General features: G+C 30.7%; 107 protein-coding genes, 1 tRNA gene and 1 pseudogene (1 of these 109 cut by a window edge). 69 read left to right on the forward strand and 40 right to left on the reverse strand.

Features of this window, described 5'->3' with window-relative positions:
* The 16 genes from JM82_RS01085 to JM82_RS01160 all read left to right on the forward strand — a co-directional run.
* Positions 1–464 carry the end of a helix-turn-helix domain-containing protein gene (locus JM82_RS01085; protein WP_145000437.1) on the forward strand. The gene continues 658 nt to the left of window position 1, outside the view, so the window shows 464 of its 1122 coding nt (coding positions 659–1122); the start codon falls outside the window, past its left edge; its stop codon occupies positions 462–464.
* A gap of 68 nt (positions 465–532) precedes the next feature.
* Positions 533–1093, forward strand: coding sequence for a hypothetical protein (locus JM82_RS01090; protein ID WP_145000439.1), 561 nt, complete (start codon positions 533–535; stop codon positions 1091–1093).
* 190 nt (positions 1094–1283) lie between these two features.
* On the forward strand, positions 1284–3080 hold the full coding sequence (locus JM82_RS01095; protein ID WP_261375231.1) for an OstA-like protein: 1797 nt from the start codon (positions 1284–1286) through the stop codon (positions 3078–3080).
* Between the two features lie 5 nt (positions 3081–3085).
* Positions 3086–4273, forward strand: a complete 1188-nt coding sequence (locus JM82_RS01100; RefSeq protein ID WP_145000441.1) for an aspartate aminotransferase family protein — start codon at positions 3086–3088, stop codon at positions 4271–4273.
* 142 nt (positions 4274–4415) lie between these two features.
* Positions 4416–5810: a tetratricopeptide repeat protein gene (locus JM82_RS01105; RefSeq protein ID WP_145000443.1), complete on the forward strand. Its 1395-nt coding sequence runs from the start codon at positions 4416–4418 to the stop codon at positions 5808–5810.
* Between the two features lie 47 nt (positions 5811–5857).
* Complete coding sequence (locus tag JM82_RS01110) at positions 5858–6868, forward strand: DUF368 domain-containing protein (protein WP_145000445.1); 1011 nt, start codon at positions 5858–5860, stop codon at positions 6866–6868.
* Positions 6869–7888 carry a DUF368 domain-containing protein gene (locus tag JM82_RS01115; RefSeq protein ID WP_145000447.1) on the forward strand — a complete coding sequence of 340 codons (1020 nt, stop codon included), beginning with the start codon at positions 6869–6871 and terminating at the stop codon, positions 7886–7888.
* On the forward strand, positions 7857–8624 hold the full coding sequence (locus JM82_RS01120; protein WP_261375232.1) for a shikimate dehydrogenase family protein: 768 nt from the start codon (positions 7857–7859) through the stop codon (positions 8622–8624). The genes JM82_RS01115 and JM82_RS01120 overlap by 32 nt, the downstream gene beginning before the upstream one ends.
* 94 nt (positions 8625–8718) lie before the next feature.
* The gene (locus JM82_RS01125; protein WP_145000448.1) at positions 8719–10623 is read left to right on the forward strand and encodes a DUF349 domain-containing protein; all 1905 of its coding nucleotides are present in this window, start codon (positions 8719–8721) and stop codon (positions 10621–10623) included.
* 166 nt (positions 10624–10789) lie between these two features.
* A complete protein-coding gene (locus tag JM82_RS01130) occupies positions 10790–11014 on the forward strand; it encodes a hypothetical protein (protein ID WP_145000449.1) in 225 nt (74 codons plus the stop codon).
* Positions 11015–11041: 27 nt separating this feature from the next.
* Entirely contained in the window at positions 11042–11443 is a 402-nt protein-coding gene (locus tag JM82_RS01135) for an OsmC family protein (RefSeq protein ID WP_145000451.1), read from the forward strand.
* A gap of 209 nt (positions 11444–11652) precedes the next feature.
* Complete coding sequence (locus JM82_RS01140) at positions 11653–12267, forward strand: protein-tyrosine-phosphatase (protein ID WP_145001108.1); 615 nt, start codon at positions 11653–11655, stop codon at positions 12265–12267.
* A 2-nt stretch (positions 12268–12269) separates the two neighbouring features.
* Positions 12270–13316, forward strand: coding sequence for an ACR3 family arsenite efflux transporter (gene arsB, locus JM82_RS01145; protein ID WP_145000453.1), 1047 nt, complete (start codon positions 12270–12272; stop codon positions 13314–13316).
* 423 nt (positions 13317–13739) lie between these two features.
* Positions 13740–14213 (forward strand): hypothetical protein, encoded by a 474-nt coding sequence (locus tag JM82_RS01150; RefSeq protein WP_145000455.1) that lies wholly within the window; start codon positions 13740–13742, stop codon positions 14211–14213.
* 456 nt (positions 14214–14669) lie between these two features.
* A complete protein-coding gene (locus JM82_RS01155) occupies positions 14670–16253 on the forward strand; it encodes a toxin-antitoxin system YwqK family antitoxin (protein ID WP_145000457.1) in 1584 nt (527 codons plus the stop codon).
* Positions 16254–16697: 444 nt separating this feature from the next.
* A complete protein-coding gene (locus JM82_RS01160; protein ID WP_145000459.1) occupies positions 16698–17426 on the forward strand; it encodes a DUF2071 domain-containing protein in 729 nt (242 codons plus the stop codon).
* Between the two features lie 194 nt (positions 17427–17620).
* On the opposite strand, the gene JM82_RS01165 is transcribed toward JM82_RS01160, so the two are convergent.
* Entirely contained in the window at positions 17621–19081 is a 1461-nt protein-coding gene (locus JM82_RS01165) for an aminoacyl-histidine dipeptidase (RefSeq protein WP_145000461.1), read from the reverse strand.
* A gap of 197 nt (positions 19082–19278) precedes the next feature.
* On the opposite strand from JM82_RS01165, the gene JM82_RS01170 reads away from it, so the two are divergent.
* From JM82_RS01170 to JM82_RS01185, 4 genes are all read left to right on the forward strand, one after another.
* Positions 19279–20346, forward strand: a complete 1068-nt coding sequence (locus tag JM82_RS01170; protein ID WP_145000464.1) for a DUF3810 domain-containing protein — start codon at positions 19279–19281, stop codon at positions 20344–20346.
* Positions 20347–20430: 84 nt separating this feature from the next.
* On the forward strand, positions 20431–23415 hold the full coding sequence (locus tag JM82_RS01175; protein WP_145000465.1) for an amidohydrolase family protein: 2985 nt from the start codon (positions 20431–20433) through the stop codon (positions 23413–23415).
* 75 nt (positions 23416–23490) lie between these two features.
* The gene (locus tag JM82_RS01180) at positions 23491–24783 is read left to right on the forward strand and encodes an amidohydrolase family protein (RefSeq protein ID WP_145000467.1); all 1293 of its coding nucleotides are present in this window, start codon (positions 23491–23493) and stop codon (positions 24781–24783) included.
* Between the two features lie 161 nt (positions 24784–24944).
* Positions 24945–25292 carry a hypothetical protein gene (locus tag JM82_RS01185; protein WP_145000469.1) on the forward strand — a complete coding sequence of 116 codons (348 nt, stop codon included), beginning with the start codon at positions 24945–24947 and terminating at the stop codon, positions 25290–25292.
* A 49-nt stretch (positions 25293–25341) separates the two neighbouring features.
* Here JM82_RS01185 and JM82_RS01190 read toward each other — a convergent pair whose 3' ends face one another.
* The gene (locus JM82_RS01190; RefSeq protein WP_145000471.1) at positions 25342–26145 is read right to left on the reverse strand and encodes a DUF6503 family protein; all 804 of its coding nucleotides are present in this window, start codon (positions 26143–26145) and stop codon (positions 25342–25344) included.
* Positions 26146–26258: 113 nt separating this feature from the next.
* Positions 26259–27077 (reverse strand): DUF6503 family protein, encoded by an 819-nt coding sequence (locus tag JM82_RS01195; protein WP_145000473.1) that lies wholly within the window; start codon positions 27075–27077, stop codon positions 26259–26261.
* A gap of 246 nt (positions 27078–27323) precedes the next feature.
* Here JM82_RS01195 and JM82_RS01200 point away from each other — a divergent pair, with 246 nt between their 5' ends.
* From JM82_RS01200 to JM82_RS01210, 3 genes are all read left to right on the forward strand, one after another.
* Positions 27324–28121, forward strand: coding sequence for a TrmH family RNA methyltransferase (locus JM82_RS01200; RefSeq protein ID WP_145000475.1), 798 nt, complete (start codon positions 27324–27326; stop codon positions 28119–28121).
* A gap of 4 nt (positions 28122–28125) precedes the next feature.
* Positions 28126–29358, forward strand: coding sequence for a M48 family metallopeptidase (locus JM82_RS01205; RefSeq protein WP_145000476.1), 1233 nt, complete (start codon positions 28126–28128; stop codon positions 29356–29358).
* Positions 29359–29479: 121 nt separating this feature from the next.
* Positions 29480–30208: a YoaK family protein gene (locus JM82_RS01210; RefSeq protein WP_145000478.1), complete on the forward strand. Its 729-nt coding sequence runs from the start codon at positions 29480–29482 to the stop codon at positions 30206–30208.
* Positions 30209–30214: 6 nt separating this feature from the next.
* On the opposite strand, the gene JM82_RS01215 is transcribed toward JM82_RS01210, so the two are convergent.
* The 4 genes from JM82_RS01215 to JM82_RS01230 form a co-directional block, all read right to left on the reverse strand.
* On the reverse strand, positions 30215–31117 hold the full coding sequence (locus JM82_RS01215; RefSeq protein ID WP_145000481.1) for a TIGR01777 family oxidoreductase: 903 nt from the start codon (positions 31115–31117) through the stop codon (positions 30215–30217).
* A gap of 96 nt (positions 31118–31213) precedes the next feature.
* Positions 31214–31903 carry a tRNA (5-methylaminomethyl-2-thiouridine)(34)-methyltransferase MnmD gene (gene mnmD, locus JM82_RS01220; protein ID WP_145000483.1) on the reverse strand — a complete coding sequence of 230 codons (690 nt, stop codon included), beginning with the start codon at positions 31901–31903 and terminating at the stop codon, positions 31214–31216.
* A 1-nt stretch (position 31904) separates the two neighbouring features.
* Positions 31905–32336, reverse strand: coding sequence for a hypothetical protein (locus JM82_RS01225; protein ID WP_145000485.1), 432 nt, complete (start codon positions 32334–32336; stop codon positions 31905–31907).
* Between the two features lies 1 nt (position 32337).
* Complete coding sequence (locus JM82_RS01230) at positions 32338–32859, reverse strand: DUF4920 domain-containing protein (protein ID WP_145000488.1); 522 nt, start codon at positions 32857–32859, stop codon at positions 32338–32340.
* 107 nt (positions 32860–32966) lie between these two features.
* Here JM82_RS01230 and JM82_RS01235 point away from each other — a divergent pair, with 107 nt between their 5' ends.
* A complete protein-coding gene (locus JM82_RS01235) occupies positions 32967–34034 on the forward strand; it encodes a branched-chain amino acid aminotransferase (RefSeq protein WP_145000490.1) in 1068 nt (355 codons plus the stop codon).
* 83 nt (positions 34035–34117) lie between these two features.
* On the opposite strand, the gene JM82_RS01240 is transcribed toward JM82_RS01235, so the two are convergent.
* Together JM82_RS01240 and JM82_RS01250 are read right to left on the reverse strand one after the other, a co-directional pair.
* Complete coding sequence (locus JM82_RS01240) at positions 34118–34504, reverse strand: nucleoside triphosphate pyrophosphohydrolase family protein (RefSeq protein WP_145000492.1); 387 nt, start codon at positions 34502–34504, stop codon at positions 34118–34120.
* Positions 34505–34838: 334 nt separating this feature from the next.
* On the reverse strand, positions 34839–36878 hold the full coding sequence (locus JM82_RS01250; protein ID WP_145000494.1) for a dipeptidyl-peptidase 3 family protein: 2040 nt from the start codon (positions 36876–36878) through the stop codon (positions 34839–34841).
* A gap of 92 nt (positions 36879–36970) precedes the next feature.
* On the opposite strand from JM82_RS01250, the gene JM82_RS01255 reads away from it, so the two are divergent.
* Both JM82_RS01255 and crcB read left to right on the forward strand, forming a co-directional pair.
* A complete protein-coding gene (locus JM82_RS01255; protein ID WP_145000496.1) occupies positions 36971–38017 on the forward strand; it encodes an SRPBCC family protein in 1047 nt (348 codons plus the stop codon).
* Positions 38018–38389, forward strand: a complete 372-nt coding sequence (crcB, locus tag JM82_RS01260) for a fluoride efflux transporter CrcB (RefSeq protein WP_145000498.1) — start codon at positions 38018–38020, stop codon at positions 38387–38389.
* Between the two features lies 1 nt (position 38390).
* Here the strand turns inward: crcB and JM82_RS01265 are convergent, their stop codons facing one another.
* Positions 38391–38993: a DUF1684 domain-containing protein gene (locus JM82_RS01265; protein WP_145000500.1), complete on the reverse strand. Its 603-nt coding sequence runs from the start codon at positions 38991–38993 to the stop codon at positions 38391–38393.
* Between the two features lie 255 nt (positions 38994–39248).
* On the opposite strand from JM82_RS01265, the gene JM82_RS01270 reads away from it, so the two are divergent.
* A complete protein-coding gene (locus JM82_RS01270; protein ID WP_145000502.1) occupies positions 39249–40457 on the forward strand; it encodes an MDR family MFS transporter in 1209 nt (402 codons plus the stop codon).
* Positions 40458–40832 (forward strand): VOC family protein, encoded by a 375-nt coding sequence (locus JM82_RS01275; protein ID WP_145000503.1) that lies wholly within the window; start codon positions 40458–40460, stop codon positions 40830–40832.
* Here the strand turns inward: JM82_RS01275 and JM82_RS01280 are convergent.
* The gene (locus JM82_RS01280; RefSeq protein ID WP_099570378.1) at positions 40829–41269 is read right to left on the reverse strand and encodes an Lrp/AsnC family transcriptional regulator; all 441 of its coding nucleotides are present in this window, start codon (positions 41267–41269) and stop codon (positions 40829–40831) included. The genes JM82_RS01275 and JM82_RS01280 overlap by 4 nt on opposite strands.
* 117 nt (positions 41270–41386) lie before the next feature.
* On the opposite strand from JM82_RS01280, the gene JM82_RS01285 reads away from it, so the two are divergent.
* Complete coding sequence (locus tag JM82_RS01285) at positions 41387–41782, forward strand: hypothetical protein (protein ID WP_145000505.1); 396 nt, start codon at positions 41387–41389, stop codon at positions 41780–41782.
* 4 nt (positions 41783–41786) lie between these two features.
* On the opposite strand, the gene JM82_RS01290 is transcribed toward JM82_RS01285, so the two are convergent.
* The 4 genes from JM82_RS01290 to JM82_RS01305 all read right to left on the reverse strand — a co-directional run bounded on the left by JM82_RS01290 (position 41787) and on the right by JM82_RS01305 (position 47342).
* A complete protein-coding gene (locus JM82_RS01290; RefSeq protein ID WP_145000507.1) occupies positions 41787–42401 on the reverse strand; it encodes a DEAD/DEAH box helicase in 615 nt (204 codons plus the stop codon).
* 56 nt (positions 42402–42457) lie between these two features.
* Positions 42458–42997, reverse strand: a complete 540-nt coding sequence (locus JM82_RS01295) for a sigma-70 family RNA polymerase sigma factor (RefSeq protein ID WP_145000509.1) — start codon at positions 42995–42997, stop codon at positions 42458–42460.
* A 264-nt stretch (positions 42998–43261) separates the two neighbouring features.
* Positions 43262–43735 (reverse strand): OsmC family protein, encoded by a 474-nt coding sequence (locus JM82_RS01300; RefSeq protein ID WP_145000511.1) that lies wholly within the window; start codon positions 43733–43735, stop codon positions 43262–43264.
* A gap of 169 nt (positions 43736–43904) precedes the next feature.
* The gene (locus tag JM82_RS01305; RefSeq protein ID WP_145000513.1) at positions 43905–47342 is read right to left on the reverse strand and encodes a methylmalonyl-CoA mutase family protein; all 3438 of its coding nucleotides are present in this window, start codon (positions 47340–47342) and stop codon (positions 43905–43907) included.
* Between the two features lie 143 nt (positions 47343–47485).
* Between JM82_RS01305 and purU the strand changes: the two genes are divergently transcribed.
* From purU to JM82_RS01320, 3 genes are all read left to right on the forward strand, one after another.
* Positions 47486–48340, forward strand: coding sequence for a formyltetrahydrofolate deformylase (purU, locus tag JM82_RS01310; protein ID WP_145000515.1), 855 nt, complete (start codon positions 47486–47488; stop codon positions 48338–48340).
* A 128-nt stretch (positions 48341–48468) separates the two neighbouring features.
* Positions 48469–49170 (forward strand): DUF4197 domain-containing protein, encoded by a 702-nt coding sequence (locus JM82_RS01315; RefSeq protein ID WP_145000517.1) that lies wholly within the window; start codon positions 48469–48471, stop codon positions 49168–49170.
* Positions 49171–49408: 238 nt separating this feature from the next.
* Entirely contained in the window at positions 49409–49606 is a 198-nt protein-coding gene (locus JM82_RS01320; RefSeq protein ID WP_145000518.1) for a Lacal_2735 family protein, read from the forward strand.
* Here JM82_RS01320 and JM82_RS01325 read toward each other — a convergent pair.
* The 14 genes from JM82_RS01325 to JM82_RS01390 form a co-directional block, all read right to left on the reverse strand.
* Positions 49589–50380 (reverse strand): ABC transporter substrate-binding protein, encoded by a 792-nt coding sequence (locus tag JM82_RS01325; protein WP_145000520.1) that lies wholly within the window; start codon positions 50378–50380, stop codon positions 49589–49591. The two genes, JM82_RS01320 and JM82_RS01325, sit on opposite strands and share 18 nt — an antisense overlap.
* 191 nt (positions 50381–50571) lie before the next feature.
* Positions 50572–51390 (reverse strand): orotidine-5'-phosphate decarboxylase, encoded by an 819-nt coding sequence (pyrF, locus tag JM82_RS01330; RefSeq protein WP_145000522.1) that lies wholly within the window; start codon positions 51388–51390, stop codon positions 50572–50574.
* 34 nt (positions 51391–51424) lie between these two features.
* Entirely contained in the window at positions 51425–52501 is a 1077-nt protein-coding gene (gene prfA / locus JM82_RS01335; RefSeq protein WP_145000524.1) for a peptide chain release factor 1, read from the reverse strand.
* A gap of 137 nt (positions 52502–52638) precedes the next feature.
* The gene (locus JM82_RS01340; RefSeq protein WP_145000526.1) at positions 52639–53046 is read right to left on the reverse strand and encodes a hypothetical protein; all 408 of its coding nucleotides are present in this window, start codon (positions 53044–53046) and stop codon (positions 52639–52641) included.
* A gap of 292 nt (positions 53047–53338) precedes the next feature.
* Positions 53339–54310: a DUF3078 domain-containing protein gene (locus JM82_RS01345; protein ID WP_145000528.1), complete on the reverse strand. Its 972-nt coding sequence runs from the start codon at positions 54308–54310 to the stop codon at positions 53339–53341.
* Between the two features lie 23 nt (positions 54311–54333).
* Positions 54334–55512, reverse strand: coding sequence for an AIR synthase related protein (locus tag JM82_RS01350; RefSeq protein ID WP_145000530.1), 1179 nt, complete (start codon positions 55510–55512; stop codon positions 54334–54336).
* Positions 55513–55603: 91 nt separating this feature from the next.
* Positions 55604–57091, reverse strand: coding sequence for a carboxypeptidase regulatory-like domain-containing protein (locus JM82_RS01355; protein ID WP_145000532.1), 1488 nt, complete (start codon positions 57089–57091; stop codon positions 55604–55606).
* 40 nt (positions 57092–57131) lie between these two features.
* Complete coding sequence (locus JM82_RS01360) at positions 57132–58619, reverse strand: CsgG/HfaB family protein (protein WP_145000534.1); 1488 nt, start codon at positions 58617–58619, stop codon at positions 57132–57134.
* 17 nt (positions 58620–58636) lie between these two features.
* Entirely contained in the window at positions 58637–59035 is a 399-nt protein-coding gene (locus tag JM82_RS01365; protein WP_145000536.1) for a curli production assembly/transport component CsgF, read from the reverse strand.
* Positions 59036–59045: 10 nt separating this feature from the next.
* A complete protein-coding gene (locus JM82_RS01370) occupies positions 59046–60206 on the reverse strand; it encodes a CsgE family curli-type amyloid fiber assembly protein (RefSeq protein ID WP_186439164.1) in 1161 nt (386 codons plus the stop codon).
* A 40-nt stretch (positions 60207–60246) separates the two neighbouring features.
* On the reverse strand, positions 60247–60759 hold the full coding sequence (locus JM82_RS01375; protein ID WP_145000540.1) for a hypothetical protein: 513 nt from the start codon (positions 60757–60759) through the stop codon (positions 60247–60249).
* Between the two features lie 132 nt (positions 60760–60891).
* A complete protein-coding gene (locus JM82_RS01380) occupies positions 60892–62832 on the reverse strand; it encodes a beta strand repeat-containing protein (RefSeq protein WP_145000542.1) in 1941 nt (646 codons plus the stop codon).
* A 438-nt stretch (positions 62833–63270) separates the two neighbouring features.
* On the reverse strand, positions 63271–64206 hold the full coding sequence (locus JM82_RS01385) for a hypothetical protein (RefSeq protein ID WP_145000544.1): 936 nt from the start codon (positions 64204–64206) through the stop codon (positions 63271–63273).
* A gap of 191 nt (positions 64207–64397) precedes the next feature.
* Positions 64398–66584: a glutamine synthetase III gene (locus JM82_RS01390; protein WP_145000546.1), complete on the reverse strand. Its 2187-nt coding sequence runs from the start codon at positions 66582–66584 to the stop codon at positions 64398–64400.
* 188 nt (positions 66585–66772) lie between these two features.
* Between JM82_RS01390 and JM82_RS01395 the strand changes: the two genes are divergently transcribed.
* A complete protein-coding gene (locus tag JM82_RS01395; RefSeq protein WP_145000548.1) occupies positions 66773–67792 on the forward strand; it encodes a glutamine synthetase beta-grasp domain-containing protein in 1020 nt (339 codons plus the stop codon).
* Between the two features lie 82 nt (positions 67793–67874).
* Here the strand turns inward: JM82_RS01395 and JM82_RS01400 are convergent, their stop codons facing one another.
* Positions 67875–68816, reverse strand: a complete 942-nt coding sequence (locus tag JM82_RS01400; RefSeq protein WP_145000550.1) for a calcium/sodium antiporter — start codon at positions 68814–68816, stop codon at positions 67875–67877.
* 181 nt (positions 68817–68997) lie between these two features.
* On the opposite strand from JM82_RS01400, the gene JM82_RS01405 reads away from it, so the two are divergent.
* Positions 68998–69357 carry a BlaI/MecI/CopY family transcriptional regulator gene (locus JM82_RS01405; protein WP_145000552.1) on the forward strand — a complete coding sequence of 120 codons (360 nt, stop codon included), beginning with the start codon at positions 68998–69000 and terminating at the stop codon, positions 69355–69357.
* Positions 69358–69359: 2 nt separating this feature from the next.
* On the forward strand, positions 69360–71270 hold the full coding sequence (locus JM82_RS01410) for a M56 family metallopeptidase (protein ID WP_145000554.1): 1911 nt from the start codon (positions 69360–69362) through the stop codon (positions 71268–71270).
* 71 nt (positions 71271–71341) lie between these two features.
* On the opposite strand, the gene JM82_RS01415 is transcribed toward JM82_RS01410, so the two are convergent.
* Positions 71342–73309, reverse strand: a complete 1968-nt coding sequence (locus JM82_RS01415) for an endonuclease (RefSeq protein ID WP_145000556.1) — start codon at positions 73307–73309, stop codon at positions 71342–71344.
* 548 nt (positions 73310–73857) lie between these two features.
* On the opposite strand from JM82_RS01415, the gene JM82_RS01420 reads away from it, so the two are divergent.
* From JM82_RS01420 to JM82_RS01490, 15 genes and pseudogenes are all read left to right on the forward strand, one after another.
* On the forward strand, positions 73858–74010 hold the full coding sequence (locus tag JM82_RS01420) for an SsrA-binding protein (RefSeq protein ID WP_145000557.1): 153 nt from the start codon (positions 73858–73860) through the stop codon (positions 74008–74010).
* A gap of 65 nt (positions 74011–74075) precedes the next feature.
* A tRNA-Arg gene (locus tag JM82_RS01425) sits at positions 74076–74149 on the forward strand.
* A 287-nt stretch (positions 74150–74436) separates the two neighbouring features.
* Positions 74437–74562 (forward strand): hypothetical protein, encoded by a 126-nt coding sequence (locus tag JM82_RS16490; RefSeq protein ID WP_261375241.1) that lies wholly within the window; start codon positions 74437–74439, stop codon positions 74560–74562.
* Positions 74528–74905 (forward strand): annotated as a pseudogene (locus JM82_RS01430) (tyrosine-type recombinase/integrase); the annotation flags it as partial. The gene JM82_RS16490 and the pseudogene JM82_RS01430, both read left to right, overlap by 35 nt.
* A gap of 157 nt (positions 74906–75062) precedes the next feature.
* Positions 75063–75455, forward strand: a complete 393-nt coding sequence (locus JM82_RS01435) for a hypothetical protein (protein ID WP_186439165.1) — start codon at positions 75063–75065, stop codon at positions 75453–75455.
* 52 nt (positions 75456–75507) lie between these two features.
* A complete protein-coding gene (locus tag JM82_RS01440; protein ID WP_145000563.1) occupies positions 75508–76365 on the forward strand; it encodes a hypothetical protein in 858 nt (285 codons plus the stop codon).
* A 202-nt stretch (positions 76366–76567) separates the two neighbouring features.
* Positions 76568–78022 carry a hypothetical protein gene (locus JM82_RS01450; protein ID WP_145000567.1) on the forward strand — a complete coding sequence of 485 codons (1455 nt, stop codon included), beginning with the start codon at positions 76568–76570 and terminating at the stop codon, positions 78020–78022.
* A 172-nt stretch (positions 78023–78194) separates the two neighbouring features.
* Positions 78195–78968 (forward strand): hypothetical protein, encoded by a 774-nt coding sequence (locus tag JM82_RS01455; RefSeq protein ID WP_028284042.1) that lies wholly within the window; start codon positions 78195–78197, stop codon positions 78966–78968.
* 272 nt (positions 78969–79240) lie between these two features.
* On the forward strand, positions 79241–80089 hold the full coding sequence (locus JM82_RS01460; RefSeq protein ID WP_145000569.1) for a hypothetical protein: 849 nt from the start codon (positions 79241–79243) through the stop codon (positions 80087–80089).
* 216 nt (positions 80090–80305) lie between these two features.
* The gene (locus JM82_RS01465; protein WP_145000571.1) at positions 80306–80911 is read left to right on the forward strand and encodes a hypothetical protein; all 606 of its coding nucleotides are present in this window, start codon (positions 80306–80308) and stop codon (positions 80909–80911) included.
* 151 nt (positions 80912–81062) lie between these two features.
* Positions 81063–81860 (forward strand): hypothetical protein, encoded by a 798-nt coding sequence (locus tag JM82_RS01470; protein ID WP_145000573.1) that lies wholly within the window; start codon positions 81063–81065, stop codon positions 81858–81860.
* A gap of 174 nt (positions 81861–82034) precedes the next feature.
* A complete protein-coding gene (locus tag JM82_RS01475) occupies positions 82035–82697 on the forward strand; it encodes a hypothetical protein (RefSeq protein WP_145000575.1) in 663 nt (220 codons plus the stop codon).
* Positions 82698–82848: 151 nt separating this feature from the next.
* Positions 82849–84372: a hypothetical protein gene (locus JM82_RS01480; protein WP_145000577.1), complete on the forward strand. Its 1524-nt coding sequence runs from the start codon at positions 82849–82851 to the stop codon at positions 84370–84372.
* A gap of 151 nt (positions 84373–84523) precedes the next feature.
* Complete coding sequence (locus JM82_RS01485) at positions 84524–85600, forward strand: DUF4238 domain-containing protein (protein WP_145000579.1); 1077 nt, start codon at positions 84524–84526, stop codon at positions 85598–85600.
* Positions 85601–85752: 152 nt separating this feature from the next.
* Positions 85753–86232 carry a hypothetical protein gene (locus JM82_RS01490; RefSeq protein ID WP_145000581.1) on the forward strand — a complete coding sequence of 160 codons (480 nt, stop codon included), beginning with the start codon at positions 85753–85755 and terminating at the stop codon, positions 86230–86232.
* A gap of 509 nt (positions 86233–86741) precedes the next feature.
* On the opposite strand, the gene JM82_RS01495 is transcribed toward JM82_RS01490, so the two are convergent.
* On the reverse strand, positions 86742–87287 hold the full coding sequence (locus JM82_RS01495; RefSeq protein WP_145000583.1) for a hypothetical protein: 546 nt from the start codon (positions 87285–87287) through the stop codon (positions 86742–86744).
* A gap of 10 nt (positions 87288–87297) precedes the next feature.
* Positions 87298–88491 carry an ImmA/IrrE family metallo-endopeptidase gene (locus JM82_RS01500; protein ID WP_145000585.1) on the reverse strand — a complete coding sequence of 398 codons (1194 nt, stop codon included), beginning with the start codon at positions 88489–88491 and terminating at the stop codon, positions 87298–87300.
* A gap of 608 nt (positions 88492–89099) precedes the next feature.
* Here JM82_RS01500 and JM82_RS01505 point away from each other — a divergent pair.
* The 16 genes from JM82_RS01505 (at position 89100) to JM82_RS01585 (ending at position 103655) form a co-directional block, all read left to right on the forward strand.
* Positions 89100–89324 carry a hypothetical protein gene (locus JM82_RS01505; protein ID WP_145000587.1) on the forward strand — a complete coding sequence of 75 codons (225 nt, stop codon included), beginning with the start codon at positions 89100–89102 and terminating at the stop codon, positions 89322–89324.
* Positions 89325–89601: 277 nt separating this feature from the next.
* Entirely contained in the window at positions 89602–90093 is a 492-nt protein-coding gene (locus JM82_RS01510) for a hypothetical protein (RefSeq protein WP_145000589.1), read from the forward strand.
* Between the two features lie 119 nt (positions 90094–90212).
* Positions 90213–90944, forward strand: a complete 732-nt coding sequence (locus JM82_RS01515) for a hypothetical protein (protein WP_145000591.1) — start codon at positions 90213–90215, stop codon at positions 90942–90944.
* 517 nt (positions 90945–91461) lie between these two features.
* Positions 91462–91932: a hypothetical protein gene (locus tag JM82_RS01520; RefSeq protein WP_145000593.1), complete on the forward strand. Its 471-nt coding sequence runs from the start codon at positions 91462–91464 to the stop codon at positions 91930–91932.
* Positions 91933–92506: 574 nt separating this feature from the next.
* Entirely contained in the window at positions 92507–92749 is a 243-nt protein-coding gene (locus tag JM82_RS01525) for a hypothetical protein (protein ID WP_145000595.1), read from the forward strand.
* Entirely contained in the window at positions 92728–93234 is a 507-nt protein-coding gene (locus JM82_RS01530) for a hypothetical protein (protein WP_145000597.1), read from the forward strand. Before JM82_RS01525 ends, JM82_RS01530 begins: the two co-directional genes overlap by 22 nt.
* 206 nt (positions 93235–93440) lie before the next feature.
* Complete coding sequence (locus tag JM82_RS01535) at positions 93441–94484, forward strand: hypothetical protein (protein WP_145000599.1); 1044 nt, start codon at positions 93441–93443, stop codon at positions 94482–94484.
* 136 nt (positions 94485–94620) lie between these two features.
* Complete coding sequence (locus JM82_RS01545) at positions 94621–95304, forward strand: DUF2441 domain-containing protein (RefSeq protein WP_145000601.1); 684 nt, start codon at positions 94621–94623, stop codon at positions 95302–95304.
* A 206-nt stretch (positions 95305–95510) separates the two neighbouring features.
* Positions 95511–96182 (forward strand): hypothetical protein, encoded by a 672-nt coding sequence (locus JM82_RS01550; protein WP_145000603.1) that lies wholly within the window; start codon positions 95511–95513, stop codon positions 96180–96182.
* Positions 96183–96708: 526 nt separating this feature from the next.
* The gene (locus tag JM82_RS01555) at positions 96709–98529 is read left to right on the forward strand and encodes an AAA family ATPase (RefSeq protein ID WP_145000605.1); all 1821 of its coding nucleotides are present in this window, start codon (positions 96709–96711) and stop codon (positions 98527–98529) included.
* 173 nt (positions 98530–98702) lie between these two features.
* Complete coding sequence (locus JM82_RS01560) at positions 98703–99365, forward strand: hypothetical protein (RefSeq protein WP_145000575.1); 663 nt, start codon at positions 98703–98705, stop codon at positions 99363–99365.
* A 149-nt stretch (positions 99366–99514) separates the two neighbouring features.
* Entirely contained in the window at positions 99515–100222 is a 708-nt protein-coding gene (locus tag JM82_RS01565) for a hypothetical protein (protein ID WP_145000607.1), read from the forward strand.
* 229 nt (positions 100223–100451) lie between these two features.
* Entirely contained in the window at positions 100452–101348 is an 897-nt protein-coding gene (locus JM82_RS01570; RefSeq protein ID WP_145000609.1) for a hypothetical protein, read from the forward strand.
* A gap of 18 nt (positions 101349–101366) precedes the next feature.
* Positions 101367–102290: a protein-glutamine glutaminase family protein gene (locus tag JM82_RS01575; protein WP_145000611.1), complete on the forward strand. Its 924-nt coding sequence runs from the start codon at positions 101367–101369 to the stop codon at positions 102288–102290.
* Between the two features lie 170 nt (positions 102291–102460).
* The gene (locus JM82_RS01580) at positions 102461–103066 is read left to right on the forward strand and encodes a hypothetical protein (protein WP_145000613.1); all 606 of its coding nucleotides are present in this window, start codon (positions 102461–102463) and stop codon (positions 103064–103066) included.
* A gap of 163 nt (positions 103067–103229) precedes the next feature.
* A complete protein-coding gene (locus tag JM82_RS01585) occupies positions 103230–103655 on the forward strand; it encodes a hypothetical protein (RefSeq protein WP_145000615.1) in 426 nt (141 codons plus the stop codon).
* Between the two features lie 572 nt (positions 103656–104227).
* On the opposite strand, the gene JM82_RS01590 is transcribed toward JM82_RS01585, so the two are convergent.
* The 7 genes from JM82_RS01590 to JM82_RS01620 form a co-directional block, all read right to left on the reverse strand.
* Positions 104228–105283, reverse strand: coding sequence for a DUF6371 domain-containing protein (locus JM82_RS01590; RefSeq protein WP_145000617.1), 1056 nt, complete (start codon positions 105281–105283; stop codon positions 104228–104230).
* Positions 105284–105457: 174 nt separating this feature from the next.
* A complete protein-coding gene (locus JM82_RS01595) occupies positions 105458–106744 on the reverse strand; it encodes a DUF3987 domain-containing protein (protein WP_145000619.1) in 1287 nt (428 codons plus the stop codon).
* The gene (locus JM82_RS01600) at positions 106744–107079 is read right to left on the reverse strand and encodes a helix-turn-helix domain-containing protein (RefSeq protein ID WP_145000621.1); all 336 of its coding nucleotides are present in this window, start codon (positions 107077–107079) and stop codon (positions 106744–106746) included. The genes JM82_RS01595 and JM82_RS01600 overlap by 1 nt, the downstream gene beginning before the upstream one ends.
* A gap of 153 nt (positions 107080–107232) precedes the next feature.
* The gene (locus JM82_RS01605) at positions 107233–108297 is read right to left on the reverse strand and encodes a hypothetical protein (RefSeq protein ID WP_145000623.1); all 1065 of its coding nucleotides are present in this window, start codon (positions 108295–108297) and stop codon (positions 107233–107235) included.
* A gap of 12 nt (positions 108298–108309) precedes the next feature.
* Positions 108310–109581 (reverse strand): tyrosine-type recombinase/integrase, encoded by a 1272-nt coding sequence (locus tag JM82_RS01610; RefSeq protein ID WP_145000625.1) that lies wholly within the window; start codon positions 109579–109581, stop codon positions 108310–108312.
* 181 nt (positions 109582–109762) lie between these two features.
* Positions 109763–110569, reverse strand: coding sequence for a UvrD-helicase domain-containing protein (locus JM82_RS01615; RefSeq protein WP_145000627.1), 807 nt, complete (start codon positions 110567–110569; stop codon positions 109763–109765).
* The gene (locus JM82_RS01620; RefSeq protein WP_145000630.1) at positions 110570–112657 is read right to left on the reverse strand and encodes an ATP-dependent nuclease; all 2088 of its coding nucleotides are present in this window, start codon (positions 112655–112657) and stop codon (positions 110570–110572) included.
* Positions 112658–112800: 143 nt separating this feature from the next.
* Between JM82_RS01620 and JM82_RS01625 the strand changes: the two genes are divergently transcribed.
* The 3 genes from JM82_RS01625 to JM82_RS01635 are packed head-to-tail and all read left to right on the forward strand — an operon-like array spanning position 112801 to position 115209.
* Positions 112801–113253 carry a hypothetical protein gene (locus JM82_RS01625; protein ID WP_145000632.1) on the forward strand — a complete coding sequence of 151 codons (453 nt, stop codon included), beginning with the start codon at positions 112801–112803 and terminating at the stop codon, positions 113251–113253.
* A gap of 4 nt (positions 113254–113257) precedes the next feature.
* Complete coding sequence (locus JM82_RS01630) at positions 113258–114280, forward strand: hypothetical protein (protein WP_145000634.1); 1023 nt, start codon at positions 113258–113260, stop codon at positions 114278–114280.
* Entirely contained in the window at positions 114280–115209 is a 930-nt protein-coding gene (locus tag JM82_RS01635; RefSeq protein WP_145000636.1) for a zonular occludens toxin domain-containing protein, read from the forward strand. The genes JM82_RS01630 and JM82_RS01635 overlap by 1 nt, the downstream gene beginning before the upstream one ends.
* Positions 115210–115343 lie beyond the last annotated feature (134 nt).

Raw genomic sequence — 115343 nt, forward strand, 5'->3', positions numbered from 1 at the left:
TATCATTCCTAATCTATTGGATTGGATATATAGGTTTAGCTAAATCAAAATTATTAATAGAACGGAAAAAATTAAAAGCAAATAAGAAAAGGGAAACTAAAATTAATAAGCCAATTAACAGCTCTAGCACATTTAATAAAATTGAAACAAAAATTATAACAGAACAACTTTATCTAAATCCAAACTTAAATTTAAGCTTACTATCAAACTTATTAGGTTTAAGCGAAGGTTATATTTCTCAACAAATAAATACAAATTCTGAAATCAATTTTAATGATTTTATAAATAAGCTTCGAATTGATAATGCTAAAGAAATCCTTGCTAATAAAGACTTTAATAATTACACTATTGAATCTATAGGTTTAGAGTCTGGTTTCAATTCTAAATCAAGCTTTTACGCTGCATTCAAAAAATTTACCAATCAAACACCTGTTCAGTATAAAAAAGATGTCCGAAATCTTTAACTTGTTTAATATTTTAAACACTAACTTATGAAATAGTGCATAGTTTTGTGTAATAAAACATAAAAACCATGAAACCTAAATATTTTATAATTAGTGTATTTTTCATTAACATCAGTTATTCACAATCCAATAAATCCAAAGATTGGACAAACGATGAAACTGCTTATTACAATATTTTCGAAAATTTAGCGAGATACACATACAAAAAAGACATAGATAGTATTTCAAAAGACACTCTTATTGAAAAGTATATTTACTTTGATTATGTTTTAAAAGATACTGTACAAGAAAGAAAACAAAAGAGAATAAAAAAACTTATACCTCTTTTTAGTTATTTTAAAAAAACACTTGATAGTCTGGGTATAGATAATATTGATGCTAAACCTATACGCTTTTATAAAAACCATAAAATTTATGAGCCTTTTGATGAAGATAAAACTCAGTTAAAAACGGTTGGAGGCAAAAAAATGTATACAGAAGATGTTAATGTATTTGCTTACTTCAGGAAGGAAGATCCAGAAAACCCATTAGGGACATTGTTATTTGAACCCAAAACACATAAACTATTATCTTGGGTTTTAATAAACCAAGGTGGTTATAGATATTTTTTACTTTTCAATATCTTATAATAAAATGTTTAACTAATTATCAAAACTCATAGGTTTCAAAAATCTGTGAGTTTTTTTACAAATTAATCAACTCTCATCTTAAATAATTCCTAACAAACAATACCAAGTGCTTTAAATCGTTATTTTTGTGCCAAACAATAACATCTTGAAAATTAATAAACACATATATTTTTTATTCTTAATGCTGACTATGCAATTAGGAATAGCACAGCAAAAAACCATCGAGATTAAAGACTCTGGTGCATTTGGTGATATTGACGAAGAAAACTTTCCAGGAGCAAGTATCCTAACCAGAAGTGATCAAGGTCAAGTCCATATTTACCATGATGGTATTGATATGTTTTGCGACAAAGCCATATTTTATGGTAAAGAAGATTTTGTTGAAGCCTACGGAAATGTAAACATGAAGCAAGGTGACACCATAAACTTAACGTCAAAATACGTGGAGTATTCTGGTAAAACACAATTAGCATTTGCAAGTGGTGATGTGGTATTGACAGATCCTCAATCTACCATAACATCTGATACGCTATACTTTAACAGAGCAAAACAAGAATCTTATTATAAATCTGGAGGTAAAGTTGTAAGGGACTCATCTGGGACGATTACAAGTCGTATTGGTCGTTATTATATGAATGACAAAAAATACCGTTTTGTAGATAGTGTCAAACTTGTCAATCCAGATTACGAGCTTAACACAAAAACCCTGGATTACTATTCTGATAATGGTCATGCCTACATGTATGGTCCTTCAACAATAGTAGGTGATAGTAGCAAAATTTACAGCGAACGTGGTTTTTACGACACCACAAACGACACTGGCTATTTTGTCCGAAACTCAAGAATAGACTACGATAATCGTGTCATTGTTGGTGACAGTTTACATTTTGACAGAAGACTAAATTTTGCCTCAGCAACTAATAATATAACCGTTACAGACACTATTAATAGTAGTATCATTAAAGGACATTATGCAGAAGTCTATCGTGCTAAAGACTCTGTGTTTATTACCAAACGCGCTTTAGCAATTACTATCCAAGAAAAAGATAGTATATACATGCATGCAGACACGTTGATGGTTACAGGTAAACCAGAACATCGTATTACTAGAGGCTATTACAATGGTAAGGTATATAAATCAGATATTAGTGCAAAAGCAGATTCGATTCATGCAGACCATAAAACAGGACTAACACAGTTAATCAATTTAAAACGATTAAATAAAGGCGATGCATTTTCGGCTGCAAGAAAACCAATACTCTGGAATCTGGACAATCAAATGACAGGTGATACGATTCATTTAAAATCAAATCCTAAAACCGAAAAATTAGATTCACTCATCGTTTTTTATAATGCTTTTTTAATTAGTAAGGACACGATTAGTAAAGACTCATACAATCAAATTTCTGGTAAACGTTTAATAGGGATGTTTGATGATGATAATCAAATCAAACAAGTAGATATACTTAAAAATGCAGAATCTATTAACTTTAGTAGAAATGATAAGCAAGAGTTAATTGGAATAGAAAAATCAAAATCTGCAGATATTATTATCTATTTTGAAGAAAAAGAAGTTGTTGAGCTTAGAAAACTTTTACAATTTGAAGGCAAGCTTTACACAGAAGAAGATTTACCATTAAACGCTAGAAAATTAAGAGGTTTTGATTGGCGTGATGATGAACGTCCAAAATCTGTTGAAGACTTATTTAAAGACGATCCACCATTTACATTACCTGTAATTAAAGGACTAGAACCTTATCAAGAAGGTGAAGAGTTTTTTGGAGAGGCTTTAATTGGACGTGTTAAAAAAGCAGACGACGAAGCTGAAAAGAAGAATTTAAACAAAAAAGACGAAGCTCCTAAAGCCTCAAGGAATGTTCCTAAAAAATTTCTAAATACAAATACTAATACTCCTGCTTTACAAAAAGCAACTTCAAAAAAACAAACAGTTAATCAAAAAGTACAATCTAAGACTGATCAGGATTAGGAGTTATGAAGGATAGATTTTTTAAACACCAAGCACAAACGTCTCCATATCCTTTAGCTCTAGAAATTTCTTATGCTAAAGGAAGCTATATTTACGACACTAATAACAAAGCCTATTTAGACTTTGTTGCAGGTGTATCTGCATGTACATTAGGACATAGCCACCCAAAAGTAGTTAATGCCATTAAACAACAAGCAGACAAATATTTGCATGTTATGGTTTATGGAGAATATGTCCAAAAGCCAGCAGTAGACTTATGTAAATTTATAGCAGATCACTTACCAGAACCTTTAACATCTACGTATTTAGTTAATTCTGGTACAGAAGCTATTGAAGGTGCTTTAAAATTAGCACGACGTGTTACTGGACGTAGTCAGATTATTGCAGCCCATAATGCCTATCATGGTAATACTTTAGGATCTTTAAGTTTAATGGACTTTGAAGAGCGAAAAGCACCTTTTAGACCATTACTGCCAGATATTAGTCACATTACGTTTAATTACCAACCACATTTTAAACATATCACTACAAAAACTGCTGCAGTAATAGTTGAAACCATTCAAGGTGGAGCTGGTTTTATAGAGCCTAAAAACGATTATTTAGCCAAATTAAAAGCAAAATGTCAGGACGTTGGAGCGCTATTAATTTTAGACGAAATACAACCAGGAATTGGCAGAACAGGACAATTATTTGGTTTTCAAAATTATAATGTGGTTCCAGACATTGTCGTTACCGGAAAAGGATTAGCTGGTGGATTACCAATTGGCGCATTTACAGCGTCTAAGGCTCATATGGATGCCTTTCAGGATGGACCAAAGCTAAGCCACATTACAACTTTTGGTGGTAACCCATTAATTGCAGCTTCGGCTTTAGCCACATTACAAGAAGTTACAAATAGTGACTTAATGTCACAAGCTTTAGAAAAAGAACAATTAATCAGGCAACACTTAAAACATCCTTTAATTACCGAAATTAGAGGTCGTGGTTTAATGTTAGCAGCCATAACTACTGCAGCAAACATCACTGACCAAGTGGTACTACAAGCGCAAAATCAAGGATTAATACTCTTTTGGTTGCTGTTTGAGCCTAAAGCAATACGTATAACACCACCTTTAACCATCAGTAATGAAGAAATTATTAAAGGGTGTGGCATTATTATTGACTTATTAAATAAAATAACGGACTCTAATTAAAGAGTAAGTCTCTTTCAATCAATCAAAAACACATCAAAACCCGTAATTGTTGATTACTTTGTTAAAAACAAAAGTGGCAAATGCCATTTAAAAAGTAATAGAACAGTACATTTATTACAATAGAAACACCTAAACAGTGCCTATGGAGTTTAGTCAAGAAGAACCAAATAAAGTATCGCTTAGTAGATTTGAATCGATGTTAAAAACAAACAATGTGTTGTTTTTTGACTCGGACGAATTTGAAAATATAATACACCATTACCTTAACCAAGGTAAAGTATCTTTAGCAAAAAAAGCTATTAAGTTAGGCTTAGAGCAACATCCTACATCTACTAATCTTAAATTATTTAAGGTAGAAATTTATGTGTTTGAAAATAAGCTAAAAGAAGCGAATCAGTTACTAGATGCCTTGTATGTATTAGAGCCATCAAACGAAGAAATATACATTCAAAAAGCTAATATATTATCTAAAGATGATAAGCATCAAGACGCGATTAAAGTTTTAAATATAGCTTTAGATTTAGCAGAAGAATCCTCAGAACTACATTCTTTAATAGGAATGGAATATCTATTTTTAGATAACTTTGAAGAAGCTAAACAGAGTTTTATGCGTTGTCTAGATGATGACATGGATGACTATTCTGCGTTATACAACATTATGTATTGCTTCGATTTTTTAAATGAAAATGATGAAGCAATCACCTTTTTAAATAGTTATTTAGATAAAAACCCATATTGTGAAGTTGCTTGGCACCAATTAGGTAAGCAATATTTTACTATAAAACAATACGAAAAATCTTTAAGTGCTTTTGAATTTGCAATTATCTCTGACGACACTTTTGTAGGTGCTTACATTGAAAAAGGTAGAGTCCTAGAAAAGTTAAAGCGTTATAACGAAGCAATCGAAAATTACGCAGTAACCCTAGAATTGGAAGACCCTACATCTTTTGCTTTATTAAGATTAGGACAATGTCATGAAAAACTAGGTCAGATAGATTTAGCAAAACAATATTATTATAAAACTGTTAAAGAAGACCCATTACTTGATAAGGGTTGGATAGCCATTACAAAGTTTTATAACAAACAAAAAAACTACCAAAAAGCATTATATTATATTAATAAAGCAATTAATATTAATGCAGACAATGCTGTATATTGGAAGTTATATGCACAAATAAACCACAGGCTAAACTTTTTAGAAGAATCTGAACGTGGCTATAAGCGAGCTTTAGAACTTGGAAATTATGAGTTAGCCTCTTGGTTACAAAGAGCAGATATTTTAATTCAATTAGGAGAACCTGAAGCTGCTAGCTTAAACTTAATTCAGGCAGCAGAATTTTACCCAGAAGATGCAGAAATTGAATTTAGACTAGCTGGTATTTACTATGGTTTATTAGAAACTGAAAAAGGAAGCTACCACTTAAAAAACGGATTAACTTTTGACGAGGAACTAATATTTATTATAGAAGAAATTTTTCCAATGGTCTACCAATCTACGACCTTTAAAAACGCGTTAAAAAAGTTACATAAATCATAACATAAAATGATTTTTGCATACCTTTGGTTACCAACAAAACTCAAATTATGCAAAGACGCTTAAAAGATTACCTTGTTATTAGTTTAAAAGGAATTGCTATGGGAGCAGCAGATGCAGTTCCTGGAGTATCAGGAGGCACCATTGCGTTTATCTCTGGGATTTACCAAGAGTTAATTACAACTATAAGTGGTGTTAACTTATCATTAGTGAAGACCTTAAAAAAAGATGGTTTTTTTGCCTTTTGGAAACAACTAAACGGTAACTTTCTTTTAGCGCTTTTAACAGGTATTATTATCAGTTTTGTTTCGTTTATGAGACTAGCAAAATACCTAATAGAACAACACCCAGTTTTAATATGGTCGTTCTTTTTTGGTTTAATTATAGCTAGTATCTTTTTTGTTGGTAAACAAATTAACAAATGGTCTGCTAAAACCATTATCGCATTAATTATTGGTACTATAGCTGCATTTTATATTACTAGTTTACCATCTTTAGCTAGTAATACCAACTCCTATTTTTTATTTATTGCTGGAGCCTTAGCAATTTGCGCTATGATTTTACCAGGTATTTCTGGTAGTTTTATATTAGTAATTTTAGGAGCATATAAAACATTAAGTGATGCTTTTCATGACTTTGATTTAAAAAAAATAGCTCTATTTGCAACTGGAGCAATTGTTGGTTTGCTTAGTTTTAGCCACGTATTAAAATGGCTATTCAAAAATTACCATAATACAACTCTAGCCATTCTAACCGGTTTTATTCTAGGTTCATTAAATAAAGTTTGGCCTTATAAAAAAACCATTTCGGTAATGGATGACGCTTCAGGATCTGTAGTCGATTTTATTGGACTTTCAGACTACCAAACGTTAAGTGTGTTTCAAAAAAACAGCTTAGATTTTGATAGCTACAAAACCGTTTTAGAGCAAAGTGTACTGCCATCAACCTATTCTCAAATTAACGCTAATACAGACGCTCAATTAGTTTTAGCAATTGGATTGATGATTGCAGGTTTTTTAACTATTTTTATTCTTGAAAAGGTAGGTAATAAAGCAAGCTAAATGCAAAACACACGCACATTTAAAGATAAACTATTTTTAATCTTAAAAGGATTAGGCATGGGAGCAGCTAATAAAGTTCCTGGTGTATCTGGTGGTGTCGTGGCATTTGTTGCAGGTTTTTACGAAGAGTTTATACACTCCTTACAAAAGGTAAATGGCACTGCTTTTAAATTACTTTTAAAAGGACGCTTTAAAGCGTTTTATCATTATATAAATGGACGTTTTTTAAGCTTACTGTTTTTTGGAATGATAGTAAGCTATTTTAGTATTTCAAAAATCCTAGACTATCTTATTACGCACTACCAACTCTATGTTTGGAGTGTCTTTTTCGGGATGATTATAGGTTCAATTTATTACATAAGTAAGGATTTTAAAGATTGGAAAACCACAACATACTTAGCTTTAATTATTGGTGCTGTTTTAGGAATAGGTATTAGTTTTCTAGATCCTGCTACAGAAAATGATAACCTAATATTTGTTTTTTTCTGCGGAATAATTAGTGTTTCAGGAATGACATTACCTGGCTTTTCAGGATCATTTATCTTAATATTATTAGGTAATTACGTCTTACTATTAGTGGACTCTGTGAATGCTTTATTTGATACTTTTTCCGAGGTATTAATAGGTGATTTTAGCTTTACTGCAAATATAGAACGTCTTAGGATGTTAAAAGTACTAGCAGTCTTTACATTAGGCTCTGTAGTTGGTTTGGTAACTTTTTCTCATGTATTAAATTACATTTTAAAACATTATAAAAATGTCACGCTAGCATCAATTATAGGTTTTATAGTAGGATCTTTAGGTGTTGTGTGGCCATTTAAACATACCATATTTAAAACAAAATCTACAGGCGAATTTTTAGTAGATTCTAGAGGTCAAAAAATAATTGAAAATTACGAACGTTACTTACCAGAACTTAATACCGAAACTATAATCGCATTATGCTACACCATAGTAGGAATAGCAATCGTATTAGCATTAGAAATATATGGACAAAAAACAAAGCAATCACATGCGTAACTATGGATTAATTGGTAAAGATATCTCCTACTCTTTCTCTCAAAACTATTTTTCAATAAAATTTAAAGACGAAAATATTACTGATGCTAAATACCAAAATTTTGACATTCAAAATATTGAAACTTTTAAATCAAACATACTAACAACCAAAGGATTATCTGGTCTTAATGTTACCATCCCTTATAAAGAAAGTATTATTCCCTTTTTAGATTCATTAGATAAAAAAGCAAAAAAAATTGGTGCAGTAAACACTATTAAATTCACTAAAAAAGGACGTCTTAAAGGCTACAATACAGATATTTATGGTTTCAAAAAAAGTATCAAACCACATATAAAAAAACATCATAAAAAAGCTTTAATTTTAGGTACAGGAGGAGCCAGCAAAGCAATTGCTTATGTTTTAAAACAACTAAACATTCAATTTCATTTTGTATCAAGACAGCAGTCAAAAGCAGTTAGTTACACCTATGATACGTTAACTAAAGCTATTATTAATGAGCATCAAATAATTATAAATTGCTCGCCTGTTGGGACGTTTCCTGATGTAAATGAAGCACCAAATATTCCATATGGTGGACTTTCTAAAAAACATGTTTTATTCGACTTAATTTATAATCCATCACAAACGGTTTTTTTAAAACATGGCAAAAACCATGGTGCGACTACTATAAATGGCTATGACATGTTAGTGTTTCAGGCTGAAAAATCTTGGAAAATCTGGAATAAAAATCTTTAAACTAAGAGTTAATCAACAATTTATTGGTAGTTTTTCAACTTGTCACTATCTTTAAAAGCTAAATACATAAATATCAACTAAAAACATTTTAAAAATGTCAGAGCTAGATAACCTGCAAAATGCAGATGGAACGAAAGAAAACACTGAAAACGTACAACCAGAAACACCACAAGAAGTAACTTCTAAAGTAGAAGATAACGATGATGTTTTAAATGAAATTGAAGATTCTAATGCAGAAGATGCTGAAGATGAAGGTAACGTTGACAGACATAACATTGAAGATAAAGATTACGAATCGCTTAATCTAGAGCAATTGGTTATCGAACTTGAGCGTTTGGTTAAAAACGAAAAAGTACAAGCTATTAAAAAACATGTAGATGCAATCAAAACAGAATTTGACAAGCAGTTTCATGAGCTTTTGGACGAGAAAAAAGAAGAGTTTTTAAGTAATGGTGGTAATGAGATTGACTTTAGATATCACACACCTATCCAACAAAGCTTTAAAGATAACTATAAAGATTACAGACAACGCTTAAGTGGTCACTACAAAAATATAGAACAAAACCACAAGCAAAATCTTACTAATCGATTAGACATCATAGAAGGTATTAAAGCATTAACAGAAGATGCTGAAGACTCTATGAACACTAAATACAAAAAGTTTAAAGAGTTACAAGACCAATGGAAAACTGCTGGTCCAATACCAAGAGATAAATATAACAACGCTTGGAATAGCTACCATTTTAATGTCGAACGTTTTTACGACCTACTACATTTAGACAGAGATTTGCGCGATAAAGATTTTGAACATAATTTAGAGCTTAAAACTAAAATTATCGAGCAAGCTGAAGCATTAGCTAATGATGAAAATACCAACAGAGCCTTTAGAGAACTTCAAAATTTACATAAGATTTGGAAAGAAGAACTTGGACCTGTAGCTAGAGAACATAGAGAACCAATTTGGGAGCGCTTTAAAGAAGCGACTAAAAAAATTAACGCGAAGCGTCAAGATTACTTTAAAAATTTGGACACTGTTTATGAGCAAAACTTATTAAATAAACAGGCGATAATCACGCTTATTGAAGAAAAAGCAAGTGAAAAAATCACGAATCATAATGGTTGGCAAAATAAAATTAAAGAAATTGAAGCCTTAAGAGAAGAGTTTTTCAAAGCAGGTAAAGTACCTGTTAAAGTTAACGAAGCAACTTGGGCTAAATTTAAAGAAGCTGTAAGAGGTTTTAATAGACGTAAAAACGAATTTTATAAAAGCTTAAAGAAAGACCAATACGATAATCTAGAGAAAAAACTAGAATTAATTAAAATTGCTGAAGACAATAAAGACAGTGAAGATTTTCAGGCAACAACGCAGTTGATGAAAAAAATTCAAGGCGATTGGAAACGTATTGGACATGTCCCTAGAAAAGATAGTGATAAAATATGGAAGCAATTTAAAAGTGCTTGCAACCACTATTTTGATCGTATTAAAGAACAACGAAATGCAGCTAGTGCTGAAGAGGAAGAGGCTTTTACACAAAAAGAAGCCTTACTATCTGAAGTTAAAAACTTGACTCTTTCTGGAGATCAAAAAACAGACTTAGCAACTATAAAAACACAAATTAATAGCTGGAAAACTTTAGGTCGTGTGCCACGTAATAAGAAACAAATAGAAAGTGACTTTAATGATACACTTGATGGATTATTTAAATCTTTGGACTTAAATAAAACGGAAGCCGAGTTGATAAAATTTGAAAACAAGTTAGATCAATTATCTTCTGGTGATGACAGTCGCGCTATTGACAATGAGCGTTTTTACATCCAGAAAAAAGTAGATGAAATTAAAGGTGAAATTATTCAACTTGAAAATAACTTACAATTTTTCTCAAATGTAAAATCAGATAATCCATTAGTTAAAGAAGTGCATAAAAACATTAAAAAGCATAAGGATGATTTACAATTATGGGATACAAAACTTAAAAAAATTAAAGGATTGTACAATTAAAAAAATCTAACTAATTTTAAAATTAAAGTTGCTATAAATATTACACATGTAATAGAATTAGCAACTTTTTTTGCTTTAGACACACTTACAAAAACTATTTCTACTTTAATAAATAATAACCTTGTACTTACTAAAGTATATGGTTTTAAATTAGTAAATTACTATTATGAAAATAAACCTTTTATCCTGCGACGCAATTAGACCTGATAAAAAAGGAATTGCTAATTGTATTGAAGCTATTGCAATAGATATTAATGCAGCACAAGCCTTTCAATTTACAGAAATCTTATTAGAAGGAGATCCTATCGATTTTGATGTGGATGACAAAAACTCAGGATCTGCGTTAAGAGCCTTGCGCAAACTGGATATAGATTATCAGATATTAGATTAAAAACATTAGTAATAAAGTATACCAATTATGACCTACGGTATTAACGCTAAATCCTTTGCCAATAAGGACGCTTCAATCACTATAAAAGAGACTGCAATACAATTTGGTACTACACCACAATCTAACGATACGCTTGCTAGTCCTGCTGATTTATTTTTAAGTGCTTTTGCTGCTTGTATTTTAAAAAATGTACAACGTTTTTCTGTTTTAATGAAATTTGAATACACTTCTGCAGACATTACAGTACAAGGAGTACGTCTAGACAAACCACCAAGAATGGATCAAATAGACTATCAATTAATAATAGATACTACAGATAAAAATCTAAACGTAAACTTGCTGAAAAAAAATATTGAAAAATTTGGTACCATTTATAATACGGTTAAATTAAGCTGCGATATAAACGGAACCGTTACGACAAAAGCATAAATCCATTAACAGACTACAATTCTAAGATTAACTTTATGTAAAGTAATACATAAATGAGATATAATTTATTTGAATGTTTAAATATTAATCGTAACATTGCAATGAATTAATTAATAATAGAAATTAATTTAAATATCAAAAAACATATTAGCCATATAATACAAACTGTTTTTTAAAATCAACTTACAATGAAGTCTAATACACAGCCTATGCTATTTGAAGACATAGAAAAAACAATTAAGCAATTAAGACCTGATACCATTTCTGAATCACGAAAAGAAGTATTACAACCTTTAGCAGATTATATACAATCAAAGGTGAATAATAACCTAGAAATACGTATTAATTTTATATGTACACATAATTCTAGACGCAGTCATTTATCGCAAATTTGGGCACAAACAATAGCCAGCTACTTTGCTATTAAAAACGTATTTTGTTACTCTGGTGGTACTGAAGCAACAGCAGTTTACCCTATGGTTATCAAAACATTAAACCAATCTGGGTTTAAAATAAATGCGCTATCAAACGATAAAAACCCAATTTATTCAATCAAATATTCTAATAACGAACATCCAATTATTGGTTTTTCAAAAACATTAGATGACGATTTTAATCCGCAATCACAATTTGCTGCAATTATGACTTGTAGTCAAGCAGATGGTGGTTGTCCATTTATTGCTGGTGCTGAGCAACGTATACCTATTACTTTTGAAGATCCAAAAGCATTTGATAACACACCACAACAAGAAGAAAAATACAACGAAAGAAGTTTGCAAATAGCTACTGAAATGTTATTTGTTTTCTCTCAAATAAAATCATAAAAATGGCTTCAAAAAAATTAAGTTTTCTAGATAAAAATCTAACGCTATGGATATTTGTAGCAATGATAATTGGTGTTGGACTTGGGTATTTTATACCAACCTTTCCAGATATTATAAATTCCTTTAGTAGTGGATCTACAAATTATCCAATTGCAATTGGTTTAATTTTAATGATGTATCCACCATTAGCAAAAGTTAATTACGCTTTATTACCAAAGGTTTTTAAAAACACTAAAATATTGTCAATTTCGCTTATTCTAAATTGGATTATCGGACCTGTTTTAATGTTTATTCTGGCTATTACATTTTTAAAAGACTATCCAGAATATATGGTTGGGTTAATTTTAATTGGTTTAGCACGATGTATTGCAATGGTCTTGGTTTGGAATGATCTTGCAGAAGGTAGTAGCGAGTATGGTGCAGGTTTAGTCGCTTTAAACAGTATTTTTCAAGTATTTGCTTATAGTTTTTACGCTTGGCTTTTTATAACCATATTACCTCCTTATTTTGGATTTGAAGGTGCTATCGTAGATATTTCAATAGGTACCATTGCAGAAAGTGTCGCTATATATTTAGGTATCCCTTTTCTTTTAGGGATTTTAAGTAGACAAATTTTAGTAAAATTAAAAGGTGAAGATTGGTATACTAATACATTTATACCAACAATATCTCCTATGACTTTAATTGCACTATTATTTACAATAGTCATTATGTTTTCGTTAAAAGGTGAGTTAATTGTAGAAATACCAATGGATGTTTTAATTATTGCAGTACCATTACTTATCTATTTTTTACTAATGTTTATTATCGGATTTTTCTTTACAAAAGCTTCTGGTGCAGAATATGATAAAACCGCTTCTGTTGCATTTACTGCTGCTGGTAATAATTTTGAACTAGCTATTGCTGTCGCTATTGCTGTTTTTGGACTTAATTCTGGACAAGCTTTTGCAGGTGTTATTGGTCCTTTAGTAGAAGTTCCTGCGCTGATTTTATTAGTGAGAGTCTCTTTCTGGCTAAGAAAAAAATATTATGGACACGCTACTTTGTAAAAAGACGCAGAACACAGTAAATAAATAATTACTTAACAGATAATTACAAGTAATAAAATAAAAAGCACAATCCTAAGATTGTGCTTTTTCTATTTTATATAATACTATTTAATACGATTACTTTTTAGGAATCTCTTTTAAAATCTCTAATACAAAGTTCCAGTATTTTTGAGCAGAAGATATTTGCATGTATTAATCAATCTTATCTTAACCTTTATTGTGATACTGCATTACTTGCAAATTTGACTTTGTCATTTTTTTCAACTAAATTCGTTTAACTTCGAATATAATTCATTGAAACGGAATCATATTCGCTATACTTTGTAAGCAATTTAAGAAACGTCTTGCTCAATGAAAGACACAGTTCACTCATTTTAGATTTTTATATTAATTAACCAAGTTTATTTTTGAATAAAACATAAAATGGAAACAAAAATTAGACTTTGGATTGCAACATTAATATTTGGAATTATTCAAATCGGATTTGGACAAAATCTGAATATGGTAATTGAGGTGAACGAAAGATTAGTGACGACCGAAATTGCAGGCGCTTATCTGAATTTTGAAAACGAGGATGGAACTAAAAGCAGAACCCTTGTTGGATATCATCCTGGAGAATTAGTTTTACAGAAAGAGGACTGGGAAAAAATTCAATCTGAATCGACAAAAAATATCACGCTTACTTTTGACTATTATGCTTTGAAAGGAAAGTGGCATAATAGTGTGAATTTCGGAATTGAAATGCAAAAGCACCATTTTGAGAAGAGTTATTTGATTTTAAGGGTATATGACTTTAGAGAAAGGAAATTTAGAAAACGATATGGTTGTTTGACTGACAAAAAATTTATTACGGAATTGAACTTCCCACAAGGCGGAATTTTAATACGCTGTAGATAATAAAAAAACTGCTTACAACACCGTGTATAATTAATTGCTTTGGTCGTTGCTTATTTGGAAAATTCCTTCGGAATTTTCTCGCGTTCGTTTTTGTTTACTAAATTAGTTGCTTAATCACGCAACTAACCATACACAAGACCGTTAAACGAACATTAATAAATCACATAAAAAAGCACAATCCTAAGATTGTGCTTTTTCTATTTTATATAATACTACTTAAAACGATTACTTTTTAGGAATCTCCTTTAAAATCTCTAATACAAAGTTCCAGTATTTTGAGCAGAAGATATTTGCGTGTATTAATCAACCTTATTTTAACCTTTATTGTGATGCTGCATTAATTGCAAATTTGACTTTATCATTTTTTTCATCTAAATTCGTTTAACTTCGAATATAATTTATTGAAACGGAATCATATTCGCTATACTTTGTACACAAATAAAATAACAGAATAAAATGATAAGATTAATAACGATTCTACTCTTAATAATAAGTACAAATATCTATAGCCAACAAACTATCTACTTTGATAAAGATTGGAAGGAAACTGATAAAATGAATGCGCTTTATTATAGGCAAATTCACCCTTCTAATAACAAATTTATTGTAAAAGATTATTTAATGGATGATAAGTTGCAATTTGATGGTGTTTCTAGCACAGCTAAAGAGCCTCTTATACTAGAAGGAGAAGCTATTTGGTATAATGAAAATGGAATTGTAACACAAAAAGGAAACTTCAAAAATAATACTCTAAATGGTAAACTCATAACATACTATTTAAATGGAAAAATAAAGAGTACAGAAACTTATGAAAATGGTAAATTAGAAGGACTATATACAGAATTTTTTCCTACTGGAGAAATAAGTAATCAAGCTGTTTTTTCTAAAAACCAAATTAATGGACTACACAATAAATATAGAAGTCCCAACCAATTGGAGTTTAAAGTTAATTACAAAAATGGAGTGATTGATGGAGCTTATGAGTTCTACAATAGTAATGAAACTCTTTTTAATAAAGGAAGTGCAAAGGATGGTATTCAAAATGGTAAATGCTTCGACTATTATTATGAAGGCGAATTAAGAAAAGAATATACAATTAAAGAAGGACTTGTTGATGGTGAACTAATTGAGTACGATAGGAATGGAAATATAATGACTAAAGGATTATTCGATATGGGAAAAGTTATTTCATTTGAATCAATATCTTTAAGAACAACTAACAATAGTAAGTTTAGTAGTTCTATGAAACTTAAAAATGGAATAGAAGAATGGAAAGTCTACAGAGATGGTAAATTGATACTTAAATCTTTTTACAAAGATGGTTTTAAAACAGGTAAATGGGAAGTATTTAACTATGATGGTTCAAAGTTATATCAAATCTTAAATTTTGATGATAATACTGATTGTAAAGACACCTACTTACAAAGAACAAAAGAAGAATTTGATCCTTTTCTATTTTTAAGTAGTCGCTTTAATTTTGAAAGTAAAATGATTGATATTGACGATTGTAATGGTGGAAAGAAGGAACTATTCTCTAATGAATCAGAAAACCCATTCTATTATTTAAAAGAAAAAAATAAAAAAACGTTGGAACAAAACACCATCGCAGAGAATAAAAATCTAATTGATTACAAAGAGTCTGCTAATGATAAAAACTTTTTGGTAAAAAACAATTGTATAAAGCATCCAAAATATAATGAAGTTCATTTATGCATAAAAGAAATAAACAGTATTACACACAAAGTGTTTCTTTCTGAAAATTTAAAATTATTAAAAGAATTAAGGTCTCAAGCAAAACCGAAGGATAATGAAATATATTTTTATTATCAAAAATTTGAAGAGAGAATATACGATTTAGATAAAGAACACTCTAATAGGTATATGGGATTTAAATTACCAGATGTTCTTGTAGAGGCTTTCAAGAATAAAACTTTAGATTACATTTCAGTTATTGGAGTTTATGAGCATCAATTTTGGAATATTGACAACTTTTCGGGCTCTTCTGCTTATTTTGCATTCAAGAAGGAAATAGCAAATTAAAAAACTATGTACAACAATGGCTATAATTAATTACTTGTTCTCGCCTACTTCTGAAAATCCGTGTGTATTTTCAGCCTAGTAAGTACTTGCAAAGTTAAGTGCTAAACCACGCAACTACTCATAGCCGAAAGCGTTAAACGAACATTAATAAATCACATAAAAAAGCACAATCCTAAGATTGTGCTTTTTCTATTTTATATAATACGACTTAAAAAGATTACTTTTTAGGAATCTCCTTTAAAATCTCTAATACAAAGTTCCAGTATTTTTGAGCAGAAAATATTTGCGTGTATTAATCAACTTTATCTTAACCTTTATTCTGATACTGCATTAATTGCAAATTTGACTTTGTCATTTTTTTCAACTAAATTCGTTTAACTTCGAATATAATTCATTGAAACGGAATCATATTCGCTATACTTTAGGTGCAATTTGCTCACTCAAATGAAAATACCGAAAATAAAAGGAATAATAGACAGACGAATTTTAATCAATTACCAAATTGATAAAGAAGTCTTGGAAAATTATTTACCAAAACCTTTCAAACCTAAATTAGTAAACGGAAAAGGAATTGCAGGAATCTGTTTGATAAGATTAAAAGAAATCAGACCGAAAGGTTTGCCGAAACAAATCGGAATTTCTTCTGAAAATGGAGCTCATAGAATTGCAGTTGAATGGACTGAAAACGGAAAGTTAAAAGAAGGAGTTTATATTCCAAGAAGAGATACTTCTTCTAAATTAAATTCTTTAGCTGGCGGAACTATATTTCCTGGAATTCATCATTTAGCAAATTTTAAAGTAAATGAAAAAGATGGAAACTACGAAGTCGGTTTTATCAGCGATGACAAAACTTCATTATCAATAAAAGCAAAAGAAACAAACTCTTGGAATACCGAAAGTGTATTTGAAAATTTAGAATGTGTTTCTGAATTCTTTGAAAATGGTTCTATTGGATATTCGCCTGACAAAAATGACTTTGACGGACTTGAATTAAAAGCATATAATTGGAAAGTATCACTTTTGGAAGTTGAGAATGTAAAATCAAGCTTTTTTGAGAATGAAAGTATTTTTCCGAAAGGTTCTGTCAAATTTGATAATGCATTATTAATGAAAGATATTGAACACGAATGGATAGGACTAAAAAAAATAAAAACTGCACCTAATACCATATAAAAATAATTGCGGTTTAGCGCTTAATCAAAGGTCGTTGCGTGTTTGTAACGTCTGATTTTCCTTCGGAAAATCCTCGCATACAAACCCGCAACTATCCTTATACATAAACGTTAAACGAACATTAATAAATCACATAAAAAAGCACAATCCTAAGATTGTGCTTTTTCTATTTTATATAATACCACTTAAAAAGATTACTTTTTAGGAATCTCCTTTAAAATCTCTAATACAAAATTCCAGTATTTTTGAGCAGACGATATTTGCGCACACTCGTCAGGACTATGTGCGCCTTTAATGTTTGGTCCAAAACTAATCATTTCCATATCTGGATAATTTTGACCTAAAATACCACATTCTAAACCAGCGTGACAAGCAGCAATATGTGCTTTTTCGCCATTTAATTTTTGGTATAAATTATCTAACACTTTTAATATCGAGCTATCCATGTTTGGTGTCCATCCTGGATAATCTCCAGAAAGCTCAACCTCACAACCTGTAAGCTCAAATGCAGCACGCAACGTATTTGCTAAGTCCATTTTACTACTTTCTACAGAGCTACGCGTTAAACATCCTATTTTTACTTGACCATCCTTAACAATTACACGTGCAATATTATTAGATGTTTCTACCAATTCAGGAATATCTGCACTCATACGATACACACCATTTACTGCTGCATATATAGCACGTGTTAATCCTTCTTGTACACCAAGGTCCATAATTAATTCAGGAGTTTCAGTTTTAGAAACTTCAATCACCAAATCAGGCTCCATAGTTTTAAGTTCGGTTTTAATTGTGTTACCTAGCTCTTCCATTTCGCTAATAAAAGCAGCTTCGTGTATCGCATCTATTGCTACTACTGCTCTACTTTCTCTTGGAATAGCGTTACGTAAACTTCCACCATCAATTTCTGAGATTCGTAAACCAAAGTTTTCAAAACCATCAAATAATAAACGGTTCATTAATTTATTGGCATTACCTAAACCTTCGTGTATTTGCATACCTGAGTGTCCACCTTGTAAGCCTTTTACTTTTACTTCAAATCCTATTTTAAATTCAGGTGTTTCTTCTTGCTCGTACGTTCTTGTTGCTGTAACATCAATACCTCCTGCACAACCAACACCAATCTCGTCATCTTCTTCCGTATCTAGGTTTAACAAGATTCCGCCAGTTAACAAACCACCTTTTAATCCCATTGCTCCTGTCATACCAGTTTCTTCGTCAATTGTAAACAAGGCTTCAATTGCTGGATGTGGTATGTCTGTACTTTCAAGAAGTGCCATAATGGTTGCTACTCCTAAACCGTTATCTGCACCAAGGGTTGTTCCTTTTGCTTTTACCCAGTCACCTTCCACTACCATTTGAATCCCTTGTGTGTCAAAATCAAAATCGGTATCTGCATTTTTTTGGTGTACCATATCTAAATGCGATTGCATTACAATAGTCACACGATCTTCCATTCCTGCAGTTGCTGGTTTTTTGATAATCACATTTCCAACCTCATCTTCTATAACTTCTAAACCTAAATTGGTACCAAAGTCTTTCATGAATTTAATCACACGCTCCTCCTTTTTTGAAGGTCTTGGTACTGCGTTTAAATCTGCGAATTTATTCCATAATGCTTTTGGCTCTAAAGCTCTAACGTCTTGACTCATTTGTATAGTTTTTATTGAATTACAAAAGTACAAATTGCAGATGCATTTAGAAACCTTTTTAAGTTAGAAATAACATTAGTCGCTACTCCTGATGGTAGTTGCATCCTTTTTTGCAAAAAAAGATATAACGGACAGCAGGTAGAAACCTTTTAAATAAACCTAAGTGATTGGTCCCAATTTTTAATTATTTTTGAGTCATGCTAAAAAACAAAAAACTGTGGATTGCCCTACTGATTATACCTATGTATATATTGGTGAAAGTTGTGGCTAAATTTCCGGACACAATGGAGGTTGTGTATAGTAATGGTTTATATCCTTTTATTTCTAAATTATTTAGGTATACTTTGGGTTGGTTACCTTTTAGTTTTGGCGATTTTTTATATGCTTTTAGTATAATTTTTATTTTCCGTTGGCTAATTTTAAATGTAAAACGCATCTGGAAAGATACTGTCCATTGGCTAATTGATGTGTTTGCTGCTGTTAGTATTATTTTTATAGCGTTTCATTTATTTTGGGGTTTTAATTATTACCGAAATCCTTTGCATAAAAATTTAAATTTAGAGGATGATTACACTACTGAGCAATTAGTTACTGTGACTAAAAACTTGATTGAAAAATCAAATTCTATACATCTAGAGATTACTAAAAATGATAGTTTGAAGGTCGATTTACCATTTACTAAATCCGAAATTTTAGCATTAACGCCTAAAAGTTATGAGGCTTTAAAAACTGATTTTCCGCATTTGGAATACCATCCTAAAAGTTTAAAAAAGTCATTATTTAGTTACCCATTAACTTACATGGGTTTTAGTGGTTATCTTAATCCATTAACCAATGAGGCTCAGGTGGATGATATGATTCCTGTGTACAAATTTCCGACCACTGCTGCACATGAAGTAGCACACCAATTGGGTTATGCTAAAGAAAACGAGGCTAATTTTATTGGCTTTTTAGCGACTATTAGCAATACTAATATCTACTTTAAATATTCGGGTTACACCTTTGGTTTAAGGCATTGTCTAGGTGAAATTTTTAGACGTGATCCTGATTTATATTATAAATTATTACCAACGATTAATATAGGTATTTTAAAAAACTATCAAGAGGTTAGAGACTTTTGGAATGATTACAAAAACCCGTTGGAACCAATTTTTAGATCTACTTACACGTCTTACCTAAAAGCTAACAACCAAGCCAAAGGTATGGATAGCTATAGCTATGTGGTGGCTTTATTGGTTAATTATTTGGAAGATAAAATCTTATAAAAACGTTAAAATCCTAATTGGGTGTTGTTTGGCATATTGGCTAATGCGTATCTTTAGTGTTTATCAACCTTAAACTATCAACCAATGATTAAAAAATGGGCAGCATTAAGCCTGCTGTTGTGCAGTTATTTTTCTTTTGCACAAGAGTATGTTCCTAAAAACGATGGTGTAAAAACCAACACGTCTAATTACACAGCATTAACAAACGCTAAAATTTACGTCACTCCTAATCAAGTTATTGAAAACGGAACCTTACTTATTAAAGATGGTAAAGTTGTCTCTTCTGGAGCTGCTGTAACTATCCCAAAAAACGCTGTTGTTATTGATGTAACTGGTAAATCTATTTATCCATCCTTTATTGATATTTATACAGATTTTGGTATAAAAACACCTAGTAGCGCTTCTGGAAATAATAGAAGTCCGCAATATGACGCTAGTCGCGAAGGTTTTTATTGGAATGACCATATTAGACCTGACCAAAATGCAATAGACCATTTTGAATTTGATAGCAAAAAAGCTGAAGAATTACGTAAAGCTGGTTTTGGTGTTGTAACCTCGCATATTGATGATGGTATAATCCAAGGTACTGGTGTTTTAGTAACATTAGCAGCTTCTGGTAGTGATGCTACTAGATTATTGGACGACAAAGTTGGACAATTTTCTGGAACATCAAAAAGCAAAACTTCTAGACAGGCGTATCCAACATCATTAATGGGTACTATGGCGTTATTACGACAAGTAAACCATGATGCAGATTGGTACGCTAAAGGAAATATTAAAGAAAGAGATCGTGCTTTAGAAGCTTACATTGCTAACAAAAATCTGGTTCAGTTTTTTGATGCTGGCAAAAAAATAAATGCGTTACGTTTTGACAAATTAGGTGACCAATTTGGTATCCAATATGTATTTGTTGGTGGTGGTGATGAGTATGAGCTTATTAGTGACATTAAAAACACCAATGCTAAATTTATTTTACCATTAGACTTTCCGGATGCATATGATATGGAAGATCCACTATTGGCACAATCTGTTAGTCTTGAAGATTTAAAAGCATGGAACCAAAGTCCTGCTAATCCTAAAATTTTAGCCGAAAACAATATTCAGTTTGCATTAACAACACATAAATTAAAAGAGTCAAAATCATTAATGCCTAATATTTTAAAGGCTATTGAATATGGTTTAGATAAAACAAAAGCTTTAGAAGCTTTAACAACTGTGCCTGCCGGAATTATTGGTAAATCAACAGAGCTTGGACATTTAAAATCAGGTGCTTATGCTAACTTTTTAATAACGTCTGGTGACGTTTTTGATAAAGAAACGACTATTTATGAAAACTGGGTAACTGGTATTAAAGATGAATTAGTAGCAATGAATACTACAGATTTACGTGGTAGTTACACCTTTAATTTAGATAATACGGATTACGAGTTAGAAATTTCTGGCGAAATTGAAAAACTAAAATCTAAGGTTAAAACAAGTACTAAAGAATATGGTTCTAAAATAAGCTTTAGTGATAATTGGATGCAATTAACCTTTGCTGCTGCAGATAGTACAAAAAAAGAATTTGTTAGAGTGGTAACAAACGTGACCAACCCAAACATGTTAAGCGGTAAATTATATTACCCTAATGGTAACGAAGGGACTTTTTTAGCCAATAAAAAAGTTAAAGAAGATGACAAAAAAGACAAGGATAAAACGGAAGACAATGATGAAGTAGCTCCTAAAATTTATCCTGTAACCTATCCAAACATGGCTTACGGTATGGAAAGTTTACCTAAGCAAGAAACGTTATTGTTTAAAAACGTAACGGTTTGGACTAATGAGGAAGATGGTATTATTAAAAATACAGACGTTTTAATTAAAAACGGAAAGATTGCAAAAATCGGTACTAGTTTAAATGCTGGTAATGCGACTGTTATTGACGGAACCAACAAACATTTAACGTCTGGAATTATTGACGAGCACTCGCATATTGCAACAGAAAGTGTTAACGAAGCAGGACACAACAGTACTGCCGAAGTTACTATTGAAGATGTTTTGGATGCTGAAGATGTAGATATTTACCGCAACCTTGCTGGAGGTGTTACTAGTATTCAGATTTTACATGGATCTGCCAATCCAATTGGAGGACGATCAGCAATCATTAAATTAAAATGGGGAGAAAAAGCCGATAATTTAGTCTACCAAAACAGTCCTAAATTTATCAAATTTGCTTTAGGAGAAAATGTAAAACAAGCCAATTGGGGAGACAATGCAAGAACCCGTTTTCCGCAAACCAGAATGGGTGTTGAACAAGTGTTTACAGACTATTTCCAACGTGCACAAGAGTATGATGCTTTAAAGAAAAGCGGTAAACCTTACCGTAAAGACTTAGAGCTAGAGACTATTGCCGAAATTTTAAATAAAGAGCGTTTTATCTCTTGTCACTCTTACGTGCAAAGTGAAATTAATATGCTTATGAAGGTTGCTGAAAAATTCAACTTTAGAATCAACACATTCACACATATTTTAGAAGGATACAAAGTAGCAGACAAAATGGTAGAACATGGTGTTGGAGGATCAACATTCTCTGACTGGTGGGCTTACAAGTACGAGGTTAATGATGCTATCCCTTTTAACGCACCAATTATGCACAACGCTGGTGTTTTAGTAGCTATAAATAGTGACGATGCAGAGATGTCTAGACGTTTAAATCAAGAGGCTGCTAAATCTGTGAAATATGGAGATATTAGCGAGGAAGACGCTTGGAAGTTTGTAACCTTAAATCCTGCTAAATTATTACATATCGACGATCGCGTTGGTAGTATTAAAGTTGGAAAAGATGCAGATGTTGTGCTATGGAGTGATAACCCGTTGTCTATTTACGCTAAAGCGGAAAAAACAATCATTGAAGGAAAAGTTTATTTTGATTTAGAGCGTGATGCTAAACTTAGAGAGACTATCAAAAAGGAGAAAAATGAATTAACAATGCTAATGCTTCAAGCTAAAAACAAAGGGTTAAAAACAAAACCTATTGAGAAAAAAGAAAAAGAGCTTTTACATTGCGATTCTATTGACCACCAACACTAGTCAATACCTAAAGTAATATATAAAATATACACTCATAAATGTTTCGCTTAAGCGGAAATAAAACGATAATAAATCATGAGAAAATTTAAAATATTAATCCTAACGTTATGTGTTTCGGTAATTAGTTTTGCCCAACAAACGCCTGGAGATAAACAAACCACAGCCATTACTATTGAAGGTGCCACTGCACATTTAGGAAATGGTGACGTTATTGAAAATGCTTTAATAATGTTTGAAAACGGTACAATTACTTTTGTTGGTAGTGCCAACACAAAAATTGCAAGAAAGGGAACAATCATTGATGCTAAAGGTAAGCATGTCTATCCTGGTTTTATTGCACCAAACTCAACTTTAGGTTTGGTCGAAGTAGACGCTGTACGTGCTACCAATGATGATGACGAAGTTGGTATTATGAATCCACACATACGTAGTCTTATTGCTTATAACACCGAATCTAAAGTAGTAGAATCTATGCGACCAAATGGTGTTTTAATGGCTCAAATTACACCTCGTGGTGGACGTATTTCTGGAACATCAAGTGTTGTACAATTAGATGCTTGGAACTGGGAAGATGCTGCTATTAAAACTGATGATGGTATACATTTAAATTGGCCAAGCACCTACTCTAGAGGTCGTTGGTGGTTAGGAGAACCAAATGTTTTAAAAGAAAACAAAAATTACGCTAAAGAGATAGAAGAGCTAACCAATTACTTTGCCCAAAGTAAAGCCTATAATGCTAATAAAACATCTCCAAAAGATTTACCTTTTGAAGCTTTAGAAGGGTTAATGGATGGTAGCAAAAAGCTTTTTGTACATGTCGATAACGAGAAAGGAATTACAGATGCTATTAATTTTGCTAAAGCAGAAAACATAAAACACTTAGTTATTGTTGGTGGATATGAAGCAAATAATGTTGTTGATTTATTAAAACTAAATAACATACCTGTATTAGTACAACGTACGCACTCTAGACCAAATGGAGATGATCATGATTATGATTTACCATACAAATTAGCATCGCAATTAGTAAATGCTGGTATTTTAGTTGGATTAGAAAATGCAGGAGATATGGAACGTATGAACACTAGAAATTTACCGTTTTTAGCTGGAACTACTGTTGCTTATGGCTTATCTAAAGCACAAGCTTTAAGTTTAATTACATTAAATACAGCAAAAATATTAGGAGTTGATGATAAAGTAGGCTCATTAGAAGTAGGAAAAGACGCTACATTATTTATTAGCCAAGGTGATGCTTTGGATATGAGAACAAACAAATTGGATCAAGCCTTTATCCAAGGTCGTAACATCAGTTTAGAAACACACCAAACAGAATTGTACAAGCGTTATTCTGAGAAGTATAAACAATAGTAATCTGGATTACAACCTTAAGGACAATTAGAAAGCTACTCAAAAAAAAAAAAACAATTTTATAATTTTTCGAGTAGCTTCCATTAACTAACTAAAAATCAACACCCAAAACAACGACAAAGTCATAACGTCTTTTATTTTAATCTATAAAAAAAACCATTATGAAACAGTTATTAATAGTATCATTTACTCTTGTTAGTGTATTTTGTCTAAGTCAAAACAAACTAGAACCTGTACTAGCATTAAATATAAATGCCGATTATTTTAATACTGTTTATAATAAGTTGGACGCTATTACTAAAAGTATAGTAGGTAACACCTATGTTATTAGTTATATGGATGATATTAGACAAGGTCAGCTGTTTATAGTTCCAGATAATATTGGAAAATCTTTTAACAATATAAAAATAGCTAATCAGCCCAATTTAGATTTACAACTAGAGCGTATTTTGTATACTGGTAATTTCCCAAATCCTAGACTTAATAATATACCAAACATTAAACACTAAAAAAGGCGACCCAAAGGGTCGCCTTTTTTATTTTATAAAATTGTAAATACTACTCCACTACAACAGCAGTTTCTGGCTTTGCAAATGTACTTGCAGCTAATGATTGCTTAGATAAAGTAACATTTGTAAATTGTAAATCGTTTCGTTTTTTAACTGGTAAATTAGCTTCAACAAGATACCATGTTAAAGTCTCTGGTAATACTATGCCTTCAATAGTATGCCAATTACTGTATTTGATAAACGACCATTGTTCGCTTTTAGCTTTACTATTAAATGTAACAGTGTAAGCTAACCACTCCATTTTAAATGTAGTCGGATTATAATATAATACATACTCATCGTCAGAAGATGCTCCTACACCATTATCATAACTAATTTTTATTCCTGGATATTCCACTCCTTCAAAGCTTAAAGGTTTAGCTACTTCATAATTAATCCCATTATCAGCTAACACAAATGGCATTGTATGAAAATAAAACATCAAGTTATAATAAAACTTAGGGTTACCTTGATACTCCTCTTTATTTTTAGAATCCAACCAAACGTCTTTACCATCAAAACCTAGCGTGTGATTTGGCGTAGTAATTACAGATTCTCTAGATTTTAAATGAACTGTAGTCACTTCTTTACCTGTTGGCTTTGTCATGGTAAAAGCTAAAGATTGCATTTGGTTCCAGTTATCTAAACCTCCATGAGCTTCAAAAACTTTAGATATATTTTCTGGATAGATTGAAGTCGTTACATCCAATGTTTCTTTAGAATAATCAGTTTCAGATATGGTTTCTTTTTTAACTTCACTTTTACAAGAAAAAAGCATTAATCCTAAAAATAAGGTGTACAGTAATTGTTTCATTTATAATATGTTTTATTTATGAGTAGCAAGTTAAGTCGTAAATTATTACATTCATTACAAAAAAAAGCCTCAGTATTACACTGAAGCTTTTTTAATATAATTTATAAATTAAATTAGTCTACAAAATTAGCTTGTTCTGGCTTAACAAACATTGCTGCATCTGGTGCTGTTGTAGACAACTTTACATCTGTAAAAACATTAGGCGTTTTAGGTGTTGTTGGCCTATCATTTTTAAAACCATAACCTGTAATTGTATTTGGCAAAAGTAGACCGTTTACTTCTTGCCAATCACCATAACGTCTAAAATGTAATTCTTTAGTATCAATTCCTGGCACAAAGTTTACTGTGTAACCCAACCATTCCATTTTAAAAGTCTCAGCATTATAATATAATACATAAATATCCTCAGGTGTTGCTCCTACACCATTATCGTATGAAATTTTAATTCCTGGATAAGTCACACCTTCAAAAGTTAGTGCTTCTGCTTCAGAAAATTTAATTCCGTCGTCAGACAAAATAAAAGGCATAGTATAAAAATAGAACATTAAGTTATAGCCAAATTTAGGATCATAACCTTTATATTCTTTATCTGTTTTATTTAATAACCATGGTTTTTGACCATCAAAACCAATAGCATAATTTTGAGATGTTAATAAGGCTTTTCTATTGTATAAATCTGTAGTTGTAACTTCTTTTCCATCAGGCTTCTCTTGCGTATACTCTAAAGATCGCATAGATTTCCATAGCTCCAAACCACCATGTGCCTTAAATACTTTAGTTAAATTTTCCGGATATTTGTTAGTCTCTTTAACTGCTTTTTCTGTAGGTGCTTTTTCTGCTTCGTTTGTCACAGTTTGAGTTTCGGTTTTTGTTTCAGATTTACATGAAAACAAAAATAAACCTAGTGATAATGTGTAAAGTATTTTTCTCATTTAAATAATGGTTTTTAGTATTCTTAAGTAAGTAGAAATTAATCACATTTCTTTACAAAAAAAAGGTAGCAATTTGATATTTTTTATTAGTCTTCAATTTTTAAAGTATCTGTTATTTTATAGCGTATTTATTATGTATTTACACCTAAATATCAAAATAAATTTTAGATAATGCATCCGTCTTGTAGACTGCAAGATTTAGCTTAAATTTGTGATGAAATATAAATAGGGTTTTAAACATTTAAAATGGCAAATAAAGAAATAAGTAGCACTCAAAATCCACTAATAAAACATATTGTTTTACTTAAAGAAAAATCCCGTGAACGTAAAAAAACAAATACGTTTGTTTTAGAAGGTGAACGTGAAATTCAGCTGGCTTTAAACGGACAGTATGCCATACAAACTATTTTAGTCTTACCCGAAATTTATGATATTACAAAACTTGCTGAATTACCTAAGACTATTGATATTATTGAAGTCTCAAAAGAAGTTTACCAAAAAATAGCCTATCGTGAAACTACGGAAGGTATAATCGCTATTGCCAAAAGCAAACCACATCAATTAGAATCTATTGTTTTTAACAATAACAACCCTTTAATTTTAATCGCCGAAGCACCTGAAAAACCAGGTAATATTGGTGCCATTTTACGTACTGCAGATGCTGCAAATGTAGATGCTGTAATTATTGCAAATCCAAAAACAGACTTGTACAATCCAAACATCGTACGTTCTAGCGTTGGCTGTGTTTTTACCAACCAAATTGCAACAGGTAGCACTGAAGATATTATAACTTTTTTAAACAAAAATAATATTGCTATTTACAGTGCCATTTTACAAGATGCTGTGCATTATCACGAACAAGATTATAGTAAAGCAACTGCTATTGTTGTTGGTACGGAAGCTGATGGTTTAAGTGAGACTTGGCGACAAGCGTCTAAACAAAATATAAAAATACCTATGCAAGGTGCAATAGACTCCATGAATGTGTCTGTTGCTGCTGGAATATTAATTTTTGAAGCTAAACGTCAGCGTAATTTTAAATAAACAAATGACTGCAACCACTTTATTTTACATTTTAATTGCCATACTAATTATAAGTTTTATAATAGATAAAATTCTGGATGCGCTTAACGCAAAACACTATAATGATGCTTTGCCTTACGAGCTAATAGATGTTTATGACGACGCAGAATACAAAAAATCACAACGTTACAAAGCGACTAACTATACATTTGGATTGCTTACCTCAACGTTTTCTATACTATTAACTTTAGGGTTTTTCTTTTTTGATGGTTTTGCATACGTAGATCAATTGGCAAGACAGTTAACCTATAATTCTATTTTAGTAACACTTATTTTTTTTGGAATAATAATGTTAGGTAGCGATGTGTTGACTACACCTTTTTCTTATTATAAAACCTTTGTTATAGAAGAACGGTTTGGGTTTAATAAAACCACAAAAAAAACCTTTATCATAGACAAAATTAAAGGTTGGATGATGACTATTTTCGTTGGTGGTTTAATATTAGGTGCTTTAACCTGGTTTTATCAAACTACAGGCTCAAAATTCTGGTTATATGCTTGGATGCTAATAACCGTATTTACGGTCTTTGTAAATCTATTTTATTCAAGACTAATCGTGCCAATATTTAATAAACAAAGTCCATTGGAAGATGGCAGTTTGCGTACTGCAATCTCTGACTATGCTAATACTGTTGGTTTTAATTTAGATAAAATTTTTATTATAGATGGCTCTAAACGTAGTACAAAAGCAAACGCTTATTTTTCCGGTTTTGGAAATGAAAAACGCGTTACACTATATGATACTTTAGTTAACGATTTAAATGAAGATGAAATTGTTGCTGTTTTAGCGCATGAGATTGGCCATTATAAAAAGAAACACATTATTTTTAATCTGATAACATCCATATTGTTAACAGGTTTTACCCTTTATATTTTATCGCTTTTAATAGGAAACCCAATGTTGAGCGAAGCCTTAGGTGTTACAACACCAAGTTTTCATATAGGACTAATTGCTTTCGGAATTTTATATTCGCCTTTATCTGAAATAACAGGTTTATTAATGAACTGGTTTTCACGCAAGTTTGAGTACCAAGCCGATAATTTCGCAAAAACCACCTATAAGTCTGAACCTTTAATTACGTCGCTTAAAAAATTATCTAAAAATAGTTTAAGTAATTTAACACCACATCCAGCGTATGTTTTTATGCATTATTCGCATCCTACTTTGCTAGAAAGAATTAAAAATTTAAGACAGTAAATCAGTGTTATTTATAATTTTACTTTAACTTGTAGATACCGTTTCCATAAAAATAACATGAGATTAATTGTATCATGTTTAATAGTATTAAAATTAATTTAGTGTCAATAAATTAAAAGTAATGTTTAGACATCAAGGCAAAAGCAGAAATCTAAAACATAATCTACGCATTGCTACAGTATTATCGTTTGTTGCTGGAATTGTTAATGTAGTGGGATTTTTAGCTTTTAATCAATTAACAACAAATGTTACAGGTCATTTTGCACTATTTATAAATGATGTTGCTGAATTTAAATTTTGGAAAGGAACTATTTATTTTTTGTATATATTTTCATTTTTATTTGGTTCTTTTTGCTCTAGCTTTTTGATTGAAAAATTTAGAGAAAACAAACAACTTAATGTTTACGTTATACCTACACTTATTGAATGTTTTATTTTAATATCTATAGGCATTTCAAGTAATTTTTTAATGATTTTATATCCAAACATAGTGATATGTTTACTCCTTTTTGCAATGGGACTTCAAAATTCTTTTGTAACAAAAATCTCAAATGCAGTTGTCAGAACAACACATTTAACTGGTCTTTTTACAGACTTAGGCATTGATCTTTCCATGTTATTATTTCCCAAATATGATGCTATAAGAGTAAAACTAAAAGCAAATATTAAACTGCGTATTTATATTATTTTATTCTTTTTTGCTGGTGGACTTAGTGGTGGTTTTTTTTACTCAAAACTAAATTTACAATTAAACACATTAATTATTGGTGCAACAATTTTACTAATAAGTTTATACTATGATGTGCTTAGATATAAAGTTATAAAAGTTAAAAGGAAAAATTATAAATAATTGGTTTTAATACTCCTCTTGCAAAGCACTTTGCAAATTATAATGCTCAAAACTAAATCCAGTATCTTCTATCTTTTTAGAACTTACACGTTGACTTTCAAATAACAAAATATGCATTTCGCCTAAAATTAGTTTCATTAAAAACTCTGGAATGTTAGGTAAAAACAAAGGTCTTTTTAATTGTTGTGCTATAGATTTTGTTAATTGCTTATTAGTTTCTGGATTTGGTGCTACACCATTATATACACCTTCTAATTTGTTTTCCAGTACATGTAAAAACAGATTAGCCAAGTCCGTAATATGAATCCATGATTGCCACTGTTTACCAGATCCAAAAGCTGCTCCTGCTCCAAATTTAATTGGTTTAGCCATTTCAGGAAGCGCACCACCTTTTGCAGATAGCACCAATCCTATTCTAACTTTAGATACCATAATATTTAAAGTGGAAAAGGCATCTACAACCTGCTCCCACTGTTCTACCACTTGACCTAAAAACGAAGAACTTACTGTATTAAAATCTTCTGAATAGTAATTAGTTAATGAACTTGGATAAATACCAATTGCACTAGCAGACACAATTTGTTTAACCTGATTAGGATGATTTTTAAGCGTATCAAAAAGTAATTGTGATGTTTGGACACGACTTAACATAATTGTTTTTTTATAAGACGCTGTCCAGCGTTTTGAAATACTAGCTCCAACTAAATGTATTATAGCATCAACCTCATTTAGGCATGCTGTATCTATTTCATTTTTTGAAGGATTCCAATAAAACCCTGTATAATTTGGGTCTGTTTCTAATTTGGATTTACTTGTAGTAAGGTAATTAACAGCAATATTATTTAAACGACATTGTTTTACAATTTCGCTTCCAATTAAACCTGTTGCTCCTGTAATTAATATGCGCATTCTTTTTTATATAAAAATACGAATAAGTCTGACTAATTGTAATTGCTTTAAGTAAGCTTTAACGTTTAGTAAAATGATATAAATTATACAAGCTAATTATGCTTCTTTTACAGCTCTTAATATATGTCGCTTACTTGGTGGACCAGGAAGACGGTCTACCTTAAAACCTACGCCTGACATAGCACGTCGTGCAGCACCTTGAGCACAATAGGTCATTAAAACACCATTGGGCTTAAGTGCTTCAAACATTATTTTAAAAATAGAGGCTGTCCACAATTCAGGTTGTTCGGTTGGTCCAAAAGCATCAAAATAAATAACATCAAATTGATTAATAGCTTTTAAATTAAAGATGTCTTGGTTTCTTTTTTCTAGTGTAAATCTTGGTGTTATTTTATGTGGTATGTCCCAAGAGACCTCATGCATTGTATTAAATATGTTTTGCTGTTCAGGAACCAATAATTCTTCTGGAAAATTTAATTGATTAATTATATCCATGGTAACCGGAAATGTCTCTACACCAACATAATTAATTGTTAGTGGTAGTGTTTCTGATTTAACTAGCGTATTAAAGGCGTTAAGTCCAGATCCAAAACCTAACTCTAAAATAGAACAGGATTGTGTTTCTTCTTGACTTTTTAAAGAAGACAAAAAATAAAACAATCCTGATTTAAGATAGACAAAATCAGACTCTTCTATTGCTCCAGAAGTAGAATGGTAATGTGCTTTGTATTTTGGGTGCAACAATGTTGAAGAACCATCTTTTGTAATTTCGATTATTGGTTTCAACCTATTGTGAGATTAAAAGTTTTTTAATTTTAGGAATTGGTCCTGTACATTCTAAACTGTGACAAGAGATACATGTATTAATTGTATTATTAAACCTGTCTTTTAAACTTAAATCAGAACTAGTATTATAAATCTCCTTTTGAGCGGTTAAAAAGATATTAGAAAAACTTTTAAATCGTTCGGTTCTTGCTTTAAAGTCTGATAATTGGGCAGTATGAATATTCAAAAATTGCTCCGGAAAAGGGGTTAAATCCTCTTCTTTTACAACTTGTTTTTTAAGCTCAAGATTAAATGCATACAGCTCTTTCATTAAAACTGACATTTCTGAAGGTACATACATGTCGTAAATAACCTCTGCTTTGACAGCCTTATTAGCATTGTCTTTACATGATATAAAAAAGACTAGAATTATAAAATAAAAAACAGGTTTCATATTATTGTTTTTCTACTAATAATACACCATCAGCTAAAAATGAGAATGTACGTTTTGGCTCAGTAATAGCTTCAATTTCTGCTTTGTCTGCACCTTTATCTTCTGCGTAATGACGTTGCTCCTCTACGGACACTTCTTCAACAAAAGCCAAACCATTGACAATAACCTCCTGTTCTGCAATATTTTTTGGCATAAAAAAACCATAGTCTTTAAATTTTACCATAACGTCATTACCATCTCCTAAGTCTGCTGTCATCCAACAACCTTTAGCCTGACACACTTCCTTAACTTTTAAATTTACTTTAGTTGGGATACTATCACCTGCTTTCATGGCTGTGTAGTGACTAAGCATAGATGAAGAAGCAACAGCGTCATCTGCATTAATCTCTTTACCAAAAGATTTGTAACTCACCTCAACTGTTTCAGTAACAACTTCGTCTTTAACTGTGTCGTCTTGTTTTGTTTCATTTTTACAAGCTACTATTGTTAACAATAATGCAAATAAGATTAAATAATTTTTCATCGTGTTTTCTATTATAATTTGTTATCCAAAGATAGTATTTTAAGCGTAATAGCATACTTTCTAATATATATTTCTGTATTTTTGTAACAGAAATTCAACCACAATATATGGCAACTTTAACCAAAAAAGACATAAAAATTACTAGAACTGAAACTTCAAAACTAAGCACTGTTGATTTTAACAATTTAGCTTTTGGACAAGTTTTTTCAGATCATATGCTAACTTGTGATTATAAAGATGGTAAATGGCAACTGCCAGAAATTGTACCATATAGCCCAATTACTTTAGATCCATCTGCCAAAATTTTTCATTATGGTCAGTCTATTTTTGAAGGAATGAAAGCCTATAAGGATACTACTGAGGATGTGTTTATGTTTAGACCTTTAGAGAACGTAAAGCGTTTAAATATTTCGGCTAAACGTTTATCAATTCCTGAAGTTCCGGAAGATTATTTTCTTGAGGGATTAAAAGCACTTTTAGAAGTTGAAAAAGACTGGATACCTACTAACGAAGGTAGCTCGCTATATATTAGACCTTTTATTTTTGCCTCAGGAAAAGGGTTTCATGCCTCTCCTGCTGACGAATATAAATTTATAATTTGTACTGCACCTTCAGGTGCTTATTTTTCTGGAAAAGTAAATGTTTTAATTGAAGAAACTTACTCACGTAGTGCTAATGGTGGTGTAGGTTTTGCTAAAGCTGGTGGTAATTATGCTGGACAATTTTATCCAACACAATTAGCAAAAGCTAAAGGATACCAACAGGTTATTTGGACAGATGATACTACTCATGAATATATCGAGGAAGCTGGTGCAATGAACGTGTTTATACGTATTAACGACACTTTACTAACCTCTCCTGTTAGTGATAGGATTTTAGATGGAATTACAAGAAAAAGTATCCTACAATTAGCTGAAGCTGAAGGTATAAAAACTGAGGTAAGAAAAGTAAAAGTTAGCGAGTTAGTTGATGCTGCTAAAAACGGTAGCTTAAAAGAAATGTTTGGTGCTGGAACTGCTGCAGTAATTTCGCCAATTTCTGGTTTTGGTTTTAGAGGTGAAGACTTTGAAATACCAGAGCAAGATCAATCATTTGCATCACAATTAAAACAACGTATTATAAATATACAAACCAATAAAACTGAAGATCCTTTTGGATGGCGAGTTAAACTTTAATTTTAATAAATAGTTTTATCTAATTTTAGATAACTAAAAAAGCAACCATTTGGTTGCTTTTTTTTTGTTGTAATTATTATATATTACTTGTCTAATATTGCTTTAATATTAGGCTTAAAATAATTTGGACCTTTTAGTACTTTACCGTCTTCTCTGTAAATAGGTTCTCCATCTTCTCCTAATTTACTCATATTACTACGTTGTATTTCTGCAAAGACTTCTTCTATCTTATCTTGCATACCATGTTCTATTATCGTACCACACAATATGTATAGCATGTCTCCTAATGCATCTGCTACTTCAACTAGGTCGTTGTTTTTTGCTGCTTCTAAATATTCTTCATTTTCCTCTCGCATTAACTCGTAACGCAGTAGGTTTTTATCTAGACCTAAATCTGCTTTAGGTGTTTCTCTGTGTCCTATTTTAAAAGCGGTATGAAATGCTTTTACAGCCTGTATTTTATCTTGCATGTAATTGTTGTTTTATTCCTTGAAGTTAGTACTTAGTTTTACTAATTTTGCTTAAAAATAAATTATGTTTAGTAAAGGACAAATCGTTTTTGGAATTTTATTCGCTATCGCATTTATTATCGTACTGATTAGAATGTACCGTAAGGATCTAAACTTGCACAAAGTCCATTATAAAGGTGTCCTATGGATACTATTAGCTTTTCTTGCTTTTATTGGTATGATTGTCGCTATTAAAGTGATTTTCAAGTAAAATACATCTTCTAATTATAATATAAAAAAAGCCTTAATCTAAATTAGATTAAGGCTTTTTAATTTCCGCGAAAGCGTTATAATTTTAATTTTCTTCTGGCAGGAAGTTGTAGTTTTTACTGTAAAATAACATTTGACCATCAAAACTTTCTGGTTGTGTTACGTTAATAGCAGTAATCTCTCCAGCGTCATTAGTTTCTGGTACTAAAACTGGGTTTACAAATCCGCTATAAGGAGGCGATGTAAATTGTTTGTTACGTTCCAAAACCTCGGCATGTATTGCTTGATCAACTTTTACTCCATAACCTTCTACTAAATCCTCAACCGCTTTATAATCTCCTTCAGATTTAATACGTTGTGTTTCGCGCAGTAATTGCCCAAATAAGTCATGTAGCTTATCGTAGTCATTAATATTAAAATAGGTTTTTCCGTCTCTTGTTATTTTTTCAATAACATTGTCTGCTTGACCTTTTTCAAATACCCAAGTACTTACCCATTGTCTGTTACGCATGTGTGCTTCTTCTACATCATCTCCTAAATTAAGTCTTATTAATTGGGACATTAAACCATTACGTATGTACCCATCGTAAGCAGCCATACCAACACTTTTCCAGTCGTCAACTAATCCTAATTCTTGTAATTTAGGATTGTATAAATAGTATAATCCTACTAAATCTGCACGACCTTCTTCCAAAGTTGAAGCATAGTTTTTAAGGGTTTCTTTAGTTTCTCCAACACCTGGATTTAATTGTCCTGACGCGTGTCCAATAACTTCATGTAAAGCAGTGTGTAATTTATCTGCTATTTGACCATGTTTTTCTTCTAACTCATACTCTTGGTCATCGTTTACAAACTCTTTTAAACGACCTGTACTTCCTGCATTATTATACGCGTGAATGATGTTACCTAAGGATACTGACTTACTTCCAACTGCTGCACGAATCCAGTTTGCATTTGGTAAGTTTACACCAATTGGTGTGCTTGGTGAGGCATCTCCAGCTTCTCCTGCAACGTTTACAACTTTATACGTTACACCAACCACATTCTCTTTTTTATGTTCTTGCATTAAAGGTGAATTATCTTCAAACCATTGTGCGTTTTCAGATAAAACAGCCATTTTTTGAGACATATCAAAATCGTTGATTTGTACTATAGTTTCATAAGACCCTCTATAACCTAATGGGTCATTATAAACTTCAATAAAACTGTTAATATAATCTACATTACCAGCTGTTGCTGCTGTCCAAGCCACATTATAATTATCCCAAGTTTGTAAATCTCCTGTGTTATAATATCTAATTAAAAGTCCTAAGGCTGTAGCTTGCTCTTGGTTTTCAGCTACTCCTTTTGCTAATTCTAACCATTTTACAATTTGATCAATTGCCGAACCATATAAACCACCTGATTTATAAACACGTTCTTTTAAAACACCATCTTCTTTTACTAATTGTGAATTTAATCCGTATGATAATGGTTTGTCTGGATTTGGAGATTTCATTTTTTTGTAAAAGGCTTCTACATCTGCATTAGTTACATTTGGTCCATAAAAATTAACTGCACTTTCTAAGACATTATCAACTCCTTTTGCTTGATTAACTTTTTTAGCATCTTGGTCGTTAAAAATTACATCAAAAGCTTCTCCTGCTAATGTTGTGTTTGTTGCTGACATAATTTCCTTTAGATACTCTTGAGAAAATTCTGGTTTAAGTTTATCGTTAGAATAATGATGATGTATACCATTACTAAACCACACACGCTTAAGGTAAGCCTCAAATGCCTTCCAATTATCTGATGTTTTATCACCATTATAATTGGTATACACGTTTTCTAATGCTTTTCTAATTTTTAAATTGTGTCTGTAATTTTGGTCCCACATTATATCACGACCTGCCAAACCAGCTTGTGTTAAGTAGTACACTAATTTTTGTTCCTTTAAGGTTAGTTTTTCCCAACCCGGAATTTGATAGCGTAGTATTTTAATATCTGCAAATTCTTCTACATTAAAGTTAAAAGCAGTTTCTACTTTAGGTTCCTCTTGGGTAGTTGGCTTTTCTGCTTTGTCATTACCACAAGACCATAATAGTGTCGCAACAAATGCAGCACTTAATATTGATTTTAATTTCATAATTAAATAGTTTTTTAAAAGTCTTTAAAGATAAGAATTTAACAAATTGTAAATTGATTATCTTTGAAATAACAACCATTTAATTTTTAAGAATGAAATACTTAAAATACCTTTTATTTTTATTGCTTATTGCAATCATAGCTATAGCTATTTATATTGCAGTACAACCTAATGATTTTAGTGTATCAAGAACTAGAACTATTCAAGCACCTGCTAGTTTAATATATAATGAAGTGATAGATTTTAAAAACTGGGAAGATTGGAATGCTTGGACAGAAGAAAAACCAGAAATGACTATTAATTATCCAGAACAAACAAAAGGTATTGATGGTTCTTACTCTTGGATTGATAATGGTGAAACAGGTACCATGCGCACTATAGATACCAATCCTAATAAATCCATTACACAAACCATGCAGTTTGCTGATTACCCAAGTTCTGACGTTGTTTGGACTTTTATGCCAAATGCAGATGGTAGTACTGATGTAAAATGGACCATTTCTGGTAAAGATTTACCTTTTGGTTTTAAAGCTTATGCTGCTTTTACAGGTGGCATGGATAGTAAAATTGGACCATACTACGACAGAAGCTTAGAGCTTTTAGACCAAAAGGTGGTAAAAAGCATGACGATTTATAATATTAAAGTAAATGGTGTAACACAACATAGTGGTGGTTTTTACCTTTATAATACCACTTCTAGTAAAATTGAAAATTTTAAAGTTAAAATGCAGCAAATGCTTCCTGAAGTTAAACAATACCTTACTGACAACAATATTAAGCCTTCAGGAGCTCCTTTTATTATATATCATAAATGGGATTTAGAAAATAATGCAGTCATTTTTTCTTGTGCTATGCCAACTAGTGATAGGGTTATTACAACTGATAGCGAAATTTTAACTGGACAATTAGAACCTTTTGATGCCTTAAAAACAACTTTAAAAGGAAATTACACGCATCTTGAAGAAGCTTGGAATACTGCTATGAAATATCAAACAGACATTAATTTAGTACCTGATAAAACTGGTGTTGCGCTAGAAGTATATGTGACAGACCCAAGCAATACGCCTAATCCTGCGGATTGGATTACTGAAATTTATTTACCAATAGTGTTAGAAAACAACACAACTTTAAATCATTAAATGAAACAACTTGTTTTAGTTTTTGTAGGTGGTGGTTTTGGTAGTGTCCTACGCTATATTATTGGAAAAGCGCTAAATAATACAAACAACGGAATACCTTACGGAACCTTTTTAGCCAATGTATTAGGGAGTTTACTTATAGGTATAATATTAGGTTTAGCTTTAAAAAATAATACACTTAGTAACAACCAAACATTGTTACTAGCTACTGGTTTTTGTGGTGGATTTACAACCTTTTCTACTTTTGCTTATGAAAACCATGTGTTTTTAAAATCTGGAGATTTTACCAGTTTTGCGTTATACACAATCACTAGTTTTATTCTTGGTTTTTTAGCAGTTTTTTTAGGAATGTGGTTAGCTAAACAATTTTAGTTTACGTTTTGGTATATTTTTTTACACCTGCTTCAATACGTACATATAAAATATTTTCAGAAGGAACAATCGGACAAGAGTACTTTTTATTATAAGCGCAATAAGGATTATAAGCTTTATTAAAATCTATAAATATTTTGTCATCTTTAGGCAATTTAACCTCTATGTAGCGTCCACCTTTATAGCTTTCAACACCATTAGTATTATCCATAAAAGGTAAAAACAAAGCCTCCTCTTGACCTACGTCTATAGCCATGTCTAAATCTTGATAAACATTTAACTTTAACAGTTTATCTTTAATAGTAAAAGTAGCTTCGCCATATTTAATATAATCTACTTCTCTATCTGTGGTGGTTTTCATTTTAAAAGGCGTTTCATTAGGTGTACGTTTAAAATCTGCATTAACCATATAAATAGTATCAAATTTAAAAAAATCTAGACTTCTAAATACTTTACGATCTCTATCTGTTAAAGGTGACTTGGCTGCATCTTTAAAATCTGCATTCATCTGTCGTTGGTAATCTGTATCTCCTAATAATGGTAATTTATCTTGCGCACAACTTAAATTTGTGATTATTACAAATAACAATATAATATATCTCATGCGTTACTATATTAAATATGAATACTTTAAAAATTCAATTCAAAAATACAACTTATTCAAAATTTTGTTTAGCTTTGGTCTAATAATTTATTAAAAATGAAATTAGTCATTACATATTTATCTAAACAAACCTCTTGTACAAACACAGGTAGTTGGCGCTGTAATATGTTATGATGATGTAAATATCAATTTATTCAATACAAAAAAGTCCAACTTAACCGTTGGACTTTTTACATTTATAACAACAACCAAACCATGAAAAAACTATTTAACAACTACATAAACACTTTTGATGGACTATCAAAAGAAGTATGGTGGCTATCGTTAATTACGCTAATTAACAGAGCAGGTACAATGGTAATCCCATTTTTATCTTTATACCTAACAGAAGATTTAGGATTTACCCTATCTAACGTTGGTACAGTAATGACTGCTTTTGGGCTTGGATCTGTTTTTGGATCTTGGTTAGGAGGTAAACTAACAGACAAGATTGGTTACTACAAAATTATGGTATTTAGCCTATTTATATCAGGCTTTATGTTTATTGGTTTGCAATACCTTAAAACCATTTACACATTATCATTGGGTATTTTTGCGTTAATGATAGTGGCAGACATGTTTAGACCTGCTATGTTTGTTGCTTTAAGCGCTTACAGCAAACCAGAAAACAAAACTAGAAGCGTTACTTTAATTAGATTAGCGATTAACCTAGGGTTTTCAGCAGGACCTGCAATTGGTGGTTTAATTATTGTTGGGTTGGGTTATGGAGGACTATTTTGGGTTGATGGCATTACTTGTATTGCGGCTACATTCGTTTTAATTAATGTATTAAATCCTAAAAAGGCACGTGTACAAGACCAAATCAAAGTAGACAACCCATACTCTGCTTATAAAGACAAACCCTTTATTATCTTTTTGTTTGCTTTATTTTTATTTGGTTTTATATTCTTGCAATATTTTTCTACAATGCCATTATATTACAGATCAGAGCATCATTTAAGCGAGCTGCAAATTGGATTATTACTAGGTGCCAATGGTTTTTTTATTTTTTTATTAGAAATGCCATTAATTAAATATTTGGAAAACACACGTTTTGCAAAAACGTCACTAATCCTATTTGGCGCCTTTTTAACTGCCACTAGCTTTTTAATACTTAACTTTTCTAGTTGGTCAGGAATTTTAATTTTTGGTATGTTTTTAATGACCATTGGCGAAATGATAGCCTTTCCGTTTGCGAATGCATTTGCCTTGCAACAAGCTAAAAAAGGAAATCAAGGCGAATATATGGCATTATACTCGATAGCATTTTCTTTTGCACATATCTTTGGTCACAAAACAGGTATGGAACTTGTTGAACGTGTTGGTTTTGATAACACTTGGTATATCATGACCTTATTAGGAGGATTATGCATGTTTTTATTATACCTATTAAAACAGTTTATGAAAGGAAAAAAAATCATCTAAATGAATTTAAACCAAGTAACCATATCCTCTAAAAATTTAGACAGATCCGTCACATTTTATAAACTTTTAGGACTGCAACTTATTGTTGACGCTCTACCAAGATATGCTAGGTTTACCTGTCCCGATGGTGACGCTACTTTTTCTATACACCAAAATATAAATATGCAACCTAGTGATAATACAGTGCTATATTTTGAAGATGAAAATTTAAAAGATTTAGTTTTTAAACTGAAACAAAAAGGGATAGTTTTTACATCTGATATTGAAGACAAGTCATGGCTTTGGACAGAAGCGCATTTAAAAGATCCTGACGGAAATAACATTATTTTATTTAAAGCAGGAAAGCATAGAAAAAATCCACCTTGGCGAATTTAAACTGGCTTAATAGCATTATTTTTAACTACATGAGATAAAATTATTTGCGTTTTACATTCGCCATAAATAATTAATTGATCAATAAAAGCCTCTAAATGCTTGTGGTTTTTTAAAACCACTTCCATAACTATATTTTCATTTCCGGTAATCCTGTAGCAATTAACCACCTCATCAAGGGTTTTTACTTTTTCTAAAAACGGTTTTAATTTACCCATAAACGCCTGTAAAGTAATTAAAGCTTTTAACTGATAACCGACTTCAAAAGGAGAAATTAAAGTGATATGATTTTGAATAATCCCTAAATCCTCCATTTTTTTTATCCGCTCTGATACAGCAGGTGAGCTTATTCCCACCTGACGACCAATAGCAGCATTGGACTGCCTAGCGTTTTGTTGTAAACATTTCAAAATTTTCCAATTCAATTTATCTATACTCATTTTTAAATAATATTTTAAAAATATATTAAATTTTAAAGTAAATATACGCTAATACTTTAAAATCGAAAGTTAAAAATACTGGTAAGTCGTTATTTTTGATAAAAATTAAAATATAAAATGTCGGCTCCAATTCCTTCTCATCTGTCAGAACTACCTATATATAAGCAGGCTATGCAAATTTTTGTTTTATCTAGAAGCATTTCTAGCTATTTAAATCAGGATTTAGCATACTTATACGATGATGGTAAAGAAGATGCCAACATTTATGTATCAGGCGATATTGTACAACAGTCGGTATCCTTAGCTCCAGAAATTATTAATGCAGAGTTAGAGCATTGTCGTGACAAAAAACACAGACATATAGCATCCGTAAACCGTTTAACTAATAGGTTGTATAAAAACTGTAGTCGTCTAGAGTCTTGTAACAGCAATGGTAAAGACTACTTACCAATTTTAAAAAGAGAGATTAGAAAATTTAGAAAATTGCAAACAACTTGGATGTTGACACTTTAATTATTTAAGAAAAATCAACTACTCTTGCATTATACATAAATGAGTCTTGAAAAGCTTTAATTTTAGGATTAAAGGTTTCAGAAAAAATCACAAACTTAGCTTTAGGTGCGCTTTCGCTTAATCTTAAAATGTAATTGTGATAATTATTTCTAGTAATAAAATCGGCATCATGTAAAACAAATAGCTTCAATTCTCCTAAATGCAGACTATTTAAATGATACAATTTACTTAAACGTTTTGGTGTTGCAATCAAAATATCCACACCATAATAGACCTCTTCACGTTGTTTTTCTAAATCATGCTCTTCATAAGCACAGTAAATACGTAAATCTGTTCTTTTAGTAAAAGCTTCAAAACGTTCTTTTAATTCTAAGGTCGTTTTTTTGTCTTTAGCTATAATTACTGCTCTTGGCGAATCCTCAAAAGCTTCAGCTCCTAATTTTTGAATGGTACTAATAATCATAGCAGTAGTCTTACCGCATCCTTTTGGTCCTATTGCGTAAAGATCTGTTCCTGCCTTAATTAAAGGCATCACTTCTTTTTGAAACTTGTTAGTGGTTTCAAATCCTGCTTTTTCAATATTTTCTTTTAATGAAGGATGGTATTTTTTGAAAGACATTTATGTAATTATGATATGTAAATATTAGTGTAAACTGTAGATTACAAAGGTAGTAATTAATGACACATTTTACAGTCTGCTTTGTCTTTAACTTCACCAACCAAAAATCCTTGGTCATTAATTACAAAATCACAACAATCCACAAAACCTTGAGCAATCATTTTTCGACCACGTTGGATTTGTGACTTTATAGTAGGTAAGGCTAAATTTAATTGGTCTGCAATTTGTTGTTGTTTTAAACCTTTTATATCACTTAAAAACAAAGGATCACGATACTTTTTAGGCAAGCTTTTAATAATGCCATGTAAGCAATCTACTTCAGTATGTTCTAGTTTTTGTTCTTCAAAAATAAAATCTTCATCTGTTGTTTTATACACCAATTTTTTACTTCTAAAGTAGTCCAAAACGGTATACCTAGCAATGGAGAAAAGCCACGATTTAAGCTTGCCTTCATCTTTTAAAGTATTTAATTTAGTATGTACTTTAATAAAAGTTTCTTGCAATAAATCGTCCGCGATTACCTCGTCTTTTACTTTACTTAAAATAAAATATTTGATATCGTCTGCATGTAATTTCCAAATGTCTTTAGTATCCATATCGATTGTAATGTAAAAACGCTAATCTTAGTATAAAGTTACCAAAACTAGCGTTATTAATACTGTTTTTAAGTCATGCTTAACAGTTGCAGTTATTGCAAGTACACGTGTTACATGTGCAGTTAAAACAATTTCCTTTAGAGCAACCGTCACAGTCACAAGTACAATTTATATTTTTCATAATATCTATTTTTATGGGTTCATATAATAGACGTGACTAATTAAAAAAAGATGCAAATTTGAAGTCTTTTTTTTAAAATGAAATTATTTTACTACAATTTTAGCGAGATGTGTTATTGGGAAATTACATGAGTTTGCTATAAAACATAATTGATTTGCTTTACTATGAAGGTTTTCCGCTAACGCCTTTTGAGTTTCATTTTTTATAGTTACAACAGGTTTTAATCTTACTGTTCTAAAACTTCCACTTCCTGAAGCATTCACTTCCAAATCGCCTTCTGCATCATCTGAATAACTTATTACCTCTATATTGTTTTGCGCGCAAACGTATAAATAAGACATCATGTGGCAGGATGCTAAAGCAGATAATAATAAATCTTCTGGATTGTATAACGTGTCATCTCCTCTAAATGGTTTTGCTGCAGACACGGATAAATCCGAAACTTTATTAGCAATGGTTACTTTATGATTTCTACTAAAAGTTCTTGGGTTACTTGTACTTTCACCATCATTAATTGTCCATTTTACTTGTGCTTTGAAGGTGTGTTTAATTGACATGTTTTTTTTATTGAATATAAAAAAGCGTTTCATATTGAAACGCTTTTTTGTTTTATGTATTAATATTCTTTATTATGCTCTAAATAGCAAAAACTATAATGAGATCCCATAATAAATTTGAGATAAGCGATTCACTCACTTTTCGTGAAAACAAAAAGTGGGTCTCTGCTTACATGTTTCTGCGATACTGACCTCCAACTTCAAACAACGCTGAAGTGATTTCACCTAAACTACAGACTTTACAAACATCCATTAACGCTTCAAAAATATTTTCGTTGTTAATCGCTCGTTCTTGTAAATCCTTAAGCAATGCTTTTGTGTCATTTGCCTCATGAAGATTAGATAACGTTTTAATCTGGAATTGCTTTTCCTCTTCTGTTGCTCTAATGACTTCCGCAGGAACAACCGTTGGCGATCCTTTACTACTTAAAAAAGTATTTACACCAACAATTGGGAATTTCCCGTTATGCTTTAACGTTTCGTAATATAAACTTTCTTCTTGTATTTTACTACGTTGGTACATGGTTTCCATTGCACCAAGAACTCCACCTCTTTCTGTAATTCTGTCGAATTCTAAAAGCACAGCTTCTTCAACTAAATCAGTTAATTCTTCGATAATAAAAGACCCTTGTATTGGGTTTTCGTTTTTATTTAATCCTAATTCTTTATTGATGATTAATTGAATAGCCATCGCACGTCTAACCGACTCTTCTGTTGGTGTTGTAATAGCCTCATCATATGCATTAGTGTGTAATGAGTTACAGTTATCGTAAATAGCGTATAATGCTTGAAGTGTTGTACGAATATCATTAAAGTCAATTTCTTGAGCGTGTAAACTACGTCCAGACGTTTGAATATGATATTTCAACATTTGTGCTCTTGCATTTGCACCATACTTGTGCTTCATTGCTTTTGCCCAAATTTTACGTGCCACACGACCAATTACTGCATATTCTGGATCGATTCCGTTTGAGAAAAAGAATGACAAGTTTGGACCAAATTTATTGATGTCCATACCACGACTTAAATAATATTCCACGTAAGTGAAACCATTAGATAATGTCAACGCTAATTGTGTAATTGGGTTTGCACCTGCTTCTGCAATATGATATCCAGAAATCGATACTGAATAAAAGTTACGGACGTTATTCTCGATAAAATACTCTTGAACATCTCCCATTAAACGCAATGCAAATTCTGTAGAGAAAATACACGTGTTTTGCGCTTGATCTTCTTTTAAAATATCTGCTTGAACCGTTCCTCTTACTTGCGCAATGGTATTCTTTTTAATCTCTGCATAAACATCAGCTGGTAATACAAGGTCTCCTGTAACACCTAACAACATTAATCCTAAACCATTGTTTCCTTCTGGTAAATCACCATTATAAGATGGACGTTGTTTATCTTTATAAATCTTAGCTATTTTAGCTTCTACTTCTTTTTCAAGACCGTTTTCTTTAATGTAAAATTCACATTGTTGGTCTATGGCAGCATTCATAAAAAATCCTAATAACATTGGTGCAGGACCATTAATGGTCATACTTACCGACGTCATTACGTTTGCTAAATCAAAACCTGAATACAGTTTTTTAGCATCATCTAAACAACAAATACTAACACCTGCATTACCAATTTTACCGTAAATATCTGGTCTTAAATCTGGATCGTTACCGTAAAGTGTTACACTATCAAAAGCGGTAGACAAACGTTTTGCTGGCAAACCTGCACTTACATAGTGAAAACGTCTGTTGGTACGTTCTGGTCCACCTTCTCCTGCAAACATACGTGCTGGATCTTCTCCTGTACGTTTAAATGGATATAATCCTGAAGTATATGGAAACTCTCCTGGTACATTTTCTTGCAATGTCCAACGTAATAAATCTCCCCAAGCTTGATACTTTGGTAATGCTATTCTTGGAATTTGTAAATGCGATAATGACTCAGAATGTGTTTCTATTTTAATTTCTTTATCTCTTACTTTAAAGCTATAAATTGGGTTTTTGTACTTATTTACTTTCTCATCCCAACCTGTAATTACTTCCCAATTGTATGGATCTAAGTTTAATTTTACTCTGTCAAATTCAGCAATAAGCATTTTAATTAAATCCTTTTTGTCATCCTGAACTAGTTTAAGGATCTCATCTTGATCAAGTCCTTGCTTTCCTATAAAAGACTTTTCGACTGCGCTCAAAGTGACATCTCCTACAGAACCAATGGTTTTAAAGATACCGTATAATCGTTGCGCAACCTCAACTTGCGTGTTTGCTGTTTTGTCATAAGCACGATTACTTTCTGCAATTTCCGACAAGTAACGTGTACGTGATGGTGGAATTACAAAAATTTTCTCGCTCATTTCCTGAGAAATTTCAAATGTCGATTTTAAAACCGAATCCGTCTTTTCTACTAACTTGTCCATGATGGCTTTGTAAAGCGTATTCATCCCTGGATCGTTAAATTGCGACGCAATAGTACCATAAACTGGCAACTGATCTTGTGGTATATCCCAAAGATTATTGTTACGCATGTATTGTTTTTTAACATCACGAAGCGCATCTAAAGAGCCACGTTTGTCAAATTTATTAATGGCAACCAAATCTGCAAAATCAAGCATATCGATTTTTTCTAATTGTGTTGCTGCACCAAATTCTGGAGTCATAACGTATAAAGCCACGTCAGAATGTTCCATAATCTCTGTATCAGATTGTCCAATTCCAGAGGTTTCTAATATAATTAAATCGTATTCCGCAGCTTTTAAAACCTGAACTGCTTCGTTTACATATTTAGATAATGCTAAGTTAGATTGACGTGTAGCCAAACTACGCATGTATACTCTTGGCGAGTTGATTGCATTCATCCTAATCCTATCACCTAAAAGAGCTCCTCCTGTTTTACGCTTTGATGGGTCAACAGACACTAAACCAATAGTTTTTTCTGGGAAATCGATTAAAAAACGACGCACTAATTCATCTACTAAAGATGATTTACCTGCTCCACCTGTTCCTGTAATTCCTAAAACTGGTGTTTTAGAATCTTTATTTTTAACATGAATTTTATCTAAAGTTGCTTTAGCTACTTCCGGAAAGTTTTCGGCAGAAGAAATCACTCTAGCAATGGCTTTAGGATTTTTGGTTGGTAACATATCCAACTCGTTACTTAAAACATCTCCAATAGCAAAATCTGATTGTTCTACCAAATCATTAATCATACCTTGTAATCCCATAGCACGACCATCATCTGGAGAGTAAATACGTGCGATACCATAATCCATTAATTCTTTAATTTCAGAAGGTAAAATTACACCACCACCACCACCAAAAATCTTGATGTGCTCTGCACCTCTTTCTTTTAATAAGTCATACATGTATTTAAAATACTCGTTATGACCACCTTGGTAAGAGGTTAAACAAATAGCATTTGCATCTTCTTGAATTGCGGTATTTACCACTTCGTCCACACTTCTATCGTGTCCTAAATGAATTACCTCAACTCCTGTAGATTGAATAATACGACGCATAATATTTATGGACGCATCATGACCATCAAATAAGGCTGCTGCTGTTACAATTCTAACTTTATATTTTGGTTTATATGGTGTTGCTTGTGTCATTCTTAAAATATAATGGGTTTTGAGATTGCAATTTACGGAATATTCAAAAATATTGCTCTATAATCCGTAATTATCTAAAAGTTAAAAACAAATAATTATCCCGATAAATTTACAGTAAATTTAGTTGCTAATACCAACTGAAAATGAACAAATTAACAATCCTAATACATTGTAATGACCAATCAGGAATTATTGCAAGTGTTACAAATTTTATTGCCAATAATAATGGTAACATTGTTTACATAGACCAATATGTTGATAGAGAACAAAACATATTTTTTATGCGTTTGGAAAGCGAATTTGAACAAAACACATTTAATATCGAAGCTTTTAAGGTTACTTTTAAAAATGAGTTAGCCGATCGTTTTAAAATGAAATGGCGTATTTACTCTGCCAAAACAAAACCAAAAATGGCACTATTTGTATCCAAATATGACCATTGTTTATATGATATATTAGGACGTTATAACTCTGGAGAATTAGACGTAGACATTCCGTTTATAATTAGTAACCACAACACTTTAAAACCCATTGCAGACAGTTTTAATATACCGTTTTATCATATTCCAGTTACTAAAGAGACTAAAGCCAAAGCAGAAGACCAGCAATTAGAACTTTGTAAAAAACATGGTATTAATTTTGTTGTTTTGGCACGCTATATGCAAATTGTATCCAATAAAATAATAAGTCAATATCCCAATAAGGTTATTAATATACACCACTCTTTTTTACCAGCTTTTGTTGGTGCAAAACCCTACCATTCTGCCTACAAACGTGGTGTGAAAATTATTGGAGCCACAAGCCATTATGTGACAGAGGATTTAGATGCTGGTCCGATTATTGAACAAGATGTTGCAAGAGTATCACATACACACGCAATTGAAGATTTAATTGCAAAAGGACGTGATTTAGAAAAAATTGTTCTAGCAAATGCTATAAAACTTCATCTTAAACGAAAAGTAATGGTGTTGAATAATAAGACTGTTATTTTTTCGTGAAAATCATTTATCTCGTTCTTTCAAGCCTTGTGTTTATTCTTAAAAAAAAGAAAATTAAAATAAAACGCAGTTTTTGTATTAAAAACGCATCTTATTAATAGGTATATTTGTGCCTTAAATTATATAACATGAAAAAAATATTAGCCTTACTAATTATTCTAAATTTTACTGCTTGCGCAGAATTACAGCAAGTTGTTAACCAATTACCACAAGCTGGTGGTGTTAGCGACTTAGATATTGCGGGAGGATTAAGACAAGCTTTAGACTTAGGTATTGACAAACAGGTCTCTAAATTGACACAAACGGATGGTTTTTTTAAAAACGAATTAGTTAAAATTTTACTTCCAGAGGAATTACAAAAAGTTGATAAAGCTTTACGTGATATTGGCTTAAGTAATCTTGCTGATGAAGGTTTAAAAGTATTAAACAGAGCAGCAGAAGATGCTGTTGGAGAGGCTACACCAATTTTTATTAATGCAGTTAAAGAGATTACTTTTACTGATGCTAAAAACATCTTATTAGGAAGTAATGATGCTGCAACGCAATACTTAAGTAGCAAAACACAAACAGCTTTATACGACAAATTTAATCCAGTTATTAAGGCCTCATTTGATAAAGTTGGTGCTGACCAAATTTGGGCTAACTTAATTAATAAATATAATGCTATCCCTTTTACAAATAATGTTAATCCAGATTTAACAGATTATGTTACTGGTGAAGCTTTAAAAGGTGTTTACACTATGATAGCTGTTGAAGAGCAAGAAATTAGAACCAAAGTTGGCTCTAGAACAACTGCTTTATTACAAAAAGTATTTGCTTTACAAGATTAACCCTTTTATTAAACTTAGAATAATACTAAGTTAACATTGAAACAAAATATAAGCTAGATATTTGCATTGTATTAGAAAGCACACTTTCGTTTTTGATGCAGAGTTAGTTTAGTTAGTAAATAGAGTCTATTTTTAGGGTTAAGAATGGGCTCTTTTTTTGTGCCAAAAAATCGCTAATTATTTTGTTTATATCAATAAAAAAAGTAATTTAAATGTCTAATTACCAACCCCTAAGACCATGGACAGACTAAATTTACTAAAACAACATCAAAATAAGCTTAATAAGCGATACAAACAGCTTATAGAACAGTCTTATAATTTAAGGCAAACAGACCACGAACAAAGTGACGTATCTGCATTTAAAGCTATTAAGATTTTAAATAAGCTAAATAGATTAAAATTTCTAGCAAGAGAACAATCACAAATGGTCTCTTAATTTTTTAAAATAATCAAACGCTTTTAGTAATCTAGAGCCATACCAAGAAAAATATTCGCCATCCACAAAAATAACTTTTGCATTATTTGATGCACTACTAACTTCTAAAGCATGTGCCTCTTTAAAAGGATAAGGCTCACTAGATAATAATATAACCTCAGGATCGCCTTCTAGCTGCATTGCTTTTATATCGACCTCTGGATAACGATCTAGGTTAGCGTATATATTCTCAAATTTATTTAATTGTAATAAATGATTTATAAATGTTCCGTTAGAAGCAACCATCCAAGGATCTTTCCATATAAAATAGGCTGCTTTTAAACTGGCTTTATCTTTTATAAAAATTTGAAATTCTTTTAAGTTAGTTTCAATAGTTTCGCAAATCTTTTTAGCATTAGCACGTTTGTTAAAAAGCTGACCATATTGCTTTATTAAATCTAAGCAATCTACTATAGTTACAATATCTGAAACATGTACAAGACAAATAGTTTGACAAGCTGACACGATATCTTGCGTATTTTCTTCTTTATTACAAAGTATAATATCAGGTTTTAATGCTTTAATTTTTTCAAGATTAATTTGCTTTGTTCCTCCCACAATTTGCTTGTCTCCTTTCAAATGTACTGGATGTACACAAAATTTAGTAAGTCCAACAATAGTATCCTCTAAACCTAAATCGTACAATAATTCGGTTTGAGAAGGTACTAACGAGATGATGCGTATTGGTGTAGCATCTATGTTAAGTGTATTACCTATTTGGTCTGTAAGTGTCATTTAATTATGGCTTAAAATTGTCGTAATATTTTTAATAATGAGATGCTGAAACACTTTCAACATGACGTTACAAGACGGTATTATTTTTATTGAAATAAGTCCAACATTACGATTGACTGTACGACACAACATTACTATTATTACTTAAATAATGTGATACTGAAATAAATTCAGCATGACGGAGCGTTCAATTATTTATTATTTAAAATAACTTCCATTTGTTGTTGTAAATCTTTAGCACTATTAGCTGCTGCTTGCGCAAAATCTTCGTTTGTTGATGCATAAATAATTCCTCTAGACGAGTTTATTAATAGACCAACATTATCACTCATTCCGTATTTACAAACGTCTTGAAGGTTTCCGCCTTGAGCGCCAACACCAGGAACTAGTAAAAAACTATTTGGAACTATTTTTCTAATTTCTGCAAAATACTCAGCCTTAGTTGCACCAACTACGTACATTAGGTTTTCAGCATTTACCCACGATTTAGAGGTTTCTAGTACTTGTTTGTACAGCTCTTTACCATCTACTGTTTTAGTTTGAAAATCAAAAGCACCTTGATTAGAGGTTAGCGCTAACATAATAGTGTGTTTGTCTTTAAAAGCTAAAAAAGGCTCTACCGAATCTTTTCCCATATATGGCGCAACAGTAACACTGTCAAACGCTAAGTCTTCAAAAAAAGCTTTTGCATACATTGTACTAGTATTACCAATATCACCACGTTTAGCGTCTGCTATTGTAAAAATCTCTGGATGCTTATCGTTAAGATAGTTTATCGTTTTTTGTAATGCTTTCCATCCTTTTAAACCATAAGCTTCGTAAAATGCAGTGTTAGGCTTATAAGATACACATAAGTGATGTGTTGCATCAATAATAGCTTTATTAAACTCGAAAATGGGATCTTCGGTTTGTAATAGATGTTTAGGAATTTTGTTTAAATCGACATCTAATCCAATACATAAAAAGGATTTTTTGATGTGTATTTGTTCTAATAGTTGTTGTGTTGTCATGTTATAAAAAAAGCCTCAATAAAGAGGCTTGTTATTAAATATGTTGGTCACTAGCTTTTAATTTTTCTGTATTATCAGCTAATTGTAATTCGTCAATAATTTTTTGGATATCTCCATTTACAATGTTTTGTAAATCGTATAATGTTAAACCAATTCTGTGATCCGTAACACGTCCTTGCGAGTAGTTGTAGGTTCTAATCTTAGCACTTCTATCTCCAGAGGTTACCATCGTACCACGTAAGGCTGCATCTTCTTCGTTTTTCTTAGCCAACTCCATATCATATAAACGCGAGCGTAATACCTTAAAAGCTTTCTCTTTGTTTTTATGTTGTGACTTTTGATCCTGACATTGCGCTACTAATCCTGTTGGAATGTGCGTTAAACGTACTGCAGAATATGTTGTGTTTACAGATTGACCACCTGGTCCAGAAGAACAGAAAAAATCTACACGAACTTCTTTAGGGTTAATCTCTACATCAAACTCTTCAGCTTCTGGAAAAACCATTACAGTTGCTGCACTTGTATGTACACGTCCTTGAGTTTCAGTCTGTGGTACACGTTGTACACGATGCACACCAGCTTCAAACTTTAAAGTCCCGTAAACATCGTCACCAGTAACTTCAAATTGGATTTCTTTAAAACCTCCATTTGTACCTTCGCTATAATCTACAGTATCTACTTTCCATCCTCTGCTTTCGCAATATTTGGTGTACATTCTAAATAAATCTCCTGCAAAAATACTAGCTTCATCTCCACCTGTTCCAGCACGAAGCTCAACCACTGCATTTTTAGAATCTTGAGGATCTTTAGGTATTAATAATACTCTGATCTCATCTTCTAGTTTTGGTATTGCCTCTTTAGCTTCGTCATATTGCATCTTAGCCATGTCTACCATTTCGGCATCACTACCATCTGCAATAATTTCTTCAGCTTCTTTTAAATTTTCAGTAAACTCGATATATATCTCACGCTTATCCATTAATAAACGTAAATCCTTATACTCTTTATTTAGTTCTACATAACGTTTTTGATCTGTAATAACATCAGGTTGAATGATTAAATCACTAACCTCATCAAAACGTTGCTTAACTATTTGTAACTTCTCTAACATCTTCTTCTAAAATTGTGAAACAAAAATACGATAATTTATGAATTTGCAATACTTTAATATTGTTTGCTTACAATAAAGCATTTATTTAAAATTTGCTTTTTTAAAATGCTAAACATTTGGTCTTATAAAATCAAAAATTAAGGCTTTTCAATATTTAAGTCAGAAGCAAAAAACAAATAATACCCTAAGCACATAAAGGCTAAATAGTACAAGAGTCTTTCAATAAAAAAGAAAGCATAGGCTTCAAAAAAATTAGCTATAAAACCACTTAGATCTGTAAAAATGAATAAAAATGTAAACCCAACAAAATAAACCGCTTTATTGGAGTCGTCACAAAAATAATATTTAGCTGCTAAAGCACCAGAAATAACGCATACAATCCAATATAATTGAATGGACAACAACTGACTATAATCCAATAATGTTGATGTTTCGGATACTGCTTTATAACCAATTAATAGGTTAATAATGATAACAACTACAAATAAACCTGTAATAGTTTTACCTAGCTTTTGATGTTTAAATTTTTTTATATAAATTGACACATAATAAAGAAAATGCCAACATTTTAATTACCGAATAGGTTTCAATTATAAATGGTTGAAGATAGTACAAATCAAAAGCATCTGCGATAATCAACAAACAAATAAAACCAATTAGATTTTTATCTTTTATTTTATAAAAAATAAATAACAATAAAAAGAGACAACTTGAAACAAGCCTAACAATTTGGCTATTAAAAAAGTCCAAAAAGACTATCGATGCTATGTTTAAAATAACAACAATTAATGTGAAAATTTTTATAGCTTGTTTAGTTTTCAATAAGTCTTTATAATTTTAAAAATCAACTATCACTCCAATACCTAAAAGTTGCTTCCATTGTATTGAGGCTCCTTTTTCTGCAAATTCGTCTTCTATCTCTGTTTCTTCAATAATCTTAACATCATTATCATATCTTAAGTGCGATCCTAAGGTTGCTTTTACAAAATCATTAACCTTAAAATCAAAGACGACTTCCCAGTCTACATCTATATTACCAAAACTATTTAAATAATCAGTATATAAACTTACTCTATTTTTAAGATAAATATTTTCTAAAACCTGAGTCTCATAAGAATTTGTAACTAAAACACCCATTTCTGTCCTTACATTTTCTCCATCTACTATTTTATTACCTAATGTATCAAAAATTGCAGGACTTACACCAAAAGTACCTTTATCCGCTAATTCCTGATCTAACACAAAGGTTGCTTTAAAGGTTAATGGAGACATATAAAATGATAATTTTTCGATGTTTTTACCGTATTCCACTCCGCCTCCAACAAACAAGTAACCAGGTGCCATAAATCTAGAAATAGCATTATCCCTATTTGGATAGTTATATCCATTAGCATACTGAGTTTTAAAATTAAAACGTCCGGAATAATACCAATTAGTAATAGTATCTTTTCTAAAACCTAAGGTAGAAATTAGCTCTAACTCGTCTTCAGTTTTTCTTAAACGTTGGTTTTCTTGTTTGTTTACACCATAACGAGTTCTAACTTCATTAAACCAAATTAGGTTATTTTTTTTATATCTTAAACTAGATTTTATGGCTAATAATGCTGATATTGAATTTGCTCCTCCAGCATTCCAATTAACAAAGGTGACTTCATTTATGTCTAACCCAAGTTTATTTAATTGTCTCCATTTTACTGTATCCAAAACTTTTACTGGTTGTTCTGGGTTTTGTGGATTTACTGGCTGTTCTGTTTGGGCAAATACACTATTTACACAAACCATTAAGCATATTAAGATAAAGCCTTTCATATCTTTTAATTTTTCATTTGTAATTAATAAACAAACGTTCCGTATTGACTTTCTATTGTAAGCTTTTTAGCATCTGAAGCCTCTACCCTTCCAATCACCTGAGCATTAACATTATAAGATTTTGAAATTTCGATAATAGACTGTGCAATTTCTGGCGATACGTATAGCTCCATCCTATGTCCACAGTTAAACACTTGGTACATCTCTTTCCAATCTGTCTTAGATTGTTCTTGAATTAATTTGAACAATGTTGGTACAGGAAACAAATTATCCTTTACAATATGAAGATTATCTATAAAATGAAGGATTTTTGTTTGCGCTCCTCCACTACAATGCACCATACCATGCACTTCTTTATTATTATATTTAGATAATATTTCTTTTATGATAGGTGCATATGTTCTAGTTGGCGAAAGCACTAATTGACCTGCATCTATTGGAGAATCTTCAACCTTATCTGTCAGCTTTACTTGACCTGAGTAAACTAAATCTTCTGGTACAGACGCATCAAAACTTTCAGGATATTTATCTGCCAAATACTTACTAAAAACATCATGTCTAGCAGAGGTCAGACCATTACTTCCCATACCTCCATTATAACTTTTCTCGTAAGTTGCTTGACCAAAACTTTCTAGACCAACTATGACATCTCCTGCTTTAATATTAGCATTATCTATAACATCAGTTCGTTTTATTCTTGCTGTTACGGTAGAGTCTACGATAATAGTTCGGACTAAGTCTCCTACATCTGCAGTCTCTCCTCCTGTACTATGTATGGTTACTCCAAAAGATTTTAAATCCTCTATTAGCTCTTCTGTCCCATTTATTATTGCTGAAATAACGTCGCCTGGAATTAAGTTTTTATTTCTTCCTATAGTAGATGACAACATGATATTATCTGTTGCACCAACACATAACAAATCATCAATATTCATGATTAATGCGTCTTGTGCAATACCTTTCCAAACAGAAAGATCACCTGTTTCTTTCCAATACATATAGGCTAAAGACGATTTTGTACCAGCTCCATCTGCATGCATAATTAAGCAATACTCTGAATCGTTGGTTAAATAATCAGGCACTATTTTGCAGAAAGCTTTTGGGAATAAACCTTTATCAATATTTTTAATTGCATTGTGTACATCTTCTTTTGAAGCAGATACACCTCTTTGGCTGTAGCGTTTAGAAATTTCGGAACTCATTGTGTTGTGTTAGGCTACAAAGATATTTATAAATAAAAAGCACACAAGTAATATGTGTGCTTTTCTATTTAAAATGATGTAAAGTAAGTATTTACTTCCAATCTGGCATTTTTGCATTTTCTAAAAACAGGGTTCTATCATTAGTAGTTAATACATCAATTACAACTATGTCTTTTTGTGATATTCCATCATTTGACGTATTAACAAAAATAACCTGAGCTTCATTAGGTGAAAATTTAGGATCTAAATCATTAGTACCAGCAGGTTTATTTAATGATATATCATCAACAACAGAAGTCGCTATTTCATAAATAAACATATGGTTATTTAATTGTCTGTAATCTGTATTTTGATTACCAGACACATCATATGTATATAATAACTTTGTTCCATCAAAAGAATAGTCTAATCCTCCAGCAGCACCATTAACGCCTTGTAATACATAGTCCAAGATTGTACCAGAATTATTTATCGTGTAAATCTCTACGTTATAACCAGAAGCATTATTTGTTTTAATCGCTAAACGTTGTGTAAATTGATTCCAATCAACCTCTGTTATAAAATTAGCGTTTAATGTCTGATGGATTTGGGTTAACCCTGAACCATCTACATTTATTTGATATAACTTATCAAAATTTGGATAAACAAATTTTGTGTTATCATCTTTCCACTCAAAATCTAGTTCTTCTAAATTAAAGCCATTAACTGAAATACTATTAGTTACCTGAGCCACATTGGATCCGTTAAGATCCATAGTATAAATTTGTGTTTGACCTCCATTTGATCTTAAAAATGCTAATTTATCAATATTGCTTGCTTTTCTTGGTCTCCAACTATTACTACCTGATGATGTTAATTGGTACTCATTACCATCCGAATCCGCAGAAAATATAACATTATTACCATTTATTTTTCTAGTAAAAAAGACTCTGTTGGTAGGAAACTCAATGGTTTTAAAGTTAAACGTTTCACTTAAAACCGGATCATTAATATTGTCTGAAGCAGAAACTTGCCAAAAATATTTGATTCCGTAGTCTAATCCTGTAACCGTCAATGTAGTATCTGTTAGGTCTGTATAATTTAAAACATCTGAATTTTGGTCGTTTAATATCTGCACTTGATAGACTAAATCATCATCTTCAGGATCTGTCCCAACCCAAGTTAGATCTACAGTTAAGGTCTGATTAATCGCATTATTAGCAGGTGTCACTAAAATTGGTGCATTTGGCGCGTCATTATTAGCTGTTTCTACATCCAGCTCAAAAATCACGTTTACACTATTATCCTCAGTAACAGTAGCTGACTCAAACTTTGATAAATAGCCATCTTTTTGTGCTTGTACAGAATAAGTACCAATTGCAACATTATTAATTACAAAATCTCCAGAAGCATCTGTAAAAACGATACTAGAACTAGGGTTTGTTGAAACTCTTGTATTTTCTAGTGGTACATTATCTCCTTTAGAAACCACTTTTCCTGTTATTGAACCAGTACCACTAAAGGATACTTTGTCTTCACTACAACCAACGACTAGTAAGATTATGACTAATAAACTTATATATTTTGAAAATGTTTTCATCTGTTTCACTTTTTTAAATGTTAAACTAAAATTTAACAGATTAATTATCTTTTTTGATTGGACGTGCTAACTTGTTTTTTTCTTGCATTTGTCTACGATTTTCTTTTTTCAAGGCTCTAAATTCTGCCTTTTTAAGACGCTCTAACTCTTTACGTTGATTAAATTTAGTATTTGGTGTAGATAAATAAATATTAACACCTAACCCAAAACGATAAAACATATCGTCAATAGATCCAGATACTACATTATCCAATTTATCAGAAAATACTAAGTTATGCTCTCCAAACACGTATATTCCTATGTTATCTTTTACTAAATACTCTATTCCTAAACCTGCCTGTAATTTAGGATCTAAGGTGTTAAAATAGTCCAAAGCATTTGTACCAATACCGCCAAACAAGTAAGGTGTTAGGTTGTCAAATGGTAAGATTTTATATTCTAAATTTAAATCAAAGGACATAAATCCTTCATTAAACATTTCTTTATTTTCTAAATTAAATTTATTAAAAGAAAAATCTAATCCTAAATATGGATTTAATTTACGTTTAAATCCTAATTTACCATTAAAAGCTAGCTGAGGATTAGCCAAATCACCATTCATTAACGTACCTCCTAATGCTGCTGTAATTGCGTAATCACCTCTTCTTTCTGTTAAAAAACGATCGTATAACTCTGTAGTTATCGCTTCATCTTTTTCAGCATCATAATCTTCTACAAGTTTAGCTGTGGCCTCCTCACTTAATCTTGGCAACCATAATTCGTCTTTTATTCCTTCAATAATCAAAGCCTCTACTGCTTTTTCAATAGCCTCTTTCATGGCTAATTGGACAGGTTCATTTTTTGTAAAACCTATTTCAGTCTCTAATAATCTTTGAAATTTAACGTATTTAAACAGATTTGCAGATACTGCTTGAGATAAGATTGTTTTTGAAATATAAACTGTTTTTAACACTCTACCACTAGAGGTAGAAACAGCTCTTAAGTACACTGTAATCCTATCTTGTCTATATTGTGTTGAAGTACCTACTCCTAAATATCTTGCTCCTGCACCACCTGTTATAATATTAGTATCATAGGATATAACACCACCTTCTAATAATATTCCTGCATAAAGTAATGGAGGTAAATTAGGCTCGCTTGGGTTTTGATTTTTTCTATACTCATCACGAGTAGATCTAATTATATTTCTTTCGTTTAAAAGATTACCTAAGTTTTCTCTTTCAATAACTGTAAACCATTTAGAGTCCTCTAAGGCCTTATTTAACATCGTTGTACCTCCTTGAGAGACTGCTGTACTAAAAGTACTTCCGTTTTCTACAGCTTTGTACTGACCTGTTTGATCTTTAAAGTTATAAACTCCAGCTACAACAGGTTCTTGAGGTAATGGAAACTCTTTTAACTTTTGTGCTACTGGAGAGGTTTCACCAATCCTAGCTCGTTCTTGCTTATAAGGTTGGTTAAAAAACGCACCACAACTGGTTAATAATAAAAATAATATGACTGCAAAAGCAGATCTATAGTTAAGCATGATAGATAGTTAAGTGGTTAATTAGGGACTATAATTTGTGTCTGCTCTCCAGTAGTTGTATCTAAAATATTAATGACTAAGCCTTCTGCAGAGTCATATACTTCTAATGCTAAACTACCAAAACTAAAATTTCCTTCTTGTAGACCTTCTCCTAATTGGGTTTGAAATAATGATCTAGATAACTGACTTAGTATTTGCCTGTTAAGGTTTTCAGAAAATGCTGCTAATGAGCTATCATCATCCGATTGATTTGCTTTTGGGTCTGTAAAGGAATTTTGAGCATTAGCTGAACTTAATAACCATTGATAGTTAAAAGTATCTCCTCCAAATGCTGGATTTATAGGTTTATAAGATAACTGTTGACCAACACAGAAGTAGCTAGCCGAGAAAATTAAAATTATTAGTAATTTTTTCATGTCTAAAAAGTTAATAGCGTTTAATTGTTTTAGATTCGGTTTCAAGTTTTTTAAAATGTTTGTACACGTTAACTATCGCGTAATCATTCATTTTAGTTAAATACTCAAGACTAGGTCTTACAAAAAACGAAAAAATCTCATCATCTCCAACAATAACCTCTATTTTCGTGTTTCTACCTAATGCTAATACCTCCTTGATTGTCACTACTTTATTCCCGTTAATATTATTTTGAGTGTATAAAGAATAAAATAACTTGTAAAAGTCCCTACCTGGTTTTGTTTTTGTGTCTTCAACTACGATTCCTTTTAACTCTAAACCATCTCTTTTACCTTTATTGACGTCTTGAGAGTTTGCCTGTTCCTCTTTTAATTTATCTAATAATTTTTGTTTATTTTCTATATCTAAATTTGACTTATCATTATAAACCACTCGGTCTTGACCTATCAAATTATTATCTAAGTCATAAATAAGCATGACGCAAATAACTGGCTGATCTCCAATAATATTAAATGAAGCCTCAGCAAGTTCTATTTTTTGGTTGGCAGATATTATAAAGCGTTGCTTTTTGTCTTCTAGAAGGTTATCTACACTTTCTTCTTTATCAAAAACCATTAATTTAAAGATTAAACTTTTTGTAATTTCGGTTTTATTGAAAGCTGTAGCTTTTATGGTTGTAAAGTCATTTTGTTGAGCTGTTTCTATTTTAGCCTCAACTTCATTATTTACTAATTGCGCAGAAATTTTGACACTAATATTATCAATTTTTTCTGCAATATTTTTTTTAACATTAAGATTATTGTCTTCATTATCGTTATAAACGATTCTATCCATACCAATAATATTATCTGTGGAATCAAAAATTAAAAGTAGAATTATCACTTTTGTATCTTGATCAAAATTAATGGATGTTGTTGACAAATCTTTTTGTTGATCTGCATTTAAATCTAATTGTCCGCTTTGCTCGTTTTTAGATTTATTTTGATTTTTATCTGTTTTAAAAACAGATAATTTATAGGATATACTTTTAGACAATTGCATTTTATTAATAGCAACGCCCTTTATATTAATAATATCATTGTCTTGGGTAACTATCAGCTTTGCCTCAACTTGCGTGTTATATGATTGCGAGTGAGCGTTAATAGCATAAAAAAAGACAACAATTAATACCATTGTTTTTTTGAATTCACATAAAAACATAATGGCTTATTTTTTAAAAATTTCTAATTATGATTGATTGGTCTTGTCCTTGCATAGAAACTTTAATTTTTTCTGATAAAGAATTTGATCCAAACATGGTTAAATTTTGGTTATTCCCAGTTTGATTAATCGTTGTGTTTTTTATATCTGTTTTAAAAGGACTGTAATCAAAAACTGTATTATTATCTCCATTTTGTATTACCGTTTCAACAAGTTTAGTACTATTAATATCTAATACAGTAAGGTTATCGTTACCGTTTTGGATTATATTAATATTACTTTGTGTAGATCTTGTGACACTTACCGCTTCATTATTATCTCCTATTTGGGCAATAAAAATTGCGTTATTTGATGAAGTTGAATTTAGATTTGCAGCGCTTTGATTAAGTAAAAAGTTTTCTTCTGACGCCTGTGTATCAAAACCAGACAACTGACTATCTTCTTGAGCTTCAAAAGTTTGAGCAGCAAGAATATTACTAGATATAAAGATTAAGGCAACTATTAAAATTTTAAATATTGTTTTCATAGTCTTATGTTTTAACTGTGTTACTACATGTAAGTTATAAAATAAATCTGTTATAAAAAGTATAAGAGCAAATTAATGCTCTTATACCTTATAATTATTTTAGTAAATAATCTATTTTATAAAAGCTTCTGCTTAGTCATTTTGAGTTACAGAAGAAGAGTTTCCGTTTCCAATTTGATCCACAGAACTTGAATGAGTTGTTCCGTTTTGATCTACTGTACTAGAATTAAAATCCCCTTGTTGATTAACATAACTATCGTGCATAAAACCGTCTTGATCAACAATACTATTATTTAACAATCCGTTTTGAGTTACGTTAGATAAATGTAAGTCTCCCATTTGTGAAACCGAACTATTGTTAGCTGTACCATCTTGATCTACATATGATTGATTATCGTTTCCAGTAGAAGTCACTTGACTTTGATTTCCTGTACCATCTTGAGCAACTACAGAGATGTTAGTGTTTCCTGTTTGAGAAACAGAACTACTATTAGCATTTCCATTTTGATCTACATCAGAATCGTTATCGTTACCTAATTGTGTTACAGCTGATCCATTATTGTTTCCTATTTGATCCACATAAGACTCATTAGTGTTACCTATTTGATAAGTTGTTGCTGTGTTAGCGTTACCTTGTTGATTTTGAGTAGAAATATTAGAGTTACCTTGTTGAATTGAAAGTGCGTAGTTGAAATCACCAACTTGATCAATATCACTATCATTCATATCTCCATATTGTCCTGCTCCTCCATAATTATCATTACCTGTTTGACTAACATCTGCAAGATTAGAATCACCAATTTGCTCTGCTTGACCCCAGTTATCATTTCCTAATTGAGTAACTGCAGCTGTATTCATATCACCTGTTTGCCAGATATCTGAGTCATTATTATTCCCATCTTGATCAGCGTCTGCATCATTACTATCACCATCTTGATCTACTAAAGAGTCATTCATATCTCCATTTTGATCAACACTAGCGTCATTCATATTTCCATCTTGATCAACATCAGAAATATTCATATCACCAGTTTGGTCAACATCACTAATGTTCATATCACCAATTTGGTCAACATCACTAATGTTAGACTCTCCATCTTGGTCAACATTAGAATCGTTATCGTTTCCTGTTTGTGTAACTGAAGAATCATTTCCTCCTCCTAAATCATTGTCTTGACTCACATAAGACGTATTATTGTCACCATTTTGATCAACAATACTCGTGTTATTATCTCCTGAATAACCTTGAAAAACATCTGAATCGTTTCCGTCACCATCTTGATCTACATCAGAAGTGTTAAAATCTCCCCATTGGTCAACATAAGAATCGTTATTATCTCCTGTTTGATCTACATCAGATAAATTACTGTCACCATCTTGCCATACAAAAGAATCGTTATCATCTCCTGTCTGAGTAACAGTACTAATATTAGAATCTCCTACAGTACCTTGCCATACAGTAGAGTCATTGTTATTACCATCTTGAGCAACATCAGAATCATTTAAATTTCCAACTTGTTCAACTTCTGAATTATTTCCAGAACCTCCAAATTGATTTACTAAAGATGTGTTATCATCTCCATCCTGCTCTACTGTACTGGTATGAGAACCATCACCTGCTGTACCATAACCTTGGAATACATCAGAATCGTTTCTATCACCATCTTGGTCAACAGTACTTGAGTTACTGTCTCCCCACTGATCTGTGTATGAGTCATTACTATCTCCCATTTGATCAACGTCACTTGCATTTAAGTCACCATCTTGCCAAGTAAAGTTATTGTTTAAATCTCCTGTTTGATTAACTGCAGAAATATTATCATCAGATAAACCATCTCCTCCTGGTCCTCCACCAGTTTGGCGAGTCTCATTAGTGTTAGAAGTTCCGTTTTGATCTACCGTAGAAATGTTATCATCTCCGACTGAATCTACGTCAGAGTCATTGGTCATACCAGTTTGCATTACAGTTGAAGCATTTCCACTTCCGATCTGATCTACATCACTGTTGTTCGATTGTGCAAACATCATTGTTCCACACATTAGCGCAGCTGCGCTGAAAAATACTTTTTTCATGTTTAAATATATATTGATTAATAGCAATTCAAAGATAAAGAATTTATTCACTCCTAAAATTTGATAACCAAAAAAACATGTGTTTTTAACTATATATTCGTTAATAATTGAGATTTACACGTTGAAACGCATGTTTTAAAAAGAATTTTCCTACAATATTTTTGGATTCAAAATAACACCTAAACCCCTAATACACTTGAATATACGTACAACTACGTATAAAAAAAGAGCAAAAAAACTGTAGTAAGACAACGCACCTTAACCTTTGTAGTCTTCCTAATATAATTTTAAAGAAATTTAAAGAAAATAAATAATTCAAATTATATGTTGAAGAATTTTTTATTGACCTTACATTAATTACTTCAATATAATTTATAGGCATAAAAAAAAGAGAATTCTTTAAAGAACCCTCTTTTTTAAAATAACACTTTTTTAATATTAATCGTTTTGAGTAACGATAGATATATTAGAATCACCTATTTGATCTACATCACTCATATGTGTATTACCACCTTGATCAACTGTACTTGCATTAAAATTACCAGATTGATAAACATCACTTAAATGAGAAAGACCAATTTGACTTACCATACTACTATTAGAGTTACCTAATTGCAACGTTGCAGAATCGTTTTGATCACCATCTTGTATAGTAGAGGCCATATTATTATTTCCTGTTTGACTTGTTGTTTCAACATTATCATCTCCATCTTGTGATACATAAGAATCGTTTAAATTACCTATTTGATCAACTAACGAAGAATTATTAATACCTACCTGAAAAACTCTAGATTCATTATTGTTACCAATTTGATCTACATCACTAAAGTTATCTCCTCCTGTTTGTTTTTGGTTAGAAAAGTTTCTGTTTCCAACTTGTGTTAAGTAAGCTGTATTTCCTGCAGACTGATTAGGTACTGCATTTTGATTTTGTCGTCCTACATTTCTGTTTCCATCTTGATCAATATCTCCAAAGTTATTGTCAAAACGCTGGATTTGAACTGATTTGTTTCGGTTACCAAATTGGTTTGTGTAAGCTATATTATCTTCTGCTGCACTTGTACCTTGATCAATACGAGCGTTGTTTCTGTTTCCTTCTTGATACACATCACCAAGATTTCTATCTCCTGCTTGCTTAACTTTAGACTTGTTTAAATTTCCTAATTGAAATACATCAGAGTCGTTTGCTTCACCACTGTTTGGATTACCTGGAACAGATCCATATTGATCTACATCAGAGTCATTATTTGCTCCTTGTTGGAATACGTCAGAGTCGTTAGAAACACCAGTTTGATCTACATCACTAACGTTTGATTGCGCGAGCATGACTGACCCACACATTAGCGCAGATGCGCATAGAATGATTTTTTTCATTTTGAATATAAATTGATTAATAGCATCTCAAAGATATATATTATATGTATCAAAAAATGATAATACCATATAAATCAGCATATTTAAAGCAACTTTTCGATAATCTCATAATTTTCTCGGACAAACAGAATTATAGAGCACAAAAAAGCCTCAATAAATATTGAGGCTTTTTTTTATAACTATTTATCCATTTATTTAGTAAACAACAACTCTCTGTACTTTGTTAAAGGCCACAACTCGTCATCAACTAACAATTCAAGTTTATCACAGTGGTATCTAATATCATCAAATAAAGGCTTAACCTTGTTACAATAAGCTTTAGCTTTGGTTTCTATATTTTCATCTTTATTAGACTTTTTACGTGCTTCAGTCATTTTAGTCACGTTAGAATTAATAGATGCAATATGCTCTGAAATTTCTTCAATTAAATTAAGTTGTTCTTTCGCAAACTTTTTAAAATCTGCTCCATAGATCTCTTTTAAGCCTTTTACATTTTTAATTAGTATATTTTGATATCTAACAGCTGTAGGTACAACATGGTTACGAGCAATATCACCTATAACACGACTTTCAATTTGCACACGAAGTACATACTCCTCCATTTCAATTTCATAACGCGCTTCAGACTCAATCTTATTCATGACACCTAAACCTTCAAACAGTTCTAAAGTTTTTTTAGATACTTTAGCCTTTAAGGCTTCTGGTGTCGTTTTATTATTACTTAAGCCTCTTTTTTCTGCTTCCTTCTCCCAAGCTTCACCATATCCATTACCTTCAAATAATATGTTTTTAGATTTTTTGATGTATTCTCTTAATATGTTAAAGATAGCATCATCTTTTTTCATGTCCTTTTTCTCTATTAAGGTATCTACCTCTTTTTTAAAGTCGATTAATTGTTTTGCAACAATACTATTTAAAACCGTCATTGGGTTAGCACAATTAGCAGTAGATCCAACCGCTCTAAACTCGAATTTATTTCCTGTAAAGGCAAAAGGAGACGTCCTATTACGATCAGTATTATCTAGCAATACATCAGGTATTTTACCAACAACATTAAGTTTTAAATCTGTTTTTTCTTCTGGAGACAACTTGCCATCCGTTACATTTTCTAACTCATTTAAAGTTTTAGTTAACTGATCTCCTATAAATACAGATATAATGGCAGGAGGCGCCTCATTAGCTCCTAAACGATGATCATTACTTGCAGATGCAATTGCAGCACGCAGCAGCTCTTCATTATCATATACTGCTTTAATAGTATTTATAAAAAAGGTTAAAAACTGAAGATTACTCATAGGTGTTTTTCCTGGTCCTAATAAGTTAACTCCAGTATCTGTACTTAAACTCCAATTGTTATGCTTCCCAGAACCATTGACTCCTGCAAAAGGTTTTTCGTGAAATAGAACTTTAAAATTATGTCTGTCTGAAATCTTATCCATCACATCCATTAATAATGAATTATGGTCTACAGCCAAATTAGCTTCGTCATAAATTGGTGCTAATTCAAATTGATTAGGTGCCACCTCATTATGTCTAGTTTTTACCGGAATGCCTAATAGCATGCACTCTGTTTCAAGATCTCTCATAAAAGCCATAGCACGATTTGGTATTGTCCCAAAATAGTGATCATCTAACTGTTGTCCTTTAGCTGGAGAGTGTCCTAATAATGTACGACCTGTTTGCACTATATCTGGTCTAGACATTGCCAAATCACGATCTATTAAAAAATACTCTTGCTCCCAACCTAAAGAGGCATTTACTTTTTTAACATTTTTATCAAAATACTTACACACAGCTACAGCTGCACTATCTACAGCCTGTAATGCTCTAAGTAAAGGCGTTTTATAATCTAAAGCTTCTCCTGTGTAAGACACAAAAACGGTTGGAATACACAATGTTGTACCATATATAAAAGCAGGAGACGTTGGGTCCCAAGCTGTATAACCACGAGCTTCAAAGGTATTTCTTATTCCTCCATTAGGAAAACTTGATGCATCAGGTTCTTGTTGCACTAATTGTCCGCCTCCAAATTTCTCTATTGCTAATCCGCCTCCAATAGTTTCAAAAAAAGCATCATGCTTTTCTGCTGTTGCACCTGTTAAAGGCTGAAACCAGTGCGTGTAATGAGTTGCTCCTTTGGAGATAGCCCATTCTTTCATTCCTGTAGAAATATGATCTGCAACTATTCTATCAATTTTTTTTCCCAATTTAATAGCATCACTAACACTTTCAAAAGCTTCTTTAGTTAAATATTGACGCATGGTGGACTCATTAAAAACATTGCTTCCAAAAATTTCTGAGCGTCGTTGTTTTTCTTCAATTACAACAGGACGTCGTTTTAATGATTCTTTTATAGCATGAAATCTTAATGTTGACATATTCTTTTTTTTAATTAGTTGAATTACGAATTTACAAAAAATAACACTTGTAAAATGTCATACCCTAAAAAAAACAGGGTTATTAACATTCTTTTAATAAAATTACCAATTACACCCATATTTTTTTAGAGGTGAATTCAATTTTATTCTATATTTGCCTTAACATATAACTAAAATGAGTTTTTACCATGAAAAAATCTAAATTAGAATACATCTGGTTAGATGGATACTTTCCAACACAAAACATGAGAAGTAAAACTAAAGTTGAAAATGACTTTAGTGGAAAATTAGAAGACTGCCCAATTTGGTCTTTTGATGGTTCATCTACTAAACAGGCTTCAGGAGGCGCTTCTGATTGTCTTTTAAAACCTGTCGCAATTTACCCAGATCCTGCAAGAAGAGATGGTTATTTAGTAATGACAGAAGTTTTAAATGCAGATGGCACACCACATGTATCTAATGGTAGAGCCACTATTGAAGATGAAGATGAAGATTTCTGGTTTGGTTTTGAGCAAGAATATTTTATAATGGATAACAAAACACAATTACCTTTAGGTTTCCCTATTGGTGGTTATCCTGCACCACAAGGTATGTATTACTGCTCTGTTGGCGGAAGACATACACATGGTAGAGATTTAGTTGAAGAGCATGCAGACTTATGTATCGATGCTGGCCTAAACTTTGAAGGAATTAACCAAGAGGTTGCTTCTGGACAATGGGAATTTCAATTATTTGCTAAAGGTGCTAAAAAAGCAGGAGACGAAATCTGGATTGCAAGATATTTGCTTGACAGATTAACTGAACAATATGGTTATTATATTGAATACCATCCAAAACCATTAGGTAAAGATATGGATTGGAATGGTTCTGGTATGCACGCTAACTTCTCTAACACTGTTTTAAGAACATGTGGTAGCCAAGAAACTTACGAGAAAATTTGCGAAGCATTTAGACCAGTAGTTAAAGAGCACATTGCGGTTTACGGAGAGTTTAACGATCAACGTTTAACTGGAGATCACGAAACAGCATCAATCCATGACTTTAGTTATGGTGTGTCTGATAGAGGTGCATCTATACGTATTCCAATTATCACTGTAGAGAAAGGATGGAAAGGTTGGTTAGAAGACCGTCGTCCAGCATCAAATGGTGATCCATACAAAATAGCAGGTCGTATTATTAAAACTGTAAAATCTGCTAATATTAGTTAATATTGATTACATAGTTAAATCCATTAAAAAACGCTTTCTATAACTAGAAAGCGTTTTTTTTATATATAAACGATAAACTAAATTACCCTCTAAAAACTAATATTATAAAAACTGCATAAATCAATACTAAGCCAAAACCTTTAATTTTACCAATTTCATGCTGCTTAGGCAACAATCCTAGCACTAAAACTAAAGCTGCAAAAATTAACATCCAAAATATATCTCTGGATAAAATTAAAGATTCTGTTACAGGAATTGTCTTTATCATAGATGTTAAACCCAACACAGACCCAATATTAAAGATATTTGATCCAATCAAATTCCCTAAAGAGATTGCTTTTTCCTTTTTAGCTGCTGCAATAACCGATGCTGCCAACTCAGGCACGCTTGTACCAATTGCAATCATAGTTACACCAATTACCGCTTCACTAACACCTAAGCTTGTAGCTATTTGAGTAGCACCTTTAACTAGCCATTCACTACCAAAATACAAAGCTGCTGCACCAATAAATAACCAGATACCAATTTTAAAGTTAGACACCACAGCTAAGGCATCATCCACTTCCTCTAAATCATCCGTAGATTTTTGTGTTTTAATCAAATAGACTATAAAAACAATTAATCCAACAAAAAGCACTAAACCTTCCATAGCAACTAATTGGTTATCATTCCATAAAAAATAATATAACGCCATAGAAAACAACATCATAACTGGCCAAGTCAATTTATAAAAAGACTTATCTATTGCGATTGCACCTACAATTGCTGTTATACCAAGCACTAAACCTATGTTTGCTATATTAGAACCCACCACATTATTAATTGCTATTGCAGGCGACCCACTTAAAGCTGCTTGCAAACTAACCAACAATTCTGGCGCAGATGTCGCAAAGGACACAACTGTCATACCAATAACAATTTTAGAAATATTAAGCTTAAAGGACAAGGCTACAGATGATCGCACCAAAAACTCTCCTCCCACTACTAATAATACAAAACCTAAAATAAGATATACTACACTCATAATGATATAATTTTTGCGAAGATACATTTTGAAATCTTCAAAAAGAATTAGGACTTAATTTTTTTCGCTGTAGCGGAAAACACTTTTGTAAAACTAAAAAAATAGTTAAAAAACTACATTTATAGTTATATAACTATTTTTTTAGTTATTATTGTATTAACATAAAAACAAACATCTGATTATGCAAAAGTTAACCAATAAAGAAGAAGAAATAATGCACATATTATGGAAGCTTGAAAAAGCTTTTGTAAAAGATGTCATGTCAGAAATAAAGGACGACAAACCACACTACAACACTCTATCCACTATGGTTAGAAATCTGGAAGAAAAAGGCTATGTAAGTTACGAAGCATTTGGAAAAACACATCGCTACTATCCTATAATTTCTAAAGAAGCCTATCGTAATAAATTCATGAATACAGCAATAGACAATTACTTTAATAGCTCTTATAAAAATGTAGTGTCTTTTTTTGCTAAAGAAGAAAAAATTAGCGTTGAAGAATTGAAAGAAATTATTCGTTTAATAGAAAACCAAGATTAAACATGGATTATTATATAAAAGGGACTGCCATAATAATACTTTTTTACAGCTGTTATAAATTGTTTTTACAACGCGACACTTTTTTTCAAGCCAACCGTTGGTTTTTACTAGTAGGTCTATTTGCAGCAACAATACTACCTGTTATAGTGATACCTATTTACATACACTATACACCTACACAAATAAACCTTCAAAACAACCTTCAAAACAACCTTCAATTTACTTCGTTACAATCGACTACAGCAACAAATTTTGATATTTGGTCACTAGTTCCTGTTTTATACATCATAGGATTTCTTTTTATCTTAGCAAAGGTGTTACTTCAATTTTTATCATTATACAAACTGTTTAAAAACAAAATGCAGATCAAAGAAGGTCCTTTTATATTTATTCAAACTAAAACACCAACAGCACCTTTTTCTTTTTTTAATCGCATTGTTATTAATAGCAATCAATTTACCAAAACAGAGCTTGAATATATAATCACCCACGAGAAAATTCATGCTTCGCAATATCACTCTATTGATATTATACTAATACAATTAGCCTCTATCGTGTTCTGGTTTAATCCGTTTATTTGGTGGTATAAAAAAGAAATTCAACAAAATCTAGAATACATTGCAGACCACCAAACACAACAAAAGATAAAGTGTCCAAAAAGCTATCAAACAGTTTTGTTAAAAGCCAACTTAAATCAAAATCAATTAGCTTTTACTACTAATTTTTATCAATCATTAATCAAAAAACGAATTATTATGCTACAAAAATCAAAATCAAAAAACAGTAATTTATTAAAACTCACTATCGTGTTACCTTTTTTAGCGTTATTTCTAATGAGTTTTAATACAAAAAAAGTATATATCGCTAATGCGGAAATACAACAAAATCCAACTATTAACGAAACATTTATAATCACCTACAAGTCTACTGACCAACAGCTTGAAAATATTAAAAATAAGTTAGAAGACCAGTTAGACGGAATAAAAATTAAATTTTCAGACATTAAAAGAAACCAAAATAATGAGATCATAGCTTTAACAATAGCCACAAAAAATATAAATCAAATAGATTTTACAAAACATATCACTTTTAATAAATTAGACAGTACACCCATAAATAACACTACTTTACAAATTGTAAATAACCAGCTATTAGTAAGTGATGACAAAAATGGATCTGTAGTTGCTATATCAAAAAATTGGACCACAACATCAACAACGACTCCATTAATTACAGAACAAGTTAGCAATAAGACCAACACAATACATACCCAAGATAATGGTGACAATATTAAACTAATAATAGAAAACACAAACCAAGAAAGCAACATATCAAGCTATAAATTTCAAGCCACAAATAATGGAGAAGAAAAAAGCAAGCTTGTCATAGAAGAACAAAGTAACACACCCTTGCTTGTTATAGATGGTCAATTAACAAACAAAACTATTAGCTCTTTAAAGACAGAAGAAATAGCAAAAATGAGCATATTAAACGAAAAAACAGCCATTACAAAATATGGTTCAAAAGGAAATAATGGAGCAATAGAAATTACAACCAATAGCAAAACCACTGAACAAAATAGCAAATGGATAATTGGTGAAAAAGTTGAAACAACAAGCTTATTCTATATTAACGAAGAGGATGCTTCAAAAAACAAAAGCACATTACATGTTGATAAAAACACACCTGACTTGGTTTTAAACCAGCACAAAGCGTTTTTAACAAGTCAAAAAATAGATATCCAATTCTCAACCATAAAACGCAATAGTAAGGATGAAATTATCAAAATTAAAATCTCAACAAAAGACAAAAAAGGAAATAAAACTAAAACGACTTATCAATCTAATAAAGGAATAAGTCCTATAGAAATAAATTTAGATGGTACAGGAGAATTAGAAATAAATTCAAAATAAGTTACCAAATAAATCTATTAATAAAAAAGCCCAAACTATATGTTTGGGCTTTTTACTGTATAGCATAAATACTATTCTACAATTATTTTTTTTGTAATACGTTTATCTTCAGTTTCAATTACAACCATATATAAACCGCTTGCTAGTTTTAAATCAATATAGCTATTATTAATAACCGTTTGTGATAAAACAGCTCTTCCTTCCGAAGAAAAAATTGACAAATCATACATTTGATTTTCTCCTGAAATAAATAATTTATCTGTTACGGGATTTGGATATAGTTTTAAAGTTTTAGTTGTAAAATCAGCAACACTTAAAGACTGATTCCATGTGTTACCAACTTGATTGCCCCAAATATATTCAACCAAATCAGGTTGATCAATAAAAGGGTTTCTATTTACCTGCCATTCATAAACCACATTGTTTCTGTTCATTTCAAAATCATCTGGCGGATCGTTTCTATGCCAATCTAAAAGCGTCGCTAAATCACCCATTTGACCTGATACGCTAGGATAACCGTTTACAACACTTAATCCATTATAACGGATTTGCATATACAAAACACTTCTAGCAACATCACCTTTAAAGCTTCCTGCTGTACCTGCAGGTCCATTGTATTCTCCGTAGTGTTGATTTCCTCTAGAACTGTTTTCTGGTCCATCTGCAGCACGCAATGCGTGTCCATCACTATTACCATGACGTAGGGAATCTGCTGTGGTATTCCAAAACACATCTTTACCGTCTCTAAAGTCATCTAAATCAATACTATTGTAACCTGCTAATGACCTTGGAAAAGTATGTTCTCTATTCCAAGTACCTGTATTATTAGATGTTGTCTGATAGTCTAACTTTGGACGACCAATCTCAGAGTATACTAGCCAAACCTGATTACTATTAGCAGGATTTTGGTCTGCTGCTTCTAAAATATCTATTATATCAGAATAGGTTTGCGCTTTAACCACGCCTTCTTCTGCAACGATGTCTTGCAAAGCTTGCTGTAAAGCAACTCCAGATAAGCCATATAAACTATCATAATAACCAGCAGGTTGAGTACTAGACACAATACCATAAGTTGGGTTTAAAGGTGTTCCAAACGGAGCAACAACAAAATCATTATCCACAACTCTCACTTCTAAGTTATTGTTAAGCGCAATATAAACCGTAGGCAAACTAGAAATCACAATTTTTAAAACCTCATCACCTTCATCTAAAACATCGTCTATTAATGTGATCGTTGTAGAAATAGTATTTTGCCCTAATGGCAAAACTACAGATGTACTTCCTGAAAAATCAGAGGTATTAAATCCTCCATTATTTAAAGTAAAATCAATAGTTAAATCAGAATCCACATTTTGCTCTGTAGTAAAAGTAATATCAAAAGCAGCTCCTTCGTCAACTTGCGTTTGCGTTACAGATGTTAACACACCATTTAGTATAATACCGCTTCCATCATTTAATGCTCTTGGTGTTGGCACTGTAGACACATAAGTTACACTATCTGGATTACCCAAACCGTCATCAAAACGCTGAATTGAATTTGTATTATTTCCAGAACCCTCATTAATCTGCTCAGTCACACCAAGCAATGCCATTAAACCTGTATCATCAGAATCCGCAGTATCATAAACTAATGCATCCACTAAATTAGTCTGTGTAGCTAAAGTCCCTTCCGGAAAATCAGTATCATCACCTAAATATACAGCCACAGCATCTGGACCATTTTGAATAAGATTAGCTGGTATAATTAACTGAGGAAAAGGAGAAACACCTGTACTACCAATTAATAATAAACCATTAACATCGGTCGTATAACCATCTAAGTCTAAGGCAAAGTAACTTGAATCTCCTCCAGATGCAGAACCATTAAACAGCACAACGACATATCCATCTAAAGAAAAGTTAGGCGTACTTGATAGCAGCTCTATAAATTCTTGATCATCAATTCCTGGTGTATCAGAGTCTAACTCGTTTATAACAACAGATTGAGAGTACCCTATTGCCGAAATAAGTATAATAAAAAGTAAAGTAATTTTTTTCATCCAATTATTTTTTTTGCAAAGATAGCAGATATTATTAGCTGACCTTTTAAACAATAGTTAATTAACTTTTTAATAATCAAAAATAATCAAAACCTCTTTTTTGATTTAAAAACATAACAAAATCCCCTAGAAAAAAAATATACTATTAAAAAAAGCCCTACATAGATATCAAATAGAAACCATAAAATAACTTTACAACTACAAATTAAAACCTTAATGAAGACAGTTAATAAAATATTGAAATAGATTAGATCTTTTTACTTTAATAAGTAAAGTCAAATGTATAGATATAACCTTTTTTGCTTGGAGAATAATATCTAAAAAATATATCTTCAAAAAACAATCCTGAAAAGTATTGCTATTATTAACCCTTAAACTTAAAATTATGCTAACAATCGCCCAATTAGTAATCGATATTATAACATCGATTATACTTTAAACCAAAAAAATGTAAAACTTAGTCTAGAATAGGTTTTACTATTTTTAAATATTAATGGCTATTTGGCTATCAATTACTAAAGCAATAATTTTGAATTTAAATTTAAATTATGAAAAAAGCAGGATTCAAGCTTTTAGCAAAGCTCAATAAGCTTATACTACCAAGTTACACGAAACAAAAATTAGACCTCAGCAAAGCCACTAAAATACAGTTGGCAATTTTTGGATGGAAGGTATTTGTTACAAAAAACGCATTAAATTAAATTAATTCATCAAAAAGTTTTGATGTTATTATAAAAAAGTAATATATTTGCACCCACAAAAAAAAGGCCTCGTGGCGCAACTGAATAGCGCACTTGATTACGGCTCAAGAGGTTACTGGTTTGAATCCAGTCGAGGTCACTACTAAAACCAACACTTTACAAAGCTTTTGTAAATGTTGGTTTTTTTATTTGCAGAATATTTGCAGAATTTCAACCACTTAATATTTATTTTAAAGCTTAAATCTAAAGTTTTTTAGAACACTTTTAGAACCCTTACTAATTTTTCCTTCTTAAGAACTAAATAATATTATTTTTATTTTATCTACTCTTACCACACGGTAATTGTATTATGATGAAAACCTTAATGGTTAATCAATATATATTTATATTATTATAGACTAATTTAAGAGTTATAGTAAAACATAGATGAACGCAGTAAAAATAGAAGAAGCAGTATACGAAATTGCATTACAGCCATTTGAAGCTAAAGAATTTCCTTTTTCTTTTTTAGAAGCTTTTGGTAATAAAAGTTTTAGGATCCAAAGGAAATAAAGATCGCTACACTTTATTATCCCATAGCATATTACAAGATTTAAGACATTATTTTAAGCAATACCAACCAAAAGACTATCTATTTGAAGGTGTTAGAGGTCAAAAATATAATGCAAATAGTGTTTACAAAATTGTAAGTAATGCAGGTGTAAAAGCAGGAATAAAAGTTAAAGTTTCTCCGCATGTTTTAAGACATAGTTTTGCAACGCACCTCCTGGAATCTGGTACAGATTTAAGATACATACAGATACTACTTGGCCATAACTCGTCAAAAACCACAGAAATTTACACTCATGTTGCCACAAATACTTTTAACTTAATAAAAAATCCGTTAGATTTGTAGGTATATATAACAGGAATAAACTCCCTTGGGAGTTTATTCAATTGTTGTGCGCAATTTGAGAAAAACGCATCATCTAATAAAGTCATAGGAAATTAATTTAATAAAATCAGAATTCTAATTTATATAAAGTCAAGTGAAAATTTTTAATGTTATCTTTTTGGGAGAAGCTTGGAGCGCTTCGCAATTTCTGCTTTTTATGGTAGGTTTTATAATTGTTATGTCAGTAGTTATTACTCTAATTTCTACAGGAGTTGATAAATCAAAAGAAATCGCCAAAAATGTAAAAACCAAAATAGAACAAAAAAAACAAGAAAATGTATTGAATGAAAACATTAAAATGAGTATCCGTGAATATCAAGATTCTAAAAATAGTTTTCAATATTTTTCCGACAATAGACTTTTAAATATTTACGACCAGTTTCAAAGTGGCCTAAAAAAATCAAATATGGAACAATTAGCATTAGAAGAAGAATTAGTTAAGAGAAAGCTGATTAACCATTCACCTATGCACGAAAAATTATATGCAATTAATAAAGACATTTTTAAGTGAAAATTTCGAAATATATCCATTAAACAAAGCTAAATTTTAAAAATATAACCAAATGAATTCTGAACAAAAAATAAAAATCCTATCTGAAAAACTTGAGGATGAAATAATAAATTCACTACGAGAAAAGGCAGACGATAACCCAATGAAAGGAACGCCTCTTGAGAGTATGTTTTATCTTGAGATAATGAATAATACAACTAAAGAATTCAAGAATTTTTTAAATGGTTCAAAAGTAAAATTTGATTTAACTAATGAGGACATAGAAAAAATCGGTTCTAAAGGCTATACTGCTGTATATTCTAAATTATTTGATGAAAATTCAGAGGAAGACATTGAGCAAGATGATGAATATCCATCAACATCACAGGAAGAATTAGAAGAAGATGAAAAAAAAATAAAACTTCTATTTTATCAATTTTGTTTTGATGAAGAAGTTACTGAACTCTTCATTGAAGATAGTCAAAATAACAGAGTAATTAGACAAAGAATGGCAGAAACAACAACTATAAGTGAATCAATTACATATAGTCTTTTTAAAAGTTATTTAAAAAAATCTAATATAGAATTTACAGAGACTGATATTACTAAATTTCGTTATAAAAATTTTGAATTTAGATTAATGGTCGACAGAGTTGTTATTGGTGATGATTCTAATTATTTAGAGATTTTAACGAATGATTTTAGTGACATTCCAAATGAAGATGATTTACCTCTAGCATTAGCAAATAATTTCGTCGTTTATGTAGAAAATTTTAAGCCAAAATTTTTATATGCAGTTATAAAAGACCCATTTTTAGGAAAATATGCATTAAGAAAAATTGCAACCAAAGGTATTAGCTCAAATGTTACATTTATGAGAAATAATGAAAGAGACACGATTGTAGACGCAGTACTTGAATATAATAACTAATGAATAAAAAACTGCGCACAACAATGGCTATAAGTAATTGCTGGTTTTCGCCTACTTCTGAAAATCCTCGCGGATTTTCAGTTTGGTGCGTACTTGCAAAGTTAAGTGCTAACCCACGCAACTACTCATAGCCAAAACCGTTGGCAACAATATTCGAAAGACAATTCTGCATTCAATAACTTAACTCAAAAAATATAAATTTATGAAAAAAATTATTTTACTTATAGCGATTACTTTTACATTTCATATATCTAATTCTCAAAATATTAAAACAGAGAATGTGGCACCAGAAATTGAAAACACTCTATATTCTTTTTTGTTAAATGACAATTTAATTAATGTACAGAGTTATGAAGAAAATAACTCTCGAGGTTATAATATTTCTATATTGGATAAAGATTTAAAGACTATTAATTCTTCCAAAATTGAATCATCAAAAAGTGTATTACATAACGTTTCCTTTAAAAACGGGAAATTGTTACTATTAATACAAGAAAACAATCAAAATAATTTATCGATTGATTATAATGTTATTACGATAGACGCGAACGATTTAAGTCAAACGAAAAAAAAATTATATTCTTTAAATTCAAGTAATCATAGTACTATTAGTCGCTTTTTTTATCAAAATTCAGAACTTGCACAAATGGGTAGGTTTGATGCCTCCAAGGATAATGATTATTTTTCACTATCAATTGAATCCAGAATTAACAATGAAAAAACAAAGACTATTACAGTTTTATTTTTAAATTCTGATTATGATTTACTCTTCAAAAAACAAAACAAATTTGAATGGAAAGAAAACGATGAAAGATTTCAATATAGGAGTAGTTTTATTAATAGTAACACAAAAAGTCTATACGTATTAAATTACAGGTTTGGTGGAGACTATAAATTAGAATTAATTAATAGTAATGGTTATATAATTAAAGATTTTGACTTTGAAAATAAAATGTTCAAGAGATTGAGTATGAATGGAGATAAAGATAATTTCTATTGTCTTGGCTTCTATTTTAGTGATGATAAAAAAGTAAAAGACGGAATATTTTATTCAAAATTTTCAAATGATTTAGAATTAATAGAAGAGAAAAACATTAGTTATTCAAAACAATTATTGGAAGAAGACCAAAGTAAATCACAAAAGAAGAAAGGCTTTAGTTCATTAAAATCTAAAGTCGGAGTTGACGTGAATAAAATTTTAATGAATAATAATAATTTGTACGTGTTTGGTGAATTAAGATTAAATTTATTCAATGGAGGAACAGTCTATGAAGATATTGCAGTTATTTGTTTAGAAAATAATGGAGAGTTAAAATGGAGTCGATTAGTAGATAAAAGTCAAAATTTAGATGATTTTAATTACACTTCGTATAAACCTTTTTTTGTTAAGAATAATCTTCATTTGCTATTTAATAGTTCTTTGAGTTTAGAAAATATAAATATTGATAAAAAATCACCAAAACCTTACACTGGTCAAAAACTCACTTTATATTCTGTTAACTTTAATGAACAAGGAGAGTTTGAATACAAACAACTAACTAATAAAAAGACTGATTTTAATTATATAGTATTAGAATCAAATCAATTAGAAAACGAAAAAATCGTACTTTTTGGAAATCGGAAAAAGGAGAATAAAATAATGACTATTGACTTTTAATTAACATTCGACAAAATACTGTTGCCAACACCGTATATAATTTATTGCTAGTTCTAGCCTACTTACGAAAATCCTCGCGGATTTTCTATTCGGTTTTTATTTACTAAATTAGGTGCTTAAACACGCAACAAACCATATACAAACACGTTACAAGCAAGCTAAACACTAAAATATGACAGAATTTACCGAACGATATAAAAAATTGTCGAACGCAGAATTATTAGAAATTTTAGCAAACTCAAAAAATTACCAACCAATTGCAGTTGAAACGGCGGAAAAAGAATTCGAAAACAGGAATTTATCTAAAATAGAAATAAATAAGGCTAAATCAGAAATAAAATCGAAGCAGGAAGAAAAACTAAATATAATTGAAAAAAGAAGGCAAACTGAAGTTAAAGTAAAAGAGACAGCTTTCAAGTTTTTCGACACGATAAATCCAATTCAAAACGAAATTCAAACGCCCGAAAAAATAATAAGGTTAACTACTCTTATTATCGGAGGATTAGCAATCTTCAGTATATTTAAACAATTTAGTATGCTTAAATATATGTTTACTGATGGTCTTGACAAATGGGATTTAGGTATGTTAGAATATTTCTTTCCTTTAATCCTTTTGCCATTATCCATTATTCTATTTTGGAAACGAAAAAAAATTGGTTGGATTTTATTATCAATCTTTTTGAGTTATTCAGCAGTAAATTCACTCATATTTTTTTTTAAGAATTTAGGTAGACAACCATCAGGTATTCCTGCTCTCGAATCATTATTCCCATCAGTTTCGCCAATTGTTTATTTAATGAATTTATTGTTTTTTGGCGGAACACTTTGGCTAATTTGTAAAGAAGATTTACGACACATTTATAAAATATCTAAACAGACAATGTTTCTAACAATCGTACTAACAACAGTTATAACCTTAATTTTAATTTACGCAATTATCGGATAATGAATATAATTTTCAGCATTTTTAAATGGATTTTGATAATATTATTTTTTCCGTTATCATTAATTTTTGTTGCCTACTACAAGCAGAAGAAGTCAAAAAAAGAATACTATCAACGTGAAAGAAAAGCCAGCTTGTAACACCGTGTATAATTAATTGCTTTGGTCGTTGATTATTTGGAAAATTCCTTCGGAATTTTCTCGCGTTCGTTTTTGTTTACTAAATTAGTTGCTGAAACACGCAACTAACCATACACAAAACCGTTAGCATTTATTATGAAAAAAAACATTGTGATTTTATTTATACTTGTTCTTTCATTGAGTTCTTGCCATTCTCAAATTCCGATTGAAAAATTTCGTGCAGAAATCGAGAAGTTAGATACGGAAAAAGAGATAAGCGAGTATTGGAACAAACTGCATAAAATTGACCAAGAAATTTTAGTTAACACACTTGATTTAAGAATTGCTGACAGTATTTCAATATCGAATATGATTAAAACTACCTTAATTTTTGATATTCACAAAACAAAAGGATATAACTCAAATGGAAATAGTGGATTTGTTCCAATTCTCAACCTTTCTCATAACCGCATAGGACAAAGCCAAATAGCTTATTGGCCTATAATTGAAAAGTGTTCCGAAATTGGTGGAGCTATCGAGAGTTTTGGAGGAAAATATCCTGCATATCAACTCGAAAGTGTATCGCTAACTTTTTACAATTACTCACTATTCAATCAAGAAGAGAAATATCCAACCCTCGTAAGTAAATTAAGTGAAATAGAAACTGTAGATATTATTGAGGAACTTCTAAAATCATTCCAACACCAAAATGATTTGCGCAAATTGAGTGAAGTTGAAGTCCTAAATAGTTGGTATCGACAGTCATTCAAAGACCGAATTGACGAAGGCGAATTTTCCATTGTAAAAATGTCAGATGATAATTTGTATCTAAAAAAATACGGGCGAATTCAAAGACTTGAACTTTTAAAAACAAAGAGTAAATCAAAAGAGTATAGAATTGAAAACGAACCTTTTGGCTGGAAATATGATTATGGCGAAGATGGAAGTTTAAGTTTAATTGACGAAAAAGATAATGAATTAATAAAATACACTTTGGTAAAATAACAAATGCTAACAACGTATATAGCTCATAGCTAATTAGTTACTTAAACGAAGTTACGGCATATTTGGAAAGTCACCAAATTTTTAAATTTGACGATTTCCAATAAAAAAGATAAATAATAAAATTTAAAAATCTGGCTTGTGCTAAATCGAAAATAATAGCTAATTTACACGCTACGAGCCATATACAAAACCGTTGTAAACAAGCTGAAAAAACATATGAACTTCATAAAGAAACTCTTCGGAAAACAAAAAAATAATGATGTCGAAAATTTTATTGTGGCCACTTTAAATGATAAAATTATGCCAATTGACAGAGGAGAAATTTATGAAGTCCCTTTAGAGGAATTGCTAAAAGCAAACGGAATTGGAGAAGTAACAGGTGGAGGAACAATGCAATTGAAATCAGGAGAACTTGAATATTGCGATTTAGAAATTAAACTAAAATCAAACGAAATAAATGAAAATGATATTCAGTTAATAATTAAAAAACTGGAGGAACTCGGAGCGCCTAAAGGGTCAAAATTGACAATAGAAAAAACTGACCAAAAAATAGAATTCGGACAAAAAGAAGGATTAGGAATTTACATTGACGGACAGAATTTAGACCCAGAAGTTTACAAAAACTCTGATATTAACTTTGTGATTTCGGAAATAAAAAAGTTGACTAATGACAATTCAGAAATCACAAAATATTGGGAAGGCGGAACTGAAACTGCTCTTTATTATTACGCAGATTCGTTTACTGAAATGAAAGAATCAATTATGGAGTTTGTAAATTCCTATCCATTATGTAAAGGAGCAAGAATTGAACAAATAGCATAAAGCCAGTTTACAACAACGTGTATAATTAATTGCTTTGGTCGTTGCTTATTTGGAAAATTCCTTCGGAATTTTCTCGCGTTCGTTTTTGTTTACTAAATTAGTTGCTTAAACACGCAACTAACCATACACAAAACCGTTGTAAAACATTTGAATGAAAAAGACTTTAGAATATAAAATATTGAAATTTTTATCCGAAAATAACAACGGAGATTTTATTAAAATAGACCATTTAGAAGACGATAGTAAAAAATTAAAGAACTCTAAAAATCATCTAATAAAACAAAAATACATTAAAGAGGTTTTAAAGCCCATAATGAAAGGAAGTCGTATAAGTTATGTTGATCCCAAATATAAAATTGAGTTTTCTGGAATAGAATATCTTAAAAGTTTTGATGAAAAACCTTTGACTAAATATCAGAAAATATATTTACCTCTATTTATTTTATTTGGTCTTTGTTCATTGTTTTTAGGAGTTTTAAGTTTCTCTCTAAATAAAGATAACAACTCTTTAAAATCTGATTTCGAATCTTTAAAAATTCAATCTAAAGCATATAAAGATTCTCTCGATATATTAAAAAAGCACATAAATAATGATAAGACTAATTCTATAGTTAATACATCACAAACCGAAAATTTAAGTGATTTACAATTAGAAAGTATTCCGCAAGGAAAATCGACTTATGGACTATATTTTGCAGAATTTGACGGACGAATGGAAAATCTACCTGTTGATATTATAATAAATGGAAATAAAATCATTGTTTATAATAACAAGAAAAATCCTCTTACTGGTGGAGAAATAATAATAGAAGGAATTTTATTAAAACACAAGTCTGGTAAATGGATTATCGGAGAAACGGAAACTGACCGAAATGTAGAGGAAATTGGAGGTTGTTCTGGTGGACCAACACCAATCGATTTTGAAACAAAAATTATAGAATGGTGTTAAAAAACGTTTTACAACACCGTGTATAATTCATTGCTAGTACTCGCCTACTTACGAAAATCCTCGCGGATTTTCTATTCGGTTTGTATTTGCTAAATTAGTTGCTGAAACACGCAACGAAATCATACACAAACACGTTGTGGGCAATTAAAATCAACCGATAGAAATTAAGACTGAATGAATAAAATTTTTAAAATATTACCCTTTCTTCTACTTACAGTTATTGGATGTAAAGCACAGGACAAAGAAACTTCTGATTTTATTCCAAAAGGTTATGTGGAGTTTGAAAAATATTTTGGAGACCTTAATAAAGACGGACAAGATGATTGTGTTATTGTAATTAAACAAACTGACACAAATAATATTGTTACAAATCGATTTGATAAAAAAGTTGACAGAAATAGACGTGGAATTATAGTCTTATTTAAAAATGGAAAAGGTTTTGAACTTGCCGACAAAAATTATAATTGCTTTTCGTCAGAAAATGAAGATGGTGGAGTTTATTTTTCGCCAGATTTATGGATTGAGATTAAAAACGAAAAACTGTATGTTCATTATGGACACGGCAGATATGGATATTGGGAATATACTTTTCGATTTCAAAACTCGAATTTTGAATTAATTGGATATGATTCAAGTAGTAATCGTGGACCAGTAACAAGTACAGAAACAAGTATTAACTTCTTGACAAAAAAGAAATTAATCAAAGAGAATACAAATGAAAATGCGGAAGGTGGAGATGAGATATTTAAGGAAACTTGGAATAATATTGAAATAGAAAATCTAATCAAACTATCTGAAATAAAAGACTTTGACGAATTAGATATGTATAATTATTAAATAAAAAACTGCCCACAACACCGTATATAATTTATTGCTAGTTCTAGCCTACTTACGAAAATCCTCGCGGATTTTCTATTCGGTTTTTATTTGCTAAATTAGGTGCTTAAAACACGCAACAAACCATATACAATCACGTTGCCAGTAATTTATGAAAACCGTATTCCAAATATTAATATTGATTTTTACAACAGTTTCTTGTCAAACACAAGAAATCGATGTGAATTATGAAAATATTGAAATAAATATTCCTGGAAAACCTGGACCTTGGATTAAATATGATGGGAATTACTATTGTTATTTTGAAACTGACAATGACAAATTTAGTTCAGGCTCAAAACATCAATTTTATATCCTCGATAGAAACGGAAAAATCGATAAAAGAATTGATGTACCTAAAGTACTTCAGACCTTTTACTACGATTTATACATAAAAAATGATACTATATTTACTACTGAATATTATGACCATAACACTTTCTATCTTGACCAAAATAAAAATAGTTGGGTAAAAACTAAAAAAGGTATTGACTTGTATTACGAGGATAATAATTATTCAGTTTATTCTCTAGAATTTGGAGAATGGGGAGGAGTAACTTGGTTTAAAGATAAAGTAACTAATAAACAATATGAAGTTGGTGCAACAACACCAATTGTAAATAAATTGAACAATGCGTATTATCTAACATCAGGTAAATCCATTTTAAAAATTATAGACCCGAAAAAATTAGATAAAAGCAAAGAACCTTACGATTATAAAAAAGCAGTTATTGATGAAAGATACCACAGAGAAGGTAGTAATTCTATCAATGGTGCAGAAATTATATATGAATATAAAAATGATGATTATTTTAACCCTAAATTCTCTTTAGCGACTTCATTCGCTGCCAACAATAAACTGTATCATTTATATAAAGACAGTATTTCCACAAATATCGGAGTAGTAAAAAATGATAGTCTTATTCCAATTTATACTTTTAAATCTAAAATTCGTCCATTTAAATGGTATTACGACTCAAGAAATCCAATTCAAAACAATGATTACCAAACAGTTCAATTTCAAACAGACAGCGAAAATAATTATGGAATTATCGAAATTAACGGTAAAAGTTTTAATGTAATAAATTTCAAAAATACTTATAGGGAACCTGTTTTTGGAAAAGTTGAACTCACAGAATGGTTTGAAAATACTTTTGATTTTTACTACTCAAATTTTAATAACTTACATCTTGACAAAATAGATAAAATCGAACAGAATTTAAATGCTACTGACCTTACTCAAAGTCATAAAATATCACACTTCTTACTGGATGGTAAAGATGTTGAAACACCTAGAATTTACAGAAAAATTGAAAGCTCTGAATTAAGCCTAGTAACTATGTATTACTATTCCAGAAAAGATAAAACAATAGAACTAATTGAATTTGAGTGGGAAAAAAATAAAAACAATAATTTTGAAGATATAATTAACTCAACATCTGAGGAATCAAAAATAGAAACCTTATATGAATCAAAGTTTGATTGGATTTCAAATTATCTTCAAAACAAAATCGGAAAACCTACTAGTTCTATATCTGAAAAAAGTAGTGTTGAACAGAAATGGATAATAGACAATCTTACAATAGGACTAAAATATAATAAACGTAAATTGGAATTAAGAATGTATAAAAAATAAAAACTACTGGCAACACCGTATAAAAATAATTGCGGTTTAGTGCTTAATCAAAGGTCGTTGCGTGTTTGTAACGTCTGAATTTCCTTCGGAAATTCCTCGCATACAAACCCGCAACTATTCTTATACATAAACGTTAGCTTTAATTTATCCAATGATAACTGAAAAGAAAAATCAGCATTATATACCTAAGTTTTATTTAAGGAACTTTTCCTACTATAAGAATAAAAAACAAATTGGTGTTTATAATCTAAAAAGTTCGTTTTTCATACAAACAGCAAAGTTAAAAACTCAAGGTTCTAAGAACTTTTTTTATGGACACGATGGTGTAATTGAAGATAAACTTTCATTTATTGAGACATATTTGGCAAAATCTATAAATACAATAATTTCTGAAGAAAAATTACCACTCCCCAAATCTGAAGAATATTACTTTTTACTAAATTTTATTACTTTAACAAACCTAAGAAGCCCTACCTCATTAGACACCATTAAACAAATGTCTAATAGTATGAAAAGTAAGTTAAACTCACTTGACCCATCATTCATTGATGGAAATCAATTAGGCAATATTAAAGACGAGGATTTAATTCGATTATTACTATCGATGTCTGCCGAAACACTTCTTATAATAACAGATTTAAAAGCAAAATTAATTATTAATAATACAAAAACAGCTTTCATTAGTTCTGATTTTCCAATAATTAAATACAATCAATTTCTAGAAAAACGAAAAGTAGGATTCTCAAAAACAGGGTATGGTTTAATTGGCTTACAAATTTTATGTCCAATAAGTGAAAAACTTGCTGTAATTCTCTATGATGACAATATATATAAAGTTGGTAATAAAAGAGATAAAAATCTAATCATCGAAAAAGAAAAAGACATAGATTCAATAAATCTATTACAATTTATTAATAACGGTAATACTATTTTTTTCACTGAAAAGACATCAAAAACATACCTTGATAAAATCCATAATAAATCTAAGAAATTTAAAAAAGCTAATCAGGGAATTGCTGAACTTAGTTATATTATTAAGGAAGGGGAAAATCCTGAAGAGGTAATGAAAAACAAAGAAAACCTTATAATAACAGGTGCCACAGATTGCGAAACAAATTTAGAATTAGAAGGCTTAAAAATACATTCAAAAGGAAAAGCAATAAGGCATATTAAACATAATCAATTAAGAAAACACCCTGAATTTCTAATACGAATGAAAAAAAACTAAAGCTAACAACGTATAAAAATAATGCGTAGATTAGTGCTTAATCAAAGGTTAGTGCTGTTTTGTTACGTCTGATTTTCCTTCGGAAAATCCTCGCATCCAAAACCGCACTATTCTTATACAAGACCGTTAGGGCAAATTAGTCACCAAACCGAATGATAGAGTCAATATTAGATTTTTTTGTCGCAATTGCTGACCTTTTTTATGAATTAAAATTCTGGAAAAAGAAAAAAGCAAGGCGGAAATTTGAAAAGGAAAACAATCTACCAAAAAAGGTAATGATTCATCCTTACTTGAAATTTTTCGGAATATTTATAATAATAATATTTACTGCAAGGTTATTTTTCGAAAATTTTTTATTTTCTAATAATGGAGAATCAAGAACAACGGAGAAAATTGCTGAAATTGAACAGATTCTTGAAAATGAAAAAAACTCTCTAGGAATTTATCCTGAAAAACTGAATACAATAATTCGGAATAATCCTTTAAGAAAAAGTATTACGTTTGATTATTGGAATAACGAGTTTTTTTATGAACAGATTGAAAATGGACTTGGCTACGTTCTTATTTCTAAAGGCAAAGACGGAATTTTAAAAACTGAAGACGATATTAACGGAAATAAAAACTTGCCCTAACAATGTATATAATTTATTGCTAGGTTCTAGCCTGCTTACGAAAGTCCTCGCGGACTTTCTATTCGGTTTTTATTTACTAACTTAGTAACTTGATCACGCAACAAACCATATACTAAACCGTTGCCTACAATTGCAACGCTCAATTCAAAACGTATAAAACCGAATATAAAAATCACTGATTTTAAGCTAACTTTATTAGTCTTTAGCTAAAATAAAGTACACAGTTAACTAAATTCAGAATTTTAGCCAGATAATGTAAAAAAGTATGGTTTTCCGATATTCACTCAAACGCAATATTGACGCAAACCGAGTTAGCTTGTGGCTCAAAAAAAAGTAAAATTTAAAAACTGTAGGCAACACAGCATATAAAAAATTGTTTACTTTAGTGTCTAAATTATGGAAGTTGTTTATTTACTTACTGCTGAAATTCCTACGGAATTTCATTGCTCGTAAACACAACTTTCCATATGCAACACGTTGTGTGTAATTTAAAAACCGTGTTCCATAAGTTAACTTTTGCTCAATTTCAACATCGCTTTTGACACACTTAAAGCACTTTTATCATATTCTTCATGACCATAACCATGTTTTTCATTTAAATCATAAAATTCTCTATAAATGACAAATGGATTTTGTGATTCGCCAACCCACTTAACAATAATATCTAAAATTTCATTCATTACTGGCTGAAAAGTCATTCTTCCGTCAGATTTTCTAATTCCATTATTATCAGACTTACGTTTTCCTGAATTAAGGAAAATGTTTTTTTCATCATAGATTATATCTCTTACTTCTTTAAATTCTTTTCCTTTTGGTAAATAATCCATCAATAATTTACGAATCCCTTTATAATAAATATTATACTTTTCTTCAGGATTTTCAAAATCTTTACCTATCAGTTCTCGCAACTCATCTATTTCCTCAATATTTCCTTCTACAGAATTTATAGTTAATTGCCTTCCTACCTTTTCATTTGCTTGCTGTAAAAGTTCCATTCGTTCTAAATCAGCCTCTGACAGCTCTACTTTTTTCTTTAGGTCTTTATCTTTTGCCATAATAATTATATTATTTAATTTCTAAAATCAATTTAATTCGTTCACTTGTTTCTTTAATACTAATATCATCCCATGAAATAGGACTTAACTTACCTAATGCTTCCTTATAATTTGGATAAAAATCTCTGAATGCAGCATGATAATTTTTTCCATATAACTTGTCTTGATACCAAGTGTAAAACGAATAAACTATTGAAACATGAATTTCATTTTGTTCTGCAAATTTCGAAACTAAAAAAGGGTTATTAATATACTTTTTTATATAATTAAATTTATCTTCTGCCATAAAAAAGTCTCTAGCAAATGAATCTGCCTTATCTTCAATTAAAAATAAATCGTCATCACCTGTTAAATGAAAACTACTAGTCTCAATCAAATCGAAATCAAATAACACATGATGTAACTCATGCAAAAGCGTAAACCAAATAGTAGGATATTTTTTGTTAAAATCAGTAAGAACAATACAAGGTTTACCATTTACAATAAATGTCCCACCTCGTACTTGAGTTGTTGACAAATAGTCTTGAAAAATAACTGTGACACCAATATTATAAAGTGCTTTACAAACAGTAAAAAGACCTTCTTTAACATCTTGAGAATAAGGCTTAACTTTTACTATTAAGTCTTTTAATCTAACTCTATCGTATTCATTTGGATTGTCAATAATTCTAAAAGTTTGATAAGCGGACTTTATCCAAAAATCTTTCATTTTATCTGAAAAATTCCTTTTTGTCTTACTATACAAAGGTTCAACAAGTTCATCTTCATATTCTTGAATAGATGTATAACCAAAAAATGTAAGAACTTTGTCAACTAATTCATCTGTCTCATAATCTTTATCAAAAAAACCAAGTTTTGTTAAAGTCTTTACGTCAAAATTCTTTAGTAAAAAAGTTGCTTTTCTAGCCTTATCAATTGAACCGATATTAACCTTACTTTGATTATTTAATACAATCTGAATAAATTTATCAATATTAATTTCTAAAAATTCAGCAATTTTAACCACATGGATTAAATTCGGTTGCTTTGCTGTACCACTAATTATTTGCTCAAAAACATCTTTATCAATATTCAAAAGCTTTAACGCCTTTGTTTTACTAACATTGTAATCAGATAGTTTTTGTTCAAATTCATTTCTGATATCAAAACTTTCATCATCAGAAAAAATTGATTTTAATAAATCGTCTATGTTTGATTCTTTCATTAAAAGAGTATTTACCCTGCAAATATACACATTATTTTAATATATTTACAAAATCGAGGGAAATTACCCTTAAAAAAAACTACACACAACACCGTGTATAATTAATTGCTTTGTTCTAGCCTACTTGCGAATATTCCTGCGGAATATTCACGGGTTCGTAAAAGTTTACTAATTTAGTTGCTTAACCACGCAACTAACCATACACAATCACGTTGCCTACAATTGCAACGATCTATTCAAAACGTGCCATACCGAATATAAAAACCACTGATTTCAAGCTAACTTTATTAGTCTTTAGCTAACATAAAGTACATAGTTAACCAATTCAGAATTTTAGCCTGATAATGTAAAAAATACGATCTTCCGATATTCACTCAGACGCAACAACGACGCAAACCGAATTAGCTAGTTTCTCAATAAAAGTAAAAATTAAAAACTGTAGGCAACACAGCATATAAAAAATTGTTTACTTTAGTGTCTAAATTATGGAAGTTGTTTATTTACTTACTGCTGAAATTCCTACGGAATTTCATTGCACGCAAATCACAACTTTCCATATCCAACAACGTTGGCAACAATTAAGAGCAACAAAACTAAAAATTTAATAAATGGAAAAATTTTGGATAATATTAATTGCAATATCGCTTTTCTTAATAGTCACTTTTCTTTATTGGAAACTGACGAATGGCTATGCTGAAAAAGAATATGGAAAAAAAATGTTCAAACAATGGGGAACAAGAACTTTTTATTGGACTGGAGCATTATTCGTTAGTGGTGGAATTACTGTATTTCTAATTTACCTATTAAAATGGGGAAATATTTTGACATTTTAAAACTATAAAAAACCAATCTGAATTGGAACTTTAGAAAGTTTGAGAACTGCTCACTCAAACGGAATTGAAAAATGTTACGGAACACAACGCTGACTGAATTTAAACTGACAAAAAATAACTGTTGCCAACAATGTATAAAAATAATCGCTCAATTTTGGGCTTAACCAAAGGTCGTTGCAAGTTTACTACGTCTGATTTTCCTGCGGAAAATCCTCGCACGTAAACCCGCAACTATTCTTATACGAGACCGTTGGCAACAATTTAAACTCACTCAAATTTGAATAAATTAAAATCTGAATTAATTAGCATTATCGGAATTGGAGCATTTACATATTTATCAATTTCTGGTTTTTTCATAATGATCAAAGACATTTTAAGAGACCTATTTATAATTCTAAATACTGATAACGCTCTGAATTTTTGGACAACTGAAATAGTTATTTTTGTTCTCTTCACCATAACATCATTTTTAGCTATTAAATTGCTTTTTAGAGGAATAGAAAAATCTGAATTTAAAACCAGAAAAATATTTATCACATTGTTTATTGGATTTTTTGTTATTCAAATCCTTCAATTTTTATACTCATATTTTGGAACTGATTATGTGATTGAAAATCACAATGAAAAATTTAGAGATTTCTATGGCTATTTAAGAGAAAACTCAATGTTAGGTTTTTATAGTTCACTAATTGGAATTTGTAAATATTTAATGTTTGGAATAATAATATTAATCGGAAAAAAAACAGTTGCCAACACCGTGTATAATTAATTGCTTTGGTCGTTGCCTATTTGGAAAATTCCTTCGGAATTTTCTCGCGTTCGTTTTTGTTTACTAAATTAGTTGCTGAAACACGCAACTAACCATACACAAAACCGTTGGCAACAATTATGAGAAACCTAATCCTTATAATATTATTTTTTGGAATTTTAGCTTGTAAAGAAAACAAGCCGAAAGAAAATTTGGTAACTAAAATTGAATCTTCAGAAAAAATAGAAATTAAAAAAGCAGACACCTTACTCAAAACTGAATTGTCCAATTTACTAAATGAATCTTACGAAAAAAGAAGTTTCGATTCTCTAAACCTATTCTTTCGTAAATGGAAAACGGAATCTGAGAAAATTGAACCCGAAATAAATGATTCATTGACTTCAAATCTATATCAAATATTTTACGAAATATATCATCCATTTGAATTGGAAAAATATGGTTGGATGAAAAGGAAACATTTTAAAGAATATAAATATGCAATTCCACCTTCGAGTTTACCTTATACTTTTGGAACAAAAATTGATACGTTAAAAGAATTCTACCCAAAAAATAATTTTTCAAATGCAAGTGTTTTAAACTCAATATCAGAATTTGAAATTGCATTAACTGAATTCATCTCGAAAGACAAATTTGAACGTGGTGATTTTTTAAGTAAAGTTTTACTTATGCCAATGACATATCGAGAAGCTGATTTTAAAACATCACCTGAAATAAATTTCATTTCAATAAACAAGGAAATGAATAAGGCAAAAGCCGAAATTCGATTAATAAGCACAGGATTGGAATTAAACTTGTCTAAAACTAAAGGAAAATGGAAATTAGATGAAATCAAAGAACTTTGGATAGAATAAATAACAGTTGCCAACACAGTATATAATTTATTGCTAGTTCTCGCCTACTTACGAAAATCCTCGCGGATTTTCTATTCGGTTTGTATTTGCTAAATTAGGTGCTTAAAACACGCAACAAACCATATACAAATACGTTGCCTACAATTGCAACGCTCAATACAAAACGTGTAAAACCGAAAATAAAACCCACTGATTTTAAGCTAACTTTATTAGTCTTTAGCTAACATAAAGTACACAGTTAACTAAATTCAGAATTTTAGCCTGATAATGTAAAAAAGTATGGTTTTCCGATATTCACTCAGACGCAATATTGACGCAAACCGAATTAGCTTGTTACTCAAAAAAAGTAAAAATAAAAAACTGTAGGCAACACAGCATATAAAAAATTGTTTACTTTAGTACTTAAATCATGGAAGTTGTTTATTTACTTACTGCTGAAATTCCTTCGGAATTTCATTGCGCGTAAACACAACTTTCCATATGCAACACGTTGTAGGTAATATAAAAAAACAAGAAAATGAGAAAAATTGTTCTTCTGATTATACTAATTAGCCAACTCTCATTTGGTCAAGATGGAACTCAAGGAACATTTTCAATGGCTGTTGTTAAACCAAATAAAGCAGAAATAGAAAAATCTTTAGAAAAGTTTACTGACTCAATAGAATTAACATATCGTAATCAATATTACACTTATCGTAATCGTCTTATCGAAATGCAGGATGAAAAACCTGAAGATTACCCAGAAGATATGAGAGCAGATTTTAAAGAAAGTAAAAAACAAGCTGTTCTTGAACTGAAACAATTGGATAGTCTAGAGAACCAAATCTTGAATTATAAATATTACGAACTGATTTCATACTACACGACAACGATACTGAATATGTCTTTTAATGAATATGAACCATATTCTAGTATTTTTGAGGTTCAAAATTCTGAAATTAAAAACTCAATGGAATTCTTAATCCCAGCAATTAGGCAAAGAATATAAAAATACTACCTACAACACCGTATATAATTTATTGCTGGCTTCTTGCCTACTTGCGAAAGTCCTCGCGGACTTTCTTTGTCTGTAATTATTTACTAAATTAGTTGCTTAAAACACGCAACAAACCATATACAACAACGTTAGCATTCATGTCTCACTCAGCTCTGGAAAAATAAAAATCACTCAAAATCACTCAAAAGTAGTTTAAAATAGATTCCTTAAAATCTCACTCAACCGACTTCTGACCATTCAAAACGCAACTGTTGCGTGCGACTGACTTTACTCTTGCGCAAAACATCTGACTTTTAACAAATATTACGCAAAGTTAACGAGCAACTGACTTTATTCATGCTCAAAAAATTCGAGGTTCTAAAAAATTAAACGCAACTATTTCGTAAAATAAGTCCGACAAAAATAAACACGCATGCTAACATTGTATAAAAATAATGCTTAGTTTAGTGCCTAATCAAGAGTAAATGCGTTGTTTGGTTGCTTATGATTTTCCTTCGGAAAATCCTCGCACTCAAACTACGCACTATTCTTATACGTAACCGTTGTGCGCCATTAAAAAAAACCTATGAGTGTCATTTTAAAAAAGGATGAGAAAGTCCAAAAAGTTGTTGAATCGTTTGAAGAAAAATTTTCTTTTGACGGTTTTTTAGAGAAATTTATTGAAATGTATCCGAAAGATTGGAAAAAAATAAATGCAAACTACAACAAACATAAAAGGAAAAACAAAGAAGGTAAGTCATTTCCTATGCCAGAACCAGAACAATATTTAAAAAATGCACTCAATGTATGGCAGAAAAAAAACAAATAGATAATATTCAAAAGTTAAGAAAGGAACTTACCGAATTGATTAATGAAAAAATCAAACCAATCCGTAACGAACTTGATGAAAATCTGAATAATGTTGCAAAGAAAATTTGTCCTTTTAAAATTAACGACATAATTACTTTAGACAACGGAAAAAAAGGAAAAATAACTGAAATTAAATATTTTTCACTCGATTATCCTTTTTACAAATCAGAAGATGAACAAGAAACCTATGATTTTTTTAATACCAACAATGACGAAATTGATTATGGCTATGCTTATAAAGTTGATGACAAAGAATTTTCAATAACGTGGGAAATAAATGGATTCCGAATGCGAAAAAATGATACTGAAGTTGGAAAAGTAAGATTTGTTGGAATTTCACCTGTGAATTACCGAATTGATGTTGAGAATAAAATCATAACAGAAAAACCGTTGAGTGACTTTGTTAATCCAGAGTATTTATTCGATGTAGATGACCTGAAATAACGGCGCACAACAACGTATATAGCTCATAGCTAATTAGTTGCTTAATTCAAAGTTAAGGTATATTTGCGAGTCCGCCAAATTTTTAAATTTGGCTTATTGAAAAAAAGGTAATAAGAAAAATTTAAAAATTCGGCTCGTGCTTAACCGAAAAAATATTGATAATTTGCACGCTACGAGCCATATACAAAACCGTTAGCTACCATTAGATGAAAACCTGTATATTTTGCGGAAAAAAGCCAGATAAAAAAACTAAAGAACATGTTATTCCTAGATGGTTAATAGAAATGACTGGTGACCCAAATCGAACAACTTTTATTGGGAAATACAAGGACACCTTAAGAAAATTTCCTTGGCAAAATTTTACATTTCCCGCTTGTAATAAATGTAATCAGGAATTTGCTGAATTAGAAGGTAAAGCAAAGCTAGTGTTCATTAATTTATTGGACAAGAAAAAAATAACCACAGAACAAATTAATATTCTCCTCGATTGGTTAGATAAAGTTAGAATTGGGCTTTGGCTAGGATATTTAATGCTTGATAAAGTAATTGGTTTTAAGCCAAATTTTCATATTAAACAAAGATTAGGTGTTAGTGATAGAATGGTATCAATACATTATTTAAATGATTCTGAATTAGGAATTGGATACTCATGTACTGAATTCCCTGCCTTTAAGATATCGCCTAGTTGTTTTATATTAACTATTAATAATATTTCACTATTTAATTTTTCAATGGAGTTTGCCCTATCACGAAGAATGGGGTTTCCATTTCCAGAAAAAAAACTTGTTGTACCAAATGAAACAATGGTTAGAATTGATGAATTTAAAAAAGGTAACGAACGGATAATGAATCCAATAATTCGAAAACCTATCTTAAAAGATTCCATAAGATTATATCAGTCGATACAAAAGCCTGTATCTGGTATAATTCCGATAGAATATCTTGGAAAATATTATAATGATTATATGGATAATAACGTTTCACATATTTATTGTGAAAATGATTTCACAAAAGAATATGGGTTTTTAGAAGATATTCTGGATATTGGAAAACCTGTTGAAACGAAAAGGTCATTAACACTAAAGAAACTGACAATACAGACTTTAGAGTATCAGATTTTTTGCCTTAGTGAATTACAACCATCTTTTGAATTGTTGGATAAAAAAGAAATAAGTTTAAGAAACAAATTTTATAGAAAACAAATACAAATTAACCAAAGTTATATCAAAAAAATAAAACAAAAACGGTAGCTAACAAAGTATAAAAAAAATTGCTAGTTTTACCTAAACCAAAGTTAGTTGCTCGTTTGCTAGCTTCTGATTTTCCTTCGGAAAATCCTCGCACACAAACACGCAACTTTCCTTATACATAAACGTTAGCTGTAATATGACCAATCAGACTCAAAATTTTATATATTTTATTGATTTAACCGAGCCTATCGTTTGTTTAAATCTTATAAATACCAATCAATTAAGCTCGCCATCACTAACACATTATATCACCTATAAAACTGAATATCCATTATATAACATAAATCCTGACGACTTATTAACTGATATAAATTTGACACGTTTCGGATTTGTTTCACCAAGGTTTCAATATGTAATACTATCGAATTGGTCTACTAATGGCTTGAAAATCGGAATAGGAACAATCAATACAAAATATTACTCTAACTCTGATATTATTAGAATACATCGAATTGCAAAACTTGAAGTCGAATTTGAGAAAGTTAGAAGAAAAGTTGATTCCAATCTACCAAGTAGATTAACTTGCATTTATGTAGCTGAAGATAATGTTGATAGTAGAAATATGCTTAAAAATATGTTCTTTAATAAAAAACATTTTCACATAGCATCGGTAAATTTAAAATATGTAAAATCACATAAAGCGGACTCTAAATGGATTTCTGATTATGAAAAGACAAATAGTATAAGTTCAATAGAAAAATATTGGAAAGGAATTGATTTTGATAATAATCCCCAATATGAATATTTGATAGAAGGTATTGTTAGTCTGAATAAAATTGAAGACAGAGAATATATAAAAAATGAATTTAATGCTGAATAATACTACAGCTAACAATGGCTATAATTAATACGGGTTTTGGTGCTTAACCCAAAGTTTAGTGCTTTAAAACTAAGTCCGCCAAATCTTTTGATTTGGCTTTAAAGAAGAAAAGATAAAACAAAATAAAAAGTTTTGGCTAAGTGCTTAATCGGAAATTCTGTAATTTTAATTCCCGTACTAACCATAGCCGAGACGTTGCCACACATTTGAAAAAAAACATCTGCATATTATTTTTAGGATTAATTATGTCTTGTAATTCTAATAGAAAATTGGAAGGAACTTGGATTGGAGCATACTCATATTCTGAAAACGTTGATTCTTCAATGAGTTTACCACTTCGAACTCTTGTTACTTTCGAAAATGACAAATACTTCGCAAAAAATTTCAAATATGACTATCGTTCTGAAAGAGATTACGAAAAAGGAACTTATAAATTTAAATGGAACAAAATTTTCCATAATTCTGATAACGAATTCGCATACGAAGTTGCAATAATAAATACTGATAGTTTAGTTCTTAAGGGTAATGATGGTTCAAATAATGCTGTGTTAAAGAAACTAAATGACTCATTAAAAAATCAATCTAAAAACGTAAAATTAGTTGGAAAGAGATTTTTATCCAAATCAGTAAAAAATACAGATTTAAACAAAGTTGCGTATGACACGTTGAGTTTTGTAAACGATAGTATTTTAATCAAGAAATCAGACAAAACAAGAAATCCAGGAACACGTTGGGAAAGATTTAAACAAAATGGTTTCGACATAATTTTTATGGAAATGGAAATTCCTCTAATAATCAGAAATAAAGATAAAAACAAAATTTACTTAACTGGATTTCATAAAAAAAGATATGAAATTGAACTAACAGAACTTAAATAAAAAACGTGTGGCAACACAGTGTATAATTAATTGCTAGGTCACTGCCGACTTACGAAAATTCCGCTGGAATTTTCTATCCGTGATTTATTTGCTAAATTAGTTGTTTAACCACGCAACTAACCATACACATCAACGTTGCCTACAATTGCAGAACTCAAATCAAAACGTGTCATACCGAATATAAAAATCACTGATTTTAAGCCAACATTATTAGTCTTTAGCTAACGCAAAGTACTTAGTTAACCAATTCAGAATTTTAGCCTGATAATGTAAAAAATACGATCTTCCGATATTCACTCAGACGCAACAACGACGCAAACCAAATTAGCTTGTTTCCCAATAAAAAAATAAAATTTAAAAACTGTAAGCAACACAGCATATAAAAAATTGTTTACTTTAGTGTCTAGATAATGGAAGTTGTTTATTTACTTACTGCTGAAATTCCTTCGGAATTTCAGCAGTAAGTAAACACAACTTTCCATATCCAACAACGTTAGCTGTAATATAAAAAAACCTAGAAAAATTTATGTTTACTTATACTTTAAGCAAAGAATTTAAATCTTTAAAACCAATAGAAATAAATTTACCTGACTTTATAGTTTTAACAGGTTTGAATGGTGTTGGTAAAACTCAATTTTTACAGACAATAAATGGAAAAACCGCATCTGTTACTGAAAATGGTCGTAACTTAAATAATAAAAGGTTTTTTAACACTCAAAGTCTTAAACCTAACAACTTATCACAAACTGATCCTATTCAATTCAGTCAAGAACAAGAGATGCATATCGAAGATATGTATATGCAATTTCAAGATTATTCTAGGCAATCTAAATTACCGAATTTTAAATACGAAATATTCTTACAAGAAAGATACGGTAATACGTATAACATTTTTTCTAAAACTCTTGAATATTTAAAAGACAAAAAAGAAATCGAAAATATAACTCGTAACGATTTTATTAATTTACCAAGCAATATTAATTCTTCAAGTGATTTATTTCATCAAAATTTTACTATAATATTTCAAAAATGGTTAGATGCATTTCATCAAAACGAATACAATCAATTTCTTGAAAGCAAAGGTGATAAAGTTATTGTATTAAGTAGCGAAGAATTCACTAAAATTCACGGTCCAAAACCTTGGAAAATAATTAATAGTATATTTCGAGAATCAGGGTTAAATTACAAATTTAATGTTGATGAAAATTATAGAAAATATTCACATTTTTCTATTCAATTATATAATACAGTAAGTAATGTCGTAATTAATAATTTTGAAGACTTATCCTCGGGAGAGAAAGTAATTATGTCATTAGCATTTGCACTTTATAATTCTAGGTATAAAGGAAATTTACCTGATATAATTTTATTAGATGAACCAGACGCATCATTGCATCCGTTAATGTCTAAAATGTTACTTAACGTTATTGAAAAAGTATTTGTAAAAAAACTTAAGATTAAAGTAATTTTAACAACACACTCGCCTTCTACAATTGCTTTAACTAATCCTGAAAATATATTCTCTATAAACCCTAAAACGAGAAATATAACTAAAGTATCAAAAGATTTCGCTCTATCAATTTTAACAAAAGATATTCCTTCTTTTAGTATAATTTATGAAAATCGAAGACAGGTATTTGTAGAAAGTGAAAACGATGTTGAATACTATGAAAAAATTTATAATCTTTTAAAACCAAATTTAAATAGAGAAATTTCATTGTCATTTATCTCTTCTGGAGACACGAGAACTGATACAAATGGAATAAAAGTAAGTAACTGTGCTCAAGTTATTAATATTTCTAAAACCATTAGAAATGCGGGAAATAATTTTGTTTACGGTATAATCGATTGGGATTTGAATAATGAAGATTATAAAGACTATATTATAGTAAATGGTAAATCTGAAAGATACAATATTGAAAATTTAATTTTCGACCCACTATTAGTTGTTCTACTACTAATTAGAAATAGAATTGGAGATTTTGAAAAAATAAATATTGACTATAAATATTCTAAAATTTCTACCTTAAAAGAAATAGATTTCCAATTAATTATTGACAGTTATATTAAAAGTATTTCTGACAGTTTTATATGTGAGAAAAAAAATGAAAATTTAAAAATTAGTTATATTAATGGAATGGAACTCTCTGTTCCTAAATGGTATTTACATTATCAAGGTCACAAATTAGAAGATATACTAATTAATAAATTCCCGAAACTTAATGAAATAAAAAGGAAAAATGAAAAACGGTTAAAACTTGAAATAATTGATAAGATTCTATATGAATTTGTCGAGTTTATCCCATCATCATTTTTAGAAACATTTAAAAAGATTCAGAAAGTATAATACTACAGCTAACACCGTATAAAATTAATTGCTAGTTTCTGGCTTACTTACGAAAGTCCTTGCGGACTTTCTATTTGTGATTTATTTGCTAACTTTAGTGCTTAAATCACGCAACTAATCTTATACAACAACGTTGTGGGCAATTAAAATCAACCGATAGAAATTAAGACTGAATGAATAAAATTTTTAAAATATTACCCTTTCTTCTACTTACAGTTATTGGATGTAAAGCACAGGACAAAGAAACTTCTGATTTTATTCCAAAAGGTTATGTGGAGTTTGAAAAATATTTTGGAGACCTTAATAAAGACGGACAAGATGATTGTGTTATTGTAATTAAACAAACTGACACAAATAATATTGTTACAAATCGATTTGATAAAAAAGTTGACAGAAATAGACGTGGAATTATAGTCTTATTTAAAAATGGAAAAGGTTTTGAACTTGCCGACAAAAATTATAATTGCTTTTCGTCAGAAAATGAAGATGGTGGAGTTTATTTTTCGCCAGATTTATGGATTGAGATTAAAAACGAAAAACTGTATGTTCATTATGGACACGGCAGATATGGATATTGGGAATATACTTTTCGATTTCAAAACTCGAATTTTGAATTAATTGGATATGATTCAAGTAGTAATCGTGGACCAGTAACAAGTACAGAAACAAGTATTAACTTCTTGACAAAAAAGAAATTAATCAAAGAGAATACAAATGAAAATGCGGAAGGTGGAGATGAGATATTTAAGGAAACTTGGAATAATATTGAAATAGAAAATCTAATCAAACTATCTGAAATAAAAGACTTTGACGAATTAGATATGTATAATTATTAAATAAAAAACTGCCCACAACACCGTATATAATTTATTGCTAGTTCTAGCCTACTTACGAAAATCCTCGCGGATTTTCTATTCGGTTTTTATTTGCTAAATTAGGTGCTTAAAACACGCAACAAACCATATACAATCACGTTCTACACCATTTGAAGACCAACACAACTAATAACGACAAACGCATTTTCTATTTCCTAAAATTTGGGAATAAAGAGAATATGACTGATTTGTTGGAAAACGGAACTATATACTTTAATACAATTGATTACTTCCAAAAATTAGAAGAACAAATTGCTCGTGGAGATAATTACGAGGGAACTACTAATATTAAGAATTATCACGAGTACGATAAACTGAAAGTGACGTTAACAATACCAGAAACGGGAAAAGAAATTGAACTAAATCCTAAAAAATTTCATTTACGAGAATTTCTGACCGAAATAAAAGGGAACTTATATTCTATGTATTCCATTAAATCACCTGATGTGATTGATTCTGATTATAAAATTGACCAAAGAGTTAAGGAGTTCGGAACTCATTTTGTGATTATCAAAAATGTTGTGAAATTTTTGGACTTAATATGCGAAGAGATAGAAAAACAGAACATTTCTTATCGAGCAAAAATTGTAAGCTATTACGAAAAAGAAAAAATAAACGGAGAAATAACTCTATTCGACAAATCAACTGAATACGAATATCAGAAAGAATTTAGAATAGTCTTATATACGAATGAGATAAATCCAATTGCATTAAAAATCGGAAATTTAAGCGAAATTGCTGAAATTTTTGAGATTAAAGCAATTGACGATATGAAATTAGAATGGACGAATAAAAACGGTGTAGAACAACGTGTATAATTAATGGCTAGTTCTCGCCTACTTACGAAAATCCTCGCGGATTTTCTATTCGGTAATTATTTGCTAAATTAGGTGCTTAAACACGCCACTAATCATACACAAAACCGTTGGCGGTAATTAAACAAAAATTGTACCTATAAAAAAATACCTATTAATGAGTATGTCTTGTAAAATCAATTATAGTTAATTTTATGAAATAGACTAAAACAATTTGATTATGAAAACAAAAATGTCAGAACTGACTACTAAAGAAACTATTTCATTACTAATTGAACTTGGCGATGGAGAAACAGCAAATCAGCTTGAATCGTTAATTGATTCAAAACCAAATTTGGGTAATAAAACATTATCAGAACTACCATATACGAATGAACTTGAAAATACTAATTGGAGAGGAACTGAACACGCCTATGGATATATTGAGGTAGACAATGATTCTGATGATTATTTTAATATAAGACCTGCAACAACAATCCAACCAGACAATACACTAAAAAATAAACAAGTTAACATTAAGCTTGGCAGTTTATATACAATGAATTACCCTGGATGGGGAAGACATAATGTATTAATGCATTTCAAATGTAAACATTCCAAAGCAAACTCAAATGAAACTACACTTATTGAATTCGAACAGAAATTTAAATCAAGAGAAGGAGAAGGTGCTGGAAATATAGGAGATTTTATATTTTTAGGTCTAAGAGTACCAAAAAACGGAATGCAGTTTGAAATACAAACTATAAATGTTAGCAACGATAGTGATGATGAAGCTTTAAAGGTTTTAGAAAGTGATACTATAAAGAATGGACTTGATTTAGCAAATGCTTCTTTTGCTACACTTCAACCATTTACAAAAATGGCGAGTGGAGTTCTAAATCTTTTATTAAGTAGAAATAAAAATAAGATTGTACAACAATTTACTTTGGGGTTTGACTTTGATAGTAATGCAACCGACATTGCAAAATTAAGACTTGGAACTTATGTTGTTGCTCAAGTTAAAAGAAATGAATTACCTTGGAATGATTGGATATATCAACGTTCTACTGGATTAGTAGTAAATAAAGATGATAATTCCATTAGACTACCATACAACCACATAACATTTAATGTGTTAGCTTATAATTAATTGTTAAAAACAAATAAAATGAAAACTATAATTAACCTTTTATTCTGCTTCATATGTTTTTTTACTTCAGCACAAGAATATATTGATTTAGAAAAAACAGAAAAATATAAATGTACTTGGTCTAATTCTTTACCAGAAACATCTAATCTTGACAATTTGAAAAAATATGATGATTTAAAAATTCAAGAAATTTTTAATGAATTATCATACAATTCAAATATAGAATTTAATTACCCTCAAGGAGGTTGCCAACACAGAGCACATATAATGTCTATGTTATTAGAAAACAAATTAAATATAGAACATTCGAAAGTTTGGTTATTTGCACCAATTGATTTGGAATTTGATAAAAAAGAAACCTTATTTATTGAAGATAAAAATCAATTTACTAATGATTCAAATATTAAATGGAATTACCACGTTGCACCTATCCTGATTAACAGTACAAACGATACATTGGTAATTGACCCATCCTTAGATAGAAAGAAACCAATAAAAATTCAAGAATGGTTAAATAAAATTGGAAATAGTGAAATAAGCAAATATACTTTTATAAATCCCCAGAATTATTTTTTTTATGTAAAAAAGAAAGATGATAAATTTACTAATGTAATAAGTGGTTGCTTTTATAAATATATCGATTACACAAAAAATAGTTTCACTCTTGAAAGAGGCTTAGCTCTGAATGACTTAGCAATTGAATATTATGATAAGTATATAAAAGATTTACAATCCGACAATAAAAATAAATTAGAAGATTTGAAATTAATCTTTGGAAACGCAAGTACCATTGGAAATATATTTGACTTTAAAAACGGGAACTATTCTAATGATGTAAAAGATGCCATAAACAGAAACGATAAAATTGTAAGAGAAGCTCATAAATCTTACAATGAAAGATTGGAATATTGGAAAAAGATTATAATAGAATTAGATAAATAACTCCCGCCAACACCGTGTATAATTCATTGCTAGTTATAGCCTACTTACGAAAGTCCTCGCGGACTTTCTATCTGTGATTTATTTGCTAACTTTAGTGCTTAAACACGCAACTAAATCATACACTAGACCGTTACCAAACATAAAAACCGAACCAGGAAATGCACTATAAATTGACAGAGGAAATTATTAAATTAAGTAATTCTGACATTTGGAGTAGTGCAAAACTTGAATGGAATTTTGAATACGCATATTATAGTGAAGAATTACAAAGATGTCTTTGTGGACATTATCCAATTAAAAATGTTTGTGTAATAAAAAACACTGACAATAAAAACGAAACAGAAGTTGGGAATTGTTGCGTAAATAAATTTTTAGGAATCGAAGATGGAAATAAAATTTTTACATCAATTAAGAAACTGAAAATAGACAAATCCAAAAGTATGAGTCCTGAAGTTTTGGAGTATTTAAGAAAAAAGAATGTGTTGACAGATTTTGATTATAAATTCTATTCTGACACTATTAGAAAAAGAAAATTATCTGACAAACAATTAGCAATTAGAGAAAAAATAAATCAGAAACTAATTGACTTTACAAGTTATGAATCAAATTCGAATTTTACGAGAATAAATCTTGTTTTAAAATGGGCAGAAGACAAATCTTGGTTTGACAAAACTTTCGTAAATTCTTTAAAATCGAGTTGTGAGAAAAAAGGCAAATTAACTGAAAAACAAACATTAGCGTTGGAAAATATAATAAAGAAACTAAAAATTGAATAATTACGTTTGATAACACCGTATATAATTTATTGCTAGTTCTAGCCTACTTACGAAAATCCTTGCGGATTTTCTATTCGGTTTTTATTTGCTAAATTAGGTGCTTAAACCACGCAACAAACCATATACAACAACGTTGCCAACCATTTGAAAAAACAAACCGTAAATGACATTATTCGTAGATAAATTAGAAAAATATGATTTAGGAGGTTTTACGACTGACTTAAAAAAAGCTGAATATATTTTAGCAGTACACGGACTGACTTTTGAAAAAATATTGAGCGAAACGCCAAAAACGACCGAGTTGCCTTCTGGAATGTTTTCGAGCGGAAAATATGTTGTTGCGTTTAACATAAGCTGGGATTTAAAAAATGTAAATATTGGATTTATAAATTATCAAACGGATTTAGATAAACATTTTGACGTATTTGCGGATTCTATGTCGCCTAAATCAGTTGCAGGATTCCATAAATTCCGAGAAAAAATAAAAGCAAAAGACCAATCCGAATTGAATAAAATCGAACTTTCCGATAATGATTCTGATTTTGTAATAGCTTATGGAAATTATATTGAACATAACAATCGTCAATGAATAAAATTTCTGGAGTTTTAAGTTGTTTAAATTTTGACATAATAATTGAATTTAAAATTAATAATCTGAATAAAAAACGGTTGGCAACACCGTGCATAATTAATGGCTGGTTCTCGCCTACTTAAGAAAATCCTCGCGGATTTTCTATTCGGTTTTTATTTGCTAAATTAGGTGCTTAAACAACATAAAAAACCATATACAATCACTTAAGGATTCAGCTTTATTGCCTATAATTTGCCTTAATCATTACTTAGAGATGCAACAAGGCAGTAATTTTGCTTTTAGTACTGCGTTATTTTGCGCAATAATTTCAGAGATTGTCATTAATAATTTTACAGCCATGCAGCACTGTTGCCTATGTTTTGCCTTATAATTAGAATGTAAGTTTAGAGTTAGCTTGTTGACAACGCAGTAATATTGCATTAATGTTGCGTTGTTTTTGCGTTGTTTTTGCGTTGCTAATTCAACATAAAATCATCAACTTAAAAAACTTATAATAGATAACTTAGACTTCTATATAAATAAATCATACACTAAACCAAACAAAAATTAAAACAAAGACTGCTATATTTTTAAAACACAATATTATTCCCATTAACATCTACAAGATCAAAACATGTTATTAACTCGATAAGATTAGGATTGGTCTTTATTAACTTAGAAACAGTTAAGTCGGTATTTGACTTTATAATTTTCGTTTCATTTTTTGATTCACTCTTACTACTATAACCCTTAAAACCCTCCTCTCTTTCTTTAACTTGTTTTAAGAAAACATCTGCTAAATCCGTTCCTTTTACACAGTCTAAATTCTCTACATAGTCACTTACACTAATATTAAAACCAATATCATTTAAAGCTAATGATTTATCCAACCATTTATTGTATTCTGATTTATCTGGAAATGCTATTATTTTATAGTTTTTAATATCTTTTAAGTAATCATATTTAAATCCACTTTCACACCCAGTTGCCAACCATAAATACTCTGGTTTATAAATACTCATTATTATAGCTGTTTTTTCAGATTCAACTAAAGCTACAGTTTTTGATATCGATTCATTAACTAAATGCAAACCGAATAAACATTGTTTTAAGTTAAAATCATTTAATTTTAATAAGTTCTTTACGCTGTGGATAAAAGGCTTCCCATTTTGATTTTTTTGACGTTTACCAGTTTCAATGTCGTATAGCATTATTTTTCCATGTCTTACGTTTTCATTTTTATCAATCTGCCAAAAAACAGTAGCTCCTTTGCCTCCCCATAACTTAGATGTGCCAATACAATATTTACTAATAGCTTCCTTTATTTGATCATTATTGAATATGGTTTTAAGAAACTGAATAAAATTATTTTTTTTAAAATTTCTTACACTTCCAGAAACTAAACTATAATCAATATAGGACTCTTCTTTAGGAGGTGTATAGCAATATTCCTGAATTTCATTCTTATATAGCTTAAAGGATGGATAAGAAAAATAACCACATTCAGTGATTCTATCACATTTACCATAATTTAAAGGTAATCGTTGTTTTGTTTTAATATCATAATAACACACCATTCTTTTTTTATCACAATTTGGGCAAAGATACTTTTTACTAGAATTATCAAATACGTAGGGAAAATTCATAACATTAATTAATTATTAGGCAAAGCGGTAAACTTGGTAAACTACACTACAATTAAAGGCTTAGAGGAAATTTTAAACTGGCTAACATGGTAATCTTGGAAAACTAAAAAAAACTCATACAAGCTTAAAAAACAAACACTTAACTTTTAAATTGCCGAGTTTACCGAGTTTCCACTAGATATATTTTTTTTTATAACAACCGTACTTTGGAACTGTAAATAAATTAGATTTTAGAAACCTATTTATTGATCCACCTTTTACTTTAAACTGGTCAAATAGAGGTAAAACATCAATTCTTTTAAATTCAACTGGCAACTCTTTATATAAGTCCAATTTATTTAAAGGCAGCTCGTCTAATGGGTTAGTTACCAGCATACGATCGTTGACCTTAAATGCATTTAACCTAAAATATTCAGCAAGTATTATCGCATCTTTTAGACTTTTGATTGAAATATTTTCTGAATAATTATGAGTTGTTGATTGAGTAATACATTCTAAAATAAGCGCAAATCTCCATACATAAGTTTGAAGTTTAGCTTGTATTAAAGTTTCAAGATCATCATCATGATATTCTTTTACTTTTTCATGCTGCCAATCTATGTAAACATCACGTATGGCTTTTGACACTCTCAAAATTCGTGAAGGTGCTTCATATAGATTATTAATTAATTTTGAATAATTTTGTACATGCAGTTCTTCTATATGATTACCCGTAAACATAAACGGTTGAGGATTGGCAGGATAGACAAATAAAAATCTTGCTAAAAATCCATCATCATCTCTGTTATTTTCTGCCAATTTTTTAAGCACTTTAGGTTGAAGACCGCCGATTATATTGACATTTGTCTCTTCTACTCTAATCGGCTCTTTGGTAACCCTATCTACGGTTAGAGTTCCCCCATTATACAATTCTAAATATAACTGTTGATCACCTCCTTTTTTATATTGATCAAAGCTATTTATCCAACCTATCAGTTCATCCTTAAAAATTAAAACACCTTTTTCATTATACTGCAATGTATCTGCTAATTTCTCAGGTGTAAAATCTTTTAAAATATGTTTACTATACCTAGGCTTGCTACCTTTAGATTCTTGTTGTTCAAAATCCTTTAACAAATCTTTGAAATCAACATAAGCACGTTTGTCTTTATTTTCTATCGGTTGTTTAGAAAACACTATAGGATGTGACTTACCAATTCCACTTCTACCTATAATTGCTAACCACAATATTGGTTTACTGGTGTAAGAACCATTAAACAGTTTGGTATCGTTACCTATAGCTGTTGCACAAGTTGATAATATACCTGCACTTAAATATTCCTTATTAAAGCCAACAGTATTGCTTGCGTTTTGAATTAAGTTTTGAATTGAGATTGGAAATACATCAAAAGGAAACTCTGAATAACTCTTATTAAAATCAAAATCAATTGCTTTTCCGATATTAAGTTCTTGATTCTTCATTATTTAAATCTTTTAGAACGTTTAGACAAATAAGAATCTACCTCTGCTTCAGTTTCACTTATAGTTCTGATTTTTCCTTGCTTAATCCATTCTATTATCTCTGATTTAAAAAAGAATAATCTACCATTCTTCTTGTGGTATGGAATTTCATTTTTTTGACAATACCCATAAATAGTTGGCTTGGTGTAACCCGTAAAAATGGCTATTTCGTCAATAGTTTTTGGATCATCTGATTGCTGCTTTAATTCTGCTTTTTGTAGCAATAAAGCTTTTAATTCTTTAATGTCTTTTTTTACTTCTGCGACATCTTGTTGTGTTTTTTCGAATGAAATCATTTCACGCTATTTTAAAGTTAATAATAACGCAATCTCCTTCTATTCAGAAATTGGAATTTTTACGAATTTTCACGAACGAAATAAAACCACATAAAACAAGTACAAATTATTAAAACTTTTTTTAACGTAGAATTTTCACGAATTTTAAACAGCCTATATCTTTAATAATCTTTTAAATTGTTTTATATATTTTGGATTTCCTGTTGTAAATGATTTATATGGCTCTTTTGTATTTTCGTTAATAGAAATATTAAAAGCTTCACAAAATGCTTGCCCTATTTTTTTATAATCAATACTGTCTGGATATGCAGTATGCCTTAAAGCAACAGCAAGACTACTTAATAAGCTTTTTCCACTACCATAAATACTGTTTCTTTTTGTAATTATGTTATAATCTTCATCCCAAATTTTATTTTCTAATCCAATTCTTAATACTTCAGATAAAGATAACTTTGCCGAAACACTCCATATATCAATTAATAAAGACAACCTATTATTAATAACAACATCTTCTTTGGATTCTATGATTTGAGTGCGCTTACTTTCTAAATCGGATTTATTCTTATAATAAGTAATTTGATTGTTTAAAAAAGTTTTATGAGGCTCTAATTGATCAGTCAAAACCATACCCTGAAGTTTAGCGCGAATCTCTTCAAAGTTTAATTCTTCTTTTAAATCATTAATGAGATCTAATGAATCTAATGTATCCATGCTTTTAAAAATACTACGGAGAATTTCCATTGTACAAATAGAAAAATAATCGTAAAATTTTTTATAATTAAAAGTAACCATACCTTTTTCATATTCCAAAGATTTAAAAAACTGAAATGCTAAATCTTGCAAAACTAATTCTGAACTAAAAACCTCTGCATTGTTATGAATAGATATAATAAAAAAATAAGCAGCAATAAGTATTTCAGTCTCCGCTTTATTATAATACTGCAAACAGATCTTATCACTTTCATTTATACTGTCTCCATTACAAAAATTACATTTACCAATAATCTCCTTGGGTATTGAATTATGAATCGACTGCATGATATATTGCATCCATTGATCATATTTTTCATCATCAGCTAAATATTTTTTAATTAAAGAATGTACATCTTCCTCTCTTGCTACTCCGGAAGTATTAAAAATTTGATCTAAGTCATCGATTGAATTGATAGTAAGACTCTCAAACGTAGTCTTATCAACGTTGAAAAAATATTTATTCATTAATTTAATTCTTTAAAAGTCCATAATTGAATTTGCAAACACTTTCTTAGCTTCATCCTCAAAACCTGCAAAATAGTTTTTTGTCACACTTAAATCGCTATGATTTAAAGCTTCACTTATAAATTCCATACTTGCACCTTTTCTTAATGAATTTGTAGCAAAAGAATGTCTTGCCCAATATGTCGATATATCATTAGGCAAATTGTTTGCTTTTGCCACCCTCTTAATATGATCATTAATATATCGTGTAAAATTTTTAATTTTCTTATGTTGTGTTAAAATATCATCACTATTATCGACAATTTTAAAAACATAACCTGAATGATCATCATTTGAATATTTATCGATAACACCTTTAGTAAAATCAGTCAAATAGTTAATAATAGCAGTTTTTTCAGCAGATTTATCAAATGTTTTCGCTCTATAATAAGTAAACTTATCTTCTTCTAAATCAGAATATTTTAAAAGTGCAATATCTTTAATGTTCATTCCACTACATGCAAAACTAAAAAACCAAAAATCCTTGGCAACTTCTTCATTATCATTTAAAGTTTTTGCATTGAAAAGTACTTTTAACTGTTCCGAATTCAACGCTTTTTTAACTTTTTTAGTTCTAGGAATTTTATACCTATTTTTTCCGAAGGGATAAATATCATCACTAATATCATTATTCTGAATTGCGTTATTAAAGACAACCCTTAAAGTTCTAGTATATATTGCTATAGTGGTATAACTCTTTCCTTTCTCTAGCATATAATTTTCATAATCTTTTAACCACTTTACATTAATTAAACTAAAAGTAAGCTTATCTATACTATATCCTTTTTTTTGTTGACTAAACTCGCCTAATGATCCCAGTGTGTATCTATAACTTTCAGCAGTACCAATTTTATTGTCTTTAATTTTGCTGTCAATAATGGAGTCAAAATAATATTTTACACTATTTCTATCAGTAGCTTTCCTGAACAATCTATTTTCAAAACTTTCAAAATCAAAAAAGGTTATTTGTTTAGCTTCTTCATTTGCTCTAGTTTCAATTGATTGAAGTTTAAGTCTTAATTCTTTGTTAGCACCTCTTAATGATTTGTTTGCTGAATTTATCCAAATATTAGAAAAATCAGCTTCTGTTAGATCAATATCTAATGAATACCATTTCTCCTTTTGTATATTCTTATCATACACCCTTAACTTCACCGGATATTTACCACTATCCTTTTTACGACGATTATCTAATCTAACTGTAATTTTATAATTGTCCGTCGCTACTTTTGTAGAATCACTCATTGTTTTTGCTTTTTACAAAAGTAATCATTTGCAGAATATTTGCAGAAAAAAATCATTAATAAACTATTAAAGATTATTAAAAGACATATAAACAATCCAGCAAAACCCTTATAAACATTAATAAACAAATAAAACCCATGTAATAGACAAATAACCGTTTTCTTGATTACGGCTCAAGAGGTTACTGGTTTGAATCCAGTCGAGGACCCTTTGGTATTTCCTGTTTTATGTTTGTTCTAACATTGTTAAGTAAGTCAATAACCTCTTGACAACTGCGGTAATTTTCAATTTTGTCAATATTTTCAATCCGTTTTGCATCAACATAACTTTTCAATGAACCTATTCCTGAATTATAGATTTTTTGATGTGAATCGCCGTAAAATCCTAGTAGAATATTCTTTTCATTTCTTGGAAGTAGAAAGTCTAGGAATGCACTAATAATTTCTGGGGCAGTATCTTGATATTCATCAACAAAAAGATATGGATATTTCGATGTAATTATTGATGTTAATAACTCATAATTCTCAAACATTCTTTGAGACAAAAGAATTAAGTCATCGTGTCCTACGGTTCCATTTTCAAAATCACTAAAAGCTCTATCCGAATACTCAACAGATTTTATACGGTCAGCTAATCCAAGGATATGTTTGTCTGGCTTTTCTTCGTGTTTAATGGTATTGATAGCATCAAATTCTATAATTAACTGCTTGTTAAATAGTCTTATACTATCCCACAGAAACTCGTGAATTGTAGAAACTAATACTAAAGGATTATTCTCAAGGCGATCTATAATTTCATTTTTGGCTACATTAGTGTAAGTAATGCAGACAATTTTTTGATTATTAAGAGATAGGTCTTTACCCTTAGTGTCAATGAGATGGTTAATAGTTTGAATTAGTGCATAAGTTTTTCCTGCACCTGCACCAGCTTCCAATACAAAACTTTTCTGCGTGGTAATCTTCTCTTTTATTTGATCAATAGCTTCCATTTATTCTTCTTCTCCAGTTGCATCAACGATTTCTTTAGTAATATTTTTATCGATAGGTTTTTCTAACCATTTCAAACCTTCATCTATATATACTGGGACTTGCCAATTTGAAATATCATCTTCAGGGAAGGACATTACATCAAATGCAAAATTAGTTTTTGCGCTTGAACTTGTAGGTGCTAGTTCAAATGGAGTTTCAGAATTTAAAGTCTCAAGAGTCTTAACCTTTGCGAAACTAAAAAGGTTTTTCACATTTTTCTCCTCGCCTTTATCGTCGGTGTAATTTGATTTTAAAAGATCCAGATTCGTGTTAATAAAAGCTTCCTCAAAGCTTCTACCTACAATACCGTTTTCAGTTGTTTGATATGCTACTCTAACAATATTATTTTCAATTTTATTCTTTTCCTCACAAGCGATAAGTTCTGTGATTTTAGACTTTTTGGGAATCCAATCCTTCAGTGTGTGATTAGATGTTAATTCTCCATCTATACCACCATTGACTTCACATCGTTCTCCATTTACAGAATCTACAGAATCTATATCTGTCACAACCAGTGTTTTTAGCTTTAAAAACTCTAATATTTCCTTAAATTTATGCGTATATGCACCGCCTACTTCAAGAATTGACACATACTGAGTGGAAAGTCCAGGAGCCGATTTGAAGATGAGTTGGGGCATTAGCATACGTTCTGTAGTGCCTTCAACGATAATTACTTTGTCTGAAAAAAACAAGTCAGATTTGTGTAGGGTCAAATACTGTTTTAAAAATCTTGCGGTTTGTTTTTCATTTGAAATTTCAAGAGTATTAAAGTCTTGTACCTCAATACCGCTATCAATTCTATTAAAGTATCGAATTCTTTTAAAACCTTTGTCAGAATCAATTCCCGCTTCAGATAGAATATGTGAAGAGTGCGATGTAATTAACAATTGGACGTGTATATTGTCTTTCTTAGCTTCTTCAAGAATACCTTTGATCTGGCTAATAAACACTTGTTGCATCTGCGGATGCATATGCGCTTCAGGTTCTTCAATAAGTACAGTAAGGAATTCTGAAACTTTATCTTCTTTTGCATTTCGGAAACGCTGGATAAAACTAGCAAGCTCTAATACCATATAAATAAGATTACTATAGCCTAATCCATTATAACTTTCCGGTAGATTAATTTCCTCTTGCTTGTAATAATATTTGATATTATTTCTTATAACTGCCTCGGAATCAAATTCTGAATCTATAGTAATTGGAGGTATCACGATAGGAGTCTTTGCTCCAAATTTTCCAAGATCGACTAGAATCTTTTTTAAAACAACATCATATTTCTCTTTAAGGTCAATAGATACTTCTTTAAGCTTATCTTCAACAGCCTTAACATTGGCATCTGTTTTATCGCGCTCATTATAATATTTAGAAAAACCTAGTGCGAGTGTTTTGTTCTTATCATTCTTTTTATCATCTAAGATTCTCAAAGCTTTGATATCTTCAAAAGAAACTATCTTTTTTATCTTTTCTTTGAAACCTAATTCAATTTCACGCTGGTAGTCGGACTTAACATCTTTAGCATAACAGCGTAACCTATAAAAAGTATTTAAATTTTCTTTGAAATATGGAATCAAAGTGATCTTTTTATCTTCTCTGTTATTGAACATTTTTAATAACCCTAACGTATTTATAGGTTCATAGGATAACAAAACACAAGCATCATTTCTCTCCTCGTCTAAATCTGTGATAAACTCACTTAACTCTGTTAATGAGTCTTTTAATTTATCGTAGTGAAATTCAATTTGAAGTTGAATCTTAGGAAAACGTTTCTGAATATCTATTTCAATAGTCTCTTTGTTCTCATCCGTTATCTCAGGAACGAGAGTCTTTTCAAACTCTATATTCAATTCTTTAAATAGAGAATATGAGGATTGAGAAAAGTCTTCAAAAGATAAAGAATCGTCGTTGGATGTAAGCATTTTAATTACTTCAAGAAGTGATGTCTTTCCTGTATTATTTCTTCCAACAATTAATGTAATATCATCTTCTAAATTAATAGACGTATCTGCTAATAATCTAAAAAATCTAACCTGTATATTCTTGATTCTCATAAACTTCTTTTAAACCCTACAAGTTAAAAAACATTCGCACCTACTCAAGTGAAAACTAAAGTAAATCTTCTATAAACTTTTTGTAAATAAATTAAAAAACAACTTTTAGTAGTTTGCCTGTCAAACAATTCGGCATTAGCCCAATGAAAAAGACAGCACACGATTATCACGATTTACAGCAAAGTATAGATTCCTTAATTGGGAAATTTGGACTTCAAAAAACCATTGAGGTTATTGATAGTCTAACCAGTAATACAGAGCTTACCACACAAGACAAAGAGAAAGTAAAACTTCTTCTCGTTTTTATTATTTCTCAGAGCATTGAAGTCTTTGATTTAAAAGAAGAAAACTTCTACACCAGCAGCGTTCAAGAGTATCGTGAAGCGCGTATGTCCTGTTATTATTTACTCAAGAAATATACAGATTCTAGTTATGCCAAGATTGGCGAGAGTTTTAACCAATCTAAACGTGCCATTCTTTACAACTATCACAAGTGCGATGAGATTCTTTCCATCCCACAATTCTACAAACCTTTTGTAGAAAAATTCAAAATCCTCGAAAACAACATCATCAATTTTATTGCAAAATTGAACTAAGCCTATGCAAGACAAAATCGCTCAAGAGGTACAAGATGCCCTTACCGCAACTCCAGAAGAAATCAATTTTGAACAACTTCAAAACGAAGATAGTAGTCCGCTTAACCAACCTGTAATTGAAAAAGACATAGGTGGCGAACGTCCTGTTGAAACCGAAGAAGAAAAACAGAAAAGTTGGAACGTTTGGAAACCAGAACAAGAGCATAAGACCCTTGATGAACTAGAACCTGGACGCAGCGGAAACACCCAAACCGATTTTAGAACTAAGGTCGAAGCCAAGGTCGAAAAGGAAAAAGAACAAGAATCACTTGATGCTCCAGAACAAGAAATTAACGGAAACGGATTTGATACCGAAGCTGATGAAACCGTAACCGACCAAGATTTTGAAGTACCGCTCGCACAAGCAAATCAAGCAGCCGATGCGATATTGGGAATGTCTAACAATGTTCTTGCAGTTGGCGGTGGTTACTTCGTAAAGATCAGAAAGCACCAAGAGTTCTATGAGTTTGAGGAAATCATTCAGGTTGTAGACCAGCAGAATGATAAGAATGTAGAACGCATCAAGCTTGACAAAGAAGATCAAGCTTTACTTAGACCATTGCTTGCTCAAGTACTTCGTAGGAAGGCTAAAAAACTCACGCCAGAACAGCAATTAATGGGTGCAGTAATTTCCATCTTGATGAAAAAGGCTCAAGTCGTTATGGAAGTGCGAGCAGAAAACAGCCTACTTGAAAATCGCATTCTGGACATCGTCCGTCAGGAAAAAGTGGAAACTGAAGTAGAAGATATTAAGGAGGAAGATGAAAATGAGGATGTTTCAGATGGTACGGATTCCGCTTTCGCGAAATCGAGCGTGCGAGATTCACGACCGCAGGGAGAGCGGAGCGTTAAAGCGCAACCAGAACAAGAGCCACTTCAAAAAAAAGTAAATAAGCCAGAACCTACCATTCAAGATATAGAAGTTGAAGAAGTCGATGATGACATTCCCATCATAGATGTTGCTGAAGAACCACAAAACAATTCCTAATGTCTCAGAAAGCATCTAACAGAGGTCGTAAGCCCATAAGCTATAAGAAAGAGGATTTAGAGCGCCAACCAATGATTATGCTCGTTTGTGGAGAAACTGGTGTTGGTAAAACCTATCGCAACAAACAAGAGATCAAACACTATATGATGGATCATTTAGTGATGGGAAAGAAAGGTCGAAAAGTGTTAGCTTTTGATACTAATGATGATGATTACCCTCAATTCAGAACAGTAAGCCCAAATCATTTAAAAGCACTTACCAAAGTATCTTCAAGACGTATCCGTCCTTTTAATGCAGATGGTTCGCCTATGGATAATGATGAAAAGAAAGAAGTCATTACTAAGATTATGAAACACTATAAAAATGGTCTCGTAGTCTTAGACGATATTGACCATTATATGACAGGTGCAAAAGGACAGTCTATGATTGGTGCGCTTTGTACAGTGCGTCATAAAGGAATTGACATTGTACTCACACACCAGTCTGTAGCAAAAATCACAACCTCAGAATGGCAAAATTGTACGTGGTTGCGATTGCACCACCAAGTTGACGATGTGACGCGCTATCGAGAACGTATTCCTAAATATCAAATGGTTCGTATAGGTCAGCTTATTGTAGATGAACAATACGAGCTGTGTTCCAATGCTTTTGCAATGGGTAAGATTACAGAGCTTGAATATAAAATCCAGAAGAGCTTTTTTGTGTACGTCAATATGCGAGAGCAACGTATTAAAGGTTGTAGTCGTGCAGCATTTATAAGAGCCTGTAAAAAGTTTATCGACCAGGAAGAAAGTCGCAAAGTCAAGATGCTACTTAATGAGCAAGATTTTGATGGGAATAACATCTACAAAACCAAGAACGAGGCTATTGTAAAGATGATTTCTGAAAAGTTACGTTATCACGAAGATGGGTTGAATAGTCCTTTATAGTAGAAAATATTTTAAATAAATAGCGTTTTAGTGGAATAAATTTTAATAATTCACAAGTTGAACACATTTTAGTAGAAATTATTTAATCTCTATTAATAGAAATTATTTTAATAAAAATACGTTTTAGTGGAAAA

Origin of the sequence: Olleya sp. Hel_I_94 (assembly GCF_007827365.1) — a bacterium.
Lineage (GTDB): Bacteria > Bacteroidota > Bacteroidia > Flavobacteriales > Flavobacteriaceae > Olleya.

Excerpts from the sequence above, each read along its gene's own strand:
- JM82_RS01090 (WP_145000439.1), top strand. The coding sequence starts at position 533 with ATGAAACCTAAATATTTTATAATTAGTGTATTTTTCATTAACATCAGT.
- JM82_RS01095 (WP_261375231.1), top strand. The coding sequence starts at position 1,284 with ATGCAATTAGGAATAGCACAGCAAAAAACCATCGAGATTAAAGACTCT.
- JM82_RS01100 (WP_145000441.1), top strand. The coding sequence starts at position 3,086 with ATGAAGGATAGATTTTTTAAACACCAAGCACAAACGTCTCCATATCCT.
- JM82_RS01105 (WP_145000443.1), top strand. The coding sequence starts at position 4,416 with ATGGAGTTTAGTCAAGAAGAACCAAATAAAGTATCGCTTAGTAGATTT.
- JM82_RS01110 (WP_145000445.1), top strand. The coding sequence starts at position 5,858 with ATGCAAAGACGCTTAAAAGATTACCTTGTTATTAGTTTAAAAGGAATT.
- JM82_RS01115 (WP_145000447.1), top strand. The coding sequence starts at position 6,869 with ATGCAAAACACACGCACATTTAAAGATAAACTATTTTTAATCTTAAAA.
- JM82_RS01120 (WP_261375232.1), top strand. The coding sequence starts at position 7,857 with ATGGACAAAAAACAAAGCAATCACATGCGTAACTATGGATTAATTGGT.
- JM82_RS01125 (WP_145000448.1), top strand. The coding sequence starts at position 8,719 with ATGTCAGAGCTAGATAACCTGCAAAATGCAGATGGAACGAAAGAAAAC.
- JM82_RS01130 (WP_145000449.1), top strand. The coding sequence starts at position 10,790 with ATGAAAATAAACCTTTTATCCTGCGACGCAATTAGACCTGATAAAAAA.
- JM82_RS01135 (WP_145000451.1), top strand. The coding sequence starts at position 11,042 with ATGACCTACGGTATTAACGCTAAATCCTTTGCCAATAAGGACGCTTCA.
- JM82_RS01140 (WP_145001108.1), top strand. The coding sequence starts at position 11,653 with ATGCTATTTGAAGACATAGAAAAAACAATTAAGCAATTAAGACCTGAT.
- arsB (WP_145000453.1), top strand. The coding sequence starts at position 12,270 with ATGGCTTCAAAAAAATTAAGTTTTCTAGATAAAAATCTAACGCTATGG.
- JM82_RS01150 (WP_145000455.1), top strand. The coding sequence starts at position 13,740 with ATGGAAACAAAAATTAGACTTTGGATTGCAACATTAATATTTGGAATT.
- JM82_RS01155 (WP_145000457.1), top strand. The coding sequence starts at position 14,670 with ATGATAAGATTAATAACGATTCTACTCTTAATAATAAGTACAAATATC.
- JM82_RS01160 (WP_145000459.1), top strand. The coding sequence starts at position 16,698 with ATGAAAATACCGAAAATAAAAGGAATAATAGACAGACGAATTTTAATC.
- JM82_RS01165 (WP_145000461.1), bottom strand. The coding sequence starts at position 19,081 with ATGAGTCAAGACGTTAGAGCTTTAGAGCCAAAAGCATTATGGAATAAA.
- JM82_RS01170 (WP_145000464.1), top strand. The coding sequence starts at position 19,279 with ATGCTAAAAAACAAAAAACTGTGGATTGCCCTACTGATTATACCTATG.
- JM82_RS01175 (WP_145000465.1), top strand. The coding sequence starts at position 20,431 with ATGATTAAAAAATGGGCAGCATTAAGCCTGCTGTTGTGCAGTTATTTT.
- JM82_RS01180 (WP_145000467.1), top strand. The coding sequence starts at position 23,491 with ATGAGAAAATTTAAAATATTAATCCTAACGTTATGTGTTTCGGTAATT.
- JM82_RS01185 (WP_145000469.1), top strand. The coding sequence starts at position 24,945 with ATGAAACAGTTATTAATAGTATCATTTACTCTTGTTAGTGTATTTTGT.
- JM82_RS01190 (WP_145000471.1), bottom strand. The coding sequence starts at position 26,145 with ATGAAACAATTACTGTACACCTTATTTTTAGGATTAATGCTTTTTTCT.
- JM82_RS01195 (WP_145000473.1), bottom strand. The coding sequence starts at position 27,077 with ATGAGAAAAATACTTTACACATTATCACTAGGTTTATTTTTGTTTTCA.
- JM82_RS01200 (WP_145000475.1), top strand. The coding sequence starts at position 27,324 with ATGGCAAATAAAGAAATAAGTAGCACTCAAAATCCACTAATAAAACAT.
- JM82_RS01205 (WP_145000476.1), top strand. The coding sequence starts at position 28,126 with ATGACTGCAACCACTTTATTTTACATTTTAATTGCCATACTAATTATA.
- JM82_RS01210 (WP_145000478.1), top strand. The coding sequence starts at position 29,480 with ATGTTTAGACATCAAGGCAAAAGCAGAAATCTAAAACATAATCTACGC.
- JM82_RS01215 (WP_145000481.1), bottom strand. The coding sequence starts at position 31,117 with ATGCGCATATTAATTACAGGAGCAACAGGTTTAATTGGAAGCGAAATT.
- JM82_RS01225 (WP_145000485.1), bottom strand. The coding sequence starts at position 32,336 with ATGAAACCTGTTTTTTATTTTATAATTCTAGTCTTTTTTATATCATGT.
- JM82_RS01230 (WP_145000488.1), bottom strand. The coding sequence starts at position 32,859 with ATGAAAAATTATTTAATCTTATTTGCATTATTGTTAACAATAGTAGCT.
- JM82_RS01235 (WP_145000490.1), top strand. The coding sequence starts at position 32,967 with ATGGCAACTTTAACCAAAAAAGACATAAAAATTACTAGAACTGAAACT.
- JM82_RS01240 (WP_145000492.1), bottom strand. The coding sequence starts at position 34,504 with ATGCAAGATAAAATACAGGCTGTAAAAGCATTTCATACCGCTTTTAAA.
- JM82_RS01250 (WP_145000494.1), bottom strand. The coding sequence starts at position 36,878 with ATGAAATTAAAATCAATATTAAGTGCTGCATTTGTTGCGACACTATTA.
- JM82_RS01255 (WP_145000496.1), top strand. The coding sequence starts at position 36,971 with ATGAAATACTTAAAATACCTTTTATTTTTATTGCTTATTGCAATCATA.
- crcB (WP_145000498.1), top strand. The coding sequence starts at position 38,018 with ATGAAACAACTTGTTTTAGTTTTTGTAGGTGGTGGTTTTGGTAGTGTC.
- JM82_RS01265 (WP_145000500.1), bottom strand. The coding sequence starts at position 38,993 with ATGAGATATATTATATTGTTATTTGTAATAATCACAAATTTAAGTTGT.
- JM82_RS01270 (WP_145000502.1), top strand. The coding sequence starts at position 39,249 with ATGAAAAAACTATTTAACAACTACATAAACACTTTTGATGGACTATCA.
- JM82_RS01275 (WP_145000503.1), top strand. The coding sequence starts at position 40,458 with ATGAATTTAAACCAAGTAACCATATCCTCTAAAAATTTAGACAGATCC.
- JM82_RS01280 (WP_099570378.1), bottom strand. The coding sequence starts at position 41,269 with ATGAGTATAGATAAATTGAATTGGAAAATTTTGAAATGTTTACAACAA.
- JM82_RS01285 (WP_145000505.1), top strand. The coding sequence starts at position 41,387 with ATGTCGGCTCCAATTCCTTCTCATCTGTCAGAACTACCTATATATAAG.
- JM82_RS01290 (WP_145000507.1), bottom strand. The coding sequence starts at position 42,401 with ATGTCTTTCAAAAAATACCATCCTTCATTAAAAGAAAATATTGAAAAA.
- JM82_RS01295 (WP_145000509.1), bottom strand. The coding sequence starts at position 42,997 with ATGGATACTAAAGACATTTGGAAATTACATGCAGACGATATCAAATAT.
- JM82_RS01300 (WP_145000511.1), bottom strand. The coding sequence starts at position 43,735 with ATGTCAATTAAACACACCTTCAAAGCACAAGTAAAATGGACAATTAAT.
- JM82_RS01305 (WP_145000513.1), bottom strand. The coding sequence starts at position 47,342 with ATGACACAAGCAACACCATATAAACCAAAATATAAAGTTAGAATTGTA.
- purU (WP_145000515.1), top strand. The coding sequence starts at position 47,486 with ATGAACAAATTAACAATCCTAATACATTGTAATGACCAATCAGGAATT.
- JM82_RS01315 (WP_145000517.1), top strand. The coding sequence starts at position 48,469 with ATGAAAAAAATATTAGCCTTACTAATTATTCTAAATTTTACTGCTTGC.
- JM82_RS01320 (WP_145000518.1), top strand. The coding sequence starts at position 49,409 with ATGGACAGACTAAATTTACTAAAACAACATCAAAATAAGCTTAATAAG.
- JM82_RS01325 (WP_145000520.1), bottom strand. The coding sequence starts at position 50,380 with ATGACACTTACAGACCAAATAGGTAATACACTTAACATAGATGCTACA.
- pyrF (WP_145000522.1), bottom strand. The coding sequence starts at position 51,390 with ATGACAACACAACAACTATTAGAACAAATACACATCAAAAAATCCTTT.
- prfA (WP_145000524.1), bottom strand. The coding sequence starts at position 52,501 with ATGTTAGAGAAGTTACAAATAGTTAAGCAACGTTTTGATGAGGTTAGT.
- JM82_RS01345 (WP_145000528.1), bottom strand. The coding sequence starts at position 54,310 with ATGAAAGGCTTTATCTTAATATGCTTAATGGTTTGTGTAAATAGTGTA.
- JM82_RS01350 (WP_145000530.1), bottom strand. The coding sequence starts at position 55,512 with ATGAGTTCCGAAATTTCTAAACGCTACAGCCAAAGAGGTGTATCTGCT.
- JM82_RS01355 (WP_145000532.1), bottom strand. The coding sequence starts at position 57,091 with ATGAAAACATTTTCAAAATATATAAGTTTATTAGTCATAATCTTACTA.
- JM82_RS01360 (WP_145000534.1), bottom strand. The coding sequence starts at position 58,619 with ATGCTTAACTATAGATCTGCTTTTGCAGTCATATTATTTTTATTATTA.
- JM82_RS01365 (WP_145000536.1), bottom strand. The coding sequence starts at position 59,035 with ATGAAAAAATTACTAATAATTTTAATTTTCTCGGCTAGCTACTTCTGT.
- JM82_RS01370 (WP_186439164.1), bottom strand. The coding sequence starts at position 60,206 with ATGGTATTAATTGTTGTCTTTTTTTATGCTATTAACGCTCACTCGCAA.
- JM82_RS01375 (WP_145000540.1), bottom strand. The coding sequence starts at position 60,759 with ATGAAAACAATATTTAAAATTTTAATAGTTGCCTTAATCTTTATATCT.
- JM82_RS01380 (WP_145000542.1), bottom strand. The coding sequence starts at position 62,832 with ATGAAAAAAGTATTTTTCAGCGCAGCTGCGCTAATGTGTGGAACAATG.
- JM82_RS01385 (WP_145000544.1), bottom strand. The coding sequence starts at position 64,206 with ATGAAAAAAATCATTCTATGCGCATCTGCGCTAATGTGTGGGTCAGTC.
- JM82_RS01390 (WP_145000546.1), bottom strand. The coding sequence starts at position 66,584 with ATGTCAACATTAAGATTTCATGCTATAAAAGAATCATTAAAACGACGT.
- JM82_RS01395 (WP_145000548.1), top strand. The coding sequence starts at position 66,773 with ATGAAAAAATCTAAATTAGAATACATCTGGTTAGATGGATACTTTCCA.
- JM82_RS01400 (WP_145000550.1), bottom strand. The coding sequence starts at position 68,816 with ATGAGTGTAGTATATCTTATTTTAGGTTTTGTATTATTAGTAGTGGGA.
- JM82_RS01405 (WP_145000552.1), top strand. The coding sequence starts at position 68,998 with ATGCAAAAGTTAACCAATAAAGAAGAAGAAATAATGCACATATTATGG.
- JM82_RS01410 (WP_145000554.1), top strand. The coding sequence starts at position 69,360 with ATGGATTATTATATAAAAGGGACTGCCATAATAATACTTTTTTACAGC.
- JM82_RS01415 (WP_145000556.1), bottom strand. The coding sequence starts at position 73,309 with ATGAAAAAAATTACTTTACTTTTTATTATACTTATTTCGGCAATAGGG.
- JM82_RS01420 (WP_145000557.1), top strand. The coding sequence starts at position 73,858 with ATGAAAAAAGCAGGATTCAAGCTTTTAGCAAAGCTCAATAAGCTTATA.
- JM82_RS16490 (WP_261375241.1), top strand. The coding sequence starts at position 74,437 with ATGAACGCAGTAAAAATAGAAGAAGCAGTATACGAAATTGCATTACAG.
- JM82_RS01440 (WP_145000563.1), top strand. The coding sequence starts at position 75,508 with ATGAATTCTGAACAAAAAATAAAAATCCTATCTGAAAAACTTGAGGAT.
- JM82_RS01450 (WP_145000567.1), top strand. The coding sequence starts at position 76,568 with ATGAAAAAAATTATTTTACTTATAGCGATTACTTTTACATTTCATATA.
- JM82_RS01455 (WP_028284042.1), top strand. The coding sequence starts at position 78,195 with ATGACAGAATTTACCGAACGATATAAAAAATTGTCGAACGCAGAATTA.
- JM82_RS01460 (WP_145000569.1), top strand. The coding sequence starts at position 79,241 with ATGAAAAAAAACATTGTGATTTTATTTATACTTGTTCTTTCATTGAGT.
- JM82_RS01465 (WP_145000571.1), top strand. The coding sequence starts at position 80,306 with ATGAACTTCATAAAGAAACTCTTCGGAAAACAAAAAAATAATGATGTC.
- JM82_RS01470 (WP_145000573.1), top strand. The coding sequence starts at position 81,063 with ATGAAAAAGACTTTAGAATATAAAATATTGAAATTTTTATCCGAAAAT.
- JM82_RS01475 (WP_145000575.1), top strand. The coding sequence starts at position 82,035 with ATGAATAAAATTTTTAAAATATTACCCTTTCTTCTACTTACAGTTATT.
- JM82_RS01480 (WP_145000577.1), top strand. The coding sequence starts at position 82,849 with ATGAAAACCGTATTCCAAATATTAATATTGATTTTTACAACAGTTTCT.
- JM82_RS01485 (WP_145000579.1), top strand. The coding sequence starts at position 84,524 with ATGATAACTGAAAAGAAAAATCAGCATTATATACCTAAGTTTTATTTA.
- JM82_RS01490 (WP_145000581.1), top strand. The coding sequence starts at position 85,753 with ATGATAGAGTCAATATTAGATTTTTTTGTCGCAATTGCTGACCTTTTT.
- JM82_RS01495 (WP_145000583.1), bottom strand. The coding sequence starts at position 87,287 with ATGGCAAAAGATAAAGACCTAAAGAAAAAAGTAGAGCTGTCAGAGGCT.
- JM82_RS01500 (WP_145000585.1), bottom strand. The coding sequence starts at position 88,491 with ATGAAAGAATCAAACATAGACGATTTATTAAAATCAATTTTTTCTGAT.
- JM82_RS01505 (WP_145000587.1), top strand. The coding sequence starts at position 89,100 with ATGGAAAAATTTTGGATAATATTAATTGCAATATCGCTTTTCTTAATA.
- JM82_RS01515 (WP_145000591.1), top strand. The coding sequence starts at position 90,213 with ATGAGAAACCTAATCCTTATAATATTATTTTTTGGAATTTTAGCTTGT.
- JM82_RS01520 (WP_145000593.1), top strand. The coding sequence starts at position 91,462 with ATGAGAAAAATTGTTCTTCTGATTATACTAATTAGCCAACTCTCATTT.
- JM82_RS01525 (WP_145000595.1), top strand. The coding sequence starts at position 92,507 with ATGAGTGTCATTTTAAAAAAGGATGAGAAAGTCCAAAAAGTTGTTGAA.
- JM82_RS01530 (WP_145000597.1), top strand. The coding sequence starts at position 92,728 with ATGGCAGAAAAAAAACAAATAGATAATATTCAAAAGTTAAGAAAGGAA.
- JM82_RS01535 (WP_145000599.1), top strand. The coding sequence starts at position 93,441 with ATGAAAACCTGTATATTTTGCGGAAAAAAGCCAGATAAAAAAACTAAA.
- JM82_RS01545 (WP_145000601.1), top strand. The coding sequence starts at position 94,621 with ATGACCAATCAGACTCAAAATTTTATATATTTTATTGATTTAACCGAG.
- JM82_RS01555 (WP_145000605.1), top strand. The coding sequence starts at position 96,709 with ATGTTTACTTATACTTTAAGCAAAGAATTTAAATCTTTAAAACCAATA.
- JM82_RS01560 (WP_145000575.1), top strand. The coding sequence starts at position 98,703 with ATGAATAAAATTTTTAAAATATTACCCTTTCTTCTACTTACAGTTATT.
- JM82_RS01570 (WP_145000609.1), top strand. The coding sequence starts at position 100,452 with ATGTCAGAACTGACTACTAAAGAAACTATTTCATTACTAATTGAACTT.
- JM82_RS01575 (WP_145000611.1), top strand. The coding sequence starts at position 101,367 with ATGAAAACTATAATTAACCTTTTATTCTGCTTCATATGTTTTTTTACT.
- JM82_RS01585 (WP_145000615.1), top strand. The coding sequence starts at position 103,230 with ATGACATTATTCGTAGATAAATTAGAAAAATATGATTTAGGAGGTTTT.
- JM82_RS01590 (WP_145000617.1), bottom strand. The coding sequence starts at position 105,283 with ATGAATTTTCCCTACGTATTTGATAATTCTAGTAAAAAGTATCTTTGC.
- JM82_RS01595 (WP_145000619.1), bottom strand. The coding sequence starts at position 106,744 with ATGAAGAATCAAGAACTTAATATCGGAAAAGCAATTGATTTTGATTTT.
- JM82_RS01600 (WP_145000621.1), bottom strand. The coding sequence starts at position 107,079 with ATGATTTCATTCGAAAAAACACAACAAGATGTCGCAGAAGTAAAAAAA.
- JM82_RS01605 (WP_145000623.1), bottom strand. The coding sequence starts at position 108,297 with ATGAATAAATATTTTTTCAACGTTGATAAGACTACGTTTGAGAGTCTT.
- JM82_RS01610 (WP_145000625.1), bottom strand. The coding sequence starts at position 109,581 with ATGAGTGATTCTACAAAAGTAGCGACGGACAATTATAAAATTACAGTT.
- JM82_RS01615 (WP_145000627.1), bottom strand. The coding sequence starts at position 110,569 with ATGGAAGCTATTGATCAAATAAAAGAGAAGATTACCACGCAGAAAAGT.
- JM82_RS01620 (WP_145000630.1), bottom strand. The coding sequence starts at position 112,657 with ATGAGAATCAAGAATATACAGGTTAGATTTTTTAGATTATTAGCAGAT.
- JM82_RS01625 (WP_145000632.1), top strand. The coding sequence starts at position 112,801 with ATGAAAAAGACAGCACACGATTATCACGATTTACAGCAAAGTATAGAT.
- JM82_RS01630 (WP_145000634.1), top strand. The coding sequence starts at position 113,258 with ATGCAAGACAAAATCGCTCAAGAGGTACAAGATGCCCTTACCGCAACT.
- JM82_RS01635 (WP_145000636.1), top strand. The coding sequence starts at position 114,280 with ATGTCTCAGAAAGCATCTAACAGAGGTCGTAAGCCCATAAGCTATAAG.